An 88,337-nucleotide genomic window follows, 5' to 3' on the forward strand; every position below is an offset into this window, starting at 1 on the left:
AGAATTTTACAGTTAATGAATGAAATCGATCTTACTAGCTGTAAAAAAGCACTTGGGTACAGAATTTCTGAATTAAGAAAGAAAATTATAAATCCCGAAACCAATAAACCTATTTCACAGGAAGAACTGGGTTTAAGGACTGGTCATGCGAAAAAGACAATCGGAGAATTAGAGCGAGGCAATACGAATCCGCGCTATGATACTTTGCTTATTATATGTAGGGAACTTAATGTGACCATTCAAGAACTCTTTGATTTTGATATGAAAAAATATATAAAACTTGCTAATAAATCCTGACTAGAGTTGGGATTTTTTTGTTGTTTACGGAAAGCCGTAAGGTAATATCAATCATTAATTATAAATTTGATTTAATTAGATTAAATAACGGAATAAACATTTACCATTACTGGACAGGAACTATTTTATTTTCTAATATTTACCATTCTAAAATTACTCTATGACTGATTTAAAAAAAATGCAAGAGCATTTTGCTCATTTTCATTTTTTATTAGATGAAGAATTAATACATATCTTAAACAAATATGATCAAACAGGGCAAATTAATAATGTTATTATTGGATTAAATAAAGAATGTTATGGAGTCCGTGTACATGAAGAAAATAATGAAGCAATATTAATTGAAATTTTTTATATAAATTATAAATCTAATCTCCGAGGTAATCTCATACAAATTAAATTAGATGACCCTAATTATTCTCATTTACTCTTAATATTTTGCAAAATATTAGCAATAGAATATTTAGAAATAAATGAAATTCATGCATTTAATACCTTTCAAAAACAGCTCCGATCTATTTTGGAGAAAGATGGATTTTTTACAATAACAAATATAGATATTGAAGAGTTAAAAAAATTTGGACCAAATGGAGCATTAATCAACGTACATTATAAAGCTATCAAACAAATTGATTTAATTCCAATTGTGGATTTTTACAGGGAGATTTTTAATGATAATTACAAAAGAGTTTCTGAAAATCATACTGACTATGTTTATTTAATGATTAATACAGAAACTGCATTAGTAAAAATTGGCTATAGTAAAAATCCAAACTACAGAGAAAAAACATTACAATCTAAAGAACCTCAAATTTATTTAATTGCATGTTGGAATGCAAACAGACAAGTTGAAACAGAACTTCATCGAAAATTTAAACAACATAGGATACGTGGTGAATACTTTAGATTGAGCTTTGATAATCTAAAAGAATTAAAAGACATTATGGAGATCTATAATTAACATTTATAAATACTATCTTGTCATTTTCATATTTATGATTTACAAAAACAAAAAATCCCGAAAACTCGGGATTTCAAATTTCAAATTCAAACTTACTTAATCTCCACCGGAACCGAGATTTTATCCCAATCCATCGAGAATCCGTTTTTATTTATTTTGTACACCAGAGTTTCCTGTTTTGCTGGCAGTGCTTTTGTTTTTACGTCTACACGTAAAGCATCTTTTGCCTGTTCGTATTTGTAGGCGCCCCACTGTTTTGCCTCCTTGTTGAAGATGGCAGTCCATGTTCCGCTTTCTTTAGGAATCAAGAAAAAGCTGTATTTTCCGGCAGGAAGTTTTTTACCCTGAACGGTAATATCTTTATCCGTTTCAAAAGTGGTGGCTTCATTGGCTCCTGCACGCCAAACCTGATCATACGGTTCCAAACCTCCCCAAATGGTGCGCCCTTTAACAGAAGGACTGCTGTAAGCGATCGTAATATTGGCATCCTTAATCTTTCCGGTTGCTGTTGCAGGAGGACTTGCCGGTTTTTTGGTGTCTTGTGCAAAAGCGTTTACCGAAAGCGTCATGGCAGCCACAAGAACCGTAGCCGATTTAAAAATTGTTTTCATAATACTATTATTTGTCTGTTTATTTTTATGATTAAAATTGTTTCAACTTAATAAAAAACTTGTCTACATTTTTCTACAGCAAAAGATTTTAACACTTTAGTTGTTTAAGTTTACTACTTAAATGGGCAAAAAAGAGCATATAAGTTAAAAAAAATCAAAGATTTTTTCTCTTTGCAGCCTTTTTGAAATACTTTAAATATATCCAATAAAGTCTTTTGTCTCTTTTGTGGTTAAATTTAAAATGAGTTTAAACAACCCCACAATATAAAGCGCTCCAAAGAATAAAAACCGAATATTTTTTAAGCCATTGTGATCTTTTCTTTTTTTGAGTATCTGTTATTAATCATACTGCTATTTAACGCAAAGAATCGCTAAAATTTTATTTATATACCAACTGTTTTTAAGTTCGCAAAGGCGTTTCACTCAGCAAAGAACCCAAAGTTTTTTTAATGATAACAAATTGCGGACAACCACTTTCTTTTAGATCCTGCTTAAATTTATAATTTAAAAACGCTTTTATTATCTGCTTACGAATTTACTGCTTTCGGTTTATAAAACAGTAACCCGATTGCAGAAAATACAATCACCGCCGCTGCGCCGATCACATTAAGCCAAAGAAAAGAAACAACATCAAACTGATAAACGGCAATCACGGCAATTTCAGATAAAATAGCTGCAATAAATACATTCGCCCCATTGATTTTTTTAAAGTAAAAAGCAACAAGGAAAATCCCCAATATCGGTCCGTAGAAAAGGGAACCTAATACATTCACCGCTTCAATAAGGGAACCCATTTGCGTGGCAAACATCGCCACACCGATGGAGAAAATTCCCCACGCTAATGTGTGCAGTCGGCTGTATTTCAGTTCCGTTTTATCATCCGGAATTTCTTTTTTAAAGATCAGATGAACATCTTTCAAGGAACACGCAGCAAGGGAATTCAGTGCCGCCGAAATGGACCCCCAACTGGCAAGGAAAATAACGGCAAACAGCAACCCGATCATTCCAACAGGCAACGTATTTTTCACGAAATACAGGAAAATATAATTGGTATCTGTTTTTTCTGCATTAAAGTTTGACTGATTGATCGCTTCTTCTACCCTTCCGTGAAGTGCTTTTACCTGAGACTGCGTATTTTTAAAATCCTGAATTTTTGTTTCAAGCTGTGAAGAGTTGTTTTGTTTTAACTGTAAAATTTCCTTCGATTCTGCATTAAATTTTGTCTGCAAATCCTGATGTTCTTTTTCAAAAACCACTGCCTGTTCGGGTTTTGTTTCTTTTAAATGCTGATAAGAACGTTCGTTAAAATAAATCGGAGCCGGTTTCAGAGAAAAGAAAGCAAAAAGCAAAGCGCCAATTAAAAGAATTGCAAACTGCATCGGAATTTTAACCAATCCGTTCAGCAGCAAGCCCATTTTTGCATTGGTATTGTCTTTCGCCGTAATATATCTCCCAACCTGACTCTGGTCTGTACCGAAGTATGACAATGCCAGAAAAAAGCCGCCAATTAATCCGCTCCAGATATTGTATTTGTCTTTCCAGTCGAATTCTGTGGTAATGACATTCAGCTTTCCGGATTTCCCCGCCAGATAAAGCGCATCTTTAAAACCAATTCCATTCGGCATATTATCAATAAGTAAATATCCTGCAAAAGCCATCGTTCCCAGAATAATGAGAAACTGTAATTTTTGGGTGTGCGCAATGGCTTTTGCTCCGCCAACATAGGTATAAATCAATAGAATTCCGCCTGTTAAAACATTCGTCAGGTAAATATTCCAGTTTAAAACGCTGGATAAGATGATACTCGGCGCGTAAATGCTGATTCCTGTTGACAAACCTCTCGAAAAAAGGAAAAGCAGTGAAGTAAGTACCCTTGTTTTCTTATCAAAACGGTTTTCTAAATATTCATAAGCGGTGTAAACATTCAAACGCTGAAAAATCGGGATAAACGTAATACAGATCACAATCATCGCCAAAGGCAGCCCAAAGTAATACTGAACGAAACGCATCCCGTCTGTATACGCCTGTCCCGGCGCCGAAAGAAATGTAATGGCACTTGCCTGAGTCGCCATAATTCCGATCAGCACAATGTACCATGGCATTTTATTGTCTGCTTTCAGGTAAGATTCGTTGCTTTTCTGTCCACGCCCGATAAATACGCCGTACACAACCACTGCAACCAGTGTACAAATAAGAACTGCCCAATCTATCGTACTCATGCCCAGAATTTAGTAAACCAATAATAAAATACAATCTGTCCTACTAACACACCAGCTAATAATAGATACCAGATATTCCAATTTTTAAGTTGTTTGTTCATCAGTTTTTCTGTGCAGATAAAAAGTTTAAAAATAAACGTGCCGCCCCAACATTTCCCGCAGGCAACTGCCTGAAAAATGCCAACGGCGTATAAATAAAATTCCCCTTTCCGTATGGGGCATATAAAGTAGATCCCTGCAAATGCTCTTCACCGGTGTCATGCATTTCAAAAAGCGGTTCATACGCCGCATCCCACTGATCCGGAAAATATGCGCCGCGTTCCTGTACCCAATCCTTGAAATCATTTTGAGTAATTTTATTCGGAAAGTTTAGTAATTTATGATTCGGATTTAAAAATGTAACCTCTGCATTTTCTTCTGTAACGCGTTTACTTGTGGCAATACGGAAATTGTAGATTCCCAATTGATCGACGGTTGTATCCTGATTGGTGTTGTACTGCATCACAAGATTTCCTCCGGCTTTTACATAAGACCATAAAAAAGGCATCCATCGACCCAGCTTTTTCTCTGTGTTATTGGCACGAATTCCCAATATGATGGCATCATACTGCGAAAGTTTATTTTGGCTGCCGTTTCCGCTGTAAAAATCTTCGTCTTTCAGAACATCAACCTGAATTCCCGCAATTCTCAGAAATTCTGGAATAAAATCTCCCGCACCTTCTATATATCCCACTTTTTTAACCTTTGTCTGAATATCACCTTTCATTACGGTAACCGTTGCAGGTGCAAAATATTGTAAAGAAGGCAAATGCGGGTACTGAATTAATACCTGCTTTTTATTGTAAGTTACTCCATCTGCAACAAAATTAGCATCCAATTGTAAACGGGATGTATTTATTTTGCTGAGTTTATTTTTGGGAATTACATAATCAATGGTTGTTTCTTTTCCATTGAATGAATTTACATCTGTACTGCCTAATTGTTCTCCGTTGTACATCAGATTAATTTTACCATTGCTGAATGGTTTATCTGAATTAATTTTAACATTTACGCTCAAATGTAGATCTTCATTTTCTTTTGCTAAATAAAGAGGTTGTGTAAATTTCAGTTCCAGAGCAGGAACAATACGCAAAGGTTCTACCACATCTCCTCTTACCGGATCTAATTTTTTGAACGATAAAGGAAGCTTAACCTGAAACTTTTCCGAGCCGATTTTTAAATCCACCCAAACATTCAGTGGAGATTCTGCTTCCGGCAAACCGATTAACGTATCATTCGGAACTGAAAAAGTTGCCGCATTCACAGGCGGTTTTGTCAACCAGTAAGGTTCTGTAAGTGCTGCATCTGATGGAATCTGAATGTCATGCTGAATGGTAATTAAAGAATCTTTTGAAAGATTTCTGTTGAAACTTTCAGATTGATTTAGCCATTTTACATTTTCTAAAACAACAGGATTTACAGCTCTTGAAATAATATTTAATTTGAATTGATAGTGATTTCCTGCAACCGCTTCAGCTTTGTTTGTAACCACTTCCCCCATAAATCCGGCGCAGCTTAAAATAATTTGGTCAAGAGATTTAATTTTATCCTTTTTCAGTTCTGCATCTTTCAGAGTCATAATCTTTTTTCGTAAAGCAAGCAAAGCAGGTAAGCTGAGATCCGGGTTATTAAAATTAAAATTTGAAATAATCTGATCCAATGCTTGATCAATATCAGCATTTCCCTGTGAAGTCCATGTTTTAACGATTCCGTCAAAAATTGTCGATTTTGCAGGATCTCCGATAACATGGGAAAAATATTCAGTTTTTATCCCAGCTACAGATTGTGTTCCCGCACCCTGACTTTTGTGTAAACTTCTACTGAGTCCTGCCAATTCACCATAGCCCATTCCGAGTTGCGCATCGTATTGTCCAACGGTAATTTTCAGTTGATTTTCAGCGGTCGTATTGACTGCACCAAACCGGAATGTGTTCCACAATACACGTTTTGGCTGCCATACATTGACATACTTTAGCTGATCCGGAAAAGCGGTTTTATCACCTGCCAGTTTAAAGGCTTTTTCGGCAACCACAGCCGAAGCCGCGTGTTGTCCGTGTCCTGCCGCAGCGGTAGGCGGAAAACGACAAATAATGACATCCGGACGGAATGTACGGATAACCCAGACAACGTCTGCTGTAATGTTGTCTGCATTCCATTGTTTAAAAGTATCTGTGGTATTTTTAGAGAACCCGAAATCAATCGCGCGGGTAAAAAACTGTTGAGCACCGTCTAATTTTCTTGCCTCTAAAAGTTCATGCGTTCTGATTAATCCCAGTGCCGCACCTTGCTCTGTTCCCAATAAATTCTGCCCTCCATCGCCTCTGGTTAAAGACAAATAGCCTGTTTCTACATTTTGATCGTTAACCAGCCATGAAAGTAATCCTGTATTCTCATCATCAGGGTGAGCGGCAAGGTATAACACTTTTGGCAGATGTTTAAGGGTTTTGAGTTCGCGGTAAATCTCAGATGATTTTGATGGCCGAAGCTGCTGAGCCGGACAAAAGACCGCATAAAAGACAAGGATAAAAACAAGGGTTACTTTTCTGAACATTTGAATTTGCTTTGCAGGGCAAATATAAGTAAATCGTTTTTGGTTTTGAGGGTAAAGATATTTTGCTGACCTCTTTGTATGAAAATAAAAAAATCGAAGCGGAATCCACCAGCTTCGATTGTTTTCATACTGTTTAAACTTTTTATTTAACTACAAAAGGTACAAAAGATGACTAAACTTTTATTTAAAGCTGATCATTATAAATGAAAAAGGTTACCATAGTTTTTAAAAATCTTTGATTTTTATTCTTTTGAGCGCTTCGATTATTATAGAAATTCGCTTTAACATTGTCTTTTTTGCCTTTTGTGGTTAATTCTGAAATAGTTTAAATAAGTTTACGCTTAAAAAAGGAATCATTTTTTACAAAACTTTTTTACTCCAGACCAAATTCATCCGAAATCAAACTCTCCGAGTTTCCGCCTACCATTACTTTGAAGGTTCCTTCTTCTATGATAAAGTTTCCTGAATTATCATAGAAACCGAGTTCTTTTTCAGTTAAATTAAAGGTGATCTTTTTACTTTCGCCGGATTTCAGTTCTACGATCTGGAAGCCTTTTAGTTCTTTTACAGGTCTTGCAACGGAAGCAGATTCGTCCTGAATATATAACTGAGCCACTTCCTTTCCATCGTATTTCCCTGTATTTTTAAGGGTAAAAGTGACCTGAATGTTTTCACCTTTTGAAAACAACTTTTTATTGATTTTTAAATCGGAATACTCAAATTTTGTGTAACTCAACCCAAATCCGAACGGATAAAGCGGTGTTTTTTCTACATCGGAATAATGACTCCAGAATACATTTTTATCTTTGTCAAAAGGTCTTCCGGTATTAAGATGATTGTAATAAACAGGAATCTGACCTACGTTTCTCGGGAATGTCATGGGTAATTTTCCACTTGGATTGTAATCTCCGTAAAGAACCTGCGAAACGGCGTTTCCTGCCTGTGTTCCCAAATGCCACGCTTCTACAATGGCAGGTATATTTTCTGAAGCCCAGTTGATCGTTAAAGGTCTTCCGTTGTTTAAAACGAGCACGATATTAGGATTTACTTTAAAAATTTCTTTTAAAAATTCTTCCTGAAGTCCGGGTAAATCTATGTTTGTTCGGCTTCTTGCCTCTCCGGACGAAAATCCGTGTTCTCCCAAAACCATCACAACAACATCGGCATTTTTTGCAGCATTTTTTGCTTCTTCCAGACCCTTTCTGTCGGTAGTGTTATAGTTCACTTCGGTAAGGAAAGTAGGTTCGGAGGTTGTTAATTTTGGTCCTTCCACAAAATTAAGCTGATTGCCTTTGTAGGCTTTCATACCTTCCAGAACAGAAACTGCGGTATTGTTGTCTGCTGCAATTCTCCAGCTTCCGAGAGGGGAATTTTTACTTTCTGCCAAAGAACCCAGAAGGAGAATTTTTTGTCCTGATTTTTTAAGCGGAAGAAGATTTTTTTCGTTTTTAAGAAGAACAATGGATTTTTTTGCCATATCCAGAACGGCTTCATGGTTTGCAGTGCTTCCAATTGTTTCCTTTTCACGCTTCTCATCGAGAAAACGATAAGGATCATCGAAAAGTCCCAGTTCAAATTTAACGCGAAGAATTCTTCTTACGGCATCATCTACAAAACTTTCTTTAACTTTTCCCTGTTTCACCAGATCAATGAGGTACGGCAGATAAATTCCGCTTTCCATATCCATATCGGTTCCTGCTTCTACGGCAGATTTTGCCGCTGCTTTTTCATCTTTTGAGAATCCCCAAGAAATCATCTCACGGATAGAAGCCCAGTCTGATACCACAAAACCGGAAAAATTCCATTTGTCCTTCAGCACATCTCTCAGAAGATATCTGTCGGCTGTTGCAGGAGTTCCGTTAATGGTATTGAATGAATTCATCACACTTCTTATTCCCGCGTCCACAGCGGATTTAAAAGGCGGCAATACCTGATTGAATAATGTATTGTTTCCGATTTCCACGGCATTGTATTCCAGTCCGGCTTCTACAAAACCGTACGCTGCAAAATGTTTTGCGGTGGCCGCAATTCTTGACGGAGATTTGAAGGTATTATCTCCCTGAAATCCTTTTACACGCGCCGCGGCAATTTTTCCTCCTAAAAAAGGGTCTTCTCCGGCTCCTTCCATCACTCTTCCCCATCTTGCATCTCTGGAAATATCCATCATGGGACCGAATGTCCAGTTGATTCCGGATGCGGCAGCTTCTGAGGCAGCAACTTCCGCAGATTTTTCGATGGCTTTGAGATCCCAGCTTGCTGCTTCTGCCAAAGGAATTGGCGAAATCGTTTTATATCCGTGAATAACATCAAAACCAATAATTAGCGGAATGCCGAGTCTTGTCTGTTCCACAGCGATCTTCTGAACCGCTTTTACTTCTTTTACTCCGCGAACGGTAAGCATAGATCCGACCAGTCCTTTTTTTATATTTTCATATTTTTCTTCAGCACTTCCTCCGACTGGAGCAGGTCCCGTAACATCCCAGAAACCGTTGTACTGATTCATCTGCCCTACTTTTTCTTCCAGTGTCATTTTAGACATCAGAACATCGATCTTCTTTTCTGTTTCGGGGTTGAGTTTTTGCTGTGCGCTGACTGTGTTCACTGTAATGATGCTTATTATGGAGATAATTACTATTTGGGTTATTTTCATTTTATTTTTGATTATTCTTTGTTGACTATGATCTTTAATTTTAACGTAAGGTTCTGAGATAAAAGCTCAAATATTTTTTAACGGTAAAAAATTAATGATCACAATTTATGAATGTCCGTTTTTAAAATTCAATCAATATAAAAGAAATATCTGGTGTTTTTAAAATTTTTCAGTTAAAGTTCTGACTCTATGAATTTTTCGGTTTATTTCTCGGTTGAAAAACTGGAAGCGGGTAATTCAGACTTATTAAATAAATCTGGAACCGCGGTGTTGCTCCAGTCATATCTTACATTAACAGGATTTTTCACTTCTTTGGATTCTAAAATAATGGTATTCCCTTTTATTACTGCGGCAGCCGGAGAAAATTTTCCATCTGTTCCTGCAATTTCAAAAAGTGTTGATTCTTTATCTTTAAAATGCAATCCGTCTGCAAAATCAAAAGATAGAATAGCTTTATTTCCTTTGTATTCTACGTTTTTAAGCTTCGGACTTTCTACAAGACCGTTATTTTTGCCGTATACATTTTTCAGAATAAGATTTGCCATTCTTATCCCGACCGGCTTTTTATTTTTCGGATGAATATCGTCTGTTCTGTCGAGATCTGAGGTAATGACAAGACCTGAATTTTTAACGGTTTCTGAAACTATTCTCTGGGAATTCTGAATTTTAACGGTAGTATCGCCCCAACCTGTATATTTGGCAATCTGAATGATGTAAAAAGGAAATTCTTCTCCTCTTGCTTGTCTCCAGGATTGTATCATAGAAGAAAGCAGGTCTGTATATCCTTCGGCATTTCCTGTATTGGTTTCACCCTGATACCAGAGTGCGCCTTTTATTTTATACGGATTCAGAGGGAAAATCATTGCATTGTACGCTCCGCTCATCTGTGTAGGATAATATTCTGAACTTCCCAGCTTTTTGTAATTGTCTGCTAACAGGGGATTTTGGCGGAATACCTGTTCCGGAGCCCATAATTCTGCTGCACTTCCTCCCCATGCGGAAGAAATAATTCCTACCGGAACACCGTTGAGGTTTTCCTGTATTTTTTGGGCAAAGAAATAGCCTATCGCACTGAAGTTTTTCATGGTCTCGGGATTGCAGGAAACCCAGCTTCCAAAGAAATTATTCTGTGGATAGGGTGATGAGAGTTTCGGAACGGTAAAAAATCTTATGTCCGGAAAATTGGCTTTGGCAATTTCTGCATCAGCATCTTTCATTCCCCAAGCCGGCGTGTATTCCATATTAGATTGTCCGGAAATCAGCCATACTTCACCCAGCATTATGTTTTTAAGCTTTACTTCATTATAGCCTTTCATAGTAATGGTGTAAGGTCCGCCCTCTTTTCCTGTGGGTATGATGAATTTGAAAACAGCATCATTGCCTGTCACGGTTTTGTATTCTTTATCGAGAAAATCTGCTTTCAGGGTGATTTCTTCTTTTGGATTGGCATTTCCCCAAATAACGATTTCTGCATTACGCTGCAACACCATATTGTCTGTAAATATTGCCGGAAGATTGATGTTGGCGAACAATAGATTCGTGAGTAATAAAGAGAAAAGACTTATGATAGATTTCATGTGAGATAGATTAAAGCTTAATTAAGGTAAGTATTTCTGTAAAAAAGGAATTAACTGGTTTGCCATTATCTGGTCGTCTTCTTTACCTGGATGATATCCGCATCCTTTCGGAGTCATTGGCTTAAATTCAAATATTTCGATTGGCTGATGTTTTTTATCATTCCTGAAAGAATTTTTCACGGCATTTAAACATTCTACGAGAAGTTTATTATTCTCGCCTGAAACCATCGGACTGTTTAATAAAACAACTCTGGTGTCCGGATATTTTTTGTAAATATTCTGAACGAATTCCACATAATTTCCGATGAATTTTTCTTTATTGAACGGCAGACGTTCTTTTTTACCATCGCCATTCGACAAGTCATTTGTTCCCAGACATATACTTACCAGATCAGGCTGATAATCGTTTCCGAAAAGTTCGGGCTCTGAAGTTCTCAGATAAAGATAAGGATAAACATCGGGCAGAATATTTTCCTCCGATTTCTCTGTGTTCCAGTTTCTATACATCCCATATCCTGAAACAGAACTTAAAAGATAATCTGCTCCCAAAGTTCTGGCAGCTACAGAACCATAAGCAAAATACGCATTATGCTGATCAAACCACTGTCCTTTTCCGCACGGCAGTCCGCTTTCATCATTTCCGAATCCGCAGGTAATAGAATCTCCTATGAATTCAATTTTTTTTCCTGGTTTCGGCTGAAAAGAGACAGCATCGATTCCGCTGCCGTCAAAATAGACTTCTCCCATTGCTGCTTCCGTTGCCTTTACGATTTTGATAGTGTGTACTTTCAGATTTTTGTCTGAAACATCGTAAGTAAATTTTTTAATCTCGTTATTGTCTATTTTAAATCTGCCGATGTATTTACCGTCCAGTTCAATGGAAACATAGTTGTAATAGCCTTGGAAAGGAATATTTTTTAATCCGAAACTTACGGAATTTCCGGTAAACTGAAATTCGGTATAAGATCCGGGACCAATAAGTTTACCTTCGTTAAAATAAGACTGAAGCACTCTTCCGTGCCAGTAAAATTTCTGAAGAAAGTTTCCTCTGTCGTCAAACTGTTTAAGATATTCTCTTGTTCTTATTCCGGATTCGTTAAGATCGGATAATTTCCAGTTTCCGTTGGAGGAAGCAGTTGGAAGAAGCATGGAGCAGGTTTCTTTTTTGTCGGAAACCGACCATGTAATCCAGCTCAGCTTATTTTTATTCATCCAGCTAAAATAGCTCTGCCATTCAGGATAATTAAATTTTCCGTCTCCGGTAGCTTCCATTCCGGCAGATTCTGAAATGAAAACCGGAATGCCCGATTTTATGGCTTCATCGGTTCTGTCGCGTAGCCATTTTCCATGAGTTCCTGCATAAAAATGCACGGTGTACATGATATTTTTTTTGTCTTTTAAGGGATTTTTCTGAACGAGATCTATTCTTTGATCCCATTCCGGACAGCCTACGAGAATAATATTGTCGGCATCATTTTTTCTGATGGTCTTTACAATTTCTTCCGCGTAACTTTTAACTTCTTCCCAGGATTGTTTTTCAGGCTCGTTGAAAACCTCATAGATCACGTTCGGGTATTTGCCGTATTTTTTGGATATTGTATTAAAGAATTCTTTCGCTTCTTTCGTATGAATTTTATGAGCGTGCCAATCGATAATTACATAGATGCCTTCTTTAATGGCAGCATCAATTACCGTTTCTATGCTTTTGAGGTTTGCCTGAGGATTTTGCAGATACGCACCTTCTGGATCTATTCCCATGGAAGCACGGATAACATTTACGTTCCAGTCGTCTTTCAGCCACTTTACGGTTTTCGGGGTATAAAATCTGGGATGAAAATTGCTCCAGCCGAAACTGGTTCCCACTAACCTCACAGGTTTGCCTTTTGCATCGGAAAGCTGGGTTCCCACAAGCTGAAGATTTCCGATTTCCTTTACAGGATTTCCTGCAAATGTAAATATGGAAATTAAAATGAATAGAAGTGTAATGCGTGAAGATTTCATTTTACCTTTTTTATTGTTATTTCTGTTCAAACAATTTCAAATTTATCCAACATAAGACACTGGTAAATTGTTTGTTAAAATCATTTAAACTGCAAATAGTCCTGTTTAATTGTTATCTTACTAATGGATTATGCATTATTATTTGTACAGGTTCATTTTTCCTGCTTCTTTTTCAAATAGTGTTTTTTTATCTTTATAGAATTTAAAAAAATCTTTTTCCGAAGAATGTCCTTTGAAAGGCAGATAATATTCTACTTCATTATTTCCCGGTTTGAAACCTGCATTTCTCCAGAACAGGACGTATGAAAATGTGTGTTTATCAAAAACAGGTTTCAGTACTTTCGTAAACCACTCAGAATCCGGAATCTGGTTATATCCTATTTCGCCGATGGCTGAAATTTTATTATGTTTTTCTGCTGCCTGATTCATTGCGGAAATAAGAATATCCAGTTTTTCTGCAAACTTTTTTCCTTCATCCACAGAACCTCTCTGATAAGCGTCAAAAGACATCATATCTACATAGCTGTCTCCCGGATAGCGTTTCAGGAATTCTTCAGGGGTAGAATATTCAACGCTGGTGTTATAAACTGAAATCAGGTGATGCAGTTTTTTTTCATTTTTTAAATAATCTAAAGAAAACCTGTACAATTCTTTATATTCTTCATCTGAAGCAGATTTTACGCCCCACCAGAACCATGTTCCGGTGTGTTCATGAAAGGGTCTCCACAGAATAGGAATCGGGGTTCCTTTATCGTCTTTTAAATCTGCTAAAAAATCGGCAACTTTATCAAGATAAGATAGAAAAACGGAATGTTTATCTCCGCCTTTCAGAATACTTTTTATGGAGGTATTGGAAAAATCCCATGCATTGCCGCCTGTAATGGGATTGTTGGAATGCCAACTTATGGTAATAATTCCGCCACGGCGATAGCCTTCTTTTATGAATTCTTTCATTTTACCGAATGGTACACCATCAAGATTCTCTGCTTTTCCCAGCTCCAGATCTCCAAGTTCCCAGCCATACACAGCGGGATGATCTTTTACCACTTCTTTAACATCACTTCTTCCCTGTTGGTATTTCCAGTAAACACCATACGCCAAATCGTCCTGATGTCCTATGAAATAGCCTTTTTTCTGTGCTTTTGCCAGATTTTGATACAGATTCTGTGTTTCCTGTGTGGCTTTCTCGTCAGATAGTCTGAACTGGGCATTTGCAAAAGACAAAGCCGAAAGAAAAGCTAACGAGAAAAATTTTGTAGGAAAAATTTTCATAGTAAAGAAATGTAAATAAAGATTAATGATAAAAATTAATTTTTGATCATCCTGTGTTTGAAGCTGTTTTGAAATGTATAGGTAATCACAAAAGAAATATTAAGATCCTGAAGCAAAAAATCTATCCGGATTAAACAGCGAAATCATCTTTTAGGCTGGTGTAATTAATTTAAGAACAGCAAGATGTTTCTTTTCTTTTGTGATTACGTTTTATTGACCTTTATAATTATTGAAGCATGTGTTCATTAATTATTTGTGGTTGTTTTGGTCTTATGCTCTGTTGTAATCGTCTTCGATTCTTACAATATCGTCTTCCCCAAAGTAGGTTCCGTACTGAACTTCAACAAAAATAACGGGCTCGGAAGTTTTATTTTCTATTCTGTGGTGTGCTCCAAGAGGAATCTGTGCAACCTGCCCTATTGTGTAATCTCTGATGTCTTCATCAATGGTAATGGTTCCGACTCCTGAAACAATTGTCCAGACTTCTGCTCTTTTATGATGATACTGCAAAGATAGTCTTCCACCGGGATTCACCTGTATTCTTTTTACTTTATGAGTTTCTGAGTCATCCAGTACCCAATATTCTCCCCAAGGTCTTACGTCATGTTCCATACTAATGTTTATTTAATTTTAAATTTTTATTTGTTGAATTTTACCTGAATATCATCTACATACATAGTTCCTGTAGCTTCCGAAAGAGCCAGCATAATTCTATATTTTCTAGAACCTGCGGGAACAGCAAGGGTTTTTGAAAACTTTTGCCAGTCTTTCGCGTCCGAAACAAAAAATACCGGCTGATCGTCTCCTGTTTTTGCAGTTCCGTCTTTGGTGAATTCTACGATCATTACTCCTTTATTCCAGTCGTTTTTTCCGGGTTTCAGGTCTTTTGTTTTTGCAAATGCAGAAATATCCAGTGTTTTGCTTCCATCGGGGATATCTGCAATCTGATCTATTCCGAACCAGACAGGATTTGAAGAAGACAGCTTTAAGCTTTTCTGTCCTTTTACTTTTTCTTCGGAGGTGGTTTCAGCGGTTCCCCTCCAGTTTTCGAGTCCGTTTTCAAAGTCCGTATTACTGAGGGTTACAATTTCCAGCGGAGTAGAATCGGTAATCACTTTCACCTCATATTTTTTGGTTTCTTCTTCCTGAATTTTATTAAGATCTTCCTGTGTAAGCGGTGTTATTTTAATATCATCAAAATAGAAACTTCCTGTACATTCGGATAAAGCAATCATAAGTCTTCCGGAACGGTCTTTATTTAGCGGAATTACTTTTTTATATTCCTTCCATGGAGTTGTTCCTTCCAAAGCGGCAATATTTTCTCCTTTACCGTTAATTTCGGCAATTACCACTGCTTTGTTCCAGTCGCTTTTTCCTTTTTCCACGCCATCTGCTTTCAGCCATGCAGAAACTTCAATCGCTGCTGTATTTTTAGGAATACTGAAGGTCTGATCGATTCCTTTCCACTGCGGAGCGGTATATTCTGTAATTCCGCCTCCTTTACTTCCTGTATGTTTGGTGTACGGATTAATTGTTATCGCACTTTCATTGTTCCAGCTTTGGGCATCCATTTCAAAACCTCCGTTGCTGATAAGGTTTTTCTGACCGCTAAGTGCTAATGAAGCTAAAATAAAAATGCTTAAAATATTTTTTTTCATTCAGATTCTTTTTCTGTTAATTATATAAAATTCCGGCTATGGTTGTCTGAAGAGCCATCTGCGGTTTAAGGGTAAAGTTTTTAAAATCTGTGGCATAAGGTGTTGCCGGAGTGGGAACGTAATATGTATTTCCCGCATTACTCCAGAAGCAAACATATGAAATTTTCACGTTATTGGATGTAATGGCAGGATGCACCAGTGTCGTAAAGTGGGTAGACGTTCTGGCTGTACTGTTCTGGCTGGAGTATCCGGTTTCGGTTAATGCCGCAATTTTATTTTTCTGGATGGCAAGATCAGATATTACTTTTAGTTTACTGTTGGCGGTATTTGCTCCTGTTGTTGTCTGTGCTGTAAAGTCATAATAATTATCCATTCCTAAAACATCTACGTACTGGTCTCCCGGATATCTCGAAAGGTAGGCTGTAGAAGTTGTGTAGGAAGCATCCGGTGCAAAAGCATACAGTACATTATGAACATTCATGGTGTTTCTGAGATAGTTTACAGTAAACTGCCAAAGCTGTTTATATTCTTCTGCCGTGCAGTAAGCTGCTCCCCACCAGAACCAGTCTCCGTCGAATTCATGAAAAGGCCTGAAGATCACAGGAATTTCTTCGCCGCCGCTTCCTTTAAGATTTTTAAATACAGAAGCCACTTTCTGGAGTTTGGTAAGATACCAGTTGTGGTTGGCTCCACCGGGAAGAATACTTTTAAAAGCGTTCTGCTTTTGAGAAGCCGTCATTTCCGAGGTGTAGAAAGTAGTTTCGTTGTAAGGTTCTCTCAAATGCCAGCAAAATGTTACCGCCATCCCTTTCTGGTAGGCTTCTTTTGCTGCTGCCACAATTTTCTGCTCCTGCTGATAATACCAATTGGAAGCATTTGCCTGATAATTTTTGTCGGTAATGAACATGAGATCCAAACCGATAAGTGCAGGATCGGATCCTGTAGCTTTTTTTACGTCAGACATGGAAGTATTATCCTGATAATAGGTGTAAAACGCATCCTGATGACCTACGAGAATTTTGGTTCCGGCATTATTTTTTAAATTATAAAATAACAACTGGGTCTTTTGGGTAGCATTTGCATCTGAGGTATTATTCACGAGTTTATTTATGGATTCTGAAGGCTGAGAGGTGCTATTCTCAACGGGATCGTTTTCTGAAGACTGACAGGAAAGAATTCCTACGAAGAAAGATATCAGAAAAAATTTACTTTGAATTTTCATTTTAAAATGTTTTTGAAAGTTAATATTATTGTGATTTGAATGTTTCTTTTTATTACTTCCTGAGTTTTTTCCTTCCTGTCATTACCTGTTAAAAAGAGAATAATTTATCTGAGATGCTTTTTGAATTATTTAAATATGCAGAAAATTAATTAAGACAAAATCAATTTAATTTTCTACGCTAAAAAGACGTTTTTAAATTAAATCTTCATTTAATTTCGGAGTTAAAAGTTTATCAATATTTTAAAAATAGATCGATTTATTTTAGGTAATAAAATTATATCAAACAGCTTCGGATATTTTAAATTATTCTCTTTATTTCAGGCATTCTTCTTGTATGGTTTATATCTTACTCTTTAATGATTTTCTGAGAATCTGTTCCGTTTAAGGTAATAATATAGGTTCCTTTGGCAAATTCTGAAAAATCAACTCCTTTATCCAGATCTTTCGTACTTCTGAAAATTTCTTTTCCTGTAAGATCATTAATTTTCACAGATTTTATTTTTTCAGGATTACTGAAATACAGGGTATTCTTTACAGGATTAGGATAGATTTTAATTGGGTTTTTAGCCGCTTCAAAATCAGAAACAGATAATGTTGTATTGGCACTTGTTACAACTACACTCGTGTTGGTTCCGTTCATATAGCTCCATGATGTAGTAGCCATTGTGGCTTCCCAACCGTAATATTCTCCGTTTGAAAGATTAGCGGTAGATGTTGTTCCCGCAGGTATCGCAAGATTTGCAACTCCTGAAACAGGCGTTGTTGTTGTAGCCGATGCAGGATTAATAATTACTGATACAACATCACTGATCCAATTTCCGGAAGAGCTGTACTTTGAAAGTCCTACCTTCACGATACGGTCTGTAGTTGCAGTATATTTGTAAGGTATGCTTTGTGTGGAACCAGCCGATACAGAAGCCGGAAGTGCTCCGTTGAAGCTTACATTATCTATAACGGTATTGGATGATATAATATTGGTTTGCGGCTGACTTCCTGCGATCCATCCTCCGGAAGAATCCTGAAGGGTAAGTGCCCAAAGATAATTGATTCCTGAAGGTAAATCTGTGCTTATTGTCTGGTTTGCAGGAACTGTAACTGTAATCGTCTTTGAAACTGGAGAAGAAGTAGCAGGAAGATTATCTAAAATAGTTCCTGTCTGCCAAGTATTCCAATCCGGAGTTACTCCGTCTGACTGGGATTTTATCAGGGATACTATAATTTTACACGGTGTGGCAGACGTGTAGTTTAAGGTAAAGGAAGGAGAACTTCCTACAGTAACGTTTACCGGTAAAGCCGATGTAAGATAGAGGGATTGCGCATTGGCAAAGACTCCAAAAGCGATCATCCCTAAAATTTTAAATTTCTGAGAAATAATTTTTGTATTCATTTTATTGTTTTAAAAATATATTACTTTACTCTTTTAATGATTTCTAAACAGGCTCTTCCGTTATGATAGGGACATTTCCAGAATCCTGCTTTATCTTTTTCTATGGGAAGATACTTTTCGTTGATTCCCCAGATCCATTCTCCGTTTTTTTTATCAATGATGTATCTTTCTGTGAATTCCACATTTTTTCTAAAAGCATCAAGGTATTTTTTGTTCTGGGTTAGCTGATAAGCATTCAGAAAACCAATCCACAATTCCGCCTGTGGCCACCAGTGTTTTTCTGAAATAAGATGATCGGATTCCGGTTCATATTCATACCATAATCCTCCGTCTTCATCCAGTCCTTCAAATGTTGCATCCGCCATTTTCACCGCATAGTTTCTGTACAGCGCGATCAGGTTTTCGTCTTCTGCAGCTTCTGCACACCATTGCAGCAGCCATGCCGCTTCGATATCGTGTCCATAGGAAATCACATCTTTCTTTTCGTTCCAATTTTCATCAAAAAACAGCCTGAGATGCCATGATTCTTTATTGATGAAATATTGGTCTATCGTTTCCAGCAACTGAATAATATTCTGTTTCAAATCTTCATCTTTCCATACGAGATAAAGGTTGGCAAATGCTTCCACGATATGAAGATGCGTATTCATGGTCTTTTTTTCGTTAGCATCTTTTTCGCTGAGACGCATATCTTCAATTTCTTTCCAGTCTTGGGTGTAGGCTTCGAAGTAGCCTTTATTCACTTTATCAAAAGAATGATTCCGAATGCTTTGATAGAGCGTTATTGCCAGATCCAGCGCCTCTTTATCATTTGAAACTTTATAAAATTCACTAAGACCATAGATAACAAATGAAATGGCATAGATCTGATTTTTGGAATCTTTTACTGTTCCATCTGCATTAATACTCCAATAAATTCCTTTTTGCTCCGGATTGTAAAATTTGGTTTTAATCTCTTCAAAAGCTCTTTTTGCCATATTGAGATCTTCGGGATTCTGAGTAACAGAAAATGCTGCAGAAAAAGTCCAGAGAATTCTTCCGTACATTACGGAACCTTTTTCCGCAGCAGCATTTTTTTGTTCGTTAAAATCAATCTCACCTATAAAACCTCCGTTTTTTTCGTCAATTGTATTCTTTCTCCAATAATTCAGAATATTATGGAGCTCACTTTGCATTGTATTCAATAAAAACTCTGTCTGCATTTTGAGATTAAATCTTATTATCTTTATTGTTGAGATTTTTTTACAGTACTGATGATCTGTTATTTGGAAACCAGATTATTATCTACGATCTCAATAATTGTTTTTACCGATTCTGATGAGATAAGTCTGTCTTCTGCCGTGTTCATGCAGTAATCTGTCAACTGTTCCACTGAAGAAACCGCTACGTGCATTCTGGTGTCTGAAGATGCATAATAGATGAAAACTTTACCATCTTCATCGGCAATCCATCCGTTGGAAAACAACACGTTGGAAACATCTCCTACTCTCTCCTCATTTTCAGGAGCCATAAAATATCCGGCAGGTTTATAGATTACTTTTCCCAGATCGTTTAGATCCGTCATAAACAGATATAAAACATAGCGCAATCCGGCAGCCGTGTTGCGTACTCCGTGAGCAAGATGCAGCCAGCCTTTTTCTGTTTTAATAGGAGCCGGCCCCAAACCGTTTTTCAGCTCGTAAACTGTATGATAGGTTTTTCCGTAGATGATTTCTTCATTTTCCACCACAGGATTCGTCATATCTGCAACATAGCCAAGCCCGATTCCTCCTCCTGCTCCAACATCGATAAATCCGTCTTGGGGACGTGTGTAAAGAGCATATTTTCCGTTTACAAATTCAGGGTGCAATACCACATTTCTCTGCTGTCCTGTATTGGAAATTAAATCCGGAAGCCTTTCCCAGTCTACTAAATTTTTTGTTCTTACAATACCCGCATTTGCAATTGCCATAGAAGTATCTCCTTTCGGTGCGTTGGGATCTTTTCTTTCTGTACAGAAAATTCCGTAGATATATCCGTCTTCATGATGGATTAAGCGCATATCGTAAACGTTTGTATCGGGATTTCCTTCAATCTGAGGAATCACAACGGGTTTTTCCCAGAAACGGAAATTATCAATACCATTCGGAGATTCTGCAATTGCAAAGAAAGATTTTCTATCGTAGCCTTCTACTCTTACAGAAAGAATATATTTATCGTTCCACTTCATTGCACCGGCGTTAAAAGCAGCATTGATCCCGAAACGTTCCATAAAAAATGGATTTCTTTCGGCATCCATATCAAAACGCCATTCTAACGGAGCATGAGCCGCTGTAACGACAGGATTTTTATATCTTGTAAAAATTCCGTTTCCGGCATGATTTTCCGGAGAATTTTTTTGAGTAACCAGCTTTTCAAATTCTTCTGACACTTCATTAAATCTTGTATTGAATAAATCACTCATTTTGCTATATTATTTTATATTTTGTTTGTAATAGAAATTATATTTCATCTGGTTTCAGATGCTTTTTATATGATTTGTATGTATTTAGTTTTCTTTTCTTCTCTGCTCCAGTTCTTCTGTAATTGATGAAAGTTTTTCTTCCGTTAAAGGATACACAAAAATGAAAAGCATAGAAACAATGGCTCCTGCCGCCGGAAGAATGCTCAGCATCAATCTGATTCCGGTCTGTGCATTTTCTGTCTGTACAACGTTTGCCTGAAACCCAAAGTAAGCCAAAAGCCATCCTGTTGCTGCTCCACCAAATGCCCAACCCAATTTCTGGGACATTGATGATGCCGAGAATACAAGTCCTGTTGCTCTTCTTCCCTGTTTCCATTCCGAGTAGTCTGCGGTATCGGCATACATCGACCATAAAAGAGGGAAAATGCATCCTGCGCAAATGCTTATGAAAAATTGCAGCAGTAAAATCATCGTGATGTTATCTTTCGTAAGGAAATAAAACAGGATACTGAGAACCGCTGCTGATAACATTGCGGCAAAGAATGTTTTTTTCTTTCCGAATTTATTGGCTAAAGGGGTCGCCAAAACCACTCCCACAATGTTGGCTGCCTGTCCTAAAACCAGATAAATGGTGAGATAGGACATCCCTGTTCCCATACCGAAAATGGAAAATGTTTCATGATCTGTTTTTTCCAGAAAATATTTGAAATAGTAAATTGCTCCGCCGTCTCGAATGGTATTGAAAAGCAATGTGGCAACTCCGGCTCCCAAAAGAATCCACCATGGTTTATTTTTCCAAAGATCATTAAGATCTTCTTTTAAGGTAGATTGGTCTTTTTTTATAGGTTTAATACGTTCTTTGGTTCCTGCAAAACATCCCCAAAACAACAGCGTCGTCATTACTCCGAATACAACAATGGTATAAAACCAGCCTTGCGAAGAAGTTAAAGTTCCGTCTCCAAAGTATTTTACCAGAGGTTCTATCATCCAAAGCGCAATAAGACTACCTGCGAAAGCAAAAACCATTCTGTAGGAAGCCAGTGTAGTTCTTTCTTTACCGTCTGAAGACATCACGCCAAGTAATGATGCATAAGGGACGTTGATGAGTGAATACACCATCATCATTAAGGAATATGTGATGTATGCATAGATCAATTTTCCGTTGTGTGCAAAATCTGGAGTATAAAAGGTTAATACACCGATGATGGCAAAAGGAACAGCAACCCATAATAAAAAAGGACGGAATTTTCCCCATTTTGTATCGATCCTGTCTGAATAAATTCCCACAAAAGGATCGAAAAAGGAATCCCATACTTTGGTTACCAGAAACATGGTTCCTACCGCAGCAGCCGCAAGACCAAACACATCGGTATAGAAAAAAAGCAGATACATGCTGAAGATTTTCCAGAACATAGAGGATGCGGCATCTCCAAATCCGTAAGCCACTTTTTCTTTTATATTTATCTTTTCGTTATTCATTAATTTTCTTTTAATGATTAAATTTTACAATTGATTTTAAAATAATTTACGATGGGTATCGTTTATTATTTATACACATTTGTTTTCTGTATATCTTTCAGGAACAATGTGTTGCCGAGATTGTAAAAATCTCTGAAATCCTGTTCATTCGGATGTCCTTTGTAAGGTACATAATAGTGCATTTTTTTCTCTTCCGTCAATCCGTGATTTCTCCATGCCAGAACGTAAGAAATTTTGTAGTTTCCGATGGCTTCCGTTAAAGTTTTTGTCCAGAAACGATTGTACGGAATCTGCTCATATCCTGTTTCAGCAAGAGCCGGAATTTTATGATGTTCTTTCGCAATTTCGTCCATAATGGCAAACTGCTTTTGAGAACGTTCTACAAAACCTGTATTGTGTACCGGATTATCAAGCTCATAGATATCAAAGCTAATCATATCCACATATTCATCGCCGGGATAAAATTCCAGAAATTCTTCTTTGGTATTAAAGTCTGAAGTATTGTAGATCCAGATAAGATTATTTCTTCCTTTTGTTTTGGTAAGATAATCGTAGGTCATTTTCCAAAGCTGTTTGAATTCTTCAGAGGTACAGTTATTTTTCCCCCACCAGAACCAACTTCCTGTAAGTTCATGATAAGGTCTCCAAAGTATAGGAACCTGTTTTTTATCTTTTCCCTTTACAGAAGCCAGATAATCTGAGATCAGATCCAGCCAGTTGAGAAACATCTGATGTTTTTCGCCTCCGGGTAAAATGGCTTTTACGCCTCCTTTTGTATTATCCCAGGCTGTTTTTCCGGTTAAAGGATTATTGGCGTGCCAACTTACGGTATTTATTCCGCCCATGTTGTAGACATCCTCCATCATCTTTTTCATCTGGGCAAAACTGAAAATATCAATGGGACCTTTTCCGCCGGATTCTATATTCATAACGTCCCATCCGAAAACTGCGGGATAATCTCCTGCTGTTTCTTTTACATCGCTTCTTCCATCCTGCATTCTCCAGTTTACTCCATACCCCAAATCATCCTGATGTCCGAACATCATTCCTTTATCCATAAGCTGCCAAAGATTTTTGTACAGATTCCGGGTTTCCAGTGTGGCATTCTTGTTTGACAGTGAAGAAGTATCCTGCGCCGCAAAAAGACCGGCACAGAATACGTTAGAAACTATAATAAAATTTTTTAAGGAATTCATTTATTTAATTGTAGAGGAAATTTATCCTGCTATTTTAATTATCTTTTAAGGATTAGTATTGTATTTTCTTATGATGTTCCATGTGGATTGATCTGAGATGAAAACCCCATTCAGTCCCTGTTCTTCCATCGGTGGATCTCCCATGTAATCATCGCCTTTTTTCCAGAAGGTCTGCCCGGAAATTGGTTTTGCAATTCCGTTGAACGCCCAGAAAGAGCATCCGGCAAAACTTCCTTTCAGATTTCTGTTCTCATTCCATAATTTCAGAACACTTTCGTAGTATTTGTCTCTTAAGTTTGTACTGCTGCTGATATCGAAAGAATGCCCGTCTCTCGGAAATCCGAATTCTTCAAGAACCAGCGGTTTGCGGAGTTCGTCTGCAATTTTGAGATGATATTTTATATAGTCTGAGGTTTTATGGTTCACTTCTTCGAAATCTTTTTCCATGGTCTCATTTGCAAACCAGCCCCAGTTTTTCGGCCAAATATGAATGGTGAGATAATCTATGTTTTTATCTGAATGGTTTTCTTTATACAGATCCATATCTTCCGTTCCCTGTACTCCTTCACTTCCGGTAGTTACCAGATGATTTTTATCCAGCGATTTAATGAACGAAGCACTTTCTGTAATAAATTTTTTATACTCTCCTTTAGCTGCGGGTCTCATCGGGCGTGGTTCATTGGCAATTTCCCAAGCCATTAGTGTTTTATCTTTTGTATATTTTTTTCCATTCACAGAGTTTCTTCTTGTAACAATTTTTTTGACCTGTTCAAAATACTGATTTTTACATTCTTCGCAGCTATAAAACTTTGCGGTAAAGTTTCTCTGATCATCCCAGTTCAGTTTTTCTGCTGTTTTTTGCTGATCAATTTTATTGTTCCAAAGTAAATATTGCAGCCATCCGCCGCTCCATTCCCAGTTATTGGAAAGAAAAAGGATTACTTTCATGTTTCTTTTTCCTGCTTCATCCATAAGAATGTCGAGTCCTTTTAATTTGTCTTCATCAAATTTTCCGGGTTCATATTGATATGCGGGTTCTACTCTATTTGCTCCGTTTAATTTTCCGGAACCTTCCACTGCGGCAAGAACACGAATATTTTCAATATTTTGAGATTTTAAAAAATCCAGTTCTTTCTTTAATCTGCCGATACCCTTTTCTTCATTTTTTTCCAACCCAAGATAAGAAGCATACCAAAAGTTGGTTCCTACAAAATAATATTCCTTTTTTTTAAGGATGAAATGACCTTCTTTTACGGTGACGAATTTTTGGGCATTCAGTTTCCCCAACACACAAAAAAGTAAGATCAATGGTATTTTGTATTGTAATTTCATAGTAAAGAAAATGCATCAGTCTGTTAACATTTGCTTAATGCCAAATTTATTTATGTATCTTGGCGGGATGTAATATTATTTTGTCATTTTTACATATAAATTACGCAAATAAACGGTAAAAAACTGAAAATCAATACTCATACAAAAGATACAAAATGAGCAAACATTCCGAAATTCTTAGAGAAATAGCTACTATTTCACCCGATGAAACCTTTTTGGTGTTCGACCGCATAAAAAACACATTCGATTTTCCTCTCCATTATCACCCGGAAATTGAGATCAACTTTATTCTTAAGGGAAAAGGCAATAAAAGAATTGTGGGCGACCATATTGGAGAAATAGACCATATCGAACTGGTGATGATTGGCCCCTACCTTCCTCACTACTGGGATAATTACAGATGTAAATCGAAAAAAATTCATGAAATAACGGTACAGTTTAATCAGGATTTCTTTGATGAATCTTTAATGAAAAGACGAATTATGAAACCAATTGACGATCTTATTAAAAATTCTATCCGGGGAATTCTTTTTTCTACAGAAACCGCCGAAAAGTTAAAAGATAATTTTCTGAACTTATCTAAACTAAAAGGTTTTGAAGCTTTTATGGAAATGATGCACATCCTGCATGAACTTGCTATCGCAGAGAATACAACCATTCTCTCATCTTACAGTATAGAACTGGAAACCTTTACCGATGACGACAGCATGAAGCTTATCTACGATTATGTGCATAAAAATTTCGACAAGAAAATAACCCTCGAGGAAGTTGCTGCTATTTCTAATATGAGTATTGTAACCTTCAACAGATTTATAAAAAAGAGAACAGGAAAAACATTCATCAACTACCTGAACGAAGTAAGAGTGGGCTACGCCGCAAGATGGCTGATTGAAAAAAAACTAACGGTATCTGAAGTTGCCTTTGAGTCGGGCTTTAATAATATTGCCAACTTCAATAAAATTTTTAAATCTATAAAAAAATGTACACCTTCGGAATTTAAAAATCAGTTTAACGGTATTAAAAGAGTTCAATAATTCGATAAAATGATTGATTTGTTCTTTTTTTAAGAGGTTGGTGATGTTTTCTGTTAATATTTTATTAATTCTTAATTACGAAAAAGACCATTTTAGACATATAATTCTAATTTATTTTTCAGATAATGTAGAAAAAACACCTAAATATGACTATAAAAAACCATAACATCATGTTTATTAAAAACAAAATAAAAAACTGAAAATCAATTAATTAAAATAAACAAACAGGGCATTTAGTATAACAACAGGTAAAATAATACTGAATTATGACAAAATAACATTAATCGCAATTAGCTTCAAAATTTAGCTTTGTCATCAATGTGAACAAAATGTTAATTCAAACTAAACATTAATTTCTTTTCCGTAGCAATTATGAGAAAAATAAACACCCCCTTACTAAGCCCGGTTCTACAGAATAAAGCCGCCTTATTTTTTGCATTAGCCTTTCTTCCTGTAAGTTGGGTGCATGCTCAAAAAACAAAGAGCGATACTCTAAAAGAGACAAAAATTGATGAAGTTGTAATGATAGGTTATGGCGCTCAGAAAAAAACGAATATAAACTCTGCCGTATCTTCTATTAAATCTAAGGATATTCAGGATCTGAAGCAGGTTTCCGTAGACCAGATGCTTCAGGGAAAAGTTGCGGGAGTTTCCGTAACGAACGGTAACGGACAGCCGGGAGCGGCTGCTTCTGTACGAGTGCGCGGAACGACTTCCATCAGTTCCAGTAACGAACCATTGTATATTATTGATGGTGTCCCCATTTCCGGAGATGCAACCAACAGTTCTACTACGGGAAGACCGATTGCAGGTAACGATACTTCTGCTACGGGAGGTTCGGGAAACGCTGCAGTTTCTCCGCTTACCTTTCTTAACCCTAATGATATAGAATCGATAGATGTACTTAAAGATGCTTCTGCAACGGCAATCTATGGTTCGAGAGGAGCAAACGGTGTTATTATCATTACTACGAAATCGGGCAAAAAAGGAGCGGGAAAGATAAGTTATGAAGGGTATACATCGGTTTCCAGTATTTATAAATATCTGGATGTGATGAATCTTCAGCAGTACGCAAGATATCAGAATCAATTGTCTGATCTGTTTAATCTTCAGCCAAGACCTGAGTTTGCTCATCCTGAATTGCTGGGTAACGGGACAAACTGGCAAAAAGCGATTTACAAGACTGCTTTTTCTCAAAGCCATCAGCTTTCATTTTCCGGAGGAAAAGATAATACCACATTTTATATTTCGGCAAACTATCTTAACCAGGAAGGTAATATTATCAATACCGGACTCAAAAGATATACGTTCCGTACGAATGTAGATTCTCAGGTAAATAACTGGCTGAAAGTGGGTACGAATATTACAGGCGGGGTAAGTAATGAAAACTTTACGGTAAACCAAAGTTATAACGGGCTTATCTCCAATACGCTTTTACAGGCTCCGGATATGCCAATTTATAATTTCGACGGAAGCTACGCTTCTCCTCCTGCTGGACAAAATGTTAATTATTTCAATCCTGTTGCCGAAGCTCTTACCAATACGAATAAATTAATCCGTAAAAATTTCCTTGGAAACCTTTATGCTGAAGCTAAAATTACGAAAGGACTGAAATACAGAATGGAACTATCTGCGAATACGGAGTTTTCTGAGAACACAGAATTTCATCCTTCTTACGACAGAGGTTCTCAATTTAATCTGATCGCAGATTTGTATGTGAGAAATCAGGACTGGTATTCTGTAAACTTTAAAAATTTATTAACGTACGATTTTTCTTTAGGGAAGAATAAATTTACGATACTTGCGGGTCAGGAAGCACAGGATGTACATTATAAAGGATTCAGCTCCATAGGACAGGGATTTAAATCGAACGATGTTTACGGATTAAATCTTGCGGACGATGTTACAACAACTTCATTCCAAGGAAGCAATTCTCTTTCTTCACTTTTCGGAAGAATTATTTATGATTTCGACGGAAGATACAGCCTTACTGCTTCCATAAGAGCAGACCGTTCTTCGAAGTTTGATCCTGAAGCGGATAACGGCAAAAAACAGTTGGGGTATTTTCCGGCAGTTTCTGCTTCTTGGAGAGTAACAAAAGAAAAATTCATGGAATGGATTCCTTCAAACATCATCAGTAACATCAGATTCCGTGGTGGTTACGGAGAAACAGGAAACCAGAATATTCCGAATAACAGATATACTTCCCTGCTTACTATTTACAACCTTGTAGGTAATCTTTCTAACAAAAACCTGAAGTGGGAATCTATGCAGCAGACGAACATCGGGGTAGATCTTACTTTACTGAAGAGACTTAATATAGCCTTAGACTGGTATAATAAAAAATCGAAAGATTTCCTTTTTCAGGCGCCACTTCCTAGTTACGTAACCGGAGGAGCAAATTATTACGGAGGTATTGATGCCATGTACTCGAACATCGGTTCTATGGTGAACAGAGGTATTGATCTTAATATTTCTTACGAAACAAAAGGGGAAAAATTCAACTGGACATCAAATCTTGTTGTTTCCAGATACAGAAACAAATTATTGAGTCTTGCGGACGGTTTGTCGGATATTAATACTCAGGTAAACCTGAACGGTTATCTGCCAATGGTGGCAACCAATACTTTAATCGGCGAACCGGTAGGCGTTTTCTGGGGATATAAAACCAATGATCTTTATCGTACGGCAGACCAGCTTAACAATGCACCGACTCAATTCGGATTTGCACCGAAACTGGGAGACGTTCGTTACGTAGATGTAAATGGAGATGGTAAAATCAATGAGTCTGATATGACGATTATCGGAAATCCGCACCCGGATTTCACATTCGGATTTACCAATACTTTCAGATATAAAAATGTGGATCTTTCTGTTTTTGTACAGGGTTCTGTAGGTAATGACATTCTGAATCTTACGAAAAGAAACGGTACAATGAATTCCCAGTTATATCAAAATCAACTGGTGGGTGCGCTTGATTACTGGACACCAGATAATCCAAATGCCAGTTTGCCAAGACCGGTTGCAGACAATAACAGTACGAATCTTCTTATTTCTGACCGTTTTGTGGAAAAAGGAGATTACCTGAGAATACAGAATGTAACTTTAGGATACACCGTTTCCCCTACTTTTGCTTCTCAGCTTAAACTTACAAGATTCAGAATCTACGTAAGCGCACAGAACCTGTTTACGATTACAAAATACAGCGGATACGATCCTGAAATAGGATCATTCAACCAAAATGTCTTACTGACAGGAGTTGACAACGGAAGATATCCTTCTCCCCGAACATTTAATTTTGGAGTTAATTTAGATTTTTAATTAATTATTTATGAAAGCTTTACAATATTTTAAACATACAGGTTTAGCCGTTTCATTTTTGGGGCTTGGCCTTCTGTCTTCTTGCAGCAGAGAATTTACAGACCGTCCTTCCGAGGACTCCATCAGTCTGGAGAATTATTATCAGAACAACGAACAGGTACAGGGAGCAACAGACGGAATGTACTACAAAACATGGTTTCAGTTCAATAATAAGTTTTTCTACGCCATTTCGGAAGTAGGTTCGGGAAATATGTATACCAATTCTTCGGATGTGAATGCCATGCGTAATTTTTCCATCAACTCTTCCGATGCGGAAATGTTCAATGGATGGCAGTCGTTATGGGCGAATGTAGCACAGGCTAATAATCTCATCAATAATTTACAGAAAAGAGCCGGTGCAGGAGTTTCTCAGGCGGTGATTAATCAGGCTTTAGGAGAAGCTTATTTTATCCGCGCCACAGCTTACTTTTATTTAGTGAGATTATGGGGACCCGTTCCTATAATTATTGATAATGAAGCTGTTGCAGCTAATCCTAAAGTAAACACCAATTTCACAGACGATGTTTACGAGCTGATTCGCAGAGATTATTCTAAAGCGATAGAATTATTGCCTGCCAAAATAAGAGGCGGAGATTATTCTTCGAATGCGAAGGTTTCTAAAGGTTCTGCGAAAGCTTTTCTTGCAAAAGTATATTTGTACAATAAAAATTATACAATGGCAAGACAACTTGCTGAAGAGGTGATTAACAGTGGAGAATTCAAATTATTAGGAGGAACATCGCAATATTCTATTACCAGTAAATCTTTTGGGGATCTGTTCACTTATCCTAATAACAACAATGAAGAATCTATATTCGCATTGCAGTGGAAAGGCGACATTAATTATGGATCTGCCAATAACTGCAACACACAATTTGGGATCAGCAACGGAACATATTCTACCTCCAATGCGTCTTACGGCGGTGTTTTTGCACCTTCTCAGGATATTTTAACGTTATATGATACCAATGACGTAAGAAGGGCAAACACGATTATGTTTCCCGGATATACGTACACAGATATAAAAGTTAAAAACGGACAGAATTTTCAGACTGGTTTCACTGTTCCGCCAGCAGACCAGATCGGAGGTCAGGGTGCAGGTGCAGCCATTAAAAAATATTGCATCGGAATTGTAAATGGAAATTCCACAGGTCCTGTAGACAGTTGGGCAATGATGAACAACAATACCTACATTATGAGATTTGCAGAGCTTCTGCTGATTGATGCCGAAGCGATTTTAGCAGGTGGAAGTTCTACTTCAGACGGCAATGCCTTAAAGGTTTACAATGCTGTAAGAAACAGAGCCGGTCTGTCGAATGTTACTTCTTTCACTTTTGATGATTTGTTTAAAGAACGAAGAAGAGAGCTTGCTTTCGAAGGCGATTACTGGTTTGATCTCGGAAGGATTGACCGCAGTAAAGCCATTGCGATTATGTCTGCTCAAAACCGTGGAAATATGTTTACTGCCGAATATTTTACACCTTCTTCCAGCAGCTTCACCCTGCCTTATCCTGCAAATGATGTGGCTAAAAATCCGAAGCTTTTGGATAGCCCGGTACATTATCAATTTTAAAATTTACAGAAAATGAAAAATAAAATATTTTATACGAAATTATTGGCATGGCTCATTCCTATCATCGGTTTGCTTTCTGTACAGTCCTGTAACAACGAGGATGATGATATGAAGGGGACAACTCCTGTTATCGAACTGGTTTCTGCATCGGTAGATGCCAACAACAAGCCTGTAGATCCTTTGGTAAGCACCCATATCGGTTATCCGTCTAATACTTATGTTATTAAAGGTTCCGGTTTTGCCAGTCTCAGACATATCTATTTTAATGATTATGAGTCTACCTTTAATCCTAATCTGGTTACAGACAATGCGATCATTATTACCATCAATATCAATACCCCTTATGTTAACGGAAGTAATAAATTAAAATTAGTGACCGCAACCGGAACTGTTGAGTATGATTTTGTCATTGCTCCACCGTCTCCGATTTTTAACGGATTCCAAAGCATCAACGCTGCCGACGGAACCAATATTACTCTTAAAGGGAACTATTTCGTTAATCCGACAGTAAAAGTAGGCAATACAGATGCAGCTATTGTTTCTTACGATCTTACCCACATTGTTGCAACTCTTCCCGCAGGATCGCAGGGTAAAAAGGTGTCTGTAACTACTTTATCAGGAACTGTTACGTACAACTCTCAGATAGGTACTTCTGTTTATGATGATGCTTTCTTTGGCGGTATTTCTAATGCTACATGGGCAGGAGATACTTATGATACGGCATACAATACAGATCCCGCAAACGTTAAACAGGGAGAAAAAGCAATAAAATGGGATGTAAAAGCATGGTCTGCATTCCAGATCGATAACAGTCCATCTATACCGTCCACTGCAAAAGGAATTCGGTTTTATATAAAATCTACCTCTGCAATAAATAGTGGATTACGTCTTATTTTAAATTACGGTTGGGGAACTACTCCATCTATAAGTGTAGGAACAGAATATCAATATTTTGAAATTCCGTGGGCGTCTTTCGGGTTATCTTCAGCACCTTCTACAATGAATGTTGTATTTAATAATAACACCGGAAATACAAATACGATATACATGGATGATATCGGTTATTATTACTAAACCAAGTTGTTATTGCTCTTGAGAGCATAGGATATTTTAACAATATTTTTTTTATACAGTTTATCTTTAGACGTACATGGTAAATCATGTACGTCTTTTTTTTCAGCCAAACTTATTTTTATACCGACTTTCTTTCTGCCATCCAGCCTCACCATATTTGTCTACAAAGCATATTTTAACTTGTGCCATTCCTTCAGAAACTAAAGAAATAACACAGGTAGCATCCTGTTTGTTTCGTGTGATATACCAACGAGCATCACCATGAGCCAAACCCCATGAGGGAACTCTGCAAACTAATAAATCTGCCTCTTCTCTGCTGTTTACGACTGCAACCCTTGCCTGTGCTTCCCCTAATGAAGCTGTCTGATATATCCTTGCCATATTTAACCGTTTTTTTTATGTTTTATGTTATGTACGAAATAACCTTACGAAGGTTTCGCGTATTTCATTCTTTTAAGTAATTGGGTTGTGTGATAGCCGTCGAGAGAGGAACCGGCAACTGTTCCTGCCTTTTCAATATCCAAGATTCCTGTTTCTTCCCAGATCTCTTCAGGGAAATATAAGTCTGTAATTTCGCCGACAATTAAGTGTGTACCGTTGCTTTTTACAGAAACAATTTCTTTCAGGATTAACCCCATTTGTATATTCGACTCTTTCACAAAAGGTGCTGAAAAATTATTTCTGTATTCAGCAGTTAGTCCGGAAGCTTCAAATTCTGACTGTTCGCGCTTGTATCTTGCCGATGTCTGGTGTGCTTTTTCAAAAATATCTTTATTCACATGATTAATGGTGTAATAACCTGTCTGCTGTATATTTTCCAGCGTATGTCTCTCAACGGAATCAGGGCGGGAAATAAATCCCATTAAAGGAGGATTCGCGCCAATGTGCATTACAGAATTAAAGACAGCCAGATTGGTTTGCCCATCCTTATTTGCGGTTCCAATTAAATTAAGACTTTTGAAGCCGCTTAAAGAATTAACAAGTGCCGTTCTTTTCCTTTCTTCTGTTTCGGCTATCTGCTGATTGGTAAAATGAATTAACATTAAGTATTGTGATTTAAATTTTTAATTAAAATGTATTTAAAACAGAATTTAATTCTGCTGAGGCTGAGTGATTTTTAGAGAAATGATATTACGCTTATAAAACTGTATGAGAAAGTCTGTCAATTACATTATCAAATTTTAAAGCATAAATTTCACAGACAATAATTCATTATCACAGTGCAGTTCTCTTTTTAAACATCTGAAAAAAGACATTCACAAAAATAACGATCGCTGTGATGATTGCCGAAATATAAACGGTCTGGTTGGCATGCTGATTGGCTACCGCAATAGCAATTAATGCCCAGACTGCCACCAAAGCAAAAGCTCCCATCTTCTGTTTCCAAACCATATACAAATGAATAATGGCTGCAACGGCAAACATGATCACCGTCCACACAGTTTCTGAAATTCCAAAGCCTGACCACTGTATTTTTTTAAGATAAGCTGCTACATCGGCAATTAAAGCCACCGAGATCCAGCCCGAATAAATATAAAAAGGCAGACGAAGGAAAATTGTTGTCTTAAGATCTTTAGATTCTAAAATACTACAGTTATTTCCTATAATTTTAAGCAGAGATATGAATAAAACCACCATAATCGGAATCGTAAGAAAAGTATATTCATACAGCCACGTAAATATCCAAAGGCTGTTTGCCACACAGGAAACGGTAAACCACCAACCGATATTTAAAATAGTCTTTTCTTTAGTATCGGTATTTTTCGTAAACGGGCCGTAATATATAACAAAACCTAAAAGCCCGAGATAAATCAGTCCCCAAATGGAAAAGGCATATCCTGCAGGAGTGAACAGGTTCTGATATCTGGCTGAAATGGTAGCCATCGTTTCATTATTAAAAATTCCGGTGTTGGAAAGATAGTTTACCACAATGGTTGCCACCAAAGCAACTGCATTTAAAATCTGAAATAGCTTTGCCATAATTTATTTTCAGTTAAATTAATCAAATTTACATCAAGCCGAGAAATTCTGCCAACAAAAAAAGTATGAATTTTAAACTCTGTGAAGATTTGAGCTGAATCTTGTTTTAGCCTAGCTGAACTTTTACGAAAGAAAAGAAAAATAACACTCCCAGTTTGAAGTTTTACTTTTAAGTCTGTTTAAACTTTTATTTAACCGCAAAAGTCACAAAAGATCTACTAAATTTTTTATTTAAAGTTGATCATTATCAATGAAAAAGAACACAATAGTTTTTAAAAATCTTTGATTTTTATTCTTTTGAGTACTTTGATTATTCTGGAAATTCGCTTTAACATTATCTTTTATCCCTTTTGCGGTTAATTCTGAAATTAGTTTAAACAAATTTTTTGTTTTATTTTGGGCTTAATTTTTGACATCAGTTCGAAAAGTGTATATGAAAGCATACTTTTTTGTGGTAGATTTAATTAAAATTTAGTTTGAACGTTCTTCGATCAGATTGACATCGTAAGCATACTATTCATGTATTCAGTTCTTGAAAAATTTATCCGGAGCAAAGGCGAAATCTCTTCTGAAAAGATAGAGATCATAACTTCCTGTTTTCAGCCGGTGAACACAAAACGAAACGAAATACTTCTCCAATATGATGAGGTATGCAAATGGTATTACTTCATCAACAAAGGATGCATCCGTCTGTTTACAACCACCAAAGACGGAACAGACAGTTCAAGGTATTTTGCTTTTGAAGGAAATTTTGCAACCGCTTTGCCCAGTTTTATCGACCAGAAACCGGCACAGGAATATCTCCAGACCATAGAAAAATCGGAACTGCTCCGTATTTCGAGGAAAGATTTTTATCATCTCGTAGAAATTTTACCCGAATTTGCCAAAATCTATACCGAAATTCTGGAACTCGGATTCATCATTGCCCAAAAGAGAATTTATGGATTTCAGGGTTTTGATGCTTTGGAAAGAGTAAAATGGCTGATCGAATATCAGCCGCAGCTTTTGCTTCGGGTATCGAACAGAATGGTTGCTTCTTATCTGGGAATATCGCCTTCCACATTAAGCAGAATAAAATCGAAACTGTAAAAACGTTGACATAGAGCAACGTTTTTAATTTTTGGGCTGTCTAACTTTGCAAGACATCGAAGTAATTTAAAATATAGAAAAATGAAATCATTAATTTTTAGCGTTCTTTTCGCTCTTTTGTCGATAGGAGCTTCTGCACAGAAAAATAATTTTCAGCTATCCACTCACATTCTGGATGTTTCAAAAGGAATTCCTGCTCCGGGAGTTAAAATTAAGCTGGAAAAATACAATGAGCAATCGAAAACATGGTCTTTTGTGGATGAGAAAAGTACAGATACAAATGGCAGAATTCCGGATTTTCTTCCGGCAGAAAAAGAAAATCTGGGCATTTTCAAATTAACCTACTACACGAAAGATTATTTCAAAAAAGACAATACCGAAAGCTTTTATCCTTTTGTTGAGGTCGTGTTTGAAATTAAGGATAAAAATCATTATCATGTTCCCATCACGCTTTCTCCTTATGGATATTCCACATACAGAGGAAGTTAAAAGTAAAACAGTATTTTGAAAACAGGCTTTAGCATTAACTTTGGCTAAAGCCTGTTTACTTCTATTAATTAAAATTGACGAATGCCCATTCCTGTTTATAATCCTACACTGAACTCACGTTAAGATACATTCGTAATTTGGGCTGTCTGTACAGATATTCATTTGCCAGTTGTACGCCGTCATCTTTCAAACCAATGAACTGATTTTCTTCTGCGTTATATTCTTTTCCGAAATGGGCGTTTTCATGCTTAAGATAGAGATCAATATAAGAAAACTTCCGATAGGTTATATACAGACGCAAAGTATCATTAATTGTTGTAATGTAATGAAAATCGCTGCTTTCATTCAGTTCGATCACAAGATGCGGCCAGTTTTTAATGGTCTGTGAATGCAGCAGAATTCCGTAATACGATGCATGATAATCAAATACATTTTTCAGGACGTTATTCTGCATAATGTAATCTTCAAAATCTGTCAGGCGCAACTGAGGACCCGCACTGAAAATTCCGAATAAAAAAGCGGTAATCCACGAATTGTCAATTTTAAAATATTTAATGCTTTCCTCCGTACTCAGATCCGGATGAGGAAGAAGGTAATAAACAGGAAAATTTCTGAACTGCATTAATCCCGTAATATAATTCAGCAGCAAATCCGGAACAGCGGGAGGCTGCGTTACTAAAGCAGGCAGATAACTGTATTGGTTTTGTTCCTTTAGCAGATGATGTATTTCCAGATCGTTCTTCCATTTTTTCAGCTCCTGAAGAACCTTATTGTCATTCATAATCATTAATCTTCCGAGTTGCCATGCCGCAGAATAGGTCATGTCGTACATCTTCGTATCTTCATTCAAAAGATTAAGATAATCCTGATGATCCGGAACATCCGTCCATCCTCTTTCCTGTATCCAACCATAAAGATCGAATGAATAATTCCAGTTGGTAAAAGGTCCCTGATACCATGAAACGATTTTTCCTCCTGCTTTCAGTTGGTGTTCCAGCGGAATTTTTGCAAGATCAATTAATTTTCTTACCGCTTCATGCTCCACATTCATGGTCATTTTAAAAGGCTGAAGCTGTAATTCATACAGATAACCTTTTAGGTTTTTACCGTTGTATCTTAAATATTCAAGGATGTAATTATTCTGCTCTTTTTTCCTGTTTTGAGTTTCTTCAAAATCGCGGACGGATTTTGGTTCCGGCAGTTTTTCCCATTCTTGTTTACGTGCTTTTAAATAGGCTTCATTCTCGGATATTAACCGGGCAAGTTCAGGATTGGCTGCTTTTTTCAATTCTTCCAAAGTTAAAACTTCCGAGTCGGCTAAGCCTTTCTTAAACGTATTGAAATCAGGATGTTCTTTCAGCTTATTGATATTAATCTGATAAAGATCTGCACTGATGCTTTCAAAAGACCATTCTGCTAAAACAACGCAGGATTTTGTCTTTTCATATTCATTTGCTCCGCTGAAATTATTTAACTGATATTTTTCTTTTTCCTGATTGTTTACTTCAGCAGAATAATAACAAACGAATACTTTATATTTGGTATCCGGTTCTACCCTTCTGTGAGAGATTACAATGGAAGTTTCTTCAGGAAGATTCAGCTTTTTCAGTTCTTCATGTTCCTGAACTCTTACGTGCGCGAGCTGCGAAACAAAATCCACAGACGGAAAAATTTCGCGGCTTCCTTTTAAAAGATTAAGAATTTTTAGTGGTTTGGGTTCCGCAATGTCTTCCAGTGAATCATTAAGATGATTGGTATCGCTTTCCAGTATTTCAAAATCTCCGGAAGCCAGTTCTTCTTCTTTCAGCAAAACCAAAAAAATGTAGGGAATTCTGTTTCCTTTATATTGACAGTCAAATTCCCAAGGCAGAGTACTTCTCCTGAACTGTACATGCGGAAAAGCTCCTGCAAAATCGCCTGTATGTTCATTGGGAGGATACATTGCCAGTATTTCATTCTGAGGAATAGCAGCGTTGTAACCTTCTACATAAAAAACAATCTCCTGTTGCTGAACTGTGGTGAGATTATTCTGAAGATCAGTCTTAATCTGGTATTTTCCTGATCCTACTGTGGGGATATGCGACGGAGCAATGCCTGTTTTTTCTTCTGCCATTTTAAGCGATTTGATAGGTTCCTAAAGATTTTCCTTTGTATTTGTAAACTTCCGTGGTATTTTCCAGATCGGAATAGTCGATTTCCTCTTCATTTAAAATTCCTAAAACAGTCATCATGCTTTTATCCGGCTGCGCAGAATTTTGATTGTATTTTGCTTCCCGTGATGTAAAATCATCCCGATAGGTTTTGGCACAGGTATCGTATAAAGATGTGGTAACAGGATTAATTCCGGATTCTGTTTCAGAAAACTCCAAACGGATGCCTTTGCATATCTCTTTCAGCAATTTTGAGCCGGATAATATTTCTTCCTGATCCGGAATTGTATTTGTGTGATTCCAAATGGACTTGGGAAGCGATTTCAGCACCGGAGCAACCTGAAAGGAGGAAAAGTGCGAAACGGCTCCTGTAACCGATAACCCGAGTTTGCTGTCTAACGGAGCAGAATCTTTGTAAACAGGATAGATATTCTCCTTTTTTACACTTTCGGCAGTCAGTTGATCTCCATTGATTTCTGTAAGCGGAATTTCGGAAAAGATTTCTAACGCAAAGGTTTTCGGATTAACCACAATAGATTCTGTTCCGTCCTTTCTCTTTATTTTTTTTATGATTCCTGATGCAATATTGCAGACCAGAATTTTGGCAGGTTCCGGTAAAAAGCCGGCAATGAATTCTTCTCTGGTTAATGCAGTATTAATAGACTTCTGATGGTTGCCGAATTTAACTTCCAGTTCATAACCCGCCACTTTAAAAGTCGCTAATCCTCTGAAATCCGGCCCTTCCAGTTGTAATTTGGCACTTAGATTAAATGTCTGATTGATGCTAAAAAGCCATACATCCACCACTATTTTAGCATAGATCTGAACATATACTTCTGCTTTGTAATAAAATGGCTTCCATGAAATAATGAAATCTGCACTGAAGAGAAGTCCTATTTCTGCATACACCACGCGACCGTTCAGGATAAGATTCAAACCTCCTGCAAGACCTGCCATAATGCAGCTTGGCGTTAAAGCAAAATAGGCTTTACCGTAAAAATTAACAGGCCCCAGATTAAAGCTGAATCCTAAACGCGGCGTATTATTGGGATAGTGAACCGGAACTTTAAAATTGGGATGATAACCCCCCAGAGTAAATACGAAGTCTCCTGCAGCTTCTCCTTTCAGCCACATTCCTAAAGCAAAACCGCCTGTTAATTTCAGTTGAGGCAACAATATATAGTTGTTCTCCGTTAGTTGTCCCTGTGCGAGAAAGGTTCCTTCTTCCAGATCTGCACGCATGGAAAATGCGAATTCAAAATAATAAACTCCCTCCAGCTTCATGGTAGATAAGCCCAAAAGATGTAAAGACGTTTTATTTCCGAAGGCTACTGCAAGTATTCCTGTAGTAAAAATCATTTTGTAGGAATCAAATTTAATTCCTGCAATAATTACATAACTGTTTTCGCGAACAGGCAAATAACGGTTTAAATCTCCAAAAATCTTTTTAATGGAATCTCCCTGTTTTAAACCTCCCTGATGAACGATTTTAATGAGGGGAAAATCCGGAATCTCGGTAATCTGAGGCATTACAAAGTCTCGGTTTAATCCAAATCCCAAAGCAAATCCGTGGATGTAAAAAGCAGGATCTAAAGGTATGGGAATGCCCAAATATCCGAATGCGAATAATGAAGAATAGTTTGGCGTTTTGATGTAAGATCCAATGGCTATTATTTCAATTTTACCCAATCTGAAGGTTAATAAACCATTGTATTCTTCCGTTCCGTCGTGTTTTTCTCTTAAAAATGCTCCTGCGATAGAAAGTGAAGGGGTATCATAGATTATAGCAAGTCCCTGCAAAGTAAACTGAAGCTCCTTCCATAATTTTTCCAGACTGAAGTCCTGAAAAACCGTAAAAGGAACTTTAATTCCCAAGCCGACCAACTGCAAACCAAATGGCCCGACATTGAAATCTGCAGATACCGCAATCTGTATGAGATTTTTTTCGATGGAGGGTTTTATCTCGTTAATTTTTACCAACGGATGCTGTTTCTCTTTTTCCTGCTGAGTATTTCCTGAAGTCCCGGAATTTTGTTTTTTTGCGGGATCTGAAGCCGGGAGTGAAGGAACTTTTATGCCTTTAAGATCAAAACCGGGAAAGGTAATTTTCTGTTCTTCGTTTCCTGTTTTTAAAATCAATCCTGCATTGAATCCGGCGTTGAGAAACAACTTATCATTGTTTATCCAGATTTTCTGACTGATGAAATTTTTCTTTGAAAGGCTGATTAATTTCTCCCGATCAGACGTTAATGAATTTTCCTTCTGCAAAAGATATACAAGTTCAAGATCTGAAATTGCATATTCTTTAAGATACTCTCCCACCAAAGGCATTTTTGAAAAACTGATGGCTTGGTTAATGGCTACTGAAAACAGTTTAAACTCTTTAGAAAATACACCTTTAAGCTTTAAGTGTGAATATTTTGCTTCCAGTTGAAAAGCGGTAAGGCTTTCTGTATCGTCTGCGATTTTATAGATCCCGAAATTAAGTTTTTCCGGTACAAAAGGAATGATAATGTCTTTTACATCGCCTTCGTCTTCCAGAAGTCCGGAAATATTTTTTGAAACATCCGGCAACTGACCAACCAAAGAAGTTACGGAAACGTCATCATCCATTTTCGTTCTGTTTCCTGTAATTTTAAAGTCAATCTTTTTTATTGAGACATCAAGCTCAAGCTGAATATCAGCTTTTGATAATGATGGTTTTTCCATGATGTAAAGCTGTTTGATGGTTTTCGCGGATCATATTATAAAGATTCAGTTTTTTCTTAAAATCATTATCTTATTTTCATGATATAAGCTAATTTTACGTGCTGTGGATTCGGGACTTCCACCGGAGTTGGGGTTTCATGACCGATCGCAAATTCTGTGGCTATATTTTCGTCTGTACACCAACTGTTTTCTCTGTAAATAGTCTGATTTCTGGAAGTTGCTTTCGTTCCTAAAAAATCAAAATTATTTCCGCCTGTTCCGGCTTCTACTTTATAATATTTTGTGGTAACGGTACTCCAAACCCGCGGAATATTTTTTTCGCTTAGTGTAATGGTATTAGACCTGTTGTAAACCTGACTGTTTTTCTGGCCGATTCCGGAGTTCCCGAGAATAAAGCTTCCTCTAAGATCCGGAGTGTTATTAAAGCCGTCGCAAAAAGCCCAGCCTTCGGGAAGCGTGGTTCCGTAAAATGCAACGATGGCTCCTACCGGTAAAGAAACCAGTTCGTTATTGGTATATAAAGAGTTGTTGACATCGGTTCTGCCGGAAGTGATCTTCACCAGTTCTTTTGATCCTTTCATAATTTTAAGCTCCTCATTAAGTAATTCTATCTGGTTTTTCAGCTTAATGAGATCTGCTGTTAAAGTACTGATGACTGTATTCTGAGAATCCAAAGCATTAATGGTTGCTTTTCCGGAAGTAAGCTTTTCAATGTCTGCTTCATTCGCTTTAAAGTCTTTGATGTTTAAATTTTCTGCCATGATTTTAATGCTTTAGAGTGAGTAAAAGATTTTGCCTGTTTTGATGTGGAATTTCATCTTTCCGTTTCTGTAGCCGGGAATATTTTTGTATTCGAGATAGAAAGGATATGCACCGGACGGATTTGCAGGGGCAGATTGTTTTGCTTTTAATCCCGATATTTCCATAATAATGGATGTTCCTTTTTTCAGCAGGTATTCTTTCTGAAAACACAGGAAGTCGTTGTCTGTAGATTTGGGTTTTGCAGGTATGGTCGTGAAGGTCTGGTGTTCCAGCAATTTGGTATTGTTGGTTTGTTTTGCATCATTTTCAAGGATGGTAAAAAAGTTGCCTGTAATCCTGAAACCACTGTTTTCCGATAGCTTAAGATCCAGCTCGGTGGTGTTGCTTATTGCCAGTCTTATGGTCTGTGCTTCGTTTGCTGTGCCATTGTACAACGTATCGTTGCCCAGAATAAATACTTCAAAAGGGCTTTCGTTTTCTCCTCTTATATCCATTATTTCAAAAACTTTATCGATGATGAGAGGCTGAGATTTTGTATAGGTTTTAGAGAATTCATCTTTGGTAAGTGTTATATTATACATTTCAAGCTGCACTAAGATTCTTTCCTGATCTAAGCGGTTCACGATGGAAAGGTCATTCAATACTGCGGTTAAATTTGTATTTTCAGTGTTCTGATTTTTAAAGCCAAAGGAAATGTGCAGATCGTCTGATTCTTCGGTATTGTTTGCTTGTACAGCAGAATATTGAAAAAAGCCTTTTTTCACTTTAAGTTTTGCCGCACTGTTGTCCTGTTTTTCTATCGTCATCTCTCCCGGAAGAAGTTCGAAGGATAAAGGTTTCGGATCATTTTCTATAACGAGTTTATCAAAAACGGAATTGTTGCTGAGAGTAAAGCTTACAGTATCAATTAAAGTGGATTTTGAGAGTAAGGTAAGGTGTTTCCCGATAGATGTATTGACGAGGTTTTCTATTTCATCTTTGGAAACATCATGATATACCGACAGATCTGCAATGCGAAGCTGATCTCCGTCTTTATTGCCTCCTACAATGATGTTCTGATCTTCTGCAGCATCGTTAAATGAAATTACAGCTTTTTTCAGCACTAAGAAATTATCGTCCGTAAGATAGAGCTCTATATTTCCGGAAGAATTATAATAAACGGAGGCATTAAACCAGTGGTTTTCCCGGATTCTGAAGTCTTCATCGTTTATTCTGATGTTATTTTTAAAAGAAACAGCGTTTCTGTTATTAGATTTGATGACGCTCAGTATTTTATCTCCGATGGTGATGAGATTAAGAGCCTCGCTGCTGTTTTTTTTATGATAGTTAAAAAAGAAATTAATTAAAGTTCCTTCTTTACCGATGCTTTTTTTAAAGGTTAATTCTAACTGGGTTTTATCTTTAAAATTGAGATAAGAACCTTTATACTCATCAAAATCAACATTTAAAGCACTATTTTGTAAACCGGACTGAACCTGGGTTTTGTAATTATTAACAATGTCGTTATTCACTAAATTATCCAGTGGAAAATAATATAACAGTTTTGCCATGATGTTTAGAATTTAGTAGATTTTATAGACAGCCATCCTTCTTTTAAAACAAGATGGGGAATGTTTCCGGAGTTGGTATTAAAGTCCCCGATCTCCAGAATGGCTTTGGAAGTATTCTCAATCAGCTTCAGCAATAATTTTTCATCGTCATCGGGATCTTCTTTTATTTTAATCTTTTCCCATTCTTCGCGGTTAACAAAATGGATCTGATCTTCCGGATAAAAGGGATATTCCTGAATGATTTTTTTATTGATGAGGCTTTGCTTAAAGCGTTCTCTGATGATTGCTGAAGCGTTTTCTGTGGTGAAAATGTACAGTCTGCCCAACAATTCTCTGAGTGTGATGATTTTATTGGAGGTTTTCATTGACAGAAGTTCTGCCAGTTCTTTTTCGGGATCGTTTAATTCAGAATTGTTTTTTTCTTTCAGTGTTTTTGTTTTTTCAGTGTCTAAATAATAGATTTCTTCGCCCAGCAGATTGTTCTCCTGCTTCATCACATATTTTTCCCGAATGATAAATTCTTTGAGGGCTGTATATTTTTTATTTTTAAACTGATTAAAATCTAAAGCGATCTGCATGGATTTAACGTTTTCGCTTCTGCCGATTTTACCGGTTACCCCATCGTTAATAAATTCATTTCTTATGCTGTATTTTTCTGTATTATTTCGTATCTGAAATTCATTTTTATCGATGAAATAGATGTCTTCCTTCGGAAAAAACGGCTTCAATTCATTAATTAAAATATGTTCTTCTTTTAATTCTGAAAGCAGTGTCTGTAAGTAGGTTTCGGATTCAAAATTCTGAGAAAAATCGATGGCTAAATTTTGGGTCATCCGTTTTTTTAAGGGTGGATTTGCAGGAGATAAAGGTTGTTTTTTATTCTTTTTTTCCAGTTCGATCCACGACCACTGATAGCGATTATCTTTCGCAAGGGATAGCTGAAGGTTTTCTTTGGGCGTTATAACAGGCGCTGTTAATAACGTAAGTTCAATTCTTCTCAAAGCATTTTTAATGGCATTGTACGGCAGTCTTATGCGCTTTTCGGGTAAAATTCCTGTTTTAATGTTCAGGTTTCCTTTAGGATGAATCAGAAGATATCTTTGGCAGGCATTCAGCGTATCATTAAGAGCCAGAAAGCTTTCTTTATCCTGATTTTTATAGCTTATTGAAGAGCTGTACATGGTTTTACCTTCAATTTCGTTCCATTTTTCTCTTCCGTCGATTGGGTTTTCTTTCAGAAAATCTTTCAGAGAATAGTAAAAACGGCTTATTTTCTTTTCTGCATCATTATTAAAATAAATTTTGCTTTCCAAAGCTTTCAAACCCAGTCTTTCGTTCTGTTCTTTATTTTCCAGATGGTAATGCCAGTAAGCCAGAACGCCGTCGTTATACTGGTTTAAATCTCCAATGGACATCGGGATTTTCACTTTATCGTATTTTCTCTGGCTGTTGTAGGTATTGATGGTGATGTTTTCTGAATAACTGATGTCATGCAATGCTTCTCCTCTGGTGAATAAATTGATGTTCACTAAAGTAATCGCAACAGGCACGGAAGAGATGGTTTCCAACAGAGACGGATTGGCATAATCTTCGGGTGAAATATGCTCCATTGTTCTCTGCAGTTCTTTTATAAACTGATCTTTTTTGTTGGTTTTGCCAATTCTTTCGATAATCCAGTGAATAATTCTTCTGAGATGGGGATTTCTAACAACTGTTGTATAGTTTGTATTCTCCTGAGCTAAACTGGCATCAAAAGGGGAAGATTCCCACGCTCCTTCTGTGTCTATTGCCCCTAAATGTTTTCCGTGTGCATCAAAAAATTCTATTCGCTGATTAAGATACACCGGAACCATCCATCCGAGGACAGGAGATTTTTTTCCTTCTGTTGCTGTTCTTGTAAATCTTGTGCTTACGGCAGAAGGCTGAAGATATCTTGGCGGCAGTGCAACCCAGTTATCTTTATTTTCGATTTTCTGCACATGGGTGGTAATTATTTTTTCCGGCTCGATGATTTTGTTTCTTCCAAAAGAATCTACAATTCTCAGTCTGCTCATTTTAAAGGCTCCGTTTCTGAACGGATTGAATATGGATAATCTGTTTGGTGTTAAAAGATCGAGACTGTTTCCATATTCTTTGCATAAATCTTCTATGCTTTTTGCCATCTCTTTATGATCTGTAAATCCGTTGGGAATGAGGGGTAAGACGGACAAGCCATTGCTTCTCTGAAGCATTAAATTATTGAAATCTGAAAGGGTAAGTTCAAACAAGGAAGTTTCTTCCAGTTTCTGAAGAAATATTTTTATTTTTTCTATTAATTCCGCGTTGTCTTTTTCATCAATACGAAGAAGATTTTTGCCTAATTTTTCTTTTACATATTCTTTAACCTCATCGCTTACAAAGGAATGCCCATAGTAAATATTAGGATTCGGCATATACGCAATATCATGCAAAGGATAGGCTTTTATTAAGTCTGCATTAAGCTCATCCAGAACATAGGAGTCCTGTAAAAAATTTTCTGTAAAATTAGTATCGGAAGCCAGATAATGGCCTTCTTTTTTAGGCAGAAATAAACTTTCCCATTCTACTTTATAGGTATGCCACTGATTGGTCTTGATTTCCTGAGAATTGACCACATTCAGCACATTTTGACGGCTTTCTTTCTTTTCCGGATTGAATACCGGTACAGACTGTATTTCTTCCGGAGCAGAAGGATTGCTGAAAAGGTTGAAAATGCTGTTTTTTTTCGGAGACGAAATAATAACGCTTGGCGGCAGCGGTTCGTAATAATCGGTTCTGTTTTTTTTAGACAGAATCATTCTTGTTTTATACCGCTGATGCAGGAGGTTCCGGAGTTCTTTTTCATTTATGGTTTCTCCGGTCTGTTTTGCTTTCAGTAGAAATTTAATGAGGGCATAATCGCGGTATCTTGTGTAATGTTCTGATATTTTTCCGGAAAATAAATCTTTTGCATTCAGAGCTTTGTCTTTTGTATTTCTCAGCTTTTCTTTTAAGATGCTGATCTGTGAGATTAACAGTTTAAGATCTTCTTTAAGTTTATTGATGTTTTTATCTTTGCTTAAAAATAAAGCGTTTAAATACGTAGACCAGTGCAGATACAGACTTTCAATTTTAGCCTGTAATCTGAAGGTATCCAGCTCATAGCTGTTTTGTATTTTGTTGAGATTTTCCAGCTCATCTTCCAAAACTTCGGTATAAGAAATATTGAGGAGATCCGGTAAAGAAACGCCTTCCCAAACCGCAAGAATTTCATCGGATTTTGCAGACTCCTGAAAGGTTTTAAGCTTATCTTTTATCTTTTCATACTGTAAAGCCACATTTCCGCTGAACTCAAAATCCAAAAGACTGCTGTCTACATCATATTCCTGAACAGCGTCTTCCTGATCAGAAATAACAATATTCAGAACATATTTTGTTGTTCCGGATGTTTTATTAAACTGTTGCTCGTGCTGTTTATTCCTCAGTCTGGAAATCCAGTCCAGATTCAGCTCCTTCAGTTCATCAAAATTAATGATTGAAGCAATCTGTTCTTCCTGTTTCTGAAGATCCTGCCTGGAAAGATTCGGGTTGTTGCTATTGATGATTAATGCAGAAAGTGTCTCGGGCAAGGTATTGGCAACAGCAACATCAAAGGATTCTTCATTTTCTGTGGCTTCCCCGGATTTTAGCTGAAAATTACCTGCAACGATATATTCATCGGCTGCGTTTTGTCCGTAATGATCTACCCATCCGATAACCTGATATATTTCGTTTTCTGTTCCGTCTTCATCATAAAATCCAAATACACTTCTGCAATTGGGATAATGAATATCGAATGAAAAACTTCCCCATCCCAAAGCACTGAGATTTTTTAAATAATTTGTCTGGGCATTGGTCTGATAGATCCAGTCGTTCAGTTTATATTTTCTTCCCACATATGCAAACTGAAAAGTATCTGTTGCTTCTTCCGCGTAGGTACAGGTATTGTTTTTATTCAGTTTAGGATCGTTAACGTTCCATATATAATCGCTTTCCACAATCCATTCCTCCCCATCACGCTGTCTTTTTATATACCAACGATTGGGAGCTTTTGGCAGATTTCCTTTATCATTAAATTTTTTAAAGAATGAAGGAAGAATAAAATGAAGATGAACTCCCTTATCCAGATAAATGGAATTATCCCATGAAAAAGGCCTTGGAATAATCGAGTTTGTTTCGAGGGGAACATTGGGATTTTCAAAGACATGACGCTCTGTATTCATCCACGGAACATTTTCAAAACGGATATCCTGACCAATTACCTGTTCAGGCGAATTGAGATACAAAGCATTTATCCGGAAAGGAAGTATATTGGGCATAATTATTTTACAGAGTCTTCTAACTGTTTAAAGATATCATCCGTAGATCCCAAAGTCATCATTTTCTTCACCACGTTGCGGTCTGTATTCCAGATAGAAAAATTAACTGAATTGATGGACATTGTATTAAATTCTGAGAAGAACGCCTTACTGTCTATATTTATGGACAGTGCATATTCCCATTTTGCTTTTTTGTCATCCTTTAGCTTGGTTCCCTTTTCATCGCATTCTTCCATTACAGGTGGTTTTCCTGGATCTGCTTCTGTATTAATATAATATGCCTTTTTATATAAATAAGCAGTTTTCAGATAAAAATGAATCTTATTGATGTCGAATTCATTATCCGAGCTATTCTGTTTTAGCTGATCTGTAACCTGTTGTGTAGCGGCGTTAGAATCACTTCCAAATATTTTATCAAAATCATTTTTTAAATCCTTGTAAGTTACATAATCATCCGATGAAACTTTTGTAGGGACAAGCAGATATTCTTTAGCGGTAATCTTTCCATTCGCAGTCTCCTGATCCGTACTTTGAACAACTAAGGCTAAATCTCTTTTTAAAAAAGTCAGGGATATTCCCAATTGAAATTGACTCATGATATAATTTTTTTTAAAATTCCTACTCGTGTGGCTTTTCAGAATACGCCCCGTTTTGTAATGGTTTCTGGTCTCCATGATTATTGTTTTATTTTTACGCCTGATTAAGAATCGGGTTATGTAAATTTAATAAAAGAAAGTACTCGGCATCATTTTCTCTATCATAAATTTCTGATTTTTAAATCATTAATAAATCGTCAGAGTTTTTCATTCATCCTCTCCGTCATTTGTCGCGTTTAGTAACCAAAATTATAGGAAAATAATCCTATTCATTTCAGTAGAAATACTGGTTTTTTTATCAATTAAATTTTTAAAATCTACCTAAAAAATAATTACTGTAAATAAAAATCACGTCACTTTATGAAGCGACGTGATGGTATGAAATTTATAAATTGCTGAGCTCTGTTGTATTTGAAAGAATTACATCAACCTATCAAAATGAATAGGGAGATCATAAATCCTTTTTCCGGTTGCATGGAAAATTGCGTTTGTAATGGCAGGAGGCATTCCTACTCCACCGATTTCACCTACTCCTTTTACTCCCAAATCATTTACAAATTGATCATCTTCTTCCACAAATACTACTTCCAGATCGTGAATATCTGCATGAACAGGAATATGATATTCACCCAGATTGGCATTCATATATTTTCCCAATTCATGATCGAGTATGGTTTCTTCGTGCAAAGCTTTGCTGATTCCCCAGATCATGCCTCCCAAAACCTGACTTTCTGCTGTTTTAGGATTGATAATTTTCCCTGCTGCAACGGCTGTAACCGCTCTTTTTACTTCAATAATTCCCAACTCTTCATCCACTTCTACCTCAACGAAAACCGCACTGTGAACGGCTCTGGCTTTTTTTCCGTATTTTAAAGGATTAGGCATTGCAGAATTTGTGGTTCGAATTGCTTCTCCGCCATTTTTTTTGAAAATTTCTTTGACATCTACCTGTATTTCAGGCTGATCTTTTACGGTGATAAAACCATTTTTGAATATAACATCTTTAAAATTTACATTTTTTAAAACGGAATCTTTCAAATCTTTAGCTCTTTCGAAAAGTTTCTTATTTAAAGCCTGACAGGCATTCTGTACCGCAGGTCCCACTGTTGCCGTAGTAAACGATCCTCCCTGAATCGGAGCAAACGGCATCTTACTGTCTGCATACGAAAACGTAATATCTTCCATGGAAAGTCCCAGTTCATCTGCCGCAATCTGCGTCATGATCGTCTTCGTTCCGGTTCCAATGTCGGTAACGGCACTTTTTATTTCAACTTTTCCATCTGGTGTCATAATCGCTTCCGCACGTCCTAAAATCCGATTGGCATCCCAAATTCCGGTAGCCATTCCATAGCCGACCAGCTTACTTCCGCGCTTCATGCTTCGGGGTTCAGGATTTCTCTTATTCCAGCCAAATTTTTCCGCTCCTTCCAGATAACATTTTCTAAGTTCTTTACTCGAATATTCCTTATCACTGCTTTTATCAATTTCTGAATAATTGATAAGCCTTAATTTCAGCGGGTCTATATTTAATTGATAAGCGATTTCATCCATTGTTACTTCCACAGCGTGCATTCCGGTACTTCCTCCGGGTGCTCTCATATCAAGCGGGCTGTAAACGTCTAACGGAACAATTTCATGTTCCAGCAAGGTATTTTCTGCGGGGTACAGCATATTTGCCCAGTTCACCACAATTTCAACATAATCTTCAAACCGCGAAGTTTCACCGGTTGCTTTGTGATAAATTGCATTGACTTTACCTTCTTTATCCGCACCGAATTTTGTATGCTGCAACGTCGGAGGTCTGTGTCCTATCATATACATCTGCGCACGATCCAAAGTGACACGAACATTACGTTTTAAAGCCAGCGAAGCCATTACCGCCATAAAAAGCTGCTGCTGCGGACGAAGCCCCGAACCAAAACCACCGCCTACAAACGGTGAGATGACCTGTACATTTTTCATTTTAAGTCCGAAAACATTCGCAACATACATTTGGGAATTAATCGTTCCCTGTGTTTTATCGTAAATAGTGAGTTTATCTTTTCCTTCGTAGATCACGGTGGAAGCATACATTTCCATAGGATTGTGATGCTCGGTTCCGTGGCTGAAATGGCTGTCGGTTTTTACCAACGAATTTTCATATTCGTTTTCAAAATTACCGGTAGGTTTTGGCGGAGGCGGTTTCAGCAGCGAAGCCAGTCCTTTTTTAGGATATCTGGCTTTTTCAAGATTCTTCTTCAGATCCGTTTCAAAATTTTCTTCTTCTTCATAAACCACTTTTATTTTTGCTGCCGCATAACGTGCCATTTCAAATGTTTCTGCAACCACCAGAGCAATCGGTTGTCCGTTATATCGGATTATATTATCTTTAAGAGGTTTAAAAACAGTTCCGGGAGGTGCATCCATATCGGCATACTGAAAATCAAACCAGGCAGTTGAAGGTTTATTTTCATGGGTGAACACCTCAATAACTCCTTCTAATTTTTTTATTTCTGATGTATCGATGGTCTTGATTTTACCTTTTGTAATCGAACTGTTCACAATGTACCCATACAATAAGTCCGGAGCATCATATTCTGCTGCATATTTTGCTTGACCTGTTACTTTCAGATGACCTTCAAGACGATTTATTGATTGTCCAACAGACGGTGTATTTTTCATAAAATTTTCTTTAGCATTCATAATAATTTATAAAGAAGGTTTTGCACCCGGTCTCTGAGACGCCGGATCAAGAGCCATCATACAGTTTCTGACGATTGCTTTTTTGGCAAGATTAATTTTAAACCGGTTATGCTCAAAACCTACGGCTCCTTCCAAAATAATGTCAGCCGCAGCCGCAAAGTTTTCCGGATTTGCTTCTTTACCTGCTAAAAAATCTTCAGCTTCTTTTACACGCCACGGTTTGTGCGAAACACCTCCCAAAGCAATTCTTGCTTCTTTAATTATTCCGTTTTCCAGTTCCAAACCGGTAGCAACAGAAACTAATGCAAACGAATAAGAACTCCGGTCTCTTAATTTCAGGTAAGAATAATTTTTTGAAAATCCTTTTTCGGGCAGTTCAATTCCTGTGATAACCTCTCCTTTTTTCAGGTTATTATCGATCTCCGGAGTATCTCCCGGAAGTCTGTGAAAATCTGAAAATTTCAATGTCCGATCTCCATCCGTTCCCGATATATGAACAACTGCCTCCAAAGCTGCAAGAGCAACACACATATCTGAAGGAAAAACAGCAATACAGTTTTCGCTGTGTCCTAAAATTGCGTGAATTCGGTTGTATCCTTTCATCGCGGAACATCCGGAACCCGGAACTCTTTTATTGCAGGGAGTATTAATGTCGTAAAAATAATAACATCGGGTTCGCTGTAATAAATTTCCGCCATTGGTCGCCATATTTCTGATCTGTGCCGAAGCTCCCGCCAAAATAGCTTTAGAAAGAAGCGGATATTTTTCTTCAATAATTGGATGATACGCTGTATCTGCATTCGTCATTAAAGAACCAATACGAATTCCGCCATTATCACATTCAGTAATAACACCTATTCCGTCAATGGGATTAATATCGATTAAAGTGTCTGCCTCGGTAACAAAATATTTCATCAGATCAATGCTATTAGTACCTCCGGCAATGATTTTATTTTCTTCATTTGCATAAGTCAATGAAACCGCTTCATCAATACTATTGGCTTTTGTGTAGGAAAAATTATTCATAAAGACCTTGTTTTACTGCCATTACAGCATTAATAATTCCTTTGTTGGCTCCGCATCGACAAAGATTTCCGCTCATCAGTTCCTGAATTTCCTCCCGCGTATTTGCCTTATTTTCATTCAGCAGTCCTATGGCACTACAAATTTGTCCCGGAGTACAGTATCCGCATTGAAAAGCATCGTGATCGATAAAAGCTTTCTGAACGGGATGCAGGTTTTCACCGTCGGCAATCCCTTCTATGGTCGTAATTTCAGCATCATTTTTCATAACGCAGAGACTGAGGCAGCTCAAAACTCTTTTGCCGTCAATCAGAACCGTACATGCGCCGCACTGCCCATGATCACAGCCTTTTTTTGTTCCGGTAAAATGCAGATTTTCTCGAAGAGCATCAAGAAGTGATACCCATGGAAGTACATCCAGATGATGTTCCTTTCCATTTATTTTTAATGTAACAGATTGTTTTCCAGTGTTCGCCATAAATCGGTAGTTTGGTTATGGGTAGTGATACAAAAAAAGAACCGTTATTATCGAAAATATCCGTTCCGTGGTATATTAAAGCCTGAAATTGATTTAAATATATTCAATCTAAATAAGGAAAACAGATCATGAAAGGATAAAAAAATATTCTGCACCGTTCAGATACAGAATATTGATATGATTCTAAAATAGAAAACAGCAGTCTATTTGTGTGACAATGCCATTAAAATTTTATCGGGAGTAATCGGCAAATCTCTCATTCGTATACCGATGGCATTATAAATTGCATTGGCTATCGCAGGGGCTGTACCAATAATTCCTACTTCTCCGAGACCTTTCGCTCCGGAAGGGTTAATGTTCGGATCGGGTTTATGAATAAAGTCGACTTCAATAATCGGAGCATCCGCATTAACGGCAAAATGATATCCCGCAAGATCGTTACCGATTAACGTTCCTAATTTTGCATCGATCTGGTTTTCTTCCATCAGCGTCATTCCGATCCCGCCAACTGCGGCTCCCGACATCTGATTGGCTGCTGCCTGACTGTTGATGATCTTTCCTCCGTCTGCTACGACAGCCAGTTTTTCAATTTTCACTTTTCCGGTTCGCTTATTAACTCGGACTTTGCAAAAATGTGCCGCTGATGAACAGAAGGCAAATTTCTCACGCTCGCTTCCCGGTTTTGAAGCTACTTCAAGACGAATTTCAGCCAGATTATTCTTTTCAAACAGTTCTTCATAAGAAACAGAAACAGTTGAATTATTTTTTAAACTGATACTTTTATCTGAAAGAAGAATATTTTCCAGAACAGCTCCTTTAAAGCTTCCATTAACTGAGGATGCATATTCCGCCAGTTTTTGCTTCAACTGATTGCTCGCATCGTACACCGCACCACTTACCGATGAAAGCCCTGTACTTCCACCCTGACTTGGCGCAGGAGGAAGCGCAGAATTTCCCAATTCTATATTGATTTTATTTTTTGAAATTCCGGTAATTTCGTGGGCAATGTTCTGCATTCCGGTTCCTGTTCCCGTCCCGATATCAGTCATCGCGGTCTGTACAACGAGACTTCCGTCTTTGCTCATGATAATTGCTGCTTTGGCTTCTGCTCTTCCTGCATTCCACATTCCGACTGCCATTCCGTAGCCGATGTACCAGTCGCCTTCAATAACGGTAGACGGAGTTGCTTTTCTGGCATTCCATCCGATCATTTTAGCACCTTTGTCTATACATTCATCCAGAAAATGGGTAGACCACGGCAAATTTGAATCGGGATGTTTTTCCAGTGAAATATTCTTTAACCTCAACGTTACAGGATCCATTTTCAGCTGGTAGGACAGTTCATCAATGGCAGATTCCAGAGCGAATACTCCGGTACAGTCTCCCGGACCGCGCATCCAAGTTGGTGTGCTTAAATTTAACGGAACATTTGCCGCTTCCGTTTTCAAATTGGGAAACTTGTAAATTAATCTTGTCACGCGGGTAATACCGTCGTTAAAATTTTCATAGACTGAAGTTTCGTTCTTTGCCTGATGCAATATTCCTGAAAGATTTCCCGACGGATCTGATGCCAATTTTATTCTCTGCCATGAAGCCGGTCTGTATCCTGTTGCCGCAAACATCTGCGGTCTTGTAAGCATCAGTTTTACAGGATGTCCAACCTGTTTAGCTCCCATTACTGAAGCTAAAACGTGTGGCCAGATTCTGAGTCCGGAGCCGAAACCGCCTCCTACAAATTCACTGAATACCTGTATATTTTTTTCAGGAATAGAAAATAACCTTGCAAATGTTCTCTGAACATTATTTACCCCTTGGTTTTTATCGTAAAGCTTCAACGTATCATTGCCTGTCCAATGAGCAATCGTGGCGTGCATTTCCATCGGATTATGCACATCTGCCTTAATATTATATTGCTGATCTACCGTGAATGGTAAATTTTGCCAACTGTCAAAATTTCCTCTTTCTTTTCCTTCAGCTTTTAAAGCAACTGTTTCTTTCGCAGAATTAAAATCGACGTCAAAACTGTCTTTCTGATATTCAGCCTCCACCAAAGATGCGGCAAAAGTTGCGTCTTCCAGTGTTTCTGCAATCACCATCGCAACAGGCTGTCCTTTGAAAAATATTTTATCCGTATGAAAAATCGGTAAACCGAATCTCGACTGTTTAATTTTTTCTTCAGTATCCATACCCGGAACCGAAGGTTTGTGCAGATGGGTAATGATATCAATAACGCCTTCCACTTCTTTAGCTTTATCAACTAAAATCGACTGTATTTTTCCGGAAGGAACTGTACTGTTTACCAACACGGCGTAGCACATATTTTTAACTTCGTATTCAGCAGCGTATTTACCGCTTCCGGTAACTTTTTCCACTCCTTCAACACGTCCTTCGGGTCTTTTGGATCTGATGTTCAGTAATTCGAGTAATCCCATAATTGTTACTTTTTAATATATCCCGATCTTATTGATTTACACAATTTTGTAATGCTGTAACGATAGCTCCCTGAAGCATCGGTATTTTGTAACCGTTCTCAGACAAGGGTTTAAGATCTTTGGTTGCCAGTTTAGCAGCTTCCTCAAAGATTTCTACCGTAGCTTTTTTTCCGTTCAGAAATTTTTCTGCCTCCAACCATCTCCAGGGTTTATGCGCCACACCTCCTGAAGCTAAGCGGGCATCTTTTATTCTTTTCCCGTCCAGATCCAGTGCTGCTGCAACCGAAACCAATGCAAAAGCGTATGAAGTCCTGTCTCTTACTTTTACATAAGCAGAATGTTTTCCGAAAGCATTATCAGGAATTTCTATATTGGTTATTATCGCATCCTGTGGTAAAGTATTATCTAGCCAGGGCGTATTTTCCGGCAGTTTATGAAAGTCTTTAAATGGTATTTTAATTTCTTTCTGATCTTTTGTCTGAGCGGTAACAGTTGCATCCAATGCAGCCAGAGCCACACAAAAATCTGAAGGATGAACCGCAACACACTGATTACTATATCCAGCAACGGCACTCATTCGGTTTGCACCATCAATGGCACTGCAACCGCTGTTGGGTTTTCTTTTGTTGCAGGGTGTTGTAATATCATAAAAATAAGGACATCTGGTTCGCTGCAACAGATTTCCCGCCGAACTTGCCATATTTCTGATCTGTGGTGAAGCACCCGCCAAAATAGCTTTTGAAATGAGAGGAAATTTTTCCGTCACTTCTTTGTTGTTTGCTACTTTACTGTTACTTGCCATTGCACCAATCTGCAATTTGTTATTCTGATGATTTACCGCATCGGATAATGCCGTGGTAACATCAATCAGTTTTTCTGGCTGGGCAATGTTTTTCTTCATCAGATCTACCAGATTCGTTCCGCCTGCAATATACTGACTGACTTCTGATTTCATGGCAGAAGCTTCAGCAGCAGATTTTACTTTTTCAAAATTAAATGGTCTCATTGGGCTGCAACTTTTTGGATGGACTGAACAATACCGTTATACGCTCCGCAACGGCAAAGATTACCGCTCATATATTCTTTAATTTCTTCTACAGAACCTGTATGACCTTCATTAACGCAGGCAACAGCAGACATAATCTGTCCCGGCGTGCAATATCCGCACTGGAAACCGTCACATTCTATAAATGCCTTCTGCATCGGATGAAGCTCATCTCCGTTTGCCAGACCTTCGATGGTTGTGATCTCTTTTCCCTGAGCCATTGCCGCCAAAGTAAGGCAACTCAGGGCTCTTTCCCCATTGATATGGATGGTACAGGCGCCACATTGTCCGTGATCGCAGCCTTTTTTAGATCCGGTAAGATTAAGCTGTTCCCTGAAAAGGTCTAAAAGTGTGGTTCGGGTATCCACATAAAGGGTATGACTTTTTTTATTGATGGAAAGCGTAAGTCTGGATACGTTTTTCTTGGGAACAAGATACTGTTTCACATCCTGATAAAATGCTTTTACCGAAGACGGAATAGCCATAAAACCAGCCAGTAATCCTGAAACTTTGAGGAAGCTCCTCCTGCTGTATTGTCCTTTTAATTCCATAAGTTATTTTTTAATCAATATAATTGTATACGGATAGGTTTTAACAAATATCATCAAATAAAATCACAATTTGATGATACACATTACAGTTTTATATACCAATATTACAGTTTTGGTTGAGGCTGCGAAAAAAACAGATAATATTTATGTAAATTTGAATATATAATAACTTTTTAATGATTTTATCTCAACAAAAATCATACATAAGTTGAAAAAACAATGAGTAATCCATAAAAATGTTTTCGGATGAAAGAGATCAATGATATTGTAAAAGCATATAAAAAGGCGCATTTAAATGGGTTAAGGGCTGCTTTGGCAACGGTGGTAAAGGTAGAAGGTTCTTCATACAGGCAGGCAGGGGCGAGAATGTTGGTTACAGAAGACGGACAGCTTACAGGCGCCATCAGTGGAGGATGTTTAGAAGGTGATGCTTTGAGAAAAGCGCTGCTTGCCATTCATCAGAAAAACAATAAGCTCATTACATATGATACCAGTAATCCGGATGATCTGGAATTTGGCGTTCAGCTAGGATGTAACGGAATCGTGCATATTCTTTTTGAATATATTGATGAAAATTCTCCTCAAAATCCAATCTCCCTTTTAGAGAAAACAACGGAAAAAAGAGATGAATCTGTTATTATCACCATATTTTCATTGGAAAAAAGAAATAAACAGACCGGAACTGTCGGATTGATAAAAAAGGAAAATACAATAATATCGGACTCAGATTGTATTTCAGAAAGCGAAGTGAATCGTTTTTCTTCAGAAGTTTTAGAAAAAAAGCAAAATATCCTCACTCAGATTTCGTCAAATGAAATTCTGCTGCAATATGTTCCGCCAAAGACCACGCTGATTATTGCAGGAGCCGGAAACGATGTTAAACCTTTGGTAGAAACGGCTTCCATTTTAGGCTGGAAAACAGTAATTGCAGACGGAAGAGCAACACACGCTCTGAAAAAGAGATTTCCTATTGCGGATGAAGTATTGCTCGCAACGCCTGAAGAAATCATAAAAACCATAGAAGTTGATGAAGCAACGGTTTTCGTGATGATGACTCATAATTATAATTATGATCTCGCTTTGCTGAAACTCATTATCCATCAACCTGTACAATATATAGGATTACTGGGTCCTAAAACCAGATTCAACAGAATGTTGGATGATCTTAAAAATTCAGGAATTACAGTCGGCGAAAAAGAATTAAATAAACTTTTTGGTCCGGTTGGAATAGATATTGGTGCAGAGACTTCGGAAGAAATTGCCATTTCCGTAATTGCAGAGATCAAAGCGGTCTTAAGCGGAAAAAAAGGTTCCTCATTAAGGGATAAACCAGAAAAAATGCATACTGATATTCTCAGTATATAAGGAAATTATGATAACAGATCAATTCGGAAGAACCCATAATTATCTTCGGATATCTTTAACGGACAATTGCAACCTGCGCTGCTTTTACTGTATGCCGGAAGAAAATTATGATTTCACACCGCATGCTAAACTGATGCAGGCGGATGAAATTGATACCATCGCAAAAATATTCATCGAGCACGGCGTTACTAAAATCAGACTTACCGGAGGTGAGCCGTTCGTGAGAAAAGATGCTTCAAAGATCATCAGAAATCTGGGAAAACTTCCTGTACAATTGACGTGTACTACCAACGGAATTCGAATTGATGATATGCTTCCCGAAATTATTCAGTCGGATTTTCAGAGCATCAACATCAGCCTTGATACCTTACAGAAGGAAAAATTCCTGAAAATTACCCGCCGCGATTATTTTGACCGCGTCCTCAGAAATATTAATCTTTTACTGCAGCATAACATCAAAACCAAGATCAATGTTGTTGCCATGAAAGATATTAATGATAATGAAATTTCAGATTTTATCGCTTTTACAAAAGATCATCCTGTAGAAGTGCGGTTTATCGAGTTTATGCCTTTCAGCGGAAACAGATGGAGCAGCAATCAGGTCATGACACAAAAAGACATTCTGAATATCATCAGGGAAAAATATGATTTCAATCCGCTTCCGGTAGGTTTTCATGACACGGCAAAGCCATACAGCATTGATGGGCACAAAGGAAGCTTTTCGATTATAAGCACAATGAGCGAACCGTTTTGCAGCGGCTGCAACAGAATCCGGCTTACCGCAGACGGAAAATTAAAGAACTGTCTGTTTTCAAAAAAAGAAACCGATCTTCTTACGCCTTTACGAAATGGTGAAGATATTTTACCGATTATAGAATCTGCGATCTGGTCTAAAGCAAAAAAGCAGGGCGGACAATTGAATGAACAATTTGAAAAAATAAACACATCAATCATTCAGAACCGGAGTATGATCAATATTGGCGGATAATGAAAAATACAGGAATTATATTATTGGCAGCCGGAAATTCTTCGAGAATGGGATCTCCGAAACAGCTTTTGGTGTATCAGGGAAAAACATTTTTAGAAAGAATAACTGATACTGTTTTAGAAGTATTTGATCCGAATCAAATCGTTTTGGTTCTCGGAGCCCGCCATCATGAAATATCTTCTGTCATTAAAAATAAAAATATACACATCGTTATCAATGAAAACTGGGAATCAGGAATGGCTTCCTCCATACAATCAGGAATGAAAACACTGTCCGGTCTGTTTCCGGAAATGGAAAGATGTTTCATTTCGGTATGCGATCAGCCTTATCTTACCAGCAATTTATTTTCAAAAATGTTTCAGTTGCAGAAAACTTCAGGAAAGGAAATTGTTGTCACAAAATATGCCGATACATTGGGCGTTCCTGCTTTATTTTCTAAAAAATATTTTAAACCATTAATAGAACTTACCGGTGAACAGGGCGCCAAAAAGATCATTCATCAGAATATGAACGATGTGGAATCTTTTGAGTTTGAAAAAGGCGCTGTTGATATTGATACTCCGTCAGATTATAATCATTTAAAAACCCAACCATGATAAGCGTAGAAGATGCAAAAAAAATAATCGAACAAAATATTCCGGAAAGAAAAACCCAGATTCTTCCTTTGAAAGAAGCATTCGGACATACAACCGCAGAAGATATTTATTCAAAATATGATATCCCGAATTTTTCACAATCCTCAATGGACGGCTACGCGATCCGTTTTGAAGATAAAGATCTAAAGCTGAAAATTTCAGGCGAAATGCAGGCGGGATCTACAGAGCAGTTTCATCTCGAAAAAGGGAATGCCTGCCGTATTTTTACGGGAGCTCCCCTTCCCATCGGTGCAGATACCATCGTTATGCAGGAAAAAGCTTTAATAGAAAACGGATATCTCACGGTTCATGATAACGACCTCGAAAAAGGGCTGCACGTACGAAATGCCGGAAGCGATGCGAAAAAAGACAGTGTGGCAATACGTTCAGGAAGTTATCTTTCGGCTGCTGCCATCGGATATCTCGCCGGAATCGGATGTACGGAAATCAACGTTTTTGCTCCTCCATCGGTTTCGTTAATTCTTACGGGCAACGAACTTGTACAACCGGGAGAAAATTTAGCTTTTGGTCAGGTTTACGAATCCAATTCCTATCAATTGGAAAGTGTTTTAAAACAATGTGGAATTACTACTGTTAAAAGCTTTTGGGTGAAAGATGATCCTTCTGAGGTTGAAAAAACGCTGGATCTCGCCATTTCCAAAACAGATATTGTGATTTTGGTGGGCGGCGTAAGTGTCGGCGATTACGATTTTGTAATTGATGCCACAAAACAATGCGGCGTTGAACAGAAATTTCATAAAATCCGGCAGAAACCCGGAAAGCCTTTCTATTTCGGAACGAAGGGAGAAAAACTTGTTTTCGGGTTACCCGGAAATCCGTCATCGGCATTAACCTGTTTTTATTTATATATTGCGCCATTACTTTCAGAAATGATGAAACGTCCGGCGATTACGGAGAAAACGAATGCAACTTCAACTTCTTCGTATGGAAAAAAAACCGGTCTTACCCATTTTCTGAAAGCAACCTATGAAAACGGAAAAGTAACGCCGCTTCATGCGCAGGAATCGTATCGTCTCCAGTCTTTTGCAGAAGCTAATTGTCTGATGATTTTACCTGAAGATTCGGAAGGCTGTAAAAAAGATGAAGAGGTTGAAATTATACTATTAAAATAAACATCAAATAATGAATGTAGAATTTTTTTATCTGATTTTATTTGTCATCGCAGCTTTATATGCAGCAGTCGGACACGGTGGCGCAAGCGGTTATCTGGCGTTAATGGCTTTGTACGGGATAGCTCCCAAAGAAATGAAACCTACCGCTTTGGTGCTTAATCTGTTCGTCTCGCTTACTTCTTTTATACAATATTATCGGGGAGGACATTTTAAACTCAGGATCTTTATTCCGATTGCTTTGGCGTCTATTCCTCTGGCTTTCGTGGGTGGAATGATTCATATTGAAGATACGCTCTATAAACGTATTTTAGGAATTTTATTGCTATTTCCTGTTTTCCGTTTTTTCTTTTTTAAAAGTCCGGATGACAGTGAGCTGAAAGATCCCCAAATCTATTTATCCTTACTTTTCGGAGGAGTTATTGGTTTATTGTCCGGAATGATCGGCATTGGCGGCGGAATTTTATTATCTCCGGTGCTGATTTTACTGAAATGGACCAACCAGAAACAGACCGCCGCGATCAGCGCTGCTTTTATTTTTGTTAATTCCGTGGCGGGTTTAGGAGGAATGTTCACCAAAGAGATCGCCTTTACCAGCGATATGTGGATGTACATCATCTGTGCATTTGCAGGAGGATTGCTTGGTGCCTATCTAGCTTCAAAAAAACTGAACCAAAACGGTCTGAAATATGTACTTGCTGTTGTACTTTTGATGGCTTCCTACAAATTAATATCAAGCACTATTTAAATAACTGAAGATAATTCAATCCAGCTAAAAAAAGTAAATGAATGAGTACTGTAAAAATAATAAGCTTCGGCAGACTGAAAGAGATTTTAGGTCCGGATTTTGAAGCGGAAGCGGAAAATACCGATGATCTGATCAATAAGCTGAATGAAAAATTTCCCCAGTTGAAGGATCTAAAACTGAGAATTGCAGTGAATCAGAAGATTATTTCAGAGAATACAGCTTTACAAAATAACGATGTGGCAGCTTTAATGCCGCCTTATTCAGGAGGATAAATTATGTTGAATTCAGAACGCTACGACAGACAGATTAAATTACAGGGTTTCGGCATCGAAGCTCAGGATAAACTTGCTTCAGCGAAAGTTTTGGTGATTGGAGCAGGAGGTTTGGGTTGTCCTGTTCTCCAATATCTCACCGCAGCCGGAGTCGGCAATATCGGTATTGTAGATGATGACCGTGTTTCGCTGAGCAATCTGCACCGGCAGATTCTTTACAATTCTGATGACATTGGAAAACTTAAAACCGAAGCTGCTTTAGAAAGGCTGAATGCGATGAATCCCGAAGTACAGTTCAGGATTGTTTCCGAGCGGATTATTCCCCAAAATGCAGTAAATATTGTTTCTGAATATGATATCATAATAGACTGTACCGACAATTTCGCAACACGTTACTTGCTTGATGATGTATGCCGGATTTTAGAAAAACCTCTTATTTTCGGGGCAATTTATCAGTACGAAGGTCAGGTTGCGGTTTTTAATGTCAGAAATAAAGAAGGTTTTACAACCCATTACCGAAATCTTTTTCCTGAACCTCCAAATCCGGGAGAAGTTCCTGACTGTAACGAGGCGGGAGTTTTGGGCGTTTTACCCGGAATTATCGGAACTTTGCAGGCTACGGAAGCTATTAAATTAATGACAGGAATCGGGGAAACTCTGATCAATCAATTAATGACGATAGATATTCTGAGTTATCAGACTGCTGTTTTTGAAATTCCTTCGTTAAATTTGACGGATAAAAATATTCCTTACAGCATTGAAGAATTTGAGAACATGAACTATCAGCTTCACTGCGGAATCGAATTTGCCGGAATTAATAATATTTCTCCTTCAGGATTTAAAGAAGCCGCAAAAGTTCCCGACACAATTGTTATTGATGTTCGGGAACCAGAAGAACAACCAAAACTGGATGTTCCGTATATTTCGATTCCATTATCTCAGCTAAAGGAAAATGTAAGCCAGATCAATAACACAAATGTCATTGTTGTCTGTCAATCTGGTAAGAGAAGTCTGTCCGGAGCGAAAATTTTACAGGAAATTTTAGAACCGGTATACAGCATCAGTCATCTGGAAGGCGGAATTAATCATTTAAATAAAGAAACTCATGAGTAAGATTAAAAATATATTTCAGAACAGTCCTGTTTCACCTTTATTCATTGCGGAAAGCATTACCAAACATTCCGCAAAAACGGAAATTGGAGCGCATCAAATTTTTCTGGGACAGATCCGCGCAGATGAAATTGACGGTAAAACGGTAAAAGCGATAGAATATACAGCTTACGAAGATTTAGCCCTCTCTCAGATGGCAGCGATACGGGAAGAAATTTTTGCAAAATACAATCTTACCTGCATGCATATTTATCACAGTTTAGGCATTGTGAATGCAGGAGAAATATGCCTTTTTGTGTTTACCTCATCAAAACACCGCAAAGAAGCAACTTTAGCCTGTAACGAAGTGGTGGAACGTATAAAAAACGAACTCCCGATCTGGGGCAGAGAAATTTTTGAGGATGAAACGCATCAATGGAAAACAAACCAATAAACCATGGTAGATATTACTTTTAAAACCTTTACGTTGCGAAAAGCAATTGCAGCGGCAACGATAAAAACTTCAGCAATTTCAACGGTAGAAGCCGTGAAAAACGGAACGGTTCCAAAAGGCAACGTTCTTGAATTTGCAAGAGCTTCCGCTTTACTGGCGATAAAAAAGACCAGCGATGTTATTCCGGATTGTCATCCTTTGCCCGTGGAATTTGCTTCGATTAATTATGAAATGATTGGTTTGGATATTAACATCACTGTTGAAGTTCATACCATTTATAAGACCGGTGTTGAAGTTGAAGCCATGCATGGAGCTTCTGTAGCTGCTTTGGTTATTTACGATATGCTGAAACCGATTGATAAAAATGTAGAGATTGCCAATATCCGGCTTTTGGAAAAGCAGGGCGGAAAAAGCAGTCAGAAAAATATTGAAACGGAAAACCTTACTGCCGCAGTAGTTGTCTGCAGTGACTCTGTTTCTCAGGGACTTAAAGATGATACTTCCGGAAAACTTTTGGTGGAATCTCTTAACCATCACGGAATCAGTAATGTTGATTATTCAGTGGTTCCTGATGATGTTTCTGCCATTCAGGAAAAAATAGAATTCTTTAAAAATAGAGGCTGTCATCTTCTTGTTTTTACAGGCGGAACGGGTCTTTCGGATCGTGATGTAACACCGGAAGCGGTTTTACCATTCATTACCAAAGAAATTCCGGGAATTATGGAAACCGCAAGAAACTACGGACAGGATCGTGTGAAAACGTCCATGCTTTCCAGAGGAATTGCCGGATTTTCTGATGATATGCTGATTTTAACGTTTCCGGGATCTTCCGGTGCGGTAAAAGAATATGTTCAGGCACTGTTTCCGCAGGTTTTACATGTATTTTCTGTGAAAAAAGGAGACGGACATTCATGATGTTGAGTTTCATTTCTATGTAGCTAAAAGTAAATAGTTAAAAAACTCCATGGAGTTTTATCTGTGTAGACACCATATTCGGAAGATGTTTAGCGTTCCGTAGGAACGCTATCTTTAGGATATTTATCGTATTATAGATATCAATCCTACGGATTGATTCATGGATGTATTCTTATTTCTACACAGATTCTGCTCCTAAAGGAGCAAAATTCTTTTACTTTAAACAATCTTATGTAAAAGTTACAAATGAAATTTAATTCTAAATTAAGTTCAATATTAAAAAGATTAAAAATTAATTGATAGTCAAAATGTTGTATTTTATCAATTATGTTAGACCTCAACTCGATGTAAGATTCCAAATTAAAATTAACCATCCGAAATCAAGTATGAGTTTTGGCTAAAGCCAATTTTCCTTCTTACTCATTAAAATGGGCTAAAGCCCATTCCTATTGATATTTGCGTTGTTCTTTCAAGCTCATGCTAATTATCTATTTCTCAGGAGAAGAACTGTTTTCTCTATTTTTTCCACAGCGGTTTCAATCCCCGAAAGAGTGGTATATTTTCCTATGCTGAATCGTATTGAAGCCAGTGCATCCCGATCACTCATTCCCATTGCCTGAAGCACGTGAGAAGGTTTTGTGGTAACGGCATTACAGGCAGAACCGCTGGAAACGCAGATATTTCCTAAGGAAAGAATAAGATCTTCAGAATAAATACCTTCAAAACAGATATTGGTGGTATTGAAGATCATTGCGGAATGATCTCCATTGATGCTTGTCTGAGGAATTTTAAGCAGCTCATTTTCAAGATGATCTCTTAGCGCTTTAATTTTTTGCGCATCCTGTTCCATTTCCAAAAGTGCGATCTCGGCTGCTTTTCCCAATCCGATAATTCCCGGAACATTTAAAGTACCGCTTCTTAGGTTATTCTGTTGTCCTCCCCCCTGAATTTGCGGCTGTACTTTATTTTTAATCGCGGAAGCAATATAAAGCGCGCCTATTCCTTTGGGTCCGTAAAATTTATGGGCTGAAAAAGCCATCAGATCAATATTCAATTCCTTTACGTTCACAGGTATTTTTCCAACAGCTTGTGTCGCATCACAGAAAACACAGCAGCCTTTTCGGTGCGCCGTTTCTGCGATTTCCTTTATGGGATGGATGACTCCTGTCTCGTTATTCACCAACATGATACAGACCATCAACGTTTTTTCAGTGATCAATGATTCCAGCTTAGCAAGATTGATATTTCCCAAGTAATCTACATTGAGATAATCGACCTGAAATCCATCTTTTTCGAGTTGCGCACAGGTATCTAAAACGGCCTTATGCTCTGTGGTTACTGTGATAATATGGTTTTTATCGGTATCTGTTTTAAATCCTTTTAACGCAAGATTTATAGATTCTGTAGCCCCTGATGTAAAAATAATTTCTTTAGAATCGGCACCGATAAGTTCTGCAACATCTTCTGCTGCATTTTCAACGGCTTCTCTTACGGTAAGCCCGAAAATATGGGAACTTCCTGAATTTGCATAGAAGTCATTGAAGTAAGGCAACATAGCATCCACTACCCTTTTATCAACCGGAGTTGTTGCATTGTAATCTAAATAAACGAAATCATTACCCATCATACCATTTTAAATTCAGTATAAAAATAGCGATCTTTTTCAGGTTAATTTTAAATTTAATCCATAAGTTTGTGTATCGCCGAATATTTGTAGGGTTTAAAGCAATCTTTTTGCCGAAAAACATTCAGTATATTTGCAGTATGCTTTCCAAGAATGATTTTCCAAAATTAAACGGACTTGTCCTTGCCGGAGGAAAAAGTCTGAGGATGGGAAATCCTAAAGACAAAATCAACTGGCATGGCAAAGAACAGCGGTATCATGCGGCAGATCTTTTAGCTCCATTCTGTGATGAAGTATTTATTTCCTGCAGACAGGATCAGCTTGAAAATTTTAACACAGATTATAAAGCGCTTCCCGATACTTTTTTAAATATGGGACCTTTCGGCGGGCTGCTTTCGGCGTTTCATTTTCAGCAAGATAAAGCATGGCTGGTTATTGCCTGTGATTTACCTCTTTTAGACAAAAATTCGATAGATTTCCTCATACAATCCAGAGATCCTGAAAAAATGACAACAGCTTATGAAAGTCCTTCTGACGGATTACCGGAGCCGTTAATTGCCATCTGGGAACCCAAAAGCTATCCTTTGCTTCTTCAGTTGCTTTCAACAGGAAACTCTTCATTAAGAAAGGCTTTGATTAACAGTGATGTAAAAATACTGAAAGCTGAAAATCCGGATTTTTTAATGAATGTAAATACGCCCGAAGATTTGGAAAAAGCAAAAAAAATTTTGGGAATTTAGTTTCATATCCAATTATTTTTACTCCAAACTTGTTCCGGATGCGGCAATAATATGCTCGTCGATCTTTTTAAAAATATGCGGATCGTGTTTTCGGATTTTGATTCGGACATATTTGGAAGCGGGCATATTGGCGCCATTCACTACATTATTGATAGATACCAACACATTGGTTTCCGGGAAATAAGTCATGGTGCTTTTCTGAGGAATAGGATATTTTACCAAAATAAAAAGCGGTGCTATTCTCTCTTTGCCGTCATCATAATTGAAAAGATCTACGTGGTCTCCTTCTTTCAGACCAGCTTTTTCAATGTCTTTTTCGTTCATCATCACCACTCTCCTTTCATTGAAAATTCCACGGTAGCGGTCATCTAAACCATACACCACTGTATTGAACTGGTCGTGTGTTCTGGTGGTTCCCATCAGATATTCATCATCGGCAAGCGAATTATCGGGTACGGATGTTATATTGAAGGCTGCTTTTCCCGGATGGAATTCACTGTTGAAAACTCCGTCTCTCGCTGAATTCGGAAGATAAAAACCGGCTTTCTGCACTACTCTTTCGTTATAATTTTCAAATCCCGGAATACATTGCTCCACATCATCACGAATGGCATCATAACTGTTGATGAATTTATCCCAATCCACTACGGAACGCTCTCCTAAAACCGCTTTTGCCATTCTGCAGGCAACGTGGGTCTCATTGATCAGATGTTCTGAAATCGGGTCCAGAATTCCTTTGGAAGCCTGTATCACGCCCATTGAATTTTCGGTACTTATATGTTGAATTTCTCCGTTTACAATATCTTTTTCACTTCTGGAAATCACCGGTAAGATCAGCGCTTCTTTACCATGAATCAGGTGATTTCTGTTCAGTTTTACAGAAACCATTACCGACATTTCGAGATTGCGCATTGCTTCTGCTGTAAAACTGGTATCGGGTGCTGCGGAAAGAAAATTTCCTCCCATACAGAACATGAATTTCACTTTGCCTTCATGCATCGCCTTCAGCGATTTTACCACATCATAACCTCCTTTTCTGGGTACTTTAAAACCATAATATTCCTCTAGTCTGTCTAGTTGTTCTTTGGTGGGATGATGGTTGATAAGCAATGTTCTGTTTCCCTGCACATTACTGTGACCGCGTACAGGACAAGCTCCACCGCCTTGAATTCCAATGCTTCCTTTCATTAGTAAAAGGTTCACGATATTGTAGATCATTTCCACACCGTTGTGCTGCTGCGTAATTCCCATTCCCCAACAAATAATCATGCGTTTTTTTGAAGCGATCATTTGCGCTGCTTCTTTCAGACTTTCAACAGAAATTCCGCATTGTTCAGATAAAAAATTGAGGTCATATCGTTTTAATTCTTCAGCCAGTGCTTCAAAACCTGCTGTTTTTTTTGCTATAAAATCCTGATCCAATACTTTTCCGGGATTTTTTGCTTCTTCTTCCAGTACAAGGATCTGAAGGGCTTTTAAGAGCGCCATATCTCCATTGATCTTGACAGGAAGATACAGATCTGACAATTCAAAAGGCTTATTGAGTAAGGCATGAACGTTCTGAGGATCTTTAAATCCTTTCAATCCTGCTTCCGGAAGCGGATTGATGCCTATAATTTTTGCCCCGTTTTTCTTTCCTTTTGTAAGGGCAGAAAGCATTCTCGGTGAATTGGTTCCCGGATTCTGTCCGATAATTATGATGAGATCGGTATCATAAAAGTCTTCCAGTTTTACGGTTCCTTTTCCGATACCAATGCTTCTGGAAAGTGCATATCCTGAAGTTTCATGGCACATATTGGAACAATCGGGGAAGTTGTTGGTTCCGAATTCACGGGCAAACAACTGATATACCCAGGTTGCTTCATTGCTGGTTCTTCCTGATGTATAAAATATGGCTTCATCGGGAGAATCCAGAGCATTTAATTTTTCGGAAATTTTTGCAAAAGCATCGTCCCAGCTTATCGGCTGATAATGGGTTGCTCCTTCCGGAAGATACATCGGTTCTGCAATTCTTCCCAATTGGCTGATTTCAAAATCCGTCATTTTGGCTAAATCGTATACGGAATTCTCTTTAAAAAATTCGGCTCCGATTTTTTTTGAAGTGGCTTCTTCCGCCAAAGCTTTTGCTCCGTTTTCGCAGTATTCTCCCAGTTTGGAACGTTCGTCATCCGGATCGGGCCATGCGCAGCTTGGACAGTCGAATCCGTCAAACTGATTCATGCTGAAAAGTGCTCTTCCGCCACGAAGGACTGAGGCATTGAGAACCAGCTGTTCTAAAGAATGGATCACTGCGGGAGCTCCTGCTGCCCAATTTTTCGGGGGCTTTACCTTTAGATTTCCCAGTGTATAAGGAGATTCCGCTGAAGGAAATCTGCTGTTTTCTTCTTTTTTATTGAATTCATTTTTACTTTCCATGACTTCTACATTTAAAAAATGAAAGAATTAACATTTTATATTCGGATTGGGATAATTGTCGCTTTGATCTTCCAATGTATTATCGATGCAGACAAAATCTTTTTCTACTAAAATTTTCACCGAACCGGATTGTCCGTCAAATCCTACCCTGTCGGTGGAAATCCATTCAGCGATCATGGTTTCAGGCATTTTTAAAACCATGGTATTATCGATGAAAGCCGATGAGAGTTCTGCGTCTTCTGTTTTTTCAATAGAATAGATAAAAGGACGGTCTATAAATTGTGTAGTACTTGAAATTTTTCCGTTTTTTCCGAGTTCTGCTACTTCAGACTGAGTGAGGCGGAATCTTACGGAGTTGTCTTTTATTCTTATTTTCATAATAGATTTTCAATTTTAAAATGGCTTGCGGAATGGTAGATATTAAACCGGTTGTTCCGCAAAAAGCCTAATAAAGTAATATCAAATTCTTTTGCAAGGTCTATTGCCAGACTTGAAGGTGCTCCTATTGCGGCAACAGTTTGAATTCCTGCCATTGCGGCTTTCTGAATAAGTTCAAAGCTGGCTCTTCCGCTCAGAACCAAAATTTTATTGTCCAGTGGAAGAAGATTGGCAGACAGCGCATATCCTATAAGCTTATCTAAAGCGTTATGTCTTCCCACATCTTCACGTATGACAAGAAGGTTTCCTTGTAAATCAAATAAACCTGAAGCGTGTATGCCTCCCGTTGCACTGAAATTATTCTGGAAAGACTGTAATTTTTCGGATAATTGATAGATCGTATCCAGAGAGACTTCTGTGTTTTGTCTTTTTTGATCTTTAAAAATGCTCACTGTTTTTATAGATTCTATGGATCCTTTTCCACAAACTCCGCAACTGGAAGTTGTATAGAAGTTTCTTTCAGTTTTAATAAGGTCTGGAATAAAACCTTCATTTAATTCTACAATAACAATATTTTCCCTGTTTCTGGAACATTCTTCCTTTGGAGAATAAATGGCTTTAACCTGTTTATTACCGGTTATAATTCCTTCTGTAAATAAAAACCCAACCGCCAGTTCTTCATCGTTTCCGGGGGTTCTCATGGTAACAGATATATTTTTAGATTTTTTTTTATCTGCTGAATAATAGGAAACTCTTATTTCTAACGGTTCTTCTACAGAGACATCATCTGTGTAATGAAAACTGATGTTGTCCTTAACTTTAACGATTTCTATCTGCTTTACCGATTTATCTGATAACAGATGGGCTTTCATAATATAATGGTAATTGGTAAATAAAGGTACAAATTTTATTCCTGAAATAACCTGCAGACGAAAATTCAATTACTTTTAAAGATTTTGAAAGTAATCTTTTTCTCAGACTGATTCGAAATGATGTAAGCTCATTTCAGTTATTTATTATGAATTTAGATTTATTTTAAGCTTAAGATAATTTACAGATTCTAACTTAAGTTTTTGAAATGTAATACTTCAAACCTCAACATTATATTCTGAATTCAGCAAAATAAAAATGACAACATCTCTATGAATGCTGTCATTGTCTTTATTTTCTGAATTGTTTTCGCGGATATTTTTATTTCCAGTCTCCGTGGAAAGCCAACATCTGTTCTGTTGTAGCCTGAAAATGTCCTTCTGTGAATGAATCCTGCAAACGCATCAGACTTCCTTTCTGTGCAGCAAAGAATACGGTCTTTTTATCAGTTATGATTTTAAAGAGCGATTCATATTTTCCGTCTCTCAGATAAATGTATCCGAATTCTACAGTCGTATAATCTAATTTTTCAAAATCTTCTCCCTGCTCCAATTCGCTTACCGCGGTATTCGCAAGGGTTTCTTTTACTTCATTCATCTGTTCAGCGGAGATTTTTTCTGCCTTTTCCATATTTATTTTTTTAAGTTTGTGTTTAAACTCATTAAAAACTTAACTAAAAACCTGTTTAAACTAATTTTTCATGAAAATACTAAAATTTCTTTTTAAACGAAAAAATAAAACCTCGCATACGCAAGGTTTATTTTATATGTAATTGTAAGAAATTTATGCATGTCCTGTTGCGAGGTACGACATCAGCCAGCCTGCACAGCCGATCGCCAATCTCAAGATTAGTTTTTTAAATATTGCTTTGGACATGGATTTTCCCTGTTCAAGATATTCGTCTGTTCTTTCATTCGCTGTTCCTACTTTTTTTGATAATTTGGTTCCCGCCACCGCACTGAGAGAGAACACGTAAAGAATTGCAGCCCACGCAGCACTTGCGAATCCTATGAACATCAAAATAGTTCCTATAATTCCTAATGTATCCATTGTACTAGTTTTTTGAAAGTTTTTTGAGATACAGTTGATAACTCATGAATGCAAAAGCTGCTGAACCTGCCAAACCTAAAAACCCGATCAAAGCCATTGTTTTCGGATTGATTCCTGAATATTTTCCAGCCTCAATATCCGGAGCAATAATCCACATCGCAAGCGATAAAACAATCACCAGTAAACTTACAGCTCTTACAGCATTTTTTTTCATAAAGGCAATAATAATCATGACAAATGCCAAAACGGTTACTGCAATACCCAGAATTCCGGCTGTATCTACCTTCCATTTCGGGGGTACTTTTTCCAGAATCTCAAGGCTTTCTTTTACCTGAGGATCATCTATTTTTGTAATATCGATTCCCTGTTTTTTCAGATCATCAATCTGTTGCTGGGCTTTATCTGCAATACTGTAGTCATCGCTTCCAATTCTGCTCTCGATATTTTTAAATAGTAAGCCGGAACAAGTACCGCCTACCAAAAATGCAAGAACCATAAATATTAAAGTTAATACTCTCATAAACTGTTTAAATTAAATATGTTATTCGATTTTTTTTAATTATTCAACTACTTCTATACTGGTAATTTTACCGTTTTGCCAATGTGTTGTCGCTGTTCCGCTGCCTCCCAAAATATTTTGAATATGGAAGACATAAGTTTTTCCGTCCTCTGTAAAATAAGAAAGTTCTGCTTTGTTGCTCATGATATTACTTGCCATAATATATCCATCCTGTGTTGCAATGGAATGAACATTTTTTCCTTCTTCAACATAAGGCGCAAAACCTTCCAGAAGACCAATAGGTTTTTCTGTGGTGTAAGCATCTATAATTCCGTATACTGCGTCAGGAATAGAAGATTTATCTTTAGTTACAGCCGGGTTTATCACAGTATACTCTGTATCAGCAGGGGTATTGATTACGATTTTATCAATTACTGTATTTTCATCTACAAGAAAATAGGCATCTTCAAATCCTGTATCTATATCATGACCGAAATACATAAGATCATCGGCTGCTTTAATCTCTTTATCTTTGCTGAATACTTTCAGGAAAATCATTTCATCCTTCGGATTTTTAATCTCCAGATAAATATATTTTTTTCCTTTTGGGGCAATTTTAATCATTTTCTCCTTCTCAGAGCGCAAAACTTTCATTTCTTCAAACTTCAGAATGGTAATGGGATTGTTTTCTATTTTAAATTCTTTGCCTATTTCTATTTTTACAGGTTCCTGTCCGCAGGAATTTAAAAGTAATGCAGCCGAAAGAATCGGAATCAAAAAAAATGATCTTTTTTTCATGGTTTATTTAGTTAAATTATAAAATTATTCTTCTTTTTTTGAATATTTTATTTTTTTTAAAATTCAAAATGCAATAATAAACGAAAGCAAAATAGCAATTCCGACAAATGAACATTTGTAAGGATTACCGGTAAATTCGTAAGGTTTACGAGCAAATCTGTGCTCAGTTCTATACATGAAGATGATCCAGCAGTGCCAGAAATTCCTCTTTCTTTCTCACAGAAAGTGGTATGGCTGCGTTATTTTTCATCATTACCGTATTACCGCCATCCGATTTTACATAATGATCAAAATAAGACATATTAATAAGATGTGACTGATGGGTTCTGAAGAAATTAAAAGGAGTTAAAATATTTTCATATTCTTTTAAATTGGTAGAAACAACTAATTTCGGTGCGTTGATAAAATGAAACGTGGTATAATTCTTCTCGGACTGACAATTGACAATATCCTGAATATTAACCGAGTAAATTTTATCCGTTGTCTTCAATCTAAGTTTCTGAATATTTTTAGGACGTTCAGGATCAGAAAACAAATAACTGAATTTGATATCGAAAAGTTCTTTCCTTACTGATTCTTCGGCTTTTTTTACTGCTTCTATCAAATCCTCTGTTTTCAATGGCTTCAAGAGATAATCAACTGCTGAAAAACGGAATGCTTTTACGGCAGAATTCTCACAGTCTGTTATAAATATTAGTTTAAATGTATTCGGACTTAATTTTTCGAGCAGATCAAAACTGCTTCCGTCAGAAAAAAGGGTATCCAGAAAAACGATATCGGGAGAAAACTGCTCTATAACTTTTATACCGGATTCTACAGAATGCGCCTCTCCTACTAAAGTAAGATTCGGGCAGTTATTTTTTATCAGAGTACAGTGTTTTTTCCTGACTTCAAGATTATCATCAATGACGATGACTTTTAGCATGATTATTAATTTTCACAAATATAGAATATTTCCAATTTCTCACAATAAAAACTTAAATAATCCGGAAGTGCTTTAAAAGGGCATGTTTATTGTAAAGTATGAAGGACACCAAATAAAAAATTTAAATATGAACAACGAAAAAAATGTAGCCGTACTTAACGATTTACTGAACATTACCAACGACAGAATTGAAGGATTTTCAAAAGTGGAAGACAAAGTATGGGACACTCATTCTGCGTTAAGAAGTGATTATGACCAGATGGTTTCTGAATCGCAAACTATGAAAAATGATCTGATAAGACACATTAATGAACACGGAGGCGAGGCAGATAATACAACAAGTACAGCAGGAGCTTTCCACAGAGCATGGATTGATGTAAAAAACGCTTTTTCAGCAGATAAGGATGAATCTACTCTGGAAAATGTGGTTTTTGGAGAGAAAGCAGCCATCGATGCTTATCAGGATGCTTTGGACAGCGGAGATCTTGCTCCGGAATGTTCAAGACTGGTTTCGGATCAGCTTCATCATCTGAAATCTTCTTATTCAAAATTTGAAAATCTTGAAGCAAGAAATTAATAAAATAAGTTATTACCATCCCACTAAAGAGAGTTTTTCAGCTCTCTTTTTGTGATTATATAAAACAGTTACCCATGAATAATATCGACAGTATTGCCCTTATTGGAGGCGGACCGGCTGCTTTGTTTGTTGTGAAACATCTTATGGCAGAAAAAATTTATCCAAAAGAACTTTACATCTTCGAAAAAAGTGAAAATCTGGGATCCGGAATGCCTTACAGCCATTATGGAGCTAATTTTGAGCACGTTGCCAATGTTTCCGCCAATGAACTTCCGGAATTGCCACAATCTTTTACAGATTTTGTAATGAAAAAAGATTTAAAAGATTATCCTGATTTTGCCAACAAAGCCGGCGAAAGCATCAACGAATATCAAGTGATTCCCAGGCTGCTTTTAGGAAATTATCTCGAAGATCAGTTTCATAACCTTCTAAAAACTGCCGGTAAACATGGTGTTACGATAAAAGTTTTTAAAAACACAAAAGTTGTAGATATTGACAGGAAAAATGATGATTTTTTTACGGTAATTACAGAATCCGGTGATGCTCACAACGTGTCTAAAGTAATTATCTGCACCGGACATCAGTGGTCTTCTGAAGACGAAACCCGCAGCAAAGGATGGTACGATTCTCCTTATCCTCCTTCTAAATTCAATATTGCATCCAATCATTCGGTTGCCATTCGAGGGACATCTCTTACCGCGGTAGATGCAGTGAAAACTCTGGCAAGGCTGAACGGAAAATACGTTGAAGAAAATGGCGGTCTGAAGTATCTTATTAATGAAGAAAACAAAAACTTTTCTATTACTTTATTTTCGAAAAGAGGATTTCTTCCAGCTTTAAGGTTTCATTCGGAAGGAAGTCCGTATTCTGAAGGTTGGATCATGTCTCATGACGAAATCTATGAATATAAACAGAAAAATAATGGTTTTGTGGATCTGGATTATGTATTTAATCTGAATTTTAAAGAACCTCTCAGAAAGAAGAATGAAGGTTTTTATCAGGAAATAAAAGACCTCACGATTGAAGAATTTGTTGAAAAAATGCTTGAATTGAGAGAAAAACTGGATAGTTTCCAGCTTTTTAAAGCCGAATATGCTGAAGCAGAAAAATCGATAGAAAGACATCAGACCATTGCGTGGAAAGAAACTTTGTCTGCATTCAGCTATGCGATTAATTATCCTGCGAAACATTTTTCGGCAGAGGATATGATGAGGCTCAGAAAGACTCTTCTTCCTCTTATTTCCGTTATTATTGCTTCTCTTCCGCAGTCTTCGTACAAAGAACTTATTGCTCTTTATGATGCAGGAATTTTGCATCTGGTGAATGTAAATGAAAACAGCCGTATCGAATCTCATGAGGAAGAAGGAATTATTTATCATTATACGGATGAAACGGGAGCAGAAAAGTCAGATCACTATAAACTGTATATTGATGCCATCGGTCAGCAACCGGTACAATTCAATGATATTCCTTTTGAAGGTCTGAAAAACGGAAGGTTAATCAGTTCGGGCTATATTAAATTTAAAGATCCGGAAAAAGGTAAAAGTGAATTTGAAAGGGACAGCAGCCATATCATGAAAACAGAGCCGGACAATTATTATCTTCGGGTAGACGGATTGAATATCAATGATCATTTTCAGGCACTGGATTATTACGGAAAAGCAACAGAGGATCTTTACATTATGGCTGTTCCGTATATCGCAGGATTAAATCCCGACTATTCCGGACTGGATTTTTGTGATACCGCAGGAAAAAGAATTGTACAGTCTTTAGTATAAATAAAACCATAAATTATGCATTCGTCAAAATTTTGTAAACCGGACGAATGCATTTTTTCTGAATTCTTAAAGATGGATAAGCAATTTAGAATTGTTTTTCTGTTCAGTTTATTATTATCCTGCTTTTTGATAAGGAATGGTAAACCAAAAGGTACTTCCCTCTCCCAGCTTACTTTCAACGCCTATTTTTCCCGAATGTTTTTTAACGATTTCTGAGCAGATGTATAAGCCGAGACCAAGTCCGGAATAGGATTTACTCATGTATTCAACACGATAATACCGGTCAAAAAGATGAGGAATAACAGATTCAGATATTCCGCTTCCAAAATCGCGCACGGAAATTTTAATGTCTTTTTCCAAACGCTCTATCGAAATATGGATTTCTTCTGATTCTTTGGCGTATTTAACGGCGTTGTTCACAAGATTTACCACAACCTGCTCAATTCTGTGTTCATCGGCATATATTTCCAGATTTTCATCACCCTGTACAATAAGTTTGTATTTATTTTCCAGCCTTACATGGCTGCAGCTTTTGCTCAGCATTTCATAAAGATTAAAGTATCCGTATTCCAACATCAGTTGATCCTGTCCCAGTCTGCTCATATTCAACAGGTCGTCAATCAGCATATGCATCTTGCCGATTTCTTTATCCGACTGCTCTATAAGGCGGTTATGAATTTCAGAGAAAGGACGGTCTTTTATCCTGTTCAGCAACTGTATGGAAGCCTTTACAGCAGTTAACGGAGTTTTGAGTTCATGGCTCGCAACGCTTAAAAAATCATCTTTTCGCTGTTCTGCATGTTTTTTTTCTGTGATGTCGGAAGTCATTCCCACCATTCTGTCCGCTACTCCATTTTCATTGTATCTTGGTCTTCCGTGCGCCTGAATCCAGTGGATAGAGCCATCTTTCCATTTTACGGGATATTCAGCTTTATAAATTCCATTGGTTCTGATGGCTTCCTGTACCAGACTTTTTATTTTTGGTCTGTATTCCGGAAGCATTGCTTCAAATAGATCGGTATAATTGAATTCTTCTTCCGGCATAAATCCGAAATTATATTTAAACTGATCGTTACACTGCATTTTTCCGGTAGTAAGATCTACTTCTGTAGAACCCAGCTTGCTTGCATCCAGAGCAATTTCAAGCCTTTTCTTTATTTCAATAAGCGAGTGTCTGGATTGTACCTGTTCGGTTACATCACTTGCCACCACAAGAACAGAAACGCTTTTGTTGTTTTCATCGAAAATCGGCTGATAGGCAAAATTGAGATAAAGTTCTTTAAGTACTCCGTTTTTTTCGATCAGCACCTTGCTTTCCTTGCCAAAATAGGGTTTTCCGTTTTCATGCACTTCCGCAAGAATATCAATAAAAGATTGCCCCATCAGTTCCGGAAGAGCATCCTTCAACGGCATACCGATAATAGAACGGTCTTTATTCCAGAGATTCAATACTTTATCATTCACAATATCCACTTCAAAGTTCTTTCCTTTTAAAGATGCGATCGCAACCGGTGCTTTTTCTACCAGCGTTTTAAATCTTTTTTCATTTTCCGTTAAAGTATAATTAGCTGTTAAAAGTTCTTTTCTTGCCTGTAAAAGATTGCTGTTAACACGGAAAAGTTCTTCATGCTTGGCATTGAGATCTTCGTTTGTAGCAAGATATTCTTCATTAAGCGCAGAAAGATCGTCTATAAGTTTTTGCTCGGATTTAGATTTTTCTTCTACCATTCTTAATGCTTCCTGCCGTTCTGTAACTTCAAAAGCGGTATGAAGAATATACTCGGTTTTTCCGGATGTATCTAAAATTGCTTTGTATTCGAAATCGAAATAGAAGGTTTTAAGAGTTCCGTCTATATTAAGAATCGCAGGATAATCTTTTGCAATGAAGGTTTCTCCCGATCTCCATACATTCTGCAGCATATCAAAAAAAGGCTGTCCTATTAATTCGGGAACTGCATCCAGAATATTTTTTCCAACAACACTTCTGTCTTTTCCCCAGAAATTAATCATGGCTTCATTGGCACTTAATATTTTTATATCGTCACCCTGATATACTGCCGTTGCATTGGGTGAATAGAATAACACAGACAGTAATTTTTCAGGTTCGATATTCTGAGGAGAATTCATAATTCAATTTAATTAATCAAATATAACCATTAAAGACTATTAAAAATCCTGAATGTGAAGTTTTATGAATTTAATAATCGCTTTTAATCGGACCTGCTCATAAAATCGAAGCTAAAAACAATCTGATGCTGCTTATATTTTATCTTGATGTGAGTGAATACATCAACAGGAATGGAGCATTAGCGAAAATTCATGCCGATTTTCTACTAAATCACTCTGATTATCTTACATTTAGAAGAATTACGGATTGAAAACAGATATGCTTCCATACAAAAAGCGGCTGCAAAAATTTTGCAGCCTGCTTCCTAACCAAATAATATGAAGATCTATTTACTTTTCTGAAGTATCAGGTTTTATTAGAAATACACAACTTCCGGCTACTACAAACAGTACTCCTGCGAGAATAATTGCCGAGGAAGGATTATTTCCTAAAAAGTTATTGAATACAAAACCAAAGGATAATGTCTGTATGAGCATCGGAATTACAATCATCATATTAATCACCCCCATATAAATTCCTCTTTTGCTGTGCGGAATGGATGGTGAAACCATAGAATACGGCAGTCCCATCATCGAAGCCCACCCGATTCCCAATGCAACCATCGGAAGTAAGATAAAGTATTCATTTTTAATAAAAGGTAAGGTCATAATGCCTAAACCTGTAAGGAACAAACAAAATATATAGGTGTTTTTAGAACCGAATTTTTTAGCAAAAGGTACAAGAAGCAAAGCAGAAAGCATCGTCACGATATTGTAAGAACCGTTCATTAATCCGGTCTGTCCTACTGCAACCTCAACCTGATGCAGAATTCCTTTTGCCCAGCTTAAGTCGGAGGATACAACAGAAATTCCTTTTTTAGCACTTTCTATCAATGCATTGGCTTTAGTTTCATCAGCCTCAGAGATTCCGTACAGCGAAGACTTCAGCATCGGCGTGATGAACTGCCAATAGACAAAAAGTGCGTACCACTGGAAAAGATAAACCAGTGCGAGTTGCCAGAGAACTTTCGGCATTTCTTTTATTGCGACAATAATTTCTATAAAAGGTGTGAAAAATGTACTTTTTTCTTTTGCGATTCTTAATTCTTCAATTTCTTCTTCCGTTGGCGGGATTTCGGGTGTTTTATACACAGACCACGCCACAGATGCGATTGAACAGAATGAACCCAGAAAGAAGGAATAATAAACCCATACAGGAATTCCTCCGCTTGCAGAATTTCCGCCTAAATATTTTTGAAAAACAAATAAGGAAAGATTGGCAAGTGTAATCCCCGCTCCCACAAAAAGACTCTGCATCTGGAAACCGAAGGTCTGCTGATCTTCCGGAAGTTTGTCTCCGATAAAAGCGCGGTAAGGTTCCATTGCGGTATTGTTTGCGGCATCCAGAATCCATAAAAGTCCAGCTGCCATCCAGATGGTGGAACTGAAAGGAAATAAAAACAAGGCTATACTGCAGAATAATGCTCCCAACAAAAAGAACGGTTTTCTGCGCCCCCATTTCGGACTCCATGTTTTGTCGCTGATGGCTCCGATCAACGGCTGGATCAACAATCCGGTAATGGGACCCGCCAGATTGAGGATTGGAAGCTGTTCTGCATGCGCTCCCAAAAACGAATAGATGGGATTAACCGCAGTCTGCTGCAGCCCGAAACTGTACTGAATCCCGAAAAAACCGACATTCATATTCCAGATCTGCCAGAAACTCAGGCGCGGAATGATTCTTTTTGCGTTCATAAATCTGTGTTTACAAGTTCATAGTTTTTTCCGAGAATAAGATCTGCATTATTTTTGAAACTGCGGATAATCTGATGTTCAATTTCCAAAACTTTTTCTACAAAGTCACTTTGCTCGTCACGATTGCGTTTCATACGGTTTTCGTGAGTGTCTCTGTAATTGCGGTCTATGAAAATTTTAAAATCAAATTCTTCAATTTCGAGAATGTAGGTTCCTTCCACAATGATGACTTCGTACCCTGAAGTGCCGATTTTTTCACTGCTGATCAGATTCTCGCTGTAGTAAACCAAAGGCTTTTCAATCTCCGCAGATTCTGTTTTAAAATCTTTTATATTCTGAGATAATTTTTCAAGATCTACTTCCTGAATTCCTACATTATCCAGAGATTTTAGTCGATTCTCGTGGTTGGTTTTCGGAGGAAGTTTAAAATAATCGTCCATCTGCAAAACCAGACTTTTCACATTCTCCTGCTCCAGAATTTTCTTCAGGGCAAAAGCAGTTACCGATTTCCCGCTTCCGCTTTCTCCTGCAATCCCGATCGCAATTTTCTGCTTTCCATTCAGGGGAAAGTTTTTTTTCAATAATGCTGTTATTTCTTTGGCTGTAGCCAGATGTTTTTCTTTTAATTCTATAACGTCGCCGACCATTTTTTACTTTTTTAAGATGAAAAATTTGAAAAACTGTACTTTAATAAGTCATTAAAAGGTATCCCGATGCTGAAAAGCAAAGTTGTTCTGTTCCCAATGGCAACAGCTGATCTGTGGAATAGTATTCTCTGAAATGCTCTCCTTTTTCATTCATCAGTTCTTCGTACTGCTTCAGGATTTTTTCAGGAATATCTTTTACGCCTTTCTGTTTAAGTCCGAGACAAAGCCAGCCTAAAAATATCGGCCAGGAACCTCCGTTATGGAAATGATGGGGTTCGTTTTTGAAGCTGTAGCTGTAGTTGTTTTCCAGCAGACGCCAATCGTCATCTCCGGGGAAAATCACGGGATAAAAAGCCGGAATCATCCAATGTCTGAATTCCTCTTTTACTCCATTTAAAAATTCTGAAAAAGCGTTTAGATCCAGATCAAAATCCAGTAAGAGAGCGAGTGCATTTCCTGCAAGATCAAAACGTCCGTCATATCCGTTTGCATTCAGCGAAGCGTAGAAATAGGGTTTTGCGGTAACTTTAGCATAAGCCGTTTCGTGATATTTAGCTGAATCTGAACCATTTTCATTTTTATAAAAGTTTTCCTGAATCAGATTTTTTGTATTTTCCGCTACAGTTTTTAATGTTTCATCATCATAAACTTCAGCAGCATTTTTTAAAGCCCAATATCTCAGAACGTTATCGTACAAAGTATATCCGGAAGTTACATATTCATCTGCCCAGTTTCCGCCCAACGGACTGTACACCAAACCTCTCTGGTTGTATTCCCAGCTTTTAAGACAGGAAAGAGCTTTGTAAATTTTTTCTTTCAGACTGTTTTTAAGCTCATGATTTTGCGTTTTTGTAAGATATTCGCAGGTTGTAACGATCCACCATGTTGTGGCATCGGTTCTTCCTACGTGTGTTCCGTAGCTTGCTTTATCATTCACCACATTGGAAGGGATCTGTCCGTTTTCCGCCTGATGTTTAGCGAGTGTAAGAACAGATTTTTCCAGTGCGGCAAGAATTTCTTCATCATTTACTAAAATTCCGGCATATCCCGTCATCATAGAATCTCTCGCCCATACTCTTGCGTAGTTGTCTCTTTGTTGTGCAGATGCCAGAATTCCTTCTTCTGTAATGGCTTTCCTTATAATTTCAATGGCTTCCTGTCTAAACATATTTTATTTTTTTGAAAAAATGCGGAATGAATTTTCATTCATTCCACATTTAGAGGTAAAAGTATTAAAAGTCAAATTTTACACTTGCGCTGTAGCTGCTTCCCGGAAGCGTTCTTGCTCTTACGATTCCGTTTCCTCCTGCGATGGATCCTTCTTCAGCTTCTGTAACTGCAATGGTGTTGAAGATGTTGTTTGCATTTACGCTAACCGAAAGATTTTTCATCAGTTGGTAAGAAATATAAGGGTTTACAATCGCATAACCAGGCATAATTAATTTGTTTGAATCCTGAGTGTAAGCTTTTGTTGCTCCGATTAAGTAGAAACCAACGTTTAATTTTTCTACGCTGAAGTTAGGATTTACGGAGTACATCAATTTAGGTGTTCTTCTAGGCGTGTTTCCAACGATGGTAGGATCCAGTGCGTTTTTAATTTCCGCATGGGTGTAAGTAAGTCCTGCTTTTATGTCAAAACCTTTTGTAATTCTGTAATATCCGTCCAATTCTACCCCAAGAGACTCGTATTTGTTTTCTGTTTTTCTCTGTGTAGTCGCTTCGTAATTCGCTTCCTTAGTTCCTGCATAGAAAAGCGTTGTATTAAGGAAATATCCTGCTCCTCTTAATTTGTAACCGGCTTCCACCTGATTTACTTTGTTTACTTTTACAGCATCCAATGCAGGATCATCATTATTGGTATAGTTGTATCCGGAGAATAAAATTCTGTCTGCAGAAGCACTTCCACCCTGGCTCACTCTTGCAAATACGGCATTTTTACTGTTTAAAGCATAATTAGCACCTACTGAATATCCGAAAATTCCGTATCTGTAGTTTACAGGAACATTGATGTTGTCGTTAGAACCTACCAATTGTTCTGGAATATCGATTAATCCATTTCCGTTCATATCGCGACTTGTATACGTAACGGTTCCTCCAGAGAAAGTTCCTGTCACCTTTCCGATATCATATCTTGCACCTGCATCAATCGTTAACTTATCAGTCGCATTAATTTCGATCTGTGCGTGAGGCGCAGTAATGTCATATTTCGTATTGTAGTTTCTTTTTAAATTTCCCCAGTCTTTCATTCCATAGTTAAGTAAACCCTGATCTGTGATGAAAGCTCCTGAAAGGTTTTTAACATCTACCAATCTTGCATTGCTGTCGCTTACTTCCTGAATGTAGTTGTTCCACATCCAGTCCATATTGATGTTTTGGGTAGCCTTGTACAATCCTGCGTTGAATTTCACATTGCTCCATTTTTTGCTGATGTTAAAATCGTTTACAAAATTATTGAAGTTGTTAAGCTTTACATTGAAAAGTGCAAGTTTCATGTAATAAGCATTCATATCCACCGGAGTATTGGTTCCTGAGTACACTGCACTTCCGAAATTGGTAAAGTTAGCTGCCGTAAAGAAATCGCTTCCTTTGCTTACACTTGCAGGGAAAGGTGCAATGAACTGTCCGTTGTTTGCGGAATAACGGATTCTGTCTTCAAATTTCCATCCTTCTCCAAGGTCATAATTGAATTCTGCACCAATGGTTTTTGAAATGGAATGCATTCCGTCTGTAACATCGCTGTCAAAAATATTACCGTCGTTTCCTAATGTTCTGTCGTGTTGAAGATTGATCGTCTGTAACGCACCGTTCAGGATGTTATAATTGGATAAAGAAGACCATTTCGGATCTGCATCTGTTCCTGAAACCGCAACCGGCATCGGCATATACGCGGCAGTTCTGTCATCCAGAAATTTAGCATAAACTCTGAAGCTTCCTTTCTCGAACTTTTTTAGTAAAGAAACTCTGAACTGTCCTCCGTTATTGGAATTGAACCCTGTTTTTCTTGGTCCGTCCCCGATTCTGTAGAACCCTCCCAAAGCTAAAAACGTATTATCTGCGATCTGCGTTCCGTAGTCGAAATCTGTTCTGTAGTTTTTATAGTTTAATCCTAGCTGCTGTGTGATGCTTCCGCCTTCTTTTTCTCCGGTCTTCGTGATGAAGTTGATGATCCCCGCCGGAGAATTGCTTGCAAATACAGAGGCAGAACCTCCTCTTAATGCTTCCACTCTGGAAACAAAAGAATCGAATCTTGTAAACTGATCCTGTGTTCCGAATGCAATATCTCCGAACTGCATTACCGGTAAACCGTCTTCCTGAATCAATAGATATCTGGAACCTCCTGCTGAAACAGGAACCCCTCTTACGGTAATATTGGAGTTTCCTTCCCCGCCTGAAGATTCTGAACGGATTCCCGGAATGGTACGGAAAATTTCGGCAGTTGTTCTTGGAGCAGCATTTTCTATATCTTTCATTTTTAAGGTAGAAATAGAAGTACTGGTTTTAATAGAAGCTTTAGGGTTGGAGTTACCTGTGATAACTACCTCATCGATTGCTTTACCTCTTGTAATTGTATCATTTTCTGTGCTTTGAGAAAACATAAAGGCTGCTGTATTCATCGCGCCGAAAATGAGCAATCTGGTAAAAATTTTTGATTCCATAATTTTTGAGAGTTTTTAATTATGGTCTAAAAGTATTTTTTTTAACATATTCAAAATGTAGTTTTTGGTTTGTGTTAAATTTATATTAATTTCAAACGTTTGCGCAAACGTTTGCGGTGGATAACTTCTTAAAATTTTAACTTTTTATTAACTTTTTTAAAGATTATTTTAACATTTTTTAACTTAAATTTAACCCGAAAACATCACTAAATTAACCCAAAAATTGCCTCAATTAACTTAAAAATGAAAAGAGTCACAATAAAAGACCTCGCAGAAATGCTCAATATCAGTGTATCTACAGTATCCAGAGCGCTTAAAGATCACCCTGATATCAGCAGTGCCGTAAAGCAAAGAGTAAAGGAGGCTGCGGAAACTTTCAACTATATTCCGAATGATTTTGCCATCAATTTCAGGAAAAAGTCTTCAAAAGTTATCGGACTTATCATTCCGGAAATGTCGATGTTTTTTATTCCTTCTATTATAAGAGGAATTTCTTCGGTGCTGCATAAGGAAGGGTATCATTTTTTTGTATTGTCCTCTGAAGAATCTGTGGGAATGGAGGAAGAAAACATCATTACCTGCATCAACTCGCGTGTGGACGGAATTCTTATTTCTCTTACAAGGCAGACGAAAGATCTTTCTCACCTGAACAGAATAAAGGAGATAGAAGTTCCTGTAGTAATGTTTGATAAAACGATTTCTCAGAGTTCTTTTGAACAGATTATTTTTGATAATAAACTGAATGTGGAAACTGCCGCTGAAAAGCTTGCCAATAATAAGTGCAAAAAAATTCTTGCCATTTTTGGGGATGAAAATCTGGACATCACCCAAACTAGAAGGGATTTTTTCCTGCAAAAGCTGAAAGAATATCCGCAAATGGAATGCAAGGTTATTTTTTGTGAGTCTGCAGAAAGCGTAAAGGAAAAACTGAACATTATTCTGGACTATGAACAGTTTGACGGTTATTTCGCGATGAGTGACGAAACGCTTGCCGGACTGCACAGTTCTCTTATCAAAAAGAAGGTACAGACTTCGGATGTAAAAGTAATTGCGATAACCGAAGGCACACTTCCGAAATATCTTGATGAATCTTATGAATGCATCATCAACGATGGGTTCAGTATGGGAACGATGGCGGCTTCCAAGCTGTTGCAGCTTATTAAAAATAACAGGTAATCGCGGATAACAGGATTTTCATAGATTATTTTTGCTAAATTTGCCTCAAAATAAACGTACACGAAATGAAAAAAACAACTCTACTCTTTCCGGACTTTTCTCTCTTTAAGCCAATAATTTCAATCCCTGAATTTTAAACAGTTTTCGCTAACAAATTACTTAAAGCATCGATTTTATAATCGGGTAAAGTGATTGATTTTTAAAATATTATGAAATACAAACTTCTATTTTAAGAATTATCAATTATTTAACAAATTTAAAATTTACTTTTATAAACAATTAAATTTCAAATATTTAATATAATTCACACTAAAAAGAATAAATTTTATCTATTGATTCCTTTTAACAGATATTAAAAAAAATTGTTACATTTGTTTTGAGGGAGTAAAAAATACTTTTTCGCGTTTTTATTTGTTAATTTAGAATACCAGATTATATAGCATTAAAAATCAACCCATGAGAAAAATAATTCTACTATTTGTATGTATGTTCGGTATTTCAGTTTCCTCACAGATCAAGGTGTTGAAAAACGAAACTCTGATAGAAATTGGTAAAGATAATGCCGTAGGTTTATATAAAAAAGACGATAAATTTACTTTCAATTATCAGGATCTGAACACCGCCAACCTTAATACTTTCAGATCATTTTCTTTTCAGAATCTTAATAAAGACGTTTCCGGACTTTATGAAATTATTGAAAACGGATTTATCGACATTCCCGTAGGAAACATCATTCTGGAACTTCCGAACGATATTATAGAACTGCATTTTGAGAAAAACTACGGTACTCCTACTGTTCAGTTTATTCAGTATATCAACAAAAACAGAAAATTCGTAGGAAAATCGCAGCTTCTTACAAAAAAACAGATTGATAAGATTTTCGGTAAAACCAACGGAAAATCTGCATTGTATGAGAAGCCGGGACAAAAGAATAATGTTCAGCCGATGAATGCTTCCAATCCGCAACCTGCTGCAGTTCAGCCTACCGCAGAAACTTCAGGCAAGAAGTCCAAAAAATAATCAAACTTTTTAAAATATTGCACAAACTCATTCATCCGGATGAGTTTTTTTATTTTATTTTTGCAAAAAGATCATTACGAAATTATGTCTCTTCAAATAAATAATTTAACCAAAAAATTTGGTGAGCAGACTGCTCTGAACAACATTAACGTTTCCATTGACAGAAATGAAATTATCGGTCTTTTGGGTCCGAACGGAGCCGGAAAATCGACTTTAATGAAATCCATTGTCGGCGCACTGAAAATTGATGAAGGTGAAATAATTTTTAACGGAAAAAACATCACGGAAAACGAAATCGAAAGCAAAAAGAAGATCGGTTTTCTTCCTGAAAACAATCCGCTGTATCTGGAAATGTATGTAAAGGAATATCTACAGTTTGTTGCCAATATTCATAAAATTCCGGCTTCAAGAGTAGATGAAGTGATTGAACTCGTAGGAATTACGCCTGAAAAATCTAAAAAAATCGGTCAGCTTTCCAAAGGGTATAAACAGAGAGTAGGTCTTGCACAGGCAATTATTCATCAGCCGGATCTTTTGATTCTGGATGAACCGACCAACGGACTGGATCCGAACCAAATCATCGAGATCCGAAATGTGGTGAAAGAAATCGGACAACAGAAAACGGTTTTGCTTTCCACGCACATCATGCAGGAAGTGGAAGCGCTTTGCTCGCGCGTGATCCTTATTCATAAAGGAAATATTCTGCAGGACTGCCCGATTGATGAGTTCAAAGGCAAGTTCGAAAGTCTTGAAGAAGCATTTGCAAACTATACCGCATAAAAGGAAAAAGCTCCAAAATCTGGAGCTTTCCTCTTTTGCACCGAAGATTTTGGCAAAAGATATATAGAATGGTTAAAAGTTTTTAAAGCGGGCAGAAGAATTTTCTGTACTTTGAATATATATGATGTTGTGTTTTTTTTGATTCTGACATTCAGCCAAAATATTTAAGAATTGTTATCGCTTTTTTCTTCAATTACATTAGCCGTTTCTAAGTTTTTCTTCTGAACCTGCTCCAAAAGCTGCAATCCCAAAAGTCCGCTAATTCCTCCGTTTGCCGAATCTCCGTTTCCGCCGATCAACACTTCAGGCATAATTCTTACGTTTTGGCTGGCAATATTTTCCATGATCTTTAACTGGGTGAAATTATTTCCGCCCATTGCTTCCACAGACAATTTGTAAGATTCTGCGTTGGATTTACCGATCGCTAAGATTTTTTCCGCTTCAGCATTACCCGTTAATGAAATCTGTTCTGCACTTGCTTTTGCCAGTAATTCGATTTTTTCGGCTTCGGCTTTTGCGAGAAGTCTTGTTTTTTCTGCTTCACCGGTTGCCAGAAGTTTCAGTCTGTCTCCTTCCGCAGTTGCCTGTAATCTTACGGAATTGGCGTCTCCGGTTGCTTTTTTCACGGATGCATCGGCAATTCTTTCTGCAATCACAACGCCCTGATCTGCTTTTACAATTTCTTTCTGCATATCTGCAACGGCAGTTTCTTTTTCCAGAGCCTGTCTCGTTTCCTGAGCAAGCATTTCGGTTTCGTAAGTAATTTTCTGTTCTTCTGCTAACTTTCTGTCTGTTAAAGTTTTCATCAGACTTTCAGGAGGAACGATAGCTCCAATTAACGTATCCACTGCATTTACATTATATTGTTCCAAAACGCTGCTGATGTGATCTTTGGCTGACTGCTGTCTTTCTTTACGGGTTCCTAAAAAGGCAATTACATCGCTGTCCTGCGCAGAGTTTCTGAAGTAGTTCCCGATCGTTGGTTCCAAAACCTGACTCACCAAATTGATCATATTTCCGAAACGGGCAATCACTTTTGGCGCTTCGTACGTCGGAATATGAATAATCTGCGAAACATCCAAGTTGAAAGGGAAACCGTCTTTGCTTCGAACCGTAATGGTGGAAAGATTTTTATCGAGTTGATGGGATTCGCTTCTTTCGTAAGCCCAGTTTAAGACAAGATTGGTAGTCGGAACAAGTTCCACTTTCATAATATAAGGGTTAATTGGATATTTTCCGGGACCGATGGGTTCTGCCCAAACTCCTTTATGTCCTTTTTCTACAATATTTCCGTGCTTAAAGTCTACCCCGCTCAAATCCTGTCCTTCCTCTCCTACATAACTGATAATGACTCCAACATGACCGATCGGAATTTCCGTCATTTTTACCATTTCAACTTTTGTAAACCAAGGGTTTAAGAAATATGAACCCGCCAAAATCACCTGTTCCTGAAGTCCTTTGTAACCACCGCTGTTTAAAAAGGTATCGACATCCTGAAATTTGTTGTGGTTATTAATGATCTTTCCGGCAATCTGTCCTTCTTCCAAAGGGCTTCCTTCCATCGTTGTTATAATTCCTACTGCATTGTCAGGAATCTGGGTCATATCTGTAAGTTCAATTTCAAACAGTAAAGTATTGATTCTGTATGATCCGGGAGCAATGATGGCGGTTTGACGACCTTTTCGTCCTCCGTTTTTTAAGAATGCTTCGGCATCCTGAAAAGAATCGCAATCTACTTTTCTTCCTAAAATTCTTCCGGTTTCCAGCTCCATCCCGTCTTTCGCAAGAAGTAAGCCTATTTTTCCTGTGGGAATTACGGTGAAAGGCTGAAAATCAATAGAATATTGCCAGATCCATTTTCCGAAATAAACTCCGGGAGCCAAAGTCTGTGCCTGAAAGCCGGCTTCTCCATTGGTGGCAATGATTCTTCCTTCGGGAAGTTCCTGCTTACCGACAAGCACGAATTTTTTGGTAACCAAGCCTATTCTGTCCTGTGGAACAATGACTAATCCGAAGAAAATTCTTAAGATAAATTTGTAAAAAATAACGCACAATAGTGCAATAACGACCGGAATCATCCAGCCATGAAAACTTAATTCCATAGTTTGTTTGTTTTTTTG

71 protein-coding genes are annotated in these 88,337 nt (G+C 37.5%); 24 read left to right on the forward strand and 47 right to left on the reverse strand.

What is annotated here, in order from left to right:
• Positions 1-297, forward strand: a 297-nt coding sequence (locus QWT87_RS12830; RefSeq protein ID WP_337250580.1) for a helix-turn-helix domain-containing protein, incomplete at its 5' end; no start/stop codon positions are given.
• A 160-nt stretch (positions 298-457) separates the two neighbouring features.
• Positions 458-1,258 carry a GIY-YIG nuclease family protein gene (locus tag QWT87_RS12835; protein WP_302716408.1) on the forward strand — a complete coding sequence of 267 codons (801 nt, stop codon included), beginning with the start codon at positions 458-460 and terminating at the stop codon, positions 1,256-1,258.
• Positions 1,259-1,350: 92 nt separating this feature from the next.
• Here the strand turns inward: QWT87_RS12835 and QWT87_RS12840 are convergent, their stop codons facing one another.
• The 17 genes from QWT87_RS12840 to QWT87_RS12920 all read right to left on the reverse strand — a co-directional run bounded on the left by QWT87_RS12840 (position 1,351) and on the right by QWT87_RS12920 (position 24,895).
• Complete coding sequence (locus tag QWT87_RS12840; RefSeq protein ID WP_076396204.1) at positions 1,351-1,869, reverse strand: DUF2911 domain-containing protein; 519 nt, start codon at positions 1,867-1,869, stop codon at positions 1,351-1,353.
• Positions 1,870-2,396: 527 nt separating this feature from the next.
• Entirely contained in the window at positions 2,397-4,088 is a 1,692-nt protein-coding gene (locus tag QWT87_RS12845; protein WP_302716409.1) for a sodium:solute symporter family transporter, read from the reverse strand.
• A 100-nt stretch (positions 4,089-4,188) separates the two neighbouring features.
• The gene (locus QWT87_RS12850; RefSeq protein ID WP_302716410.1) at positions 4,189-6,678 is read right to left on the reverse strand and encodes a PIG-L family deacetylase; all 2,490 of its coding nucleotides are present in this window, start codon (positions 6,676-6,678) and stop codon (positions 4,189-4,191) included.
• A complete protein-coding gene (locus QWT87_RS12855) occupies positions 6,663-6,806 on the reverse strand; it encodes a hypothetical protein (RefSeq protein WP_302716411.1) in 144 nt (47 codons plus the stop codon). Before QWT87_RS12855 ends, QWT87_RS12850 begins: the two co-directional genes overlap by 16 nt.
• 245 nt (positions 6,807-7,051) lie before the next feature.
• Positions 7,052-9,328, reverse strand: a complete 2,277-nt coding sequence (gene bglX, locus QWT87_RS12860; RefSeq protein WP_302716412.1) for a beta-glucosidase BglX — start codon at positions 9,326-9,328, stop codon at positions 7,052-7,054.
• Positions 9,329-9,531: 203 nt separating this feature from the next.
• Positions 9,532-10,905, reverse strand: coding sequence for a sialate O-acetylesterase (locus QWT87_RS12865; protein WP_302716413.1), 1,374 nt, complete (start codon positions 10,903-10,905; stop codon positions 9,532-9,534).
• Between the two features lie 21 nt (positions 10,906-10,926).
• Complete coding sequence (locus QWT87_RS12870; protein WP_302716414.1) at positions 10,927-12,906, reverse strand: cellulase family glycosylhydrolase; 1,980 nt, start codon at positions 12,904-12,906, stop codon at positions 10,927-10,929.
• 138 nt (positions 12,907-13,044) lie between these two features.
• On the reverse strand, positions 13,045-14,178 hold the full coding sequence (locus QWT87_RS12875) for a glycoside hydrolase family 26 protein (protein WP_302716415.1): 1,134 nt from the start codon (positions 14,176-14,178) through the stop codon (positions 13,045-13,047).
• A 270-nt stretch (positions 14,179-14,448) separates the two neighbouring features.
• The gene (locus QWT87_RS12880) at positions 14,449-14,790 is read right to left on the reverse strand and encodes a phosphomannose isomerase type II C-terminal cupin domain (RefSeq protein WP_302716416.1); all 342 of its coding nucleotides are present in this window, start codon (positions 14,788-14,790) and stop codon (positions 14,449-14,451) included.
• Between the two features lie 26 nt (positions 14,791-14,816).
• Positions 14,817-15,836, reverse strand: a complete 1,020-nt coding sequence (locus QWT87_RS12885; RefSeq protein ID WP_302716417.1) for a hypothetical protein — start codon at positions 15,834-15,836, stop codon at positions 14,817-14,819.
• A 16-nt stretch (positions 15,837-15,852) separates the two neighbouring features.
• Positions 15,853-17,058: a glycoside hydrolase family 26 protein gene (locus tag QWT87_RS12890; protein WP_302716418.1), complete on the reverse strand. Its 1,206-nt coding sequence runs from the start codon at positions 17,056-17,058 to the stop codon at positions 15,853-15,855.
• A 346-nt stretch (positions 17,059-17,404) separates the two neighbouring features.
• Complete coding sequence (locus QWT87_RS12895; protein WP_302716419.1) at positions 17,405-18,445, reverse strand: T9SS type A sorting domain-containing protein; 1,041 nt, start codon at positions 18,443-18,445, stop codon at positions 17,405-17,407.
• 20 nt (positions 18,446-18,465) lie between these two features.
• Positions 18,466-19,647 (reverse strand): AGE family epimerase/isomerase, encoded by a 1,182-nt coding sequence (locus QWT87_RS12900; RefSeq protein ID WP_302716420.1) that lies wholly within the window; start codon positions 19,645-19,647, stop codon positions 18,466-18,468.
• Positions 19,648-19,706: 59 nt separating this feature from the next.
• A complete protein-coding gene (locus QWT87_RS12905) occupies positions 19,707-20,888 on the reverse strand; it encodes a glycoside hydrolase family 130 protein (protein WP_302716421.1) in 1,182 nt (393 codons plus the stop codon).
• A gap of 84 nt (positions 20,889-20,972) precedes the next feature.
• A complete protein-coding gene (locus QWT87_RS12910; protein WP_302716422.1) occupies positions 20,973-22,367 on the reverse strand; it encodes an MFS transporter in 1,395 nt (464 codons plus the stop codon).
• Between the two features lie 65 nt (positions 22,368-22,432).
• A complete protein-coding gene (locus QWT87_RS12915; RefSeq protein ID WP_302716423.1) occupies positions 22,433-23,563 on the reverse strand; it encodes a glycoside hydrolase family 26 protein in 1,131 nt (376 codons plus the stop codon).
• Between the two features lie 45 nt (positions 23,564-23,608).
• Complete coding sequence (locus tag QWT87_RS12920; protein WP_302716424.1) at positions 23,609-24,895, reverse strand: glycoside hydrolase 5 family protein; 1,287 nt, start codon at positions 24,893-24,895, stop codon at positions 23,609-23,611.
• Positions 24,896-25,050: 155 nt separating this feature from the next.
• Between QWT87_RS12920 and QWT87_RS12925 the strand changes: the two genes are divergently transcribed.
• From QWT87_RS12925 to QWT87_RS12940, 4 genes are all read left to right on the forward strand, one after another.
• A complete protein-coding gene (locus QWT87_RS12925) occupies positions 25,051-25,929 on the forward strand; it encodes a helix-turn-helix domain-containing protein (RefSeq protein WP_185205471.1) in 879 nt (292 codons plus the stop codon).
• A gap of 372 nt (positions 25,930-26,301) precedes the next feature.
• On the forward strand, positions 26,302-29,250 hold the full coding sequence (locus QWT87_RS12930) for a SusC/RagA family TonB-linked outer membrane protein (protein ID WP_302716426.1): 2,949 nt from the start codon (positions 26,302-26,304) through the stop codon (positions 29,248-29,250).
• Between the two features lie 10 nt (positions 29,251-29,260).
• On the forward strand, positions 29,261-30,862 hold the full coding sequence (locus tag QWT87_RS12935; protein ID WP_302716427.1) for a RagB/SusD family nutrient uptake outer membrane protein: 1,602 nt from the start codon (positions 29,261-29,263) through the stop codon (positions 30,860-30,862).
• A gap of 12 nt (positions 30,863-30,874) precedes the next feature.
• A complete protein-coding gene (locus QWT87_RS12940; RefSeq protein WP_302716428.1) occupies positions 30,875-31,936 on the forward strand; it encodes an IPT/TIG domain-containing protein in 1,062 nt (353 codons plus the stop codon).
• Between the two features lie 102 nt (positions 31,937-32,038).
• On the opposite strand, the gene QWT87_RS12945 is transcribed toward QWT87_RS12940, so the two are convergent.
• The 3 genes from QWT87_RS12945 to QWT87_RS12955 form a co-directional block, all read right to left on the reverse strand.
• Positions 32,039-32,317, reverse strand: a complete 279-nt coding sequence (locus tag QWT87_RS12945; RefSeq protein ID WP_302716429.1) for a DUF6150 family protein — start codon at positions 32,315-32,317, stop codon at positions 32,039-32,041.
• Between the two features lie 44 nt (positions 32,318-32,361).
• A complete protein-coding gene (locus QWT87_RS12950; RefSeq protein ID WP_302716430.1) occupies positions 32,362-32,979 on the reverse strand; it encodes a flavin reductase family protein in 618 nt (205 codons plus the stop codon).
• Positions 32,980-33,151: 172 nt separating this feature from the next.
• Positions 33,152-33,916: a tryptophan-rich sensory protein gene (locus QWT87_RS12955; RefSeq protein ID WP_302716431.1), complete on the reverse strand. Its 765-nt coding sequence runs from the start codon at positions 33,914-33,916 to the stop codon at positions 33,152-33,154.
• Positions 33,917-34,435: 519 nt separating this feature from the next.
• On the opposite strand from QWT87_RS12955, the gene QWT87_RS12960 reads away from it, so the two are divergent.
• The gene (locus tag QWT87_RS12960) at positions 34,436-35,005 is read left to right on the forward strand and encodes a Crp/Fnr family transcriptional regulator (protein ID WP_302716432.1); all 570 of its coding nucleotides are present in this window, start codon (positions 34,436-34,438) and stop codon (positions 35,003-35,005) included.
• A gap of 81 nt (positions 35,006-35,086) precedes the next feature.
• Positions 35,087-35,494 (forward strand): hydroxyisourate hydrolase, encoded by a 408-nt coding sequence (gene uraH / locus QWT87_RS12965; RefSeq protein WP_302716433.1) that lies wholly within the window; start codon positions 35,087-35,089, stop codon positions 35,492-35,494.
• 103 nt (positions 35,495-35,597) lie between these two features.
• Here the strand turns inward: uraH and QWT87_RS12970 are convergent, their stop codons facing one another.
• From QWT87_RS12970 to QWT87_RS13025, 12 genes are all read right to left on the reverse strand, one after another.
• A complete protein-coding gene (locus QWT87_RS12970; protein WP_302716434.1) occupies positions 35,598-37,607 on the reverse strand; it encodes a hypothetical protein in 2,010 nt (669 codons plus the stop codon).
• A 1-nt stretch (position 37,608) separates the two neighbouring features.
• Positions 37,609-40,353, reverse strand: coding sequence for a DUF6603 domain-containing protein (locus QWT87_RS12975; RefSeq protein WP_302716435.1), 2,745 nt, complete (start codon positions 40,351-40,353; stop codon positions 37,609-37,611).
• Between the two features lie 65 nt (positions 40,354-40,418).
• Positions 40,419-41,114: a phage tail protein gene (locus QWT87_RS12980; protein WP_076395908.1), complete on the reverse strand. Its 696-nt coding sequence runs from the start codon at positions 41,112-41,114 to the stop codon at positions 40,419-40,421.
• A 12-nt stretch (positions 41,115-41,126) separates the two neighbouring features.
• Positions 41,127-42,665: a hypothetical protein gene (locus QWT87_RS12985; RefSeq protein WP_302716436.1), complete on the reverse strand. Its 1,539-nt coding sequence runs from the start codon at positions 42,663-42,665 to the stop codon at positions 41,127-41,129.
• Between the two features lie 5 nt (positions 42,666-42,670).
• Complete coding sequence (locus QWT87_RS12990) at positions 42,671-47,020, reverse strand: PAZ domain-containing protein (protein ID WP_302716437.1); 4,350 nt, start codon at positions 47,018-47,020, stop codon at positions 42,671-42,673.
• Positions 47,021-47,022: 2 nt separating this feature from the next.
• Positions 47,023-47,616 carry a hypothetical protein gene (locus QWT87_RS12995; protein WP_302716438.1) on the reverse strand — a complete coding sequence of 198 codons (594 nt, stop codon included), beginning with the start codon at positions 47,614-47,616 and terminating at the stop codon, positions 47,023-47,025.
• 420 nt (positions 47,617-48,036) lie between these two features.
• Positions 48,037-50,277 carry a xanthine dehydrogenase family protein molybdopterin-binding subunit gene (locus QWT87_RS13000; protein WP_302716439.1) on the reverse strand — a complete coding sequence of 747 codons (2,241 nt, stop codon included), beginning with the start codon at positions 50,275-50,277 and terminating at the stop codon, positions 48,037-48,039.
• A gap of 27 nt (positions 50,278-50,304) precedes the next feature.
• Positions 50,305-51,324, reverse strand: coding sequence for an FAD binding domain-containing protein (locus tag QWT87_RS13005; protein ID WP_302716440.1), 1,020 nt, complete (start codon positions 51,322-51,324; stop codon positions 50,305-50,307).
• Positions 51,317-51,799 (reverse strand): (2Fe-2S)-binding protein, encoded by a 483-nt coding sequence (locus tag QWT87_RS13010; protein ID WP_302716441.1) that lies wholly within the window; start codon positions 51,797-51,799, stop codon positions 51,317-51,319. Before QWT87_RS13010 ends, QWT87_RS13005 begins: the two co-directional genes overlap by 8 nt.
• Before the next feature lie 203 nt (positions 51,800-52,002).
• Positions 52,003-54,231, reverse strand: a complete 2,229-nt coding sequence (locus tag QWT87_RS13015) for a xanthine dehydrogenase family protein molybdopterin-binding subunit (RefSeq protein WP_302716442.1) — start codon at positions 54,229-54,231, stop codon at positions 52,003-52,005.
• Positions 54,232-54,259: 28 nt separating this feature from the next.
• The gene (locus tag QWT87_RS13020) at positions 54,260-55,237 is read right to left on the reverse strand and encodes an FAD binding domain-containing protein (RefSeq protein WP_302716443.1); all 978 of its coding nucleotides are present in this window, start codon (positions 55,235-55,237) and stop codon (positions 54,260-54,262) included.
• A complete protein-coding gene (locus tag QWT87_RS13025) occupies positions 55,234-55,827 on the reverse strand; it encodes a (2Fe-2S)-binding protein (protein WP_050379753.1) in 594 nt (197 codons plus the stop codon). The genes QWT87_RS13020 and QWT87_RS13025 overlap by 4 nt, the downstream gene beginning before the upstream one ends.
• Positions 55,828-56,073: 246 nt before the next feature.
• Here QWT87_RS13025 and QWT87_RS13030 point away from each other — a divergent pair, with 246 nt between their 5' ends.
• The 9 genes from QWT87_RS13030 to moaCB are packed head-to-tail and all read left to right on the forward strand — an operon-like array spanning position 56,074 to position 63,423.
• On the forward strand, positions 56,074-57,192 hold the full coding sequence (locus QWT87_RS13030) for an XdhC family protein (RefSeq protein ID WP_302716444.1): 1,119 nt from the start codon (positions 56,074-56,076) through the stop codon (positions 57,190-57,192).
• A gap of 7 nt (positions 57,193-57,199) precedes the next feature.
• The gene (gene moaA, locus QWT87_RS13035) at positions 57,200-58,180 is read left to right on the forward strand and encodes a GTP 3',8-cyclase MoaA (RefSeq protein WP_302716445.1); all 981 of its coding nucleotides are present in this window, start codon (positions 57,200-57,202) and stop codon (positions 58,178-58,180) included.
• On the forward strand, positions 58,180-58,776 hold the full coding sequence (locus QWT87_RS13040; RefSeq protein WP_302716446.1) for a nucleotidyltransferase family protein: 597 nt from the start codon (positions 58,180-58,182) through the stop codon (positions 58,774-58,776). The genes moaA and QWT87_RS13040 overlap by 1 nt, the downstream gene beginning before the upstream one ends.
• Complete coding sequence (locus tag QWT87_RS13045) at positions 58,773-59,948, forward strand: molybdopterin molybdotransferase MoeA (protein WP_302716447.1); 1,176 nt, start codon at positions 58,773-58,775, stop codon at positions 59,946-59,948. Before QWT87_RS13040 ends, QWT87_RS13045 begins: the two co-directional genes overlap by 4 nt.
• 10 nt (positions 59,949-59,958) lie before the next feature.
• Positions 59,959-60,693 (forward strand): sulfite exporter TauE/SafE family protein, encoded by a 735-nt coding sequence (locus tag QWT87_RS13050; protein WP_029293849.1) that lies wholly within the window; start codon positions 59,959-59,961, stop codon positions 60,691-60,693.
• Positions 60,694-60,734: 41 nt separating this feature from the next.
• Positions 60,735-60,965, forward strand: coding sequence for a MoaD/ThiS family protein (locus tag QWT87_RS13055; protein WP_029293851.1), 231 nt, complete (start codon positions 60,735-60,737; stop codon positions 60,963-60,965).
• 3 nt (positions 60,966-60,968) lie between these two features.
• Positions 60,969-62,078, forward strand: coding sequence for a HesA/MoeB/ThiF family protein (gene moeB, locus QWT87_RS13060; RefSeq protein WP_302716448.1), 1,110 nt, complete (start codon positions 60,969-60,971; stop codon positions 62,076-62,078).
• Positions 62,071-62,508: a molybdenum cofactor biosynthesis protein MoaE gene (locus QWT87_RS13065; protein WP_268054428.1), complete on the forward strand. Its 438-nt coding sequence runs from the start codon at positions 62,071-62,073 to the stop codon at positions 62,506-62,508. The genes moeB and QWT87_RS13065 overlap by 8 nt, the downstream gene beginning before the upstream one ends.
• A gap of 3 nt (positions 62,509-62,511) precedes the next feature.
• Complete coding sequence (gene moaCB, locus QWT87_RS13070; protein WP_302716449.1) at positions 62,512-63,423, forward strand: bifunctional molybdenum cofactor biosynthesis protein MoaC/MoaB; 912 nt, start codon at positions 62,512-62,514, stop codon at positions 63,421-63,423.
• Between the two features lie 484 nt (positions 63,424-63,907).
• Here moaCB and QWT87_RS13075 read toward each other — a convergent pair whose 3' ends face one another.
• On the reverse strand, positions 63,908-65,050 hold the full coding sequence (locus QWT87_RS13075) for a cysteine desulfurase family protein (protein WP_302716450.1): 1,143 nt from the start codon (positions 65,048-65,050) through the stop codon (positions 63,908-63,910).
• Between the two features lie 107 nt (positions 65,051-65,157).
• On the opposite strand from QWT87_RS13075, the gene QWT87_RS13080 reads away from it, so the two are divergent.
• Complete coding sequence (locus QWT87_RS13080; RefSeq protein ID WP_302716451.1) at positions 65,158-65,787, forward strand: NTP transferase domain-containing protein; 630 nt, start codon at positions 65,158-65,160, stop codon at positions 65,785-65,787.
• 18 nt (positions 65,788-65,805) lie between these two features.
• On the opposite strand, the gene QWT87_RS13085 is transcribed toward QWT87_RS13080, so the two are convergent.
• The 8 genes from QWT87_RS13085 to QWT87_RS13120 all read right to left on the reverse strand — a co-directional run bounded on the left by QWT87_RS13085 (position 65,806) and on the right by QWT87_RS13120 (position 72,722).
• Positions 65,806-68,202, reverse strand: a complete 2,397-nt coding sequence (locus QWT87_RS13085; RefSeq protein WP_302716452.1) for an FdhF/YdeP family oxidoreductase — start codon at positions 68,200-68,202, stop codon at positions 65,806-65,808.
• 27 nt (positions 68,203-68,229) lie between these two features.
• The gene (locus QWT87_RS13090; protein ID WP_302716453.1) at positions 68,230-68,580 is read right to left on the reverse strand and encodes a DUF7009 family protein; all 351 of its coding nucleotides are present in this window, start codon (positions 68,578-68,580) and stop codon (positions 68,230-68,232) included.
• Entirely contained in the window at positions 68,577-69,521 is a 945-nt protein-coding gene (gene fdhD, locus QWT87_RS13095) for a formate dehydrogenase accessory sulfurtransferase FdhD (RefSeq protein ID WP_302716454.1), read from the reverse strand. The genes QWT87_RS13090 and fdhD overlap by 4 nt, the downstream gene beginning before the upstream one ends.
• A 250-nt stretch (positions 69,522-69,771) precedes the next feature.
• Positions 69,772-70,080, reverse strand: a complete 309-nt coding sequence (locus QWT87_RS13100; RefSeq protein ID WP_087706118.1) for a hypothetical protein — start codon at positions 70,078-70,080, stop codon at positions 69,772-69,774.
• A 153-nt stretch (positions 70,081-70,233) separates the two neighbouring features.
• Positions 70,234-70,500, reverse strand: coding sequence for a hypothetical protein (locus tag QWT87_RS13105; protein WP_087706116.1), 267 nt, complete (start codon positions 70,498-70,500; stop codon positions 70,234-70,236).
• A gap of 4 nt (positions 70,501-70,504) precedes the next feature.
• On the reverse strand, positions 70,505-70,996 hold the full coding sequence (locus QWT87_RS13110) for a hypothetical protein (protein ID WP_302716455.1): 492 nt from the start codon (positions 70,994-70,996) through the stop codon (positions 70,505-70,507).
• A gap of 63 nt (positions 70,997-71,059) precedes the next feature.
• On the reverse strand, positions 71,060-71,797 hold the full coding sequence (locus tag QWT87_RS13115; protein WP_302716456.1) for a hypothetical protein: 738 nt from the start codon (positions 71,795-71,797) through the stop codon (positions 71,060-71,062).
• Positions 71,798-71,966: 169 nt separating this feature from the next.
• The gene (locus QWT87_RS13120; RefSeq protein WP_302716457.1) at positions 71,967-72,722 is read right to left on the reverse strand and encodes a LytR/AlgR family response regulator transcription factor; all 756 of its coding nucleotides are present in this window, start codon (positions 72,720-72,722) and stop codon (positions 71,967-71,969) included.
• Positions 72,723-72,849: 127 nt separating this feature from the next.
• Between QWT87_RS13120 and QWT87_RS13125 the strand changes: the two genes are divergently transcribed.
• Complete coding sequence (locus QWT87_RS13125) at positions 72,850-73,299, forward strand: PA2169 family four-helix-bundle protein (protein WP_087706108.1); 450 nt, start codon at positions 72,850-72,852, stop codon at positions 73,297-73,299.
• A 74-nt stretch (positions 73,300-73,373) separates the two neighbouring features.
• On the forward strand, positions 73,374-75,077 hold the full coding sequence (locus tag QWT87_RS13130; RefSeq protein ID WP_302716458.1) for an FAD/NAD(P)-binding protein: 1,704 nt from the start codon (positions 73,374-73,376) through the stop codon (positions 75,075-75,077).
• A gap of 114 nt (positions 75,078-75,191) precedes the next feature.
• On the opposite strand, the gene QWT87_RS13135 is transcribed toward QWT87_RS13130, so the two are convergent.
• Entirely contained in the window at positions 75,192-77,204 is a 2,013-nt protein-coding gene (locus tag QWT87_RS13135; protein ID WP_302716459.1) for an ATP-binding protein, read from the reverse strand.
• Between the two features lie 125 nt (positions 77,205-77,329).
• Between QWT87_RS13135 and QWT87_RS13140 the strand changes: the two genes are divergently transcribed.
• Positions 77,330-77,455, forward strand: coding sequence for a hypothetical protein (locus QWT87_RS13140; protein WP_262511422.1), 126 nt, complete (start codon positions 77,330-77,332; stop codon positions 77,453-77,455).
• Positions 77,456-77,534: 79 nt separating this feature from the next.
• Here QWT87_RS13140 and QWT87_RS13145 read toward each other — a convergent pair whose 3' ends face one another.
• The 4 genes from QWT87_RS13145 to QWT87_RS13160 form a co-directional block, all read right to left on the reverse strand.
• Positions 77,535-78,938: an MFS transporter gene (locus QWT87_RS13145; RefSeq protein ID WP_116099131.1), complete on the reverse strand. Its 1,404-nt coding sequence runs from the start codon at positions 78,936-78,938 to the stop codon at positions 77,535-77,537.
• Positions 78,935-79,585: a uridine kinase family protein gene (locus tag QWT87_RS13150; RefSeq protein ID WP_302716460.1), complete on the reverse strand. Its 651-nt coding sequence runs from the start codon at positions 79,583-79,585 to the stop codon at positions 78,935-78,937. The genes QWT87_RS13145 and QWT87_RS13150 overlap by 4 nt, the downstream gene beginning before the upstream one ends.
• A 40-nt stretch (positions 79,586-79,625) precedes the next feature.
• Positions 79,626-80,753: a glycoside hydrolase 100 family protein gene (locus QWT87_RS13155; RefSeq protein ID WP_302716461.1), complete on the reverse strand. Its 1,128-nt coding sequence runs from the start codon at positions 80,751-80,753 to the stop codon at positions 79,626-79,628.
• Between the two features lie 64 nt (positions 80,754-80,817).
• Entirely contained in the window at positions 80,818-83,241 is a 2,424-nt protein-coding gene (locus tag QWT87_RS13160; RefSeq protein ID WP_185205373.1) for a TonB-dependent siderophore receptor, read from the reverse strand.
• A 243-nt stretch (positions 83,242-83,484) separates the two neighbouring features.
• Between QWT87_RS13160 and QWT87_RS13165 the strand changes: the two genes are divergently transcribed.
• From QWT87_RS13165 to QWT87_RS13175, 3 genes are all read left to right on the forward strand, one after another.
• Positions 83,485-84,417 carry a LacI family DNA-binding transcriptional regulator gene (locus QWT87_RS13165; RefSeq protein ID WP_087706097.1) on the forward strand — a complete coding sequence of 311 codons (933 nt, stop codon included), beginning with the start codon at positions 83,485-83,487 and terminating at the stop codon, positions 84,415-84,417.
• A 456-nt stretch (positions 84,418-84,873) separates the two neighbouring features.
• Entirely contained in the window at positions 84,874-85,437 is a 564-nt protein-coding gene (locus QWT87_RS13170) for a hypothetical protein (protein WP_076396602.1), read from the forward strand.
• 84 nt (positions 85,438-85,521) lie between these two features.
• The gene (locus QWT87_RS13175; RefSeq protein ID WP_076396608.1) at positions 85,522-86,217 is read left to right on the forward strand and encodes an ABC transporter ATP-binding protein; all 696 of its coding nucleotides are present in this window, start codon (positions 85,522-85,524) and stop codon (positions 86,215-86,217) included.
• Positions 86,218-86,381: 164 nt separating this feature from the next.
• On the opposite strand, the gene QWT87_RS13180 is transcribed toward QWT87_RS13175, so the two are convergent.
• Positions 86,382-88,319, reverse strand: coding sequence for an SPFH domain-containing protein (locus QWT87_RS13180; protein ID WP_302716462.1), 1,938 nt, complete (start codon positions 88,317-88,319; stop codon positions 86,382-86,384).
• Positions 88,320-88,337: the final 18 nt, after the last annotated feature.

Source organism: Chryseobacterium urinae, from assembly GCF_030518295.1.
GTDB lineage: Bacteria > Bacteroidota > Bacteroidia > Flavobacteriales > Weeksellaceae > Chryseobacterium > Chryseobacterium mucoviscidosis.

Coding starts and splice junctions, on each gene's coding strand:
- QWT87_RS12835 (WP_302716408.1), top strand. CDS start 458: ATGACTGATTTAAAAAAAATGCAAGAGCATTTTGCTCATTTTCATTTT.
- QWT87_RS12840 (WP_076396204.1), bottom strand. CDS start 1,869: ATGAAAACAATTTTTAAATCGGCTACGGTTCTTGTGGCTGCCATGACG.
- QWT87_RS12845 (WP_302716409.1), bottom strand. CDS start 4,088: ATGAGTACGATAGATTGGGCAGTTCTTATTTGTACACTGGTTGCAGTG.
- QWT87_RS12850 (WP_302716410.1), bottom strand. CDS start 6,678: ATGTTCAGAAAAGTAACCCTTGTTTTTATCCTTGTCTTTTATGCGGTC.
- QWT87_RS12855 (WP_302716411.1), bottom strand. CDS start 6,806: ATGAAAACAATCGAAGCTGGTGGATTCCGCTTCGATTTTTTTATTTTC.
- bglX (WP_302716412.1), bottom strand. CDS start 9,328: ATGAAAATAACCCAAATAGTAATTATCTCCATAATAAGCATCATTACA.
- QWT87_RS12865 (WP_302716413.1), bottom strand. CDS start 10,905: ATGAAATCTATCATAAGTCTTTTCTCTTTATTACTCACGAATCTATTG.
- QWT87_RS12870 (WP_302716414.1), bottom strand. CDS start 12,906: ATGAAATCTTCACGCATTACACTTCTATTCATTTTAATTTCCATATTT.
- QWT87_RS12875 (WP_302716415.1), bottom strand. CDS start 14,178: ATGAAAATTTTTCCTACAAAATTTTTCTCGTTAGCTTTTCTTTCGGCT.
- QWT87_RS12880 (WP_302716416.1), bottom strand. CDS start 14,790: ATGGAACATGACGTAAGACCTTGGGGAGAATATTGGGTACTGGATGAC.
- QWT87_RS12885 (WP_302716417.1), bottom strand. CDS start 15,836: ATGAAAAAAAATATTTTAAGCATTTTTATTTTAGCTTCATTAGCACTT.
- QWT87_RS12890 (WP_302716418.1), bottom strand. CDS start 17,058: ATGAAAATTCAAAGTAAATTTTTTCTGATATCTTTCTTCGTAGGAATT.
- QWT87_RS12895 (WP_302716419.1), bottom strand. CDS start 18,445: ATGAATACAAAAATTATTTCTCAGAAATTTAAAATTTTAGGGATGATC.
- QWT87_RS12900 (WP_302716420.1), bottom strand. CDS start 19,647: ATGCAGACAGAGTTTTTATTGAATACAATGCAAAGTGAGCTCCATAAT.
- QWT87_RS12905 (WP_302716421.1), bottom strand. CDS start 20,888: ATGAGTGATTTATTCAATACAAGATTTAATGAAGTGTCAGAAGAATTT.
- QWT87_RS12910 (WP_302716422.1), bottom strand. CDS start 22,367: ATGAATAACGAAAAGATAAATATAAAAGAAAAAGTGGCTTACGGATTT.
- QWT87_RS12915 (WP_302716423.1), bottom strand. CDS start 23,563: ATGAATTCCTTAAAAAATTTTATTATAGTTTCTAACGTATTCTGTGCC.
- QWT87_RS12920 (WP_302716424.1), bottom strand. CDS start 24,895: ATGAAATTACAATACAAAATACCATTGATCTTACTTTTTTGTGTGTTG.
- QWT87_RS12925 (WP_185205471.1), top strand. CDS start 25,051: ATGAGCAAACATTCCGAAATTCTTAGAGAAATAGCTACTATTTCACCC.
- QWT87_RS12930 (WP_302716426.1), top strand. CDS start 26,302: ATGAGAAAAATAAACACCCCCTTACTAAGCCCGGTTCTACAGAATAAA.
- QWT87_RS12935 (WP_302716427.1), top strand. CDS start 29,261: ATGAAAGCTTTACAATATTTTAAACATACAGGTTTAGCCGTTTCATTT.
- QWT87_RS12940 (WP_302716428.1), top strand. CDS start 30,875: ATGAAAAATAAAATATTTTATACGAAATTATTGGCATGGCTCATTCCT.
- QWT87_RS12945 (WP_302716429.1), bottom strand. CDS start 32,317: ATGGCAAGGATATATCAGACAGCTTCATTAGGGGAAGCACAGGCAAGG.
- QWT87_RS12950 (WP_302716430.1), bottom strand. CDS start 32,979: ATGTTAATTCATTTTACCAATCAGCAGATAGCCGAAACAGAAGAAAGG.
- QWT87_RS12955 (WP_302716431.1), bottom strand. CDS start 33,916: ATGGCAAAGCTATTTCAGATTTTAAATGCAGTTGCTTTGGTGGCAACC.
- QWT87_RS12960 (WP_302716432.1), top strand. CDS start 34,436: ATGTATTCAGTTCTTGAAAAATTTATCCGGAGCAAAGGCGAAATCTCT.
- uraH (WP_302716433.1), top strand. CDS start 35,087: ATGAAATCATTAATTTTTAGCGTTCTTTTCGCTCTTTTGTCGATAGGA.
- QWT87_RS12970 (WP_302716434.1), bottom strand. CDS start 37,607: ATGGCAGAAGAAAAAACAGGCATTGCTCCGTCGCATATCCCCACAGTA.
- QWT87_RS12975 (WP_302716435.1), bottom strand. CDS start 40,353: ATGGAAAAACCATCATTATCAAAAGCTGATATTCAGCTTGAGCTTGAT.
- QWT87_RS12980 (WP_076395908.1), bottom strand. CDS start 41,114: ATGGCAGAAAATTTAAACATCAAAGACTTTAAAGCGAATGAAGCAGAC.
- QWT87_RS12985 (WP_302716436.1), bottom strand. CDS start 42,665: ATGGCAAAACTGTTATATTATTTTCCACTGGATAATTTAGTGAATAAC.
- QWT87_RS12990 (WP_302716437.1), bottom strand. CDS start 47,020: ATGCCCAATATACTTCCTTTCCGGATAAATGCTTTGTATCTCAATTCG.
- QWT87_RS12995 (WP_302716438.1), bottom strand. CDS start 47,616: ATGAGTCAATTTCAATTGGGAATATCCCTGACTTTTTTAAAAAGAGAT.
- QWT87_RS13000 (WP_302716439.1), bottom strand. CDS start 50,277: ATGAAAAATACACCGTCTGTTGGACAATCAATAAATCGTCTTGAAGGT.
- QWT87_RS13005 (WP_302716440.1), bottom strand. CDS start 51,324: ATGAATAATTTTTCCTACACAAAAGCCAATAGTATTGATGAAGCGGTT.
- QWT87_RS13010 (WP_302716441.1), bottom strand. CDS start 51,799: ATGGCGAACACTGGAAAACAATCTGTTACATTAAAAATAAATGGAAAG.
- QWT87_RS13015 (WP_302716442.1), bottom strand. CDS start 54,231: ATGGGATTACTCGAATTACTGAACATCAGATCCAAAAGACCCGAAGGA.
- QWT87_RS13020 (WP_302716443.1), bottom strand. CDS start 55,237: ATGAGACCATTTAATTTTGAAAAAGTAAAATCTGCTGCTGAAGCTTCT.
- QWT87_RS13025 (WP_050379753.1), bottom strand. CDS start 55,827: ATGGAATTAAAAGGACAATACAGCAGGAGGAGCTTCCTCAAAGTTTCA.
- QWT87_RS13030 (WP_302716444.1), top strand. CDS start 56,074: ATGAAAGAGATCAATGATATTGTAAAAGCATATAAAAAGGCGCATTTA.
- moaA (WP_302716445.1), top strand. CDS start 57,200: ATGATAACAGATCAATTCGGAAGAACCCATAATTATCTTCGGATATCT.
- QWT87_RS13040 (WP_302716446.1), top strand. CDS start 58,180: ATGAAAAATACAGGAATTATATTATTGGCAGCCGGAAATTCTTCGAGA.
- QWT87_RS13045 (WP_302716447.1), top strand. CDS start 58,773: ATGATAAGCGTAGAAGATGCAAAAAAAATAATCGAACAAAATATTCCG.
- QWT87_RS13050 (WP_029293849.1), top strand. CDS start 59,959: ATGAATGTAGAATTTTTTTATCTGATTTTATTTGTCATCGCAGCTTTA.
- QWT87_RS13055 (WP_029293851.1), top strand. CDS start 60,735: ATGAGTACTGTAAAAATAATAAGCTTCGGCAGACTGAAAGAGATTTTA.
- moeB (WP_302716448.1), top strand. CDS start 60,969: ATGTTGAATTCAGAACGCTACGACAGACAGATTAAATTACAGGGTTTC.
- QWT87_RS13065 (WP_268054428.1), top strand. CDS start 62,071: ATGAGTAAGATTAAAAATATATTTCAGAACAGTCCTGTTTCACCTTTA.
- moaCB (WP_302716449.1), top strand. CDS start 62,512: ATGGTAGATATTACTTTTAAAACCTTTACGTTGCGAAAAGCAATTGCA.
- QWT87_RS13075 (WP_302716450.1), bottom strand. CDS start 65,050: ATGATGGGTAATGATTTCGTTTATTTAGATTACAATGCAACAACTCCG.
- QWT87_RS13085 (WP_302716452.1), bottom strand. CDS start 68,202: ATGGAAAGTAAAAATGAATTCAATAAAAAAGAAGAAAACAGCAGATTT.
- QWT87_RS13090 (WP_302716453.1), bottom strand. CDS start 68,580: ATGAAAATAAGAATAAAAGACAACTCCGTAAGATTCCGCCTCACTCAG.
- QWT87_RS13100 (WP_087706118.1), bottom strand. CDS start 70,080: ATGGAAAAGGCAGAAAAAATCTCCGCTGAACAGATGAATGAAGTAAAA.
- QWT87_RS13105 (WP_087706116.1), bottom strand. CDS start 70,500: ATGGATACATTAGGAATTATAGGAACTATTTTGATGTTCATAGGATTC.
- QWT87_RS13110 (WP_302716455.1), bottom strand. CDS start 70,996: ATGGTTCTTGCATTTTTGGTAGGCGGTACTTGTTCCGGCTTACTATTT.
- QWT87_RS13115 (WP_302716456.1), bottom strand. CDS start 71,797: ATGAAAAAAAGATCATTTTTTTTGATTCCGATTCTTTCGGCTGCATTA.
- QWT87_RS13120 (WP_302716457.1), bottom strand. CDS start 72,722: ATGCTAAAAGTCATCGTCATTGATGATAATCTTGAAGTCAGGAAAAAA.
- QWT87_RS13125 (WP_087706108.1), top strand. CDS start 72,850: ATGAACAACGAAAAAAATGTAGCCGTACTTAACGATTTACTGAACATT.
- QWT87_RS13130 (WP_302716458.1), top strand. CDS start 73,374: ATGAATAATATCGACAGTATTGCCCTTATTGGAGGCGGACCGGCTGCT.
- QWT87_RS13135 (WP_302716459.1), bottom strand. CDS start 77,204: ATGAATTCTCCTCAGAATATCGAACCTGAAAAATTACTGTCTGTGTTA.
- QWT87_RS13140 (WP_262511422.1), top strand. CDS start 77,330: ATGCTGCTTATATTTTATCTTGATGTGAGTGAATACATCAACAGGAAT.
- QWT87_RS13145 (WP_116099131.1), bottom strand. CDS start 78,938: ATGAACGCAAAAAGAATCATTCCGCGCCTGAGTTTCTGGCAGATCTGG.
- QWT87_RS13150 (WP_302716460.1), bottom strand. CDS start 79,585: ATGGTCGGCGACGTTATAGAATTAAAAGAAAAACATCTGGCTACAGCC.
- QWT87_RS13155 (WP_302716461.1), bottom strand. CDS start 80,753: ATGTTTAGACAGGAAGCCATTGAAATTATAAGGAAAGCCATTACAGAA.
- QWT87_RS13160 (WP_185205373.1), bottom strand. CDS start 83,241: ATGGAATCAAAAATTTTTACCAGATTGCTCATTTTCGGCGCGATGAAT.
- QWT87_RS13165 (WP_087706097.1), top strand. CDS start 83,485: ATGAAAAGAGTCACAATAAAAGACCTCGCAGAAATGCTCAATATCAGT.
- QWT87_RS13170 (WP_076396602.1), top strand. CDS start 84,874: ATGAGAAAAATAATTCTACTATTTGTATGTATGTTCGGTATTTCAGTT.
- QWT87_RS13175 (WP_076396608.1), top strand. CDS start 85,522: ATGTCTCTTCAAATAAATAATTTAACCAAAAAATTTGGTGAGCAGACT.
- QWT87_RS13180 (WP_302716462.1), bottom strand. CDS start 88,319: ATGGAATTAAGTTTTCATGGCTGGATGATTCCGGTCGTTATTGCACTA.